Origin of the sequence: Microbacterium sp. USHLN186 (assembly GCF_037145155.1) — a bacterium.
Classification (GTDB): domain Bacteria; phylum Actinomycetota; class Actinomycetes; order Actinomycetales; family Microbacteriaceae; genus Microbacterium.
The window spans coordinates 791,789-878,778 of sequence record NZ_JBBCYA010000001.1; the positions used below are offsets into that span (position 1 = coordinate 791,789).

Annotated in this window: 74 protein-coding genes and 1 pseudogene (1 of these 75 cut by a window edge); 52 read left to right on the forward strand and 23 right to left on the reverse strand. The window is 70.9% G+C overall.

The window, feature by feature from the left end; genetic code table 11:
- Both purF and WFG93_RS03705 read left to right on the forward strand, forming a co-directional pair.
- On the forward strand, window positions 1-467 hold the 3' portion of the coding sequence (gene purF, locus WFG93_RS03700; RefSeq protein ID WP_336644960.1) for an amidophosphoribosyltransferase. It extends 1,000 nt beyond the left edge of the window; only the last 467 of its 1,467 coding nucleotides appear in the window; the start codon falls outside the window, past its left edge; it ends in the stop codon at window positions 465-467.
- 55 nt (window positions 468-522) lie between these two features.
- Window positions 523-1,785 carry an MFS transporter gene (locus tag WFG93_RS03705; RefSeq protein ID WP_336644961.1) on the forward strand — a complete coding sequence of 421 codons (1,263 nt, stop codon included), beginning with the start codon at window positions 523-525 and terminating at the stop codon, window positions 1,783-1,785.
- A 76-nt stretch (window positions 1,786-1,861) separates the two neighbouring features.
- On the opposite strand, the gene WFG93_RS03710 is transcribed toward WFG93_RS03705, so the two are convergent.
- Window positions 1,862-2,047 (reverse strand): DUF3073 domain-containing protein, encoded by a 186-nt coding sequence (locus WFG93_RS03710; protein ID WP_336644962.1) that lies wholly within the window; start codon window positions 2,045-2,047, stop codon window positions 1,862-1,864.
- 153 nt (window positions 2,048-2,200) lie between these two features.
- Between WFG93_RS03710 and WFG93_RS03715 the strand changes: the two genes are divergently transcribed.
- Together WFG93_RS03715 and WFG93_RS03720 are read left to right on the forward strand one after the other, a co-directional pair.
- Window positions 2,201-2,743, forward strand: a complete 543-nt coding sequence (locus WFG93_RS03715) for a universal stress protein (protein ID WP_336644963.1) — start codon at window positions 2,201-2,203, stop codon at window positions 2,741-2,743.
- Window positions 2,744-2,810: 67 nt separating this feature from the next.
- A complete protein-coding gene (locus tag WFG93_RS03720) occupies window positions 2,811-4,073 on the forward strand; it encodes a hypothetical protein (protein ID WP_336644964.1) in 1,263 nt (420 codons plus the stop codon).
- 105 nt (window positions 4,074-4,178) lie between these two features.
- Here the strand turns inward: WFG93_RS03720 and WFG93_RS03725 are convergent, their stop codons facing one another.
- Both WFG93_RS03725 and WFG93_RS03730 read right to left on the reverse strand, forming a co-directional pair.
- Complete coding sequence (locus tag WFG93_RS03725; protein ID WP_336644965.1) at window positions 4,179-4,811, reverse strand: PadR family transcriptional regulator; 633 nt, start codon at window positions 4,809-4,811, stop codon at window positions 4,179-4,181.
- Window positions 4,808-5,647, reverse strand: coding sequence for a DUF4097 family beta strand repeat-containing protein (locus tag WFG93_RS03730; RefSeq protein ID WP_336644966.1), 840 nt, complete (start codon window positions 5,645-5,647; stop codon window positions 4,808-4,810). Before WFG93_RS03730 ends, WFG93_RS03725 begins: the two co-directional genes overlap by 4 nt.
- Before the next feature lie 135 nt (window positions 5,648-5,782).
- Between WFG93_RS03730 and WFG93_RS03735 the strand changes: the two genes are divergently transcribed.
- Complete coding sequence (locus tag WFG93_RS03735; protein ID WP_336644967.1) at window positions 5,783-6,601, forward strand: MerR family transcriptional regulator; 819 nt, start codon at window positions 5,783-5,785, stop codon at window positions 6,599-6,601.
- Window positions 6,602-6,647: 46 nt separating this feature from the next.
- Here WFG93_RS03735 and WFG93_RS03740 read toward each other — a convergent pair whose 3' ends face one another.
- Window positions 6,648-7,712 carry a hypothetical protein gene (locus WFG93_RS03740; RefSeq protein ID WP_336644968.1) on the reverse strand — a complete coding sequence of 355 codons (1,065 nt, stop codon included), beginning with the start codon at window positions 7,710-7,712 and terminating at the stop codon, window positions 6,648-6,650.
- A gap of 139 nt (window positions 7,713-7,851) precedes the next feature.
- On the opposite strand from WFG93_RS03740, the gene WFG93_RS03745 reads away from it, so the two are divergent.
- Entirely contained in the window at window positions 7,852-9,237 is a 1,386-nt protein-coding gene (locus WFG93_RS03745) for a flavin monoamine oxidase family protein (protein ID WP_336644969.1), read from the forward strand.
- Here the strand turns inward: WFG93_RS03745 and WFG93_RS03750 are convergent.
- On the reverse strand, window positions 9,161-9,877 hold the full coding sequence (locus tag WFG93_RS03750) for a Pr6Pr family membrane protein (RefSeq protein WP_336644970.1): 717 nt from the start codon (window positions 9,875-9,877) through the stop codon (window positions 9,161-9,163). The genes WFG93_RS03745 and WFG93_RS03750 overlap by 77 nt on opposite strands.
- A 114-nt stretch (window positions 9,878-9,991) precedes the next feature.
- Between WFG93_RS03750 and WFG93_RS03755 the strand changes: the two genes are divergently transcribed.
- The 4 genes from WFG93_RS03755 to WFG93_RS03770 all read left to right on the forward strand — a co-directional run bounded on the left by WFG93_RS03755 (window position 9,992) and on the right by WFG93_RS03770 (window position 14,630).
- Entirely contained in the window at window positions 9,992-10,384 is a 393-nt protein-coding gene (locus WFG93_RS03755) for a CrcB family protein (RefSeq protein WP_336644971.1), read from the forward strand.
- Entirely contained in the window at window positions 10,384-10,740 is a 357-nt protein-coding gene (locus WFG93_RS03760; protein WP_336644972.1) for a fluoride efflux transporter FluC, read from the forward strand. Before WFG93_RS03755 ends, WFG93_RS03760 begins: the two co-directional genes overlap by 1 nt.
- A gap of 139 nt (window positions 10,741-10,879) precedes the next feature.
- The gene (locus tag WFG93_RS03765) at window positions 10,880-11,458 is read left to right on the forward strand and encodes a TetR/AcrR family transcriptional regulator (RefSeq protein ID WP_336644973.1); all 579 of its coding nucleotides are present in this window, start codon (window positions 10,880-10,882) and stop codon (window positions 11,456-11,458) included.
- 10 nt (window positions 11,459-11,468) lie between these two features.
- Complete coding sequence (locus WFG93_RS03770) at window positions 11,469-14,630, forward strand: efflux RND transporter permease subunit (protein WP_336644974.1); 3,162 nt, start codon at window positions 11,469-11,471, stop codon at window positions 14,628-14,630.
- Window positions 14,631-14,728: 98 nt separating this feature from the next.
- Here WFG93_RS03770 and WFG93_RS03775 read toward each other — a convergent pair whose 3' ends face one another.
- Complete coding sequence (locus WFG93_RS03775) at window positions 14,729-15,646, reverse strand: aldose 1-epimerase family protein (RefSeq protein WP_336644975.1); 918 nt, start codon at window positions 15,644-15,646, stop codon at window positions 14,729-14,731.
- A gap of 248 nt (window positions 15,647-15,894) precedes the next feature.
- Between WFG93_RS03775 and WFG93_RS03780 the strand changes: the two genes are divergently transcribed.
- Window positions 15,895-18,078: a DEAD/DEAH box helicase gene (locus WFG93_RS03780; protein ID WP_336644976.1), complete on the forward strand. Its 2,184-nt coding sequence runs from the start codon at window positions 15,895-15,897 to the stop codon at window positions 18,076-18,078.
- Between the two features lie 186 nt (window positions 18,079-18,264).
- A complete protein-coding gene (locus WFG93_RS03785) occupies window positions 18,265-18,999 on the forward strand; it encodes an aquaporin (protein ID WP_336644977.1) in 735 nt (244 codons plus the stop codon).
- Window positions 19,000-19,021: 22 nt separating this feature from the next.
- Here the strand turns inward: WFG93_RS03785 and WFG93_RS03790 are convergent, their stop codons facing one another.
- Window positions 19,022-20,089 (reverse strand): Rv2578c family radical SAM protein, encoded by a 1,068-nt coding sequence (locus WFG93_RS03790; protein WP_336644978.1) that lies wholly within the window; start codon window positions 20,087-20,089, stop codon window positions 19,022-19,024.
- A gap of 98 nt (window positions 20,090-20,187) precedes the next feature.
- Between WFG93_RS03790 and WFG93_RS03795 the strand changes: the two genes are divergently transcribed.
- Complete coding sequence (locus tag WFG93_RS03795) at window positions 20,188-21,117, forward strand: M15 family metallopeptidase (protein WP_336644979.1); 930 nt, start codon at window positions 20,188-20,190, stop codon at window positions 21,115-21,117.
- 128 nt (window positions 21,118-21,245) lie between these two features.
- On the forward strand, window positions 21,246-22,409 hold the full coding sequence (locus tag WFG93_RS03800; RefSeq protein ID WP_336644980.1) for an acyl-CoA dehydrogenase family protein: 1,164 nt from the start codon (window positions 21,246-21,248) through the stop codon (window positions 22,407-22,409).
- 18 nt (window positions 22,410-22,427) lie between these two features.
- On the opposite strand, the gene WFG93_RS03805 is transcribed toward WFG93_RS03800, so the two are convergent.
- From WFG93_RS03805 to WFG93_RS03815, 3 genes are read right to left on the reverse strand one after another with little or no spacing between them, the layout of a single operon-like run.
- Complete coding sequence (locus WFG93_RS03805; protein WP_336644981.1) at window positions 22,428-24,863, reverse strand: ATP-binding cassette domain-containing protein; 2,436 nt, start codon at window positions 24,861-24,863, stop codon at window positions 22,428-22,430.
- Window positions 24,860-25,405 (reverse strand): ECF transporter S component, encoded by a 546-nt coding sequence (locus WFG93_RS03810; RefSeq protein ID WP_336644982.1) that lies wholly within the window; start codon window positions 25,403-25,405, stop codon window positions 24,860-24,862. Before WFG93_RS03810 ends, WFG93_RS03805 begins: the two co-directional genes overlap by 4 nt.
- 59 nt (window positions 25,406-25,464) lie before the next feature.
- A complete protein-coding gene (locus tag WFG93_RS03815; protein WP_336644983.1) occupies window positions 25,465-26,862 on the reverse strand; it encodes a cell wall-binding repeat-containing protein in 1,398 nt (465 codons plus the stop codon).
- A gap of 15 nt (window positions 26,863-26,877) precedes the next feature.
- Between WFG93_RS03815 and recQ the strand changes: the two genes are divergently transcribed.
- Window positions 26,878-28,881, forward strand: coding sequence for a DNA helicase RecQ (gene recQ, locus WFG93_RS03820; RefSeq protein WP_336644984.1), 2,004 nt, complete (start codon window positions 26,878-26,880; stop codon window positions 28,879-28,881).
- Between the two features lie 243 nt (window positions 28,882-29,124).
- Entirely contained in the window at window positions 29,125-30,633 is a 1,509-nt protein-coding gene (locus tag WFG93_RS03825) for an HNH endonuclease signature motif containing protein (RefSeq protein WP_336644985.1), read from the forward strand.
- A 49-nt stretch (window positions 30,634-30,682) separates the two neighbouring features.
- Here WFG93_RS03825 and WFG93_RS03830 read toward each other — a convergent pair whose 3' ends face one another.
- Window positions 30,683-31,111 (reverse strand): OsmC family protein, encoded by a 429-nt coding sequence (locus WFG93_RS03830; RefSeq protein ID WP_336644986.1) that lies wholly within the window; start codon window positions 31,109-31,111, stop codon window positions 30,683-30,685.
- An 87-nt stretch (window positions 31,112-31,198) separates the two neighbouring features.
- Here WFG93_RS03830 and WFG93_RS03835 point away from each other — a divergent pair, with 87 nt between their 5' ends.
- The 27 genes from WFG93_RS03835 to WFG93_RS03965 all read left to right on the forward strand — a co-directional run bounded on the left by WFG93_RS03835 (window position 31,199) and on the right by WFG93_RS03965 (window position 66,265).
- Window positions 31,199-31,978 carry a methionine ABC transporter ATP-binding protein gene (locus tag WFG93_RS03835; protein ID WP_336644987.1) on the forward strand — a complete coding sequence of 260 codons (780 nt, stop codon included), beginning with the start codon at window positions 31,199-31,201 and terminating at the stop codon, window positions 31,976-31,978.
- Window positions 31,975-32,646, forward strand: coding sequence for a methionine ABC transporter permease (locus WFG93_RS03840; protein WP_336644988.1), 672 nt, complete (start codon window positions 31,975-31,977; stop codon window positions 32,644-32,646). Before WFG93_RS03835 ends, WFG93_RS03840 begins: the two co-directional genes overlap by 4 nt.
- Before the next feature lie 68 nt (window positions 32,647-32,714).
- On the forward strand, window positions 32,715-33,533 hold the full coding sequence (locus WFG93_RS03845) for a MetQ/NlpA family ABC transporter substrate-binding protein (protein ID WP_336644989.1): 819 nt from the start codon (window positions 32,715-32,717) through the stop codon (window positions 33,531-33,533).
- Window positions 33,534-33,665: 132 nt separating this feature from the next.
- Window positions 33,666-35,729 carry an acyl-CoA dehydrogenase family protein gene (locus WFG93_RS03850; RefSeq protein ID WP_336644990.1) on the forward strand — a complete coding sequence of 688 codons (2,064 nt, stop codon included), beginning with the start codon at window positions 33,666-33,668 and terminating at the stop codon, window positions 35,727-35,729.
- A gap of 52 nt (window positions 35,730-35,781) precedes the next feature.
- Complete coding sequence (locus WFG93_RS03855) at window positions 35,782-36,351, forward strand: DNA-3-methyladenine glycosylase I (RefSeq protein WP_336644991.1); 570 nt, start codon at window positions 35,782-35,784, stop codon at window positions 36,349-36,351.
- 126 nt (window positions 36,352-36,477) lie between these two features.
- Entirely contained in the window at window positions 36,478-42,564 is a 6,087-nt protein-coding gene (locus WFG93_RS03860; RefSeq protein WP_336644992.1) for an Ig-like domain-containing protein, read from the forward strand.
- A gap of 64 nt (window positions 42,565-42,628) precedes the next feature.
- Window positions 42,629-43,600: an AAA family ATPase gene (locus WFG93_RS03865; protein WP_336644993.1), complete on the forward strand. Its 972-nt coding sequence runs from the start codon at window positions 42,629-42,631 to the stop codon at window positions 43,598-43,600.
- The gene (locus tag WFG93_RS03870) at window positions 43,600-44,859 is read left to right on the forward strand and encodes a DUF58 domain-containing protein (RefSeq protein WP_336644994.1); all 1,260 of its coding nucleotides are present in this window, start codon (window positions 43,600-43,602) and stop codon (window positions 44,857-44,859) included. Before WFG93_RS03865 ends, WFG93_RS03870 begins: the two co-directional genes overlap by 1 nt.
- Complete coding sequence (locus WFG93_RS03875; RefSeq protein ID WP_336644995.1) at window positions 44,856-47,288, forward strand: transglutaminase-like domain-containing protein; 2,433 nt, start codon at window positions 44,856-44,858, stop codon at window positions 47,286-47,288. Before WFG93_RS03870 ends, WFG93_RS03875 begins: the two co-directional genes overlap by 4 nt.
- On the forward strand, window positions 47,285-48,481 hold the full coding sequence (locus WFG93_RS03880; RefSeq protein ID WP_336644996.1) for an RDD family protein: 1,197 nt from the start codon (window positions 47,285-47,287) through the stop codon (window positions 48,479-48,481). The genes WFG93_RS03875 and WFG93_RS03880 overlap by 4 nt, the downstream gene beginning before the upstream one ends.
- Window positions 48,478-49,305: a PP2C family protein-serine/threonine phosphatase gene (locus WFG93_RS03885; RefSeq protein ID WP_336644997.1), complete on the forward strand. Its 828-nt coding sequence runs from the start codon at window positions 48,478-48,480 to the stop codon at window positions 49,303-49,305. Before WFG93_RS03880 ends, WFG93_RS03885 begins: the two co-directional genes overlap by 4 nt.
- Entirely contained in the window at window positions 49,302-50,621 is a 1,320-nt protein-coding gene (locus WFG93_RS03890; RefSeq protein ID WP_336644998.1) for an FHA domain-containing protein, read from the forward strand. Before WFG93_RS03885 ends, WFG93_RS03890 begins: the two co-directional genes overlap by 4 nt.
- On the forward strand, window positions 50,618-52,330 hold the full coding sequence (locus tag WFG93_RS03895; RefSeq protein ID WP_336644999.1) for a serine/threonine-protein kinase: 1,713 nt from the start codon (window positions 50,618-50,620) through the stop codon (window positions 52,328-52,330). The genes WFG93_RS03890 and WFG93_RS03895 overlap by 4 nt, the downstream gene beginning before the upstream one ends.
- Entirely contained in the window at window positions 52,327-53,040 is a 714-nt protein-coding gene (locus WFG93_RS03900; protein ID WP_336645000.1) for a hypothetical protein, read from the forward strand. Before WFG93_RS03895 ends, WFG93_RS03900 begins: the two co-directional genes overlap by 4 nt.
- Window positions 53,037-54,266: an RDD family protein gene (locus WFG93_RS03905; RefSeq protein WP_336645001.1), complete on the forward strand. Its 1,230-nt coding sequence runs from the start codon at window positions 53,037-53,039 to the stop codon at window positions 54,264-54,266. The genes WFG93_RS03900 and WFG93_RS03905 overlap by 4 nt, the downstream gene beginning before the upstream one ends.
- Before the next feature lie 22 nt (window positions 54,267-54,288).
- Window positions 54,289-58,797, forward strand: a complete 4,509-nt coding sequence (locus tag WFG93_RS03910) for an FtsK/SpoIIIE domain-containing protein (RefSeq protein WP_336645002.1) — start codon at window positions 54,289-54,291, stop codon at window positions 58,795-58,797.
- A gap of 103 nt (window positions 58,798-58,900) precedes the next feature.
- The gene (locus WFG93_RS03915) at window positions 58,901-59,206 is read left to right on the forward strand and encodes a hypothetical protein (protein ID WP_336645003.1); all 306 of its coding nucleotides are present in this window, start codon (window positions 58,901-58,903) and stop codon (window positions 59,204-59,206) included.
- Entirely contained in the window at window positions 59,203-60,387 is a 1,185-nt protein-coding gene (locus tag WFG93_RS03920; RefSeq protein WP_336645004.1) for a hypothetical protein, read from the forward strand. Before WFG93_RS03915 ends, WFG93_RS03920 begins: the two co-directional genes overlap by 4 nt.
- 9 nt (window positions 60,388-60,396) lie before the next feature.
- Window positions 60,397-60,954, forward strand: a complete 558-nt coding sequence (locus WFG93_RS03925) for a hypothetical protein (protein ID WP_336645005.1) — start codon at window positions 60,397-60,399, stop codon at window positions 60,952-60,954.
- Complete coding sequence (locus WFG93_RS03930) at window positions 60,938-61,543, forward strand: hypothetical protein (RefSeq protein WP_336645006.1); 606 nt, start codon at window positions 60,938-60,940, stop codon at window positions 61,541-61,543. The genes WFG93_RS03925 and WFG93_RS03930 overlap by 17 nt, the downstream gene beginning before the upstream one ends.
- Window positions 61,540-62,046, forward strand: a complete 507-nt coding sequence (locus WFG93_RS03935) for a hypothetical protein (RefSeq protein WP_336645007.1) — start codon at window positions 61,540-61,542, stop codon at window positions 62,044-62,046. The genes WFG93_RS03930 and WFG93_RS03935 overlap by 4 nt, the downstream gene beginning before the upstream one ends.
- A 136-nt stretch (window positions 62,047-62,182) precedes the next feature.
- Window positions 62,183-62,470 carry a WXG100 family type VII secretion target gene (locus WFG93_RS03940; protein WP_083428829.1) on the forward strand — a complete coding sequence of 96 codons (288 nt, stop codon included), beginning with the start codon at window positions 62,183-62,185 and terminating at the stop codon, window positions 62,468-62,470.
- A 90-nt stretch (window positions 62,471-62,560) separates the two neighbouring features.
- Entirely contained in the window at window positions 62,561-62,926 is a 366-nt protein-coding gene (locus WFG93_RS03945) for a hypothetical protein (protein WP_336645008.1), read from the forward strand.
- Window positions 62,927-62,938: 12 nt separating this feature from the next.
- Window positions 62,939-64,183 carry a hypothetical protein gene (locus tag WFG93_RS03950; RefSeq protein WP_336645009.1) on the forward strand — a complete coding sequence of 415 codons (1,245 nt, stop codon included), beginning with the start codon at window positions 62,939-62,941 and terminating at the stop codon, window positions 64,181-64,183.
- Entirely contained in the window at window positions 64,180-64,815 is a 636-nt protein-coding gene (locus tag WFG93_RS03955; RefSeq protein WP_336645010.1) for a hypothetical protein, read from the forward strand. Before WFG93_RS03950 ends, WFG93_RS03955 begins: the two co-directional genes overlap by 4 nt.
- A complete protein-coding gene (locus tag WFG93_RS03960; protein WP_336645011.1) occupies window positions 64,812-65,627 on the forward strand; it encodes a hypothetical protein in 816 nt (271 codons plus the stop codon). The genes WFG93_RS03955 and WFG93_RS03960 overlap by 4 nt, the downstream gene beginning before the upstream one ends.
- Window positions 65,624-66,265 carry a hypothetical protein gene (locus WFG93_RS03965; protein ID WP_336645012.1) on the forward strand — a complete coding sequence of 214 codons (642 nt, stop codon included), beginning with the start codon at window positions 65,624-65,626 and terminating at the stop codon, window positions 66,263-66,265. The genes WFG93_RS03960 and WFG93_RS03965 overlap by 4 nt, the downstream gene beginning before the upstream one ends.
- A gap of 36 nt (window positions 66,266-66,301) precedes the next feature.
- On the opposite strand, the gene WFG93_RS03970 is transcribed toward WFG93_RS03965, so the two are convergent.
- Window positions 66,302-66,769 carry a recombinase family protein gene (locus tag WFG93_RS03970; protein ID WP_336645013.1) on the reverse strand — a complete coding sequence of 156 codons (468 nt, stop codon included), beginning with the start codon at window positions 66,767-66,769 and terminating at the stop codon, window positions 66,302-66,304.
- A gap of 83 nt (window positions 66,770-66,852) precedes the next feature.
- Window positions 66,853-67,842, reverse strand: a complete 990-nt coding sequence (locus WFG93_RS03975; protein WP_336645014.1) for a malate dehydrogenase — start codon at window positions 67,840-67,842, stop codon at window positions 66,853-66,855.
- A 68-nt stretch (window positions 67,843-67,910) separates the two neighbouring features.
- Between WFG93_RS03975 and ypfJ the strand changes: the two genes are divergently transcribed.
- Window positions 67,911-68,786, forward strand: a complete 876-nt coding sequence (gene ypfJ / locus WFG93_RS03980) for a KPN_02809 family neutral zinc metallopeptidase (protein ID WP_336645015.1) — start codon at window positions 67,911-67,913, stop codon at window positions 68,784-68,786.
- Window positions 68,787-68,802: 16 nt separating this feature from the next.
- On the opposite strand, the gene WFG93_RS03985 is transcribed toward ypfJ, so the two are convergent.
- Window positions 68,803-69,066, reverse strand: a complete 264-nt coding sequence (locus WFG93_RS03985; RefSeq protein WP_336645016.1) for a glutaredoxin family protein — start codon at window positions 69,064-69,066, stop codon at window positions 68,803-68,805.
- 111 nt (window positions 69,067-69,177) lie between these two features.
- Here WFG93_RS03985 and WFG93_RS03990 point away from each other — a divergent pair, with 111 nt between their 5' ends.
- Window positions 69,178-70,374 (forward strand): glycosyltransferase family 2 protein, encoded by a 1,197-nt coding sequence (locus tag WFG93_RS03990; RefSeq protein WP_336645017.1) that lies wholly within the window; start codon window positions 69,178-69,180, stop codon window positions 70,372-70,374.
- 46 nt (window positions 70,375-70,420) lie between these two features.
- Here the strand turns inward: WFG93_RS03990 and WFG93_RS03995 are convergent, their stop codons facing one another.
- Window positions 70,421-70,804, reverse strand: coding sequence for a hypothetical protein (locus tag WFG93_RS03995; RefSeq protein ID WP_336645018.1), 384 nt, complete (start codon window positions 70,802-70,804; stop codon window positions 70,421-70,423).
- Between the two features lie 108 nt (window positions 70,805-70,912).
- On the opposite strand from WFG93_RS03995, the gene WFG93_RS04000 reads away from it, so the two are divergent.
- On the forward strand, window positions 70,913-71,461 hold the full coding sequence (locus tag WFG93_RS04000) for a MarR family winged helix-turn-helix transcriptional regulator (RefSeq protein ID WP_336645019.1): 549 nt from the start codon (window positions 70,913-70,915) through the stop codon (window positions 71,459-71,461).
- A gap of 128 nt (window positions 71,462-71,589) precedes the next feature.
- A complete protein-coding gene (locus WFG93_RS04005; RefSeq protein ID WP_336645020.1) occupies window positions 71,590-71,847 on the forward strand; it encodes a DUF6458 family protein in 258 nt (85 codons plus the stop codon).
- A gap of 73 nt (window positions 71,848-71,920) precedes the next feature.
- Here WFG93_RS04005 and WFG93_RS04010 read toward each other — a convergent pair whose 3' ends face one another.
- The 6 genes and pseudogenes from WFG93_RS04010 to WFG93_RS04035 form a co-directional block, all read right to left on the reverse strand.
- Window positions 71,921-72,841: an NADP-dependent oxidoreductase gene (locus WFG93_RS04010; protein WP_336645021.1), complete on the reverse strand. Its 921-nt coding sequence runs from the start codon at window positions 72,839-72,841 to the stop codon at window positions 71,921-71,923.
- 78 nt (window positions 72,842-72,919) lie between these two features.
- Window positions 72,920-74,416, reverse strand: a complete 1,497-nt coding sequence (locus tag WFG93_RS04015; protein WP_336645022.1) for a deoxyguanosinetriphosphate triphosphohydrolase family protein — start codon at window positions 74,414-74,416, stop codon at window positions 72,920-72,922.
- Window positions 74,417-75,197: 781 nt separating this feature from the next.
- Window positions 75,198-76,241, reverse strand: a pseudogene (locus WFG93_RS04020) (sulfatase); the annotation flags it as partial.
- Window positions 76,242-76,299: 58 nt separating this feature from the next.
- Window positions 76,300-77,577: an MFS transporter gene (locus WFG93_RS04025; RefSeq protein ID WP_336645023.1), complete on the reverse strand. Its 1,278-nt coding sequence runs from the start codon at window positions 77,575-77,577 to the stop codon at window positions 76,300-76,302.
- Window positions 77,578-77,726: 149 nt separating this feature from the next.
- Window positions 77,727-79,127 (reverse strand): aldehyde dehydrogenase family protein, encoded by a 1,401-nt coding sequence (locus tag WFG93_RS04030; RefSeq protein WP_336645024.1) that lies wholly within the window; start codon window positions 79,125-79,127, stop codon window positions 77,727-77,729.
- 5 nt (window positions 79,128-79,132) lie between these two features.
- Complete coding sequence (locus WFG93_RS04035) at window positions 79,133-79,762, reverse strand: TetR/AcrR family transcriptional regulator (protein WP_336645025.1); 630 nt, start codon at window positions 79,760-79,762, stop codon at window positions 79,133-79,135.
- 134 nt (window positions 79,763-79,896) lie between these two features.
- Here WFG93_RS04035 and WFG93_RS04040 point away from each other — a divergent pair, with 134 nt between their 5' ends.
- Both WFG93_RS04040 and WFG93_RS04045 read left to right on the forward strand, forming a co-directional pair.
- Complete coding sequence (locus WFG93_RS04040) at window positions 79,897-81,096, forward strand: alanine racemase (RefSeq protein ID WP_336645026.1); 1,200 nt, start codon at window positions 79,897-79,899, stop codon at window positions 81,094-81,096.
- On the forward strand, window positions 81,093-82,424 hold the full coding sequence (locus WFG93_RS04045; RefSeq protein ID WP_336645027.1) for a D-arabinono-1,4-lactone oxidase: 1,332 nt from the start codon (window positions 81,093-81,095) through the stop codon (window positions 82,422-82,424). Before WFG93_RS04040 ends, WFG93_RS04045 begins: the two co-directional genes overlap by 4 nt.
- A 75-nt stretch (window positions 82,425-82,499) precedes the next feature.
- Here WFG93_RS04045 and WFG93_RS04050 read toward each other — a convergent pair whose 3' ends face one another.
- Together WFG93_RS04050 and WFG93_RS04055 are read right to left on the reverse strand one after the other, a co-directional pair.
- The gene (locus tag WFG93_RS04050; RefSeq protein ID WP_336645028.1) at window positions 82,500-83,933 is read right to left on the reverse strand and encodes a GH1 family beta-glucosidase; all 1,434 of its coding nucleotides are present in this window, start codon (window positions 83,931-83,933) and stop codon (window positions 82,500-82,502) included.
- Window positions 83,934-84,065: 132 nt separating this feature from the next.
- Window positions 84,066-84,686 carry a cyclodeaminase/cyclohydrolase family protein gene (locus WFG93_RS04055; RefSeq protein ID WP_336645029.1) on the reverse strand — a complete coding sequence of 207 codons (621 nt, stop codon included), beginning with the start codon at window positions 84,684-84,686 and terminating at the stop codon, window positions 84,066-84,068.
- A gap of 118 nt (window positions 84,687-84,804) precedes the next feature.
- On the opposite strand from WFG93_RS04055, the gene WFG93_RS04060 reads away from it, so the two are divergent.
- From WFG93_RS04060 to WFG93_RS04070, 3 genes are all read left to right on the forward strand, one after another.
- Window positions 84,805-85,269, forward strand: a complete 465-nt coding sequence (locus WFG93_RS04060) for a hypothetical protein (RefSeq protein WP_336645030.1) — start codon at window positions 84,805-84,807, stop codon at window positions 85,267-85,269.
- On the forward strand, window positions 85,266-85,424 hold the full coding sequence (locus WFG93_RS04065) for a hypothetical protein (protein WP_336645031.1): 159 nt from the start codon (window positions 85,266-85,268) through the stop codon (window positions 85,422-85,424). The genes WFG93_RS04060 and WFG93_RS04065 overlap by 4 nt, the downstream gene beginning before the upstream one ends.
- A gap of 468 nt (window positions 85,425-85,892) precedes the next feature.
- The coding region (locus tag WFG93_RS04070; protein ID WP_336645032.1) for a peptidoglycan DD-metalloendopeptidase family protein at window positions 85,893-86,990 on the forward strand (1,098 nt) is incomplete at its 3' end.

The window sequence follows — 86,990 nt, forward strand, 5'->3', positions numbered from 1 at the left end:
ATGTCGGGCGCACGTTCATCATGCCAGGGCAGGCCGTGCGCAAGAAGAGCGTCCGGCAGAAGCTCAACGCCATGTCGGCCGAGTTCCGCGGCAAGAACGTGCTGCTCATCGACGACTCGATCGTGCGCGGCACCACGAGCAAGCAGATCATCCAGATGGCGCGCGACGCGGGCGCCAAGTCCGTGATCTTCGCCTCGGCCGCGCCGCCCGTGCGGCATCCGCACGTCTACGGCATCAACATGCCCTCACGGCACGAGCTCATCGCGCACGGGCGCACCATCCCCGAGATCGCCGCCGAACTCGGCTGCGATCGGATCGTCTACCAGGAGGTCGACGATCTCAAGGCGGCGATCATCGACGGCTCCGACCTGACCGACCTCGACATGAGCTGCTTCGACGGCCGGTACGTCACCGGCACGGTCACGCCCGATTACCTGGCCTGGGTCGAGCAGTCCCAGTCCTCGTGACGCGGGGTCGGTCCCTCAGCCCGTCGCCTGTCCTGAACAAGCGAAGCGAGACGAGATGAAGGGCCGAGTGCTGGCCCTGCTGGGCATCGTCCTCTGCGCCTTCTCGCTGCGCTCGGCGGTGGCCTCGCTGTCGCCGGTGGTGGAGCTGATCGGCGAGGACTTCGCGGTCCCGTCGGCCGTGCTCGGCGTGATCGGCACGCTGCCGCCGGTGTGCTTCGCGCTGTTCGGCATCCTCACGCCGCTGCTCGAGCGGCTGCTGGGCATCGAGAAGCTCACCGTGATCGCGCTCGTCGCGATCACGGCCGGCCTGGTCGGCCGCGGCTTCGCGGGCGACTCGATCGGTCTGCTCGCCGCCACCGCGCTCGTCTTCGCCGGTGTGGGGATGGGGAACATCCTGCTGCCGCCGCTGGTGAAGAAGTTCTTCCCCGAGCGCATCGGGCTGATGATGACCCTCTACACCACGGCGATGGCGGTGTCGACGTTCCTGCCGCCGCTGGTCGCGGTGCCGGTGGCGGATGCCGCGGGCTGGCGCTTCTCGCTGGCGATGTGGGCGGCTTTCTCGCTCGCGGGTGTGATCCCCTGGATTCTCATGCTGGTGCGCCCGCCGGCAGTCGCGGCGGCCGAGCGGACATCGCCCAGGGAACGGGTCGACGACGCCGCATTCGTGGAGACGGGCCCGGTGGCCACCGCGCCGACCACCCGCCGGCTCTTCTCGCGACTGGTGCGGATTCCGCTGGTGTGGGCGCTGGCGCTCACCTTCGGCACCTCGGCCACGATGGCCTACGTGTCGTTCGCATGGCTGCCGTCCATCCTGGTCGACTCCGCGGGCGTCGACGCCGCGACGGCGGGCTTCCTGCTGTCGCTGTGGGCCTTCATCGGGCTGCCGGCGTCACTCATCGTCCCCGTGCTGGTGGTGCGGTTCCAAGCGACTCGTGCGCTGTTCGTGTTCGGCTCGGTATGCGCGCTGGCCGGTCTGCTCGGGATCATGCTCGCCCCGCTGCCGCAGCTGCTGTGGCTGTGGATGGTGCTCTTCGGCCTCGTCGGACTGCTCTTCCCGCTGTCGCTGGTGCTGATCAGCATCCGCTCGCGCACGTCCGAGAGCGCGGTGCTGCTGTCGAGCTTCGTGCAGAGCGCCGGCTACGTGCTCGCCGCCATCTTCCCCGTGCTGGTCGGCATCCTGCATGACGTGACAGACACGTGGATCGTCCCGCTCATCGCCGTCGCGGCCGTGCTCGTGCTGACCTTCCCGGCCGGGATGATCGCCGGACGCCGTGGCACGATCGAGGACGAGTGGGAGCGCCGTCACGGGGCATGGTGAGGCCCCACGCACGACGAAACCCTGGTCGACGAGCGGATGCTCGACGCCAGGGTCTCGATCAGCGGACGAGGGAGGGTCAGGCCTTTTCGAGCTCGTCTTCGTCTTCGTCCGCGTACATGTCGGCCCACTTGTCGACGTACTGGTCGTCGGACGACGGGTGCCCGAGCTCACTCTCCAGTGCGGAGAAGTTCACGTCGGGACTGTACGACTTGAGTTCGCGGGCGATCTTGGTGTGCTTCGCCTTCTGACGGCCACGGCCCATGCGCGAGACCCCCTTTTACGAGTTCAGCAGCGGGCTGTGCAACGCCCGATGATATTCACGGCACCGGCCTGAAGCCGGTAAGAGTAGCATTCAGGATAGCACGCACGCCAGAGCATCCGGCCGTCCTGCGGCCGGCCCGCGGAAGGATCGGACATGACGGATTCCACGCCCACAGCATCTGAGGAAGCGACGCAGAACGCGGCACTGCAGAAGGCGGTGATCGTCGGACTGCAGCCCGGCCAGCCACCGCACGTGCTCGAGGAGGCGCTGCGCTACGCGCGACTGCTCGGCGCTCCGCTGGTGGTCGTGCACGTGGACGTCACCCGCTTCGTCACCTACGAGGACCCGGACGGCTACGTGCACTCCGCTCCCATCGATCTCAATCTGGACGCCGGCGCCGCGGAGTTCGAGGACGTGCAGCGCGCTGCCGAACGGACGCTCGCCGACGTCGATGTGCCGTGGACGGCACGGCAGCTGGTGGGTGACCCGGCCCTCGCGATCAAGCAGCTGGCCAACAAGCTCGACGCCCAGCTCATCGTCGTCGGCACACGCAAGCGCGGCATCGGAGAGTCGATCCGCGAGTTCTTCACCGGGTCGGTCGCCGCGCGCCTCGCGCACCGGCAGCACCGGCCGGTGCTGGTGATCCCGCAGGGCGAGTCGGTGCCCGACGAGCAGAAGGACATCTGGACGGAGTGAGCGCGACGGCGGCGCGGAGAATGGAACCGATTGGCGAGCGCCGCCGCCAGCGGCGTTCAATGGAGAGGTGAGACTCCCGTCCCGAGGTGCCTTCGCCCTCATGCTGACCGCGCTGCTGCTGCTCGCCGTCAACCTGCGGCTCGCCGTGACGACGGCGTCCGTGCTGCTGCCGCTGCTCATCGACCAGGGGGCGCTGAGCCCGCAGGCGGCGATCCTCGTCCCCGCGCTGCCGACCGCGATGTTCGCGGTCGGCGGCGTGCTCACTCCGTGGCTGAGCAGGCGCATCGGCGCGGTCGCCGCCGTGACCTGGGCGATGGCGGCGGTGTCGATCGGGATGCTGGTGCGCTTCGTCCCGCACTCCCTCGCCGTCGTCGGAGGCACGGCCCTCGCCACGGCCGGCATCGCCGTGATCAACGTGCTGCTGCCGGCGCTGGTGCGTGCAAGCAGCGGCACGCGCATGCGCGCGGTGACCACCGCCTACACGACGGTGCTCTCGGGGGCGGCGGCGATCGGCGCCGCCGCGGCCGTGGCCCGCGCGCCCCCCCGCGGGGCGGCGGGGGGGCGGGGGGGGGGGGGGGCGCGGGGCGCCGCCGCGGCCGTGCCCGTCGCGCACGCCTTCGGGTCGGCGTCGCTCGGGCTGGGATCGTGGGCGCTGTTCGCGGTGCTCGCCCTTGTCATCTGGGTGGTCGCCGCGCGCGGCGCCGGTGTGGATGCGGCGCTCGCGCCGTCGGCATCCGAGGGGCGGGTCCCGCTGCCGCAGGGCACGTGGGCGCTCACCGGGTTCTTCGCACTGCAGGCGCTGCTCGCCTTCGTGATCATGGGTTGGCTGCCCACGATCGCCGTGGAGAGCGGGATCAGCCCGGCGCGGGCGGGAGTGCTGCTGGGAATCGTGATCATGGTGAGCATCCCGGCCGGCATCGGCGCAGTGAGCATCGCGCACACGCTGCGCGGCGTGCGGATCGGGGTCGTCGTCGTGTCGCTGGGCACGGCGCTCGGGGTGCTGGGGCTGTGGCTGGCGCCGGCGGCGGCGCCCGAGCTGTGGGCGGTGCTGATGGGCATCGGCATGGCGGCGTTCCCGCTCACCCTCGCGCTCATCGCCCGAGCCGGCAGCGGTGCCGCCGAGGCGACACGGGTCTCGGGCGTCGCGCAGGGCCTGGGGTACGCGCTCTCGACCGTCGGCCCGCTGGGAGCCGGTGCCTGGTACAGCAGCGGCGGCGCATGGGGCCCCGTCCTGGTCGGCATGGCCATCGGGGCCACCGTGCAGGGAGTGATCGGCCTCGTGCTGGCCTCGCCACGCGAACAGCGCAGCCGGGCCGGGACCACGCGGTGACAGCGCAGCCACGCCGAGACCACACGATGACGCCCCGCCCGCAAGAGGACCTCACGGGCGGGGCGTCGAGCGGGCAGTGCCGGTGCAGCCGGCACTGCCGGATCGCTATTCGGACGACAGCGTGCTGAGGGCGCGGGTCAGGGCTCGCGCCGCCTCGTCCATGGCGTTCTCCAGCTCGGTGACCACGGACGCCGGCAGCGTTCCGCCCCGCGCCACGTGGGTGCGCAGATCCGTGCGGACCTGGGCGCGGAACGCGTTGACGGCGGCATCCGCCCGCTGCAGGTGCTCCCGGCTGGTGGTGCGCTCGTCGCTCATCCCGTCGAAGCGCGGACGCGACTTCGATGAGCGCTTCTCCTCGTGCGCGGCGGCCGCGAGGTCAGCCCGCAGGCTGCGCATGGCATCCTGCACGCTCTGGCGCACCTCGTTGGCGATCAGGCGCACGGAGTCGGCGAGGCCCTCCTCGATACCGGCGAGATCCGACTCGCGGGCGGCGAGCTCGGCCCGGCCGGCGTCGGTGATGGCGTAGATCGCGGTGCGACCGTCGACGGTCTTGGTGACCAGGCCCTCCTCCTCGAGCTTGGCCAGACGAGGGTAGATGGTGCCCGCGCTGGGCGTGTACGTGCCGCCGGTGCGGTCGGTCAGCGCCTGGATGATGCCGTAGCCGTGCTGCGGCTCCTCCGCGAGCAGTGACAGCAGGTACAGGCGCAGGTCGCCGTGCGAGAAGACGGCGGGGCTCATGATTCCCACTCCGCGTCGTCGGCGACCGACACCTGCGGGCGTCGCAGCACCGTCACGCCGCCCGAGACCGAGTTCGCGCGCACGTCGACGAAGCTGCCGGCGAGCTCGCCGACCTGCCCGGTGTAGCTGCCGGGGCCGCCGCTGGAGCGCTCGACGCCGTCGACGGTGAGCCGGCCGCTCATGCTGCGCAGCACGTAGTTGGCCGGCAGAGTCTCGTCCAGCCGGATGGTCGTCGCGCCCGAGACCGTGTTGAGGTTGATGGTGTTCATGTCGCCGACCGCGTCGACGAGGATGGCGCCCGATACGGTGTCGACGGTGGCCTTGCGCATGCTGCCGGTGACTGCGACATCGCCCGAGACGCTGTTGGCGTTGATCGATCCGGTCAGGCCGCGCACCTGCACATCGCCCGACACGGAGTTGGTGGTCAGGTCGCCGCTGATGCCGTCGGCGATGAGGTCGCCCGACACGGTGTTCAGCTTCGCGTCGTTGCGGATGCCGGAGATCAGCGCGCCCGCGCTGACGACGCCGAGGGTGAGCGCGATCGCACGGGGGACGGCGATGCTGACCTCGGCCTTCGGGCCTCCTGCGCCGAAGTTGCGGAACACGTCGAGGAAGTTGTCCCACCCGATCTGCGGGTGATCGATCTCGACCTGTGTGCCGTCGGACTCGACGCGCAGATCCTTTACGGTGACGTTGTGCACCTCGATGCGGATGCCGGCTTCGTCGTGCGCGATGACGTCGACCTGTCCGCCCACGAGCCCGACCTTCAGCCGGGACGCGGAGTCGATGTCGATGACGCGTGATTCGCCAGGGGCGATGAGCCACTTCTCGGTCATAGCGGTTCTCCTTCTGAGGATCTGAATCGAGATATATCGTGTTGTGCGACGGTAACACGATATATCTCGATTTGGAAGACGCGTCTGCGAGTCGTGCTTGACCTTTCCGTTGCGTCAACTTCTACCGTGGTTCTCATGACACACCGGGAGAGCACCGACTGGTCGATCCAGCAGATCGCCCGATTCGCGGGAACCACCAGCAGGACGCTGCGCCACTACGACGAGTTCGGTCTGCTGTCGCCCACTCGCATCGCTGCGAACGGCTACCGGCGCTATGACGAGGGGGCGCTCGTGCGCCTGCAGCGGATCCTGCTGCTGCGCCAGCTGGGTCTCGGCCTGCCGCAGATCGCGCGCATTCTCGACGCACCCGAGGGCGGGAGGCCAGCTGAGGGGCGGATGCAGCGCGAGACGGAAGCGCTCGAGGAGCACCTGGCATGGCTGCGCAGCGAGCAGCAGCGCATGCGGAGGCAGATCGCCTCCGTCGAGAGAACCATCACCGCATTGAGAGAAGGAGTGCCGATCATGGCCGAGAACATGTTCGACGGTTTCAACCACACGCAGTACAAGGACGAGGTCGAGCAGCGCTGGGGCGAGAAGGCCTATGCCGACGGCGACCGCTGGTGGCGGGGGATGTCGGACCAGGAGCGCCAGGACTGGACGCAGCGGGTGTCGCAGCTGGCGCGCGAGTGGTCCGCCGCCGCCGAGAGCGGCGCCGACGCGGCATCGGACGAGGCGCAGCAGCTCGCGCGGCGCCACGTCGAGTGGCTGCGCGGCATTCCCGGTACCCCCGCCACCACTGCGGGCGGCGACATCAAGGGCTACGTGCTCGGCCTGGGTGAGATGTACGTCGCCGATCCGCGGTTCGCGGCCAACTACGTCACCCGCGCAGGCGGCACGGCAGGCGCGGAGTTCGTCCGCGACGCCCTGCAGATCTACGCCGAAGCGCACCTGTGATCGAGCGCGGAGGGGACGAGTGCGGCACCCGTCCCCTCCGCTCTGCTCATGACGCGTCGTCGAACACGCGGCGCCCCACCGCGGTGTCGCTGAGCCGCCAATCGGTCTCCTTGACGGTGTGGAAGAAGTTCACGAACGACGCACCCGCGTCACGCGCGCGGCGGATCAGCATGCGCGACCACCCCTCCTGGGTGATCCAGTCGTCCGCCGTCGCCTCATAGGGCGGATTCTCGGGCCACTGGAACACCCACGTGCCCCACGCCGCGTACTGCGAGCCGCCGGCAAGGAACGACGCCGGACGGTCGGGTGCTGACGCCGCCTCGGCGATGCCCCACGGCTTGCCGGCGGCGAGCGCCTTCAGCCGAACGACCGGCCCGTCCGCGCGGTGGAAGCCGAAGACGTCCTCGGTGCTCTGCCAGCCCGGCGAGCTCGCGCGTGCCTCACCCCAGTTGAATCCGTCCAGGGCCAGGGCATCGACGTATGCCGCGCCCGGGTAGTAGGACTCGAACGGGTAGGGGCCCGCGCCGTAGTTCAGCGGGTTCCAGAGGAAGACCACCTTCGGCGCGATGGCCTGCTTGAGCGCGTACACGTGCCGCCACATCGCGATGTAGTCCGTGGGCGTCGTGGCCGCCTTCTTCCCCGCCTGGCTCGACCATGGCCGGGACGAGTCGTCCATCTCCGGCGCGAACCGCACGATGATCTCCGCGTCGGCGGTCCGGGTCGCGGCATCGCGCAGCCACGCCTTCAGCTGCGCGTCGAAGGCGCCGGCTGCGATGCGACGCGGTGCGAACTCGGGCTGCTGGTCGGCCGGTCGGCTCCAGTCCCACGGCTCCCATGCGATGAGCAGGGCGGATCCCCGGGCCGCCGCCGCGTCGACGTAGGAGTGCGGGAACTGCGGCGCGCGCACGAAGTCGACGTACGTCGAGAGCATGCCGTTCGCACGCCCGAAGGCGGTTTCCTCCGCCGCCATGGTCGTGAGGTCATGCGACGCCCAGCCCAGCAGCATCTGCGGGTCCGCATCGCGGATGCTGGCAGGTGCCGTTGTCTGCGCCGTCGCGGCGCTCGTGGTGGACAACGCCAGGACGAGGGATGCGACGAGCGCTCCCATCATCCGGGCATGACTGTATCGGCCTGTTCTGGCCATGTGCTTCCTCCGGTGTCTGCGCGCTGCGCCTGCAGCGCGCGCTCCATTCTCCGGCCGGAGGGCCGCGCTGTATAGAGTGACCGGGCGCGAGTAGTCTGGCAGCACGATGAGCATCACTCGCCGCACCCTGCTCGTCGGCGCGGGAACCGGCGCCGTCGCGGTGCTTCTCGCCGCCTGCACGCCCGAGCCGCAGCCCAAGCCCACACGCACCTCCACGCCTGCGCCGCGGCCCTCCGCGCCGGCTGACGTCCCCAAGCCGGAGGGCTGGCTGCGCAGCACGTGGGCGAGCGACCCCTACTCGTTCGGCTCGGTCAGCTACCTGCCTGCCGGAGCCGATCCGGGCGAGCGTCAGAAGCTCGCCGAGCCCATCCTCGACCGGCTGTTCTTCGCCGGGGAGGCGACCGACAGCACCCGTCCCGGCACCGTGCTCGGCGCCGTGGACGCCGGACGCCGCAGCGCCCTGGCGCTGATGTCGAGCACGACCGAGAACGAGCGCATCGCCGTCGTCGGCGCGGGGGTGGCGGGCGTGATCGCCGGACGGATGCTGGCCGACGCCGGACACGAGGTCACGATCTTCGAGGCGCGTGAGCGCATCGGAGGACGCATCCACAGCGATGCGGACGCGCAGCAGTGGCCGATGCCGCCGCAGCTGGGGGCATGGCTGCTCACCGAGAAAGATCTGGCCGCCCTCGGTGACCGCCTCATCGACGTCGGCGAGGACACCCTCGCCCTCGAGACGCCGACCGGCTGGTCGAAGGAGGGCGAGGCGCCGACCGTCGAGGGGCGGCAGATCGCCGACGCGTTGCAGCGCGCTGAGTCCCAGCCCTCGGATCTCCCCATCACCGAGGCTCTCGAAGCGAACGGCGTCGATCTCGACGACCCGGCGCTGGCCGCTTCACTGGCCTGGCTGTCGGCCATGACCGGCGTCGATCCCACCCGCGCGTCCAGCTGGTACGCGCCCGAGTTCCCCGCCGACAGCCTGCACGGCGCCACCGGCGACCTCGACTCGTTCCTCGACGACTACCTCGACGATCTCGAGGTCACCCTCGCCTCCCCGGTCGTGCGCGTGGCGTACGACGACCGCGGGGTCAGCCTCCGACTGGGCACGGGGGAAGCGCTCTCGTACGATCGCGTCGTGGTGACCGCTCCTCTGGGCGTGCTGCAGCAGCAGGGCATCGAATTCGCGCCTGCGCTTCCGTTCGCGCATCGCGGGGCGATCACGGCTCTCGCCTCGGGGTTCATCGAGACGGCATGGATGCGGTTCGCGGAGCCGTTCTGGAGCACCGACGCCACGATCTGGCACGTCGTCGGCGGCGACGGGCTGATCGGCACCTGGCTCAATCTGCAGCCGCTGACGGGCGAGCCGGTGCTGGTGGGCATCGTCGGCGGCGCGGATGCCGAGCAGTTCGCGGGCCTCAGTGAACGCGATGCGCAGGTCGCGGCGCGCGCCTCGCTCGTCTTCTTCGCAGAGCCGGCAGCGGACGAGGGCTGAGCTCACCCCACGGCGGCATGGCCGGACGCACGCGGCTCAGCAGCACCAGCGCCGAGGCCACCAGGGCGAAGATCGACAGCGCGAGCGCACAGCTCAGCGCCATCTCGCCGACGCCCGACACCTGACGCAGGTCGAGGAAGTAGTAGGGGTACCAGCCGATGAGGTTGCCGCGCCAGATCGTGAAGACCCCCCACACGATCGGGTACAGCAGCACGAACGGCACCACTCGCCACGATGCCGCGCGCCGGCCGGGATCGAACACCCACGACATCACCGTCCACGCCGGCAGCACGAAGTGCAGCACCACGTCCGACCAGGGCACCGTGATGGGGATGCCGCGCAGGCCCGCCTGCCAGACGATGAGCGCGAAGGCGACTCCTGCTGTCGCGGTCCAGCTCAGCACCAGCGCCCGGGCGGTGGTCAGCCATGCGGGGTCCGCATCATGACGCAGCGCGAAGATCCCGGCGACGACCGCGAGGACGGCGTAGACGGTGTTCGACTGGATCGTCAGATACGCGAAGAAGTTGTCGCTGGCCACGGTCTGCGACCCCATGCCCCACAGCATCCGGTGCACGAGCGCGACGACGCACAGTGCCGCGGCCAGCAGGCGCAGCCAGCCGAATATCCTTCGCGTGAGCACTCGAGTGTCGTCCTCCCGGCGGTGTTCGCTCTTCGGGTGCGGGGCCGTACCGTGTCCCCGAGTCTACGTAACCCCGGCTGAGCCGCCTGCGGCCGCCGGACTAGAGTGGCGCAGGTGACCACCCCGTCCGCCGCGCGCGTCGTGCTGCGACGCGCCCTGCTCGCCGCGGCCGGCGGCACGATCGGCACCGCTGCGCGGCTCGCGCTCGGCCTGCTGATCCCGGACGCACCCACGGGGGTGCTCGTCGCCAATCTCCTCGGCGCTCTGGCGCTGGGGATGCTGACGGCGCGGCTGCCCACGCCGGACCTGCGGATCCTCCTCGGCACAGGACTGCTCGGCGGTTTCACCACCTACAGTGCATTCGCCATCGACGCGGTGGGGCTGTGGGGCGCGTCACCGGTCCTGGCCCTGGGCTACGTGCTGCTCAGCGTCGGCGGGGGAGTGGCCGCCGCCGTGCTCGGGCTGCGCCTGGGCGCCGGCGCGGGTCGCCGGCGGCGGATGCCATGATGCCGCTCGCCTTCCTGCTCGCCTCCCTCTGCGGCGGTCTCGGTGCGGCCACCCGGTATCTCGTCGACGTGGGCGTGGCGCGTCTGAGCGGTGCACGGTTCCCCTGGGGTGTACCGATCATCAACATCACCGGGTCGTTCGCGCTCGGCCTCGTGGTGACGGCACTTCCCGGCGCCGCATTCGTGCTCGGGGCCGGTTTCCTCGGCGGATACACCACCTTCAGCACCGCGATGCTCGATGCCGTCTCGCTGTGGCACGAGGGGCGCCGCGCCGCGTCGGTGGCGGACGCGGGGGGCATGCTCATCGCCGCGCTCGCCGCCGCGGGCCTGGGCCTCATTGTCGGCACCACCCTCTGAGGTCCTTGCCGAGCCGCCCTCCAAGCCCGCACACAGCGATGGCTGCCAGGATGTACAAACGTACATGTACTCGCGTACATCCGTCGTCTGCGACCTGCGGAGTGCGGCGTGGTGCACGACACCGAATGCAGGAGAGCCGATGAGCGAGGGCGCGCGCCGACGCCGCGATCCTCAGTCGCGTCGCCGTGAGATCGTGGCCGCCGCAGCCGAACTCATCGTCGAGGTCGGCGTGGGGGCCGTCACCCATCGACTGATCGCCGAGCGCGCCGGCGTGCCGCTCGGAGCCACGACGCAGTACTTCACGACGCTCGACGAGCTGCGCTCGGAGGCGCTGCTGTGCCTGGGTGCCGAGGTCGACGCGCGCATCGCCCACATCCGGGCGGTGCTCGAACAGCACGGGGCGACGCCCGCAGTGCTCACCGAGCTGATCCAGCAGGGACTCGCGGATGCCCGCGCGCTCGCCGCCGACGGCGCCGTCGTCACCGCGGCCGTCGACGACCCCCAGCTGCGCGCGCTGGCCCGCCGCTGGTCGGAGCAGCTGACCGGCTTCCTCGTGCCCGTCTACGGCACCCGGCGCGCCACGGCCGCCGCCGTCTTCATCGACGGCGTGCTGTGGCACGCGCGCATCCACGACGAGCCGCTGAGCGCGGCGCTGCTCGAGGACGCCCTCACCGGCATCCTCCGCCCCCGCACCGACCCCACGACCACGAGCGACTGAAACGAGCACCGTGTCGAATCTCGCCATCCTCAGCCTGCGCAATCGTGCGCTGATCGCCCTGATCACCATCGTCTCCGCCGTCTTCGGCGGACTGGCGCTGAGCAACCTCAAGCAGGAGCTCATCCCCTCGCTCGAGCTTCCCGCCCTGGTCGTGATGACGAACTACCCCGGCGCCTCACCCGAGGTCGTCGAGAACGACGTCTCCACGCCCATCGAGAAGGCGATCCAGGGCGTGCCGGGGCTGGAGTCGACCAGCGCGACGAGCACCACGAACGCCTCGATCGTGCAGGCGATGTTCGACTACGGCACGAACCTCGCGACGGCAGAGCAGAAGATGCAGCAGGCGATCAACCGCGTCGCGCAGCAGCTGCCCGACGACGTGAGCCCCCAGGTGCTCAGCGTCTCGATCGACGACTTCCCGGTGATCCAGATCGCGGTGACCGGCTTCGACGACTCCCAGACGGCGCAGCGCGACCTGGAGACGACGGTCATCCCCGACCTCGAGGACGTCGACGGTGTGAACGCCGCCGAGATCGTCGGCGGCGTCGGGCAGCGCATCACCATCACACCTTCCGCCGAGAAGCTGCTCGCCGCCGGCCAGAGCACGCAGGCGATCACCCAGGCGCTGCGGCAGAACGGCATCCTGCTGCCCGGTGGTGCGATCACCGAGGGCAGTGAGACGCTCACCGTGCAGACCGGCGACAAGGTCTCCTCCGCGGAGGAGATCGCCGCGCTGCCCCTGGCCGGCACCGACCTGCACATCGGCGACGTCGCCGCCGTCGCGCAGGTGGCGGACCCCGTGACCTCGATCTCGCGTGTGGACGGCGAGGACGCCGTCTCGATCGCGGTGACCAAGCTCCCGGCCGCCAACACCGTCGACGTCTCGAAGGGCGTGCTGGCAGCGCTCGACGAACTCGGCACCACGTTCCCGGATGCCGAGTTCACCGTGATCTTCGATCAGGCGCCGTACATCCAGCAGTCCATCGAGACCCTCGCCACCGAGGGTCTGCTCGGGCTGGCGTTCGCGGTCATCGTCATCCTCGTCTTCCTGCTCTCGATCCGCTCGACATTGGTCACCGCGATCTCGATCCCCACGAGCGTGCTGATCACGTTCATCGGCCTGCAGGCGTTCGGATACTCGCTGAACGTGCTGACCCTCGGCGCGCTCACCATCGCGATCGGGCGTGTCGTCGACGACTCGATCGTGGTGATCGAGAACATCAAGCGCCACTACGTCGAAGGTGCCGAGAAGGGCGCCGCGATCCGCCTGGCGGTGCGGGAGGTGGCGTCCGCCATCACCGCCTCGACCATCACCACCGTCGCGGTCTTCCTGCCCATCGTCTTCGTCGGCGACATGGTCGGTGAGCTGTTCCGGCCGTTCGCGATGACGGTGACGATCGCCATGGTCGCCTCGCTGCTGGTCGCGCTGACGATCGTGCCAGTGCTGGCGTACTGGTTCCTGCGCCCTGGCCGTCCGCTGGTCGCCGAGGACGGCAGCCGCATCGACCCCGAGCATCCGGATGCTCCGCCCACGCCGCTGCAGCGGCTGTACCGGCCGATCCTGGGCTGGACGCTCCAGCACTCGGCGGTCACCGTGGTCATCGCAGTGCTCGTGCTCGCCGGCACACTCGCCGCGGCCCCTCTGATGAAGGTCAACTTCCTGGGCGACACCGGGCAGAACACCATGACCGTCACCCAGGACATCGGTGCGACCGCCAGCCTCGACGCGGAATCCAAGGCGGCGCGCGAGGTGGAGGACGCACTGCAGGGCCTCGACGGCATCACGCACGTGCAGGCGTCGATCGGGTCGAGCGGTTCGGCGCTGCGCGATGCGTTCTCGGGCGGGGCGGGGATCACCTACTCCATCCAGACCGACGACGACGTCGACCAGCAGAAGCTGCGCCAGGCCGTGCAGAAGAGGCTCGACGGCCTCGAGGACGCCGGCGACGTGTCGGTGTCCGCTAGCTCCGGGGGCTTCGGCTCGAGCGACATCGAGATCACCGTCACCGCGCCCGGCGCGGAAGACCTGCAGAGCGCCACCGCCGCTCTCGTGAAGGAACTGGATGGTCGTGCCGGGGTGGGCGAGGTGACCGACAACCTCGCTGCCTCGCTGCCCTACATCGCCGTGGTCGTGGATCGCGACGCTGCCGCCGAGCGCGGCCTGTCCGAGGCGGCCGTCGGCTCGATCGTGTCGAACACGATGCGTCCGCAGCAGATCGGCTCGATCGAGGTCGATGACTCCAGCCTGACCGTCTACCTGGTCGACGCCGCACCGCCGACCTCGGTCGACGCACTGAAGCAGCTGACGATCCCGACCGCCACCGGTCCGGTGCCGCTGCAGGAGCTCGCGACCGTCGAGCAGCGCAAGGGACCCACGGCGATCTCCACCGAGCAGGGTCGGCGCACCGCGACCATCACCGTGCCGCCGGCATCCGACGACCTCGCGGTCGCGACATCCTCGGTGCAGGCCGCGCTCGACGCGGTCGACCTGCCCGAGGGCGCTCGCGCCGAGGTCGGCGGCGTCGCCCAGCAGCAGGCCGACTCGTTCTCGCAGCTCGGACTCGCGATGCTCGCGGCCATCCTCATCGTCTACGTGGTGATGGTGGCGACGTTCAAGTCGCTGCGTCAGCCGCTGCTGCTGCTCGTCTCGGTGCCGTTCGCGGCGACCGGTGCGATCCTGCTGCAGATCGTCACCGGCGTGCCCCTGGGAGTGGCCTCGCTGATCGGTGTGCTCATGCTGATCGGCATCGTCGTGACGAACGCCATCGTGCTGGTCGACCTCGTCAACCAGTACCGCGCGAAGGGCCTGTCGACGCCCGCGGCGGTGATGGCCGGTGGTGAGAAACGTCTGCGGCCGATCCTCATGACGGCCCTCGCGACGATCTTCGCGCTCACTCCGATGGCCCTCGGCATCACCGGGCACGGCGGGTTCATCTCGCAGCCCCTGGCGATCGTCGTGATCGGCGGGCTGGTCTCATCGACCGTGCTGACCCTGATCGTGCTGCCCACGCTCTACAACCTCGTCGAGGGGGCGAAGGAGCGGCGTGCGGCCAAGCGGGCCGGCCGGGATGGCGCGGCGCCGACGGATGCCCCCGGCGCGGACGCCGACGGCTCAGACGGCGGCGTCGCCCTCACCCGACGTCAGCTGCGTGCCGGCGGCGTGAGCGACTGAATCCCGGCATCCGGACTCGCACGAAACGCAGGACGACACACGAAACGCAGGAGTGGATCGCCGGATCCATCCTGCGTTTCGTGCGAGATCCTGCAGATTCAGGAGAAGCGGATGCCCCAGTGCAGCGTCCACGACTCGCCCGCGGCGAGCCGCCGCAGGCCGCGTCCGGAGTTGAACGCCTCGGCCGGCGCGGTCATCGGCTCGATGGCCACCGCGAGCGGCTGACCGGGGTACTTCGTGGTCGTGAACGCCTGCACGTAGTCGAACCCCTCGCCCTGCTGCAGGGTGATCGTGCGGCCGTCGGGCGCGGTGAGCGTCGTGCGCACGAACCCGTCGGCGTCGCGATGCAGGTTGGCGTAGCCGGTGTCGAGCTGCACGTCGCCGATCCGGCATCCCTCGCGCAGGTCGGTGCCGGATGCCACCGGGCTCTCGCCGATCGGCAGCATCCGGTCGTCGGTCTCGAAGTACGTCTCCGCCGGCAGCCGCAGCACGAGCTCGCGGGCATCGACGCCGGCCATCACGAAGTACGGATGCGTGCCGAGAGCGACCGGAGCCGGGTCGGCCGAGCGGTTCGTCAGCGTGTGCGTGACGTCGATGCCGGCATCCGTCAGCGCGTACGTGACCGACGTCGCGACGAGGTACGGGTATCCGGTCTGCGGCACGATGGCGGCGCGCAGGGTCACCGCCTCGTCGCTCTGCTCGGCGATCTCGTAGGCGGTGTAGCGCAGCAGACCGTGGCTGGCGTTGCCGAACTTCGGCTCGGTGATCGCCAGCGCGCGGGTGACGTCACCGTCCTGCCACACGCCGTCGCGGATGCGGTTCGGCCAGGGGGCGAGCACCACGCCCGAGCACGACGGTGTCGGCTGATCGACGGGATAGGGCGGCATGATCTCGACGCCGCCCACCGTCAGATGACGCAGCGAGGCGCCGACCTGCGCGACCTGTGCGGTGACCTCACCGCGTCGCAGATGCAGCTGGATGCCGGTGGGGGAGTCGATCACGTCGTCAAGAGGCATGCGGCCATCGTACGGCGGGCACTCTCCCAGCAAAGGTCGGTATCGTGGAGCCAGTCGGCTTCGGGCACCCGCATCACGCGGTTTCTTCCGAGCAGCACACGCGCTCATTGTGAGCCCAGGGGCCGATGGTTCATCACCATCACATGAATGGCCCCGGCCGACGGATGCCCGGGTATGTCCCACGCGCGCTGACCTCTGTGCCCGCGGAGCGGACGCTGTTCTCGTGTCAGAGACAGTCAGGAGACACCATGCCCAAGAACGGCAAGCCCAAGGGCGGACGCCCTTCGCGCAACTTCGAGCCGCGGTATGCGAAGAGCGGACCGTCGTTCCACGAACGCCACTCCGGCGGACGCCCCGCACGTGACGACGATCGGGATGCCGGCCAGCGCCGCTCCTTCTCGTCCGACGGCCGCGCCGGCAGCCGCCCCGGCAGCCTCAGCCCCAAGCACCGCGGGTACCGTCCTGCCGAGGCCGATGGATCCGCTCCGAAGGGCCGCTGGTCGGACGCACAGCGCGCCGGCCGCGACGAGGCACGCTCGATCCGCAACCGGGCCGAGTCAGGACGCCGCGAGGCTCCGCATCACCGCGCCGACCGCGACGACCGTCGCGGTGGTCGCGACTTCGAGCGCAACGACCGCTTCGGTCGGGATTCGCGTCCGGCTCGTGACGACCGCTTCGGGCGGGACTCGCGTCCGGCTCGTGACGACCGCTTCAGCAGGGACTCGCGCCCGGCCCGGGACGACCGCTTCAGCCGGGATTCGCGTCCGGCTCGTGACGACCGTTTCGGTCGCGACTCGCGTCCGGCTCGGGACGACCGCGGCGGCTACGGCAGGGATTCGCGTCCGGCTCGTGACGACCGTTTCGGGCGGGACTCGCGTCCGCCTCGTGACGACCGTTTCGGTCGGGACTCGCGTCCGGCTCGTGACGACCGCGGCGGCTACGGCCGGAGCGAGCGTCCTCGCTTCGACCGTGATGCGCGTCCGGCTCGTGACGACCGTCGCGGTGGGTTCGAGCGCAGCGACCGCCCCCGCGTCGACCGCGACGCCCGCCCGGCTCGCGGCGACCGCTTCGACCGTGACGCGCGCCCCTCGCGACAGAACCGCGACGACCGCCCGAACCGCAGCGACTGGAACGCCTCCGCGAACGCGAAGGCGCACGAGGAGCATGTCGATGTCGTGCACGAGCGACTGGAGGCGGAGGCCGTGCAGGCCACCGAGGTCGCGGATGTGACCTTCGGTGATCTGGGGATCGGCTCGAACATCGTCGAGATCCTGAAGAACATGGGCGCCGAGACGCCCTTCCCCATCCAGGCAGCGACGATCCCCAGCATCCTGCAGGGCCGCGACGTGCTCGGCCGTGGCCGTACCGGCTCGGGCAAGACGATCGCCTTCGGCGCGCCGCTGGTCGAGAGCATCCTGCTGTCGCAGAAGGGCACGCGCCGCGAGTTCGGCCGCAAGCCGCGCGCGATCATCCTCGCGCCGACCCGCGAGCTCGCGCTGCAGATCGACCGCACCGTGCAGCCGATCGCCCGCAGCGTCGGCCTGTTCACCACGCAGATCTACGGCGGTGTGCCGCAGGCGCGCCAGGTGGGCGCGCTGAACAAGGGCGTCGACATCATCATCGGCACGCCCGGCCGCATCGAAGACCTCATCGAGCAGCGCAAGCTCGACCTCTCGGAGGTGCGCATCGCCGTGCTCGACGAGGCCGACCACATGGCCGAGTTGGGCTTCGCCGAGCCGGTGCAGCGGATCCTGCGCAAGACCGGAACCGCCCTCGATGACGGCGCCACCAGCCAGAAGCTGCTGTTCTCGGCCACGCTCGACCGTGAGGTCGCCGCGATCGTCGACGAGTTCCTCGTCGACCCGGCCGTGTACGAGGTCGCCGGTGAGGACCAGGACTCCAGCACGATCGACCACCGTGTGCTCGTGATCGAGCACCGCGACAAGGCCGACGTGCTCACCTCGCTCGTCGACCGCGAGGGCCAGACGCTGGTCTTCGCCCGCACCCGGGCGTATGCCGAGATGCTGGCCGAGCAGTTCGAGGACGCCGGCATCGCCGCCGTCTCGCTGCACGGCGACCTCAACCAGGCCAAGCGCACGCGCAATCTGCAGAAGCTGACCGCCGGCAAGGTGCAGGTGCTCGTCGCCACGGATGTCGCCGCGCGCGGCATCCACGTCGACGACATCGACCTGGTCGTGCAGGCCGACGCTCCCGACGAGTACAAGACGTACCTGCACCGCTCGGGTCGCACCGGTCGCGCCGGCCGCTCGGGGCGCGTGGTGACGCTGATCACCCGTCAGCGTCGTCGCCGCATGGAGGACCTGCTCGGCCGCGCCGAGATCGACGCGCCCTTCGAGCAGGCCGCGCCCGGCGACGATGTGATCGAGGAGATCGCCGGTCGGCAGCTGAGCGAGGCCGAGCTCACCGCCTGAGCCGCTCAGAACTCCGGAGAACCCGCCGGTATCCGACCTGTGAGGGTCGGATACCGGCGGTTTCGCCATGTTCTTCCGGAGTTCTGGACGGCCGCACCCGAGAGAAACCGGTGATTCCACCTGGCGAGAGCACCGGCACGGGCGCGCGATCCGCGTCCTATATTCGTCTCACCACGAAGGGCGAACATGAACAGCATCCGTCTGCCGCGCCGCGCCGCCGCCGAGTTCCTCGGCACGGCTCTGCTGGCCTGCATCGTCATCGGCTCAGGAGTCACCGCCGAGCGGCTCTCGGATGACCACGGCATCCAGCTGTTCACGAACACCGTCGCCTGCGTCCTGGGCCTGGGTCTGCTCATCGTGGTGCTCGGACCGGTCTCGGGCGGCCATCTGAACCCCCTGCTCTCGCTCGCCGATCGCATGCTCGGGCGCAGCGAGCGGAGCGGTCTCACGCGGTCGGATGTCGCGGTGTACCTGCTCGCGCAGCTGCTCGGCGCATTCTCGGGCATGCTGCTGGCGGCCGTGATGTTCCAGCTTCCCGTGGCGGTCTCGGGTGCGGACCGGGTCGCGCCGCACACCTTCGTCGGCGAGCTCGTCGCCGCCGCCGGGCTCGTGTTCGTCTTCTCCTCGCTCGCACGCGCCCGGCAGAGCCTGCCAGTCGTCGCGGTCACCATGGCCGCCTATCTCGGCGCGGCGAGCTGGTTCACCAGCTCATTCGGATTCCTCAACCCGGCCATCACCCTCGCCCGCGTGTTCACCGACACCTACGCCGGCATCGCGCCGGCATCCGCTCTGCTCTTCATCGTCGCGCAGCTGATCGGCGGCGCCTTCGGCGCGGTGGCCGCCGCCGCGCTGTTCCCCGGCGAGCCCACTGCAAGACGCGATGAGGCCGACGAGGTGATGGCGATCGGCATCGCCGCCTGAGTCCTGAGCCGGTGCGCCGCCCTCAGAACAGCATCGCCGCGCTCTCGTCGACGCTGAACCGGGGCCCGGCGCCGCGGCTCGCGTCGCGCACGCGAGAGAAGCTGCGTCGAGGGGCCGGCACCTGCTCGGCCTCGGTGCGCACGTCCAGGCCGTGCACTCGCACCAGCGGGCGAACGCGGCGCGCCAGCCACTGGCGATATGCCTGGGCGGCCTCGGCGGAGGTGCCCGGATACAGCCCCCGATACGACGAGACCAGCTGCGGATGCTCGCGCTGCAGCCATTGGAAGAACCACGGCTTCACTCCCGGCCGCAGGTGCAGAGCGCCGTAGATCACGTGGTCGGCGCCGCTGGCCTTGATCCGTCGCAGCGCCTCGTCGATCGCCGCGACCGAGTCGGTCAGATGTGGCAGCACCGGCATGAGGAACACGCCCACCCGGAAGCCGGCGTCGGTGAGCGCGCGCACCGTGTCCAGCCGTGCCTGCGTGGACGGCGTGCCCGGCTCGATCGACCGCTGCAGCGCATCGTCGTACATCGCGATCGACATCTGCACGTCCACGGGCACCTGTTTCGCAGCCTCCACCAGCAGAGGGATGTCGCGCCGAATCAGCGTCCCCTTGGTGAGGACCGACATCGGCGTGCCGGCATCCGCGAGGGCCCGGATGATCCCCGGCATGAGTCGGTACCGGCCCTCCGCTCGCTGATACGGGTCGGTGTTGGTGCCCAGGGCGACCGTCTCGCGCTGCCAGGACCCGCGCTGCAGCTCCTTCCGCAGCACGTCGACGACGTTGGTCTTCACGACGATCTGCGAATCGAAGTCGGCTCCGCCGTCGAGGTCGAGGTACTCGTGCGTGCCGCGAGCGAAGCAATATGAGCACGCATGGCTGCAGCCACGGTAGGGATTGATGGTCCAGCGGAACGGCATGCGCGAGGCGGCGGGAACCGCGTTGAGCGCGGACTTCGCGAGCACCTCGTGGAAGGTCATCCCGGCGAACTCGGGGGTGTCGACCGATCGCACGATCCCGCTGCGGTTCTCCAGGCCCGGCAGCGCGTCCGCGTCCTCGTCGTCGATCGTCTGTCCCTGCCACCGCATGTCATCAATTCGAACACATGATCCAATCTCCGGTCAAGCACTCGTTCGTATATTTGTACAGCGCGATGCGTCGCGCTCGTGTGGGCGAGAATGGTTCAGTGAGCGCAGCGCAACCCCGTCACGCCGCGCGCGGTTCGCTCGCCGTCCGGATCGCGACTCCGATCGGCGTGCTGTTCACCGCGGCGGCGTCGCTGGCGACCCTCTGCGCAGTCATCGCCGGCCAGTCGCTCGATGTCGCCGCGCTGCCGGCGCCCGCCGCGGCGATGGCGATCCCGAAGGTGCAGGTCGAGGCATCCGTTGCCGCGAACCCGTGCATCGACGAGCAGGTCCGCGCGTCCCTTGCTGGTGGTGACGACGCCGCCGTCGTGCAGGCATTCGGCGGCGGGGCGGAGTTCCGCGAGGCGGTGGTCGGCGGCAACGCGCCGTGCATCTCGCTGGACGATCCCGAGCGCAGCTGGGTCGTCGTCAACAAGCAGCGGCCGCTGCGGCCGCTGAGCTTCGCGCCGGCATCCCTGGCGGATATCGCGCTGCGCGCGACCACGCGCTCGAACGAGCTGCGGCCAGAGCCCAAGGCGGCGCTGGAGGCGATGGCCCGCGACGCGCGGGAGGCGGGCGTCGGCGTGCTCGGCATCAACAACGGCTACCGCTCGTACGCCGTGCAGGAGCGCACGTACGCGGGTCACGTGCGCGACCGGGGTCAGGGTGGAGCGGATGCCGTCTCAGCGCGCCCCGGCTTCAGCGAGCATCAGACCGGTCTCGCTTTCGACCTCGTCGCGTGCGGCGACGGCTGCGGCGGAATCGAGGCGTTCGGGCCCACCGCCCAGGGACGCTGGGTCGCCGAGAACGCGTGGCGGTACGGGTTCATCGTCCGCTACGAGCACGACCGCACCGGCACCACCGGGTACGACCCCGAGCCCTGGCACATCCGCTACATCGGGGCCGAGCTCGCGAAGGCCTATCACGAAGGCGGATTCCACACCCTCGAGGAGTTCTTCGCGCTTCCGGAAGCACCGGATTACGCGCCCTGAGGCATCCCACAAACGCGAAACGCAGTACCAGGGTGGGTGAGACCTGTTCCCACAAACGACTGTCCGCGGGTGCCGCATCGCGCCTAGACTCGCGGGTGCGAAGAGGCACAGATCGTCAGGAGGATGCCATGGAACGCGACATCTACGAAGAGGACCACGAGGCCTTCCGTGACCTGGTGAAGGACTTCGTGAAGCGGCACGTCTCGAACGAGTCGATCGAGCGCTGGGATGCCGCCGGAGAGATCGACCGCGAGACCCTGCGCGCCGCCGGGGAGGCCGGCATCATGGGTCTGTCCGTCCCGGAGGAGTTCGGCGGCGCGGGGATGCTGCAGGACTACCGCTTCCGCGCGATCGTGAACGAGGAGGTCATCGGGGCCGGCGCCGGATCGCTCGCCGGCGCCCTCGGCATCCAGGACGACCTCGCCGTGCCCTACCTCGTGCACATGGGCACGCAGGAGCAGAAGCAGAAGTGGCTGCCGCGCATGGCGACCGGCGAGGTCCTCGGCGCGCTCGCGATGACCGACCCCGGCGCGGGCAGCGACCTGCGCGGCATCAAGACCAACGCGAAGAAGGTCGACGGCGGCTACATCCTCAACGGCGCCAAGACCTTCATCTCGTCGGGAACGACGGCCGACATCGTCGTCACGTTCGTCAAGACCGGCGAGGGCAACCGCCCCGATGCGTTCAGCCTGCTGGTCGTCGAGAAGGGCATGGCCGGATTCGACCAGGGCAAGAAGCTCAACAAGATGGGCTTCCACGGCTGGGACACCGCCGAGCTGAGCTTCACCGACGTCTTCGTCCCCGACGACAACCTCATCAGCGGCAAGGAGGGGCAGGGCTTCATCCAGCTGATGATGAACCTGCCGCTCGAGCGCCTCTCGATCGCCGTCTCCGCCGCCGCCGTGATCGAGGCGGCGGTGAAGTGGACGGTGGGGTACACCAAGGAGCGCGATGCGTTCGGTGAGCGCGTGATCGACTTCCAGAACACCCGCTTCCGCATCGCCGACATGGTGACGTCGCGCGACGCCGTGTGGGCATACGTCGATCAGGGGCTGCGCGCCTACGCCGCGCAGAAGCTCACCGCGGAAGAGGCCGCGCAGCTGAAGTTCTGGACCACCGAGCGCGAGTGGGAGGTGCTCGACATGGGAGTGCAGCTGCACGGCGGTTACGGCTACATCATGGAGTACCCGATCGCGCGCGCTTTCACCGACGCACGCGTGCACCGCATCTACGGCGGCACGAACGAGATCATGCGCGAGATCGTCGGGCGCCAGGTCGCCGGCAAGCGCTGACCCTCGGCCGCTGCCCGCTCAGGCGGGCTGCCAGGGGAACGTGAGGCTGAGAATCAGCGCGGATGCCACGATCACGCCGACGGTGAAGACCGTGTCGCGCGTCCGCCACGGCACGAGGTGGCGCTCAGTGCGGGTCGGGTGCGCGCCGAAGGCGCGGGCATCCATCGACAGCGCGACGCGCTCGGCATGCCGGATGCCGGATGCCAGCAGCGGGACGATGTATCCCCAGGCCCGCACGAGGCGAGCGAACGGACCACGGCCGCGGCCGTGCCCGCGCACCCGGTGCGCCGCGCGGATGATCGAGAGCTCGTAGCCGAAGCGCGGCACGAACCGGTAGGCGGCCAGCGCGGTGTAGCCGATCCGATACGGCACGCGCAGCTGCTGCACGGTGGCCCGCACCAGGTCGGGGCCCGCCGTGGTCAGCCCGCCCACCAGAGCGAGCGTCAGCACCGCCGCCAGGCGCAGTGCCGTGGCGAACCCGATCGCCAGCGCGCCCGATCGCAGCATCCAGTCCCCGATCTGCAGCACCATGGGCGTGTGCGCGACCTGATCCGGGGCGATCCACACCCCGAACCCGACGGTCATCACGGCGACGCCCAGCGGCACGCCGAGCAGCAGCACTGCCGCCGCGCGCGCGGTGAGCCGGGCCCCGGACAGCACGAGCGCGTACGCCAGAGCGAGGAACAGCGCCGGGGTGAGCACGTCGCGGGTGGCGACCAGCAGTGCCATCGCCGGCAGCACGGCGCCGAGCTTCGCGAGCGGATTCAGGTGGTGCAGCCACTGGCGCGGCGCTGCCGGCATCTGCGCATAGGGGTCCGTCGGGACGGGCTCGGTCACCGGTGCGGCGGCGCGCGCGGCCGGGTCTGCTGCCGAGTCGGCGGCATCCGGCGCCTCCGCCACCGCGAGCACCTCTGCGGCCGGCCCGGCGGCGCGCACCGCGCCGGCGTCGACCAGCACCGCGTGCGTGGCGTACTCGGCGACCAGGCGCAGATCGTGCGTGACGATGACGATGGTCGTGCCGGCCTGCTGCAGGTCCTGCAGCAGACCGAGCAGCTCCGCCGCGCGCGCGCGATCCTGCCCGAAGGTGGGCTCGTCGAGGGCCACGATCGCGGGGCGCGTGATGAGTGCGGTGCCCACCGACAGGCGCCGCTTCTCGCCGCCCGAGAGCAGGAACGGGTGCACGTCGGCCTTGTGCGTCAACCCGAAGCGGGCGAGCATCTCGTCGACCCGCCGGGCGATCTCGACCTCGGCGACCCGCTGCAGGCGCAGCCCGTGCGCCAGCTCCTCGCGCGCCGTCGCGGACACGAACTGGTGCTCCGGGTTCTGGAACACGAACCCGACGTGCGCGGCCAGCTGCCGCGGCGTCGCGCGCCCGGCATCCACTTCGCCGAGCATCACCGCACCATGCGGCGGCGCGACCACCCCACCCAGCGCCTGCAGCAGCGTCGTCTTGCCGGCGCCGTTGGGCCCGATGATCGCCGTGAACGATCCGGATGCCACGTCGAGCGCGGGCACCTCGAGCACGGGTGTGCCGCGCTTGCCGACCACGAGATCCCGCACGCGGATGGCCGTGCGCGCGGGGTCGGCGGCGACCGGGTGCGCGTGGCGCGCGGTGTCGAGCCAGGACGGCAGCCACACGCCGAGTCCGCGCAGCAGATCCACGTGAGAGCGGATCGTCGCCTCCGCCGGCCCGTCGAGCACCAGCCGCCCCTCCGCGTCGAGCACGATCACGCGGGTGGCGATGCGGATCGCGGCATCGATGTCGTGCTCGATCAGGATGACGGCGCGCTCGCCGGCATCCGCCGCCAGCGGCGTCAGTGCCGCGTAGACATCGGCGACGCCGCGCGGGTCGAGGTTCGCGGTGGGCTCGTCGAGCACGATCACCCGCGACTGCATCGCCAGGGCGCAGGCGATCGCCAGCCGCTGCCGGCCGCCGCCCGAGAGCAGATCCGGATTCCAGTGCCGCCGTCGCCAGAGGTCGACGCGGCGCAGCGCGCCTTCGGCGCGCGAGAGCACCTCGGATGCCGGCAGGCGCAGGTTCTCCAGCGCGAACGCCACCTCGTCGAGCACCGTGCCGGTGACCAGCTGCGAGTCCGGATCCTGGAACACCATGGAGATGTCGGTGCTGAGCGCGGCGACCGGCGTGCGGCGGGTGTCGCGCCCGGCCACCTCGACGACCCCTTCGAGCTGCGCCTGCACCGACTGCGGGATCAGTCCGTTCAGAGCCAGCGCGAGAGTGGACTTTCCGCATCCGCTCGGGCCGAGCACGAGCACCACCTCGCCGGCGTGCACATCGAACGAGACTCCACTCGGAGCCGGGCGCGCAGCGCCGGCGTGCGTGATGCTGAGATCGCGCACGCGCAGCAGGGGCCGGGAAGTGCGCGCGGACGGGTCGTCTGCCGGCGAGGCGTCCGGCGAACCCGCCCCGCGGTCGTCCTGCGCGTGGGGAGTCACTTCGGCGCGACGCCCGCCCGTCGCAGGGCGTTGCCGATGGCGATCCCGATCGCGGTCCAGGCCACCGGGCCGAGAACCGACACGATCAGGTACGCCAGCTGCACCCACAGCGCGAACCTGCCCAGGTCGACGACGAAGGCGACCACTGCGGCGACGATGACGCCGATGATCGCCGCTGAGACGAAGAAGCGCCAACGCCCCCACAGCCGATAACGGGTGAGCGCGGCCACGCCCTCCTGGATCGCACCGAACAGCAGCGCGGTGCCGATGAAGCGCATCGCCCACATCGGTGTGAACGCGCTGGAGATGAGGGCGGCGATCACATGGGTGATGAGCGCGACCAGGGGGCGGCGCAGCACCTCCTGGGCGATGATGCCGGGCAGCACGTGCACGCCGAGCACCAGGCCGTACACGTAGGGGACCACGGCGATCACCCCGACGGTGACCAAGCCGGCGATGCCGCCCAGGATGCCGGTCGCGACGCCGATCGCCGCGCACACGAGAAGCGTGCGCGTGCTCAGGGCAGAACGGAGGCGGGCCACCCGTCAAGGGTATCGGCAAGCCCCGCCGGCACGGCGGCCGGTGGGGCCGTGCAAGATCGTCAGGGGGCCAGCGGCAGCAGCTGCGCGATCACCGTATCGCTGACCACGCTCGGCCCGCCCAGCACCACCACCCGCTTCGGCTGCAGGCGCCTCAGCTCGGCGAGCACCGTCGTGGGCAGAGCGCCCTGCGGTGTGAGCAGCACCGGACCGCCGCGTCGTCCGGCGGCTGCCGCACCCGCGAGGGCGTCCGGGAACGCCTGGCCGCTGGCGACGTAGACCACCGGTACGCCCGCTCGCGGGAAGGTCGCCTGCGATACGGCGACGGCCGTGGCATAGCGGTCCGCGCCGGACAGGCGCTGCACGGTGGTGGCGACGCCGGTGGCAGCGGCGGCGAGCGCCGCCGTCTCGTCGCTGACCACACCGGTTTCGCCCAGCACGACGATCCTCGACGGACGAAGTCGGGCGAGGGCGCTCGCGGTGGCATCCGGCAGGGTGGCGCGGCGCGTGAGAAGAACGGGTGCGCCGGTCGACCCGGCCGCCGCCGCACCGGCGAGGGCATCCGGGAAGTTCATCCCGTCCGCCAGATACACGACCTGCGCCGACGGCCACAATGCGGAGACGTCCGCCGCCGTGGCGAACCGGTCGACGCCCGAGAGCCGCCGCGGGGTGCCTCCGACGATCGAGCCGATCTGGCGTTCCACGGTCTCGCTCACCACGCCGGGGCCGCCGACGACGACAGTCTGGCTCGGTCGCAGGGCACCGAGTTCCTTCCGCGTCTGGTCGGGCAGTCCGGTCGGGCGCGTGAGCAGCACCGGGGCGCCCGCTCGTGCGGCTGCCGCAGCAGCCGAGAGCGCGTCCGGGAAATCGCTGCCGGCGGTCACGTATGCCGCTCCGATGCCGTGGAACGGGTGCGCGCGGAACGAGACCCGAGCGGCCGTCGCGTAGCGGTCCGCCCCGAACTGCCGCTCGACGAAGTCGAACGGCGTGGTGAAGCGCACCGGAGCGGTGTACGCTCCGGTGCCCGAGGCGTTGACAGCGGCGACGCTGAACTCGTACGTCGTCTCGGGATCCAGCCCGTCGATGAAGATGTTGGCCGCCGACCAGGCCTGCTCGCGCACGACCTTGCCGTACGCGGTGAGACGGATGCGGTAGCCGGTCGCCCCTGGCACGTCCCGCCAGGTGAACTGCACTTCGGCGTCGCCGAGGGCGATGCGCACGGGGGCGGACGGGCGCTGCGGCGCAGTCGCCAGCGGGCGGGTGGCCGGCACGCGATCGACTGCCATCGCCGGGGTGGTCACGCCCATGGTGAGCGCCAGCAGAAGGGGGAGCAGGATGAGATTGCGCACGAGTGCAGGCGTCGCCGTCCGAGCGGGCATCTGCTCCTCCTTCTCGATGTCCGAACCCAGCGTAGTCAGCCGTGGGGCGTCGTCCGCGCCGGGGCTGACGTCGGCGGCCATGGCTACGCTGGACGGATGGCGCAGTCGTACCCGTATGAGCCCTTCGACGAACCCCCGCCGGAGGACATGGACTGGATGCCGCCCGAGGACGGCTGGGAGCCGCCGCTGGACTGGGGCTCGGCGCCGATGACGCCGGTGCTGGCATCCGCCTCGCCTGCCGCGGCGCCTTCTGTCGCGCGTTCTGCCGCGCCGTCGCGCTTTCCGACGGCGATCGACGCGCTGCGCACGGTGTTCGGATACGACGCGTTCCGCGGTGACCAGGCGGCAATCGTCGAGCACGTGATCGGCGGCGGCGACGCGGTCGTGCTCATGCCCACCGGCGGCGGCAAGTCGATCACCTACCAGGTCCCCGCCCTCGTGCGGGAGGGCACGGGTCTGGTCATCAGTCCGCTGATCGCCCTCATGCACGACCAGGTCGACGCGCTGCGCGCCAACGGGGTGCGGGCGGCGTATCTGAACTCCACCCAGGCGCCCGACGAGCGGCGCGAGGTGGAGCGCGCGTACCTCGCGGGCGAGCTCGACCTCATCTACGTCGCACCGGAGCGGCTGTCATCGGGGCAGACCACTCAGCTGCTGCAGCGAGGGGCGCTCAGCGTCATCGCGATCGACGAGGCGCACTGCGTCTCGCAGTGGGGCCACGACTTCCGCCCTGACTACCTCGCGCTCGGCGAGCTCGCCGAGCGATTCCCGGGCGTGCCGCGCATGGCCCTCACCGCCACTGCGACGCGCGCGACCCATCAGGAGCTCAGCGAACGGCTCCGCCTGGACCGTGCGGCGCATTTCGTGGCGAGCTTCGACCGCCCCAACATCCAGTACCGCATCGTGCCGAAGGTCGAGCCGCGCAAGCAGCTGGTCGAGTTCATCCGGTCGCAGCCCGACGGCGCTGCGGGCATCGTCTACGCGCTCAGCCGCAAGTCGGTGGAGCAGACGGCGGAGTACCTGGCATCCCGCGGCCTCGACGCCCTGCCGTACCACGCCGGTCTTCCCGCCGAGGTGCGCGCCGCGAACCAGTCCCGGTTCCTGCGCGAGGAGGGCGTGGTGATGGTCGCGACCATCGCTTTCGGAATGGGCATCGACAAGCCCGACGTGCGCTTCGTCGCGCACATCGACCTGCCGAAGTCGGTGGAGGGCTACTACCAGGAGACCGGTCGCGCGGGTCGCGACGGCGAGCCCTCGGTGGCATGGATGGCGTATGGTCTGGGCGACGTCGTGCAGCAGCGCCGCCTGATCGATCAGAGTCCCGGCGACCGCACCTTCAAGATGCGCCTCGGCCAGCACCTCGACGCGATGCTCGCGCTCTGCGAGACCGTCGAGTGCCGCCGGCGGAACCTGCTGAACTACTTCGGGCAGAGCCTCGCAGCGGATCAGGCGGAGGGATGCGGGAACTGCGACACCTGTCTGGAGCCAGCCGACACGTTCGACGGACTCATCCCAGCCCAGAAGCTGCTGTCGACGATCGTTCGACTCAAGCGCGAGCGCAACCAGGCGTTCGGCGCCGGCCATCTGATCGACATCCTGCGCGGGGCGTCGAACGACCGCATCCGCAAGATGCGGCACGAGCACCTCGCCACGTACGGCATCGGCGCCGACCTGTCCGACCAGGACTGGCGCAGCGTCGTGCGTCAGCTGCTCGCCCGGGGCGTCCTCGTGGCGCAGGGCGAGTACGGCACGCTGGCGCCGGGAGACGCCGCCGGCGCCGTGCTGCGCGGCGAGACCCCGGTGCCGTTGCGCAAGGACACCATCGGGCGGGTGAGCGCCGGTCGGGTGCGCAAGGCGAGTGCGGCGGATGCTCTGGATGCCGGTGACCGCGGCCTCTTCGAAGCGCTGCGCGCCTGGCGCGCCGAGACCGCGCGTGCGCAGGGGGTGCCCGCCTACATCGTCTTCGGCGACGCCACGCTGCGCGCGCTGGCCGAGCACCGTCCGTCGTCGGTCGGCGAGCTGGGCGGGATCAGCGGCATCGGCGAGAAGAAGCGCGACGCGTACGGAGACGCCGTGCTCGAGGTCATCGCCGGGCACTGAGGCGCGTGGCGGCGCAGACCCTTCTCGTGAGAGTTCGGAAACGTCAGACGGTTCGTTTCGGTCGACGGCATCCGCGCAGCTGCCGAGAACGATCGTTTTCCGCAGGGCGCACACCTCTGCCGCCGCACCCGGTTGGAGAGGCCTCCGACGGCTCATGAACCGTGACCTTTCCGTGACCTTATGGGTGTGGAATCCGGGTCCAGAGCCCCGCTCAATGTCGGTACCCCTCTCCACAATGGAGTCATGGCCCTCTTCACCGACATCGACGCACAGGTCGCCGCGCTGCGCGACTTGTTCGGCGCAGAGGTGACGCCTGAGGAGCTGGCGGGGCGCATGTCGGCGTTCAGCAGCGAGAAGCTCGTGGACGCCATGGTCGCCGCCGCCGCGCTCGCGCGCTGCGCGGAGCGGATCAGCATCATCGGCGCGGGCGTCGCCGCGACGAGGTCCAGTCGCGACGCGGGACAAGACGGACTCGCGCAGCGTCGCGGTCACCGCACACCCGCCGCGCTTGTGCAGCAGATCACCGGCACCACTCAGGGCGAGGCGCAGCGGCAGGTGCGGCTGGGACAGTCGATCCTCGACGCGGAGTGCGGGGCAGGGGCGGATGCCGGCGCAACGGACTCTGCGGGCGCGGCGGGCGGCGCAGGGGCGGATGCCGGCGATGCTGCGCCCGGAAGTGACGACGCGCCACGCCGAGAGTCATGGCACGCGCCGCTGTCGGCGGCGCTGCTGCAGGGGCGGATCTCGTCCGCGCAGCAGGATGCGATCCAGCGCGGGCTGGGGCAGCCAGTCGACGACGGTGACGACACGCATGCGGCCTGGTGTGCGGCGGCGGAGCAGCTGGTCCTCGAAGCATGCGAGCGCACCGTGGAAGAGCTGCGGATCCAGGCGCGGGCGATCCGCGACCAGCTCGACCCGGAGGGCGCCGAGCGCCGCTTCCTGGAGCGGTACGAGCGACGCTCATTCCGCATGTGGACCGATGCGGACGGCATCGAGCGCGGGCGGATCGATTTCGAGGACGACGGCGCCGCCTGGGTGCGCGCCATCCGCGACGCAGCGCTGCGACCGCGGCGTGGCGGACCGCGATTCGTGGACTCCGCCGAGGCTCGCCGCGCCGAGGACCTCACCGCCGACCCGCGCACCAACGACCAGCTGGGCTACGACCTGCTCCTCGATCTGCTGCGAGCCGGGGCGCTCGCAGAGTCCGGCGCGGTATTCGGTACCCGGCAGGCCGGAGTGCGCATCGTGCAGGTCGTCGACGACGCAGGCGGAAGCGTCGCCGCACGCACCGAGGACTATGGCCACCCGCTTCCCCCGGCAGCTGTAGATCACCGCATCTGCGAGAGCGGCGCTGTGACCGTCAGGGTCGACCGGTGCGGCAACCCGCTGGATGTGGGGCGTGAGCATCGTCTGTTCACCCCCGCGCAGCGGATCGCGCTCGCCATACGCGACGGCGGATGCCGATGGCGCGGCTGCGACCGCCCGGCGTCATACGGCGAAGCGCATCACATCGACGAATGGCACCGCGACGGCGGTCGCACCGACATCGACCGCGGCATTCTGCTCTGCCGGCACCACCATATGCAGCTGCATCACGGAGGCTGGCGCGTCACCCGGGACGGTCGCGAGGACTTCGTCCTGCGCCCGCCCGGCGGTCGATCGCCTGTTCCGCTCGCCCCGCGGGCTGCCCTCGTCGCGGCATGGGCGGGCATCGATCCGCCACCGGGCCGATTCCGACCCGGAGCCGCGTGAACGAGGGATAGCCCCGGCGGGTCGTGCAGCCGGGCTGAGACGAGCCGGCTCAGGAGCCGGAACGCACTGCGCTGAACTCCTCGGCGTGCACGCGCACCGTGCTCGCCGCGTGCAGCAGCTTCGAGACCGGGCAGCGCGCGTGCGCGGCGGCGAGAAGCTCCTCGGTCTCCGCGAGCGACAGGCCCTCTGCCGACAGATACGTGTCCACGTGGAACTCGTACCCCGGTCCCGGCTCCGCGTCGTGCAGGCCCACCTCGATGCGCACCGCCGTGCGCCGCTCGCGCTTGACCAGCGACTGCGCCGTGGCGTTCAGACACGTCGACCACGCCAGCGCCAGCAGCTGCTCCGGGTTGGACGCCTGCGGATCAGGATCCGCCGACAGGGGAGAGGCGACCGGCACCGCGATCCCTTCGGTCACGCGAGCCGTCCCCGTGCCGCCGTCGCTGTTGATCGCTTCCGTCCGATACCTCAGGCTCATACCCTCACTATAATTTGGATCACGTACAGAAAAGGCCGCTCGGCTCAGCGCCCGGCACCTTCCCCGACGAGAGACCCGATCCCCGCGATGCCCACCGAGCAGCCCGCGATCGTGCAGTTCCGCCATGTCACCAAGCGGTTCGGCGCGGACGCCACCGAGCGCGCCGCGCTGGACGACATCTCGCTCAGCATCCGCTCCGGTGAGATCTTCGGAATCGTCGGCGAGAGCGGCGCGGGCAAATCCACCCTGCTCGAACTCGTCAACGGCCTGACCGCCCCCACCGACGGCCAGGTGATCGTCGACGACGCCGACGTCGCGGACCTCGACGCTGCCGGACTGCGAGCACTGCGTCGCCGAGTCGGCGTCGTCTTCCAGGGCGTGCACCTGCTCAGCAACAGCACCGTCCGCGACAACGTGCGCCTGCCGCTGCGCCTCGCGCGCCGCGGCGCCGAAGGCGCCTTCGACGCCCGCGCACAGCGGAAGGCCGTCGACGAGATCCTCTCGTTCGTCGGCCTCTCCGACCGAGCGAGCCACTTCCCCGCCCAGCTCAGCGGCGGCGAGCGCCAGCGCGTCGGCCTCGCCCGCGCACTCGTCTCGCGACCGCCCCTGCTGCTGTGCGACGAGCCCACGTCCTCCCTCGACGCCTCCACCACAGCCGGAGTGCTGCGCGTGCTGGCCGACGCGCGCGACGAGCTGGGCACCACCGTCATCGTCATCACCCACGACCTCGACGTCGTCAAAGCCATCTGCGACCGCGCCGCGCTGCTCGAGAGGGGCCGCCTGCGCGAGGTGTTCGAGATCGAAGCTGCCGGTCCGCGCTCCGTGCCCAGCTACTACGAGCAGGTCAGAAGAGAGCTGATGCCGTGACCTGGCTCACCGACCTGCTCGCCGAGTACGGCCCCGACATCGCCGAGTCCATGGCCGAGACCGGCTACATGATGCTCGTCTCGCTGCTCGCGGCCGTGCTCCTCGGCCTGCCCCTCGGCGTGATCGTCACCATCACCGCCCGGGGAGGCATCGCCGAGAACCGCGTGGTGAACACCATCGCCGACCTCTACATCAACATCGTGCGCTCGTTCCCGTTCCTGCTGCTGGTGGTCTTCCTCATCCCGTTCACGCGCGCGGTGATCGGCACCAGCTTCGGCACCCAGGCCGCGACGCTGCCGCTGTGCTTCGTCGCCGTGGCGATCTACGCCCGACTCACCGAGCAGATCCTCCGCGAGATCCCACCCGGCGTCTCGAAGGTCGCGCTGGCCAGCGGCGCGACGGTACCGCAGGCGGTGTTCCGGATGCTGCTGCCCGAGGCCCGCTCAGGACTCGTCTACGCCCTGACATCCGCCGCGATCAGCCTGCTCTCATACTCCACCGTGCTCGGCGTCGTGGGGGGAGGCGGCATCGGCGACTTCGCCATGCGCTACGGCTATCAGGTCTACAACGACAGCCTCATGTACCTCACGATCGTCATCATCATCGTCTGCGTGCTGGCCATCCAGGCCGTCGGTCATCGCACCTCGGTCCGACTCGACCACCGCTGAGCGACGCGCCCCGCAATCCTGTACCCCCGCCCCGCAATCCTGTACCCCAATCGAAACGGAAGACACCCATGAAGAAGTCACGCGTCGCCTTCGCCGCAGCCGGCCTCGGGCTCGCGCTCGTCGCCGCGGGCTGCGCACCCGCAGCCGAAGAGAAGGCGGATGCCGGTGCCGGCCACCCGACCGTGCTCAAGGTCGCCGCCGTCACCTCGCCGATGACCGACGTCGTCGAGGCCGCGGGCGACGCGATCGAGGAGGGCTACGAGGTCGATCTCGTCGAGGTGGGCGACTACATCACCGCCAACACCATCCTGAACAGCGGCGATGTGTACGCGAACTTCTCGCAGCACATCCCGTACATGCAGGCCTTCAACGAGGGCAACGACGCGAAACTCGTCGGCGTGCAGCCGGTGTACAACTTCGTCATCGCCTTCTACTCCAAGACCCTCGACGATATCGCCGATCTGCCCGAGGGTGCGAAGGTCGCCATCCCCGACGACCCCTCGAACACCGGTCGCGCGCTCAAGCTGCTCGCGGCGAACGACGTGATCACGCTCGACCCCGCGGTCGACCCCTATGCCGCCACCGTGAAGGACGTCGTCGACAACCCCAAGGACGTCGAGTTCCTGCAGGTGGCCATCTCCTCTCTCAACGCCGCGTACGAAGAGGCCGACCTGGTCTTCCAGTGGCCGTCGCACATCATCGCCCTCGGGCTGACCCCGCAGGAGGACGGCCTGATCACCGAGCTCGACGACCGCTTCGCGCTGAACCTGGTGGTGCAGCAGAAGGACGCCGACTCGAAGGCCACCGAAGCGCTGCGCAAGGCCTTCACCAGCGATGAGGTCCGCAAGGTCATCGAGGGCAACGGCACCATCGAGACAGCCTGGTGACTGTCGTCACATGACAAGGCAGCCGGGGGCGCTGCCCGGGCGGAGTTGTCGAAGACTCACAGCCGACTTCGTGTCACGTTGTCGGACTTCTACCGTTGACAGTGCCCCCGCTTTGATCTGAGAGGATCCGTCATGGTCGATGCCGCCATCCGCCCCGCCGTCTCCGATGCCGCCGACACCCCTGAAGGCGGTATCGACGTCGCCCGTGTGCATGAGCTGCTGATGGGCACGTGGGCCGACACGCGACGTCAGGCGCGCGAGATGATCAAGGACCCGGCGTTCTGGCGCGACGACAGCCTCCGCATGGACGAGCACCGTGAGCGCGTGCTCACCCAGCTGCACCTGCTGGTCGAGAACGGCGCGGTGCATCGGGCCTTCCCCAAGCGCTTCGGCGGCGAGGAGAACAACGGCGCCAACATCGCCGGGTTCGAAGAGCTCGTGGTGGCCGACCCCAGCCTGCAGATCAAGTCGGGAGTGCAGTGGGGTCTGTTCGGCTCGGCGATCCTGCAGCTGGGCACCGCCGAGCACCACGACAAGTGGCTGCCCGGCGTGATGGATCTCTCGCTGCCCGGCGCCTTCGCGATGACCGAGATCGGCCACGGCTCTGACGTCGCGTCGGTGGGCACCACCGCCACCTACGACCCCGAGACCGAGCAGTTCGTCATCCACACGCCGTTCCGCGGCGCCACCAAGGAGTACCTCGGCAACGCCGCGCTGCACGGCGTCGCGGCGACAGTGTTCGCCCAGCTCATCACGAACGGCGTCAACCACGGCGTGCACTGCTTCTACGTGCCGCTGCGCGGCGACGACGGGCAGGACCTGCCCGGCATCCGCCGTGAGGACGACGGGCTCAAGGGCGGGCTGAACGGCATCGACAACGGTCGGCTCAGCTTCGACCACGTGCGCATCCCGCGCACCAACCTGCTCAACCGCTACGGCGACGTCGCCGCCGACGGCACCTACTCGAGCGAGATCGACAGTCCCGGCCGCCGCTTCTTCACGATGCTCGGCACCCTCGTGCAGGGCCGCGTCTCGCTCGACGGCGCCGCCTCGTGGGCATCCGCCCTCGGCCTGCACATCGCCATCACCTACGGTTCGCAGCGTCGCCAGTTCGACGGCGCCGACGGCTCCGAGACCGTGCTGCTCGATTACGGCAAGCACCAGCGCCGCCTGCTGCCGCGCCTGGCGACCACCTATGCGCACATCTTCGCGCACGACGAGTTCCTGCAGAAGTTCGACGGAGTCTTCTCGGCTCGCATCGACACGCCGCAGGACAGGGAGGACCTCGAGACGCTCGCCGCCGCCCTCAAGCCGCTGTCGACCTGGCATGCGCTGGACACCCTGCAGGAGGCCCGTGAGGCCTGCGGCGGCGCCGGCTTCATGTTCGAGAACCGGCTGGTCGGGCTGAGAGCCGACCTCGACATCTACGCCACCTTCGAGGGCGACAACAACGTGCTGCTGCAGCTGGTCGGCAAGCGCCTGCTCACCGACTTCGCACGGCAGTTCAAGGGCAAGGACGCCGCAGCGCTGGCGAAGTACGCGGTCGGCCAGACTGCGGGCAAGGTGTTCCACGGTGCGGGACTGCGCGCGCTCGGCCAGACCGTCGCCGACTTCGGACAGGTCGCCCGCTCGGTCGAGCTCGGCCTGCGCGAAGAGCAGCAGCACGAGATGCTCACCGAGCGCGTGCAGCAGATGGTGGCCGACATCGCCGGGCGACTGCGCGCCGCAGGCAAGGACCGGGCGCGTGCCGAGAAGCTGTTCAACGAGAATCAGGCGCAGCTCATCGAAGCCGCCCGCGCGCACGGGGAGCTGCTGCTGTGGGAGGCCTTCACCGACGCGGTCAACGCGATCGAGGACGCCCGCACCCGCACGGTGCTGACCTGGCTGCGCGACCTGTTCGGTCTCTCGCTCATCGAGAAGCACCTCGCCTGGCACCTCATCAACGGACGCCTGTCGACGCAGCGCGCAGCGGCCGTCTCGCGCTACATCGATCGGCTCTGCGCGCGGCTGCGTCCGCACGCTCTCGAGCTCGTGCAGGCCTTCGGCTACGAGCCCGAGCACGTGCGCGCGCCGATCGCGAGCGGCGCCGAGCAGCAGCGTCAGGACGAGGCACGCGCCTACTACGCGGCTCTCGAGGCGTCCGGCGAGGCGCCGGTGTCGGAGAAGAGCCTGCGCAAGGCCCAGAAGCGCTCCTGATCTCACCTCGGGGTACGGCAGCCCGAGGTGCGGTCACAGGTAGCGTGAGGTGGTGAGCTCATTGCGCATCGGACCCGACGACCGTGCCCGCTGCGCGTGGGTGGGCGACGACGCCGAGTACCGGCGCTACCACGACGAGGAGTGGGGCCGCCCACTGCACGGAGACCGCGCACTCTTCGAGAAGATGGCGCTCGAGGGATTCCAGGCCGGGCTCAGCTGGATCACCGTCCTGCGCAAGCGCCCGCACTTCCGCGAGGTGTTCGCAGGCTTCGACCCGGCACGAGTCGCCGGCTTCGGTGCGGACGACGTGGAGCGACTGATGGCGGATGCCGGCATCATCCGCAACCGCGCGAAGATCCAGGCCACGATCTCCAACGCCGCCCTGGTACGCGACATGGCGGAAGGGGAGCTGGACGCGCTGATGTGGTCATTCGCGCCGCCGGCATCCGACCGCCCGCGAACGCTCGACGACATCCCCGCGGTGACCGACGCGTCCAGCGCGCTCAGCCGTGCGCTGCGCTCGCGAGGATTCCGCTTCGTCGGTCCGACCACGATGTACGCGCTCATGCAGTCCGCGGGCATGGTCGACGACCACGTCGAGGGATGCTGGCGCGCCCACTGACCCGCGCGCGACACGAAGCGGCGCCGCATGGGCACCTCTCCCCATCGCGCCCCGCGGAGGCATCTGCGACCCTTCTGTAGGATTATCCACGGCGTTTCGCAATGCCCGAGGGGGGAATGAGGCGATATGAAGGCGTTGTCCTGGGTGCGCTCGCGACCCAAGACACTGGCATCCGTCGCCGGTGTGGCGATCGGCGCCGTGGCCTTGACGACGATGGCCATCGCCTATGACGGTCTGCCCACCACGAAAGTCGACCTGAACGACGCCGGCGTCTGGCTGACCAAGTCCTCGAGCTTCCTCGTCGGGCACTTCAACCACGAGTCCACCGTGCTCGACGGCGGCACGCGCGCCGCGAGCGAGGACTACGACGTGCTGCAGGACGGCGGCACGGTGCTCATCGCCGACCGCGGCGAGGGCACGCTCAGCTCCGTCGACCCCGCGCGCATGGCCATGAACGACAGCGCAGCCGTCCCCGGCAACGCGAAAGTCGCGCTCGGCGCGAACACGGTCGCCATCCTCGACGACCGCTCGGGTGACCTGTGGGTCACCTCTGCGCAGGCGCTGGGCGGCTTCGACATCAAGGCCGCCGACCCGACCGTCGAGCTCGGCAAGGGCAGCGACGTGACCGTGGGCCGCGACGGCACCGTGTACGCGCTCTCTGGCGAGCGCGGCGAGGTGGTCACCATCCCCGCCGACGCCGAGGGCCAGCCACTCGAGCCGAGCACCGCGTCGGTTGGCGAGGTCGACCTCGCCACGCCCCCGAGCATCACCGCGGTCGGCACCACTCCGGTCGTCCTCGACGCCGCGGCGGGCGTCGTCACCACGCCCGGTGGATTCCGCACCGAGATCGAGCAGGTGGCGGACGCGGTGCTGCAGAAGGCGTCTGCGGAGTCGGATGCCGTGGCACTGGCCACACCCACCGAGCTGATGATGATCCCGCTCGACGGCTCGAAGCCGACGACGATCGGGGCCGACGGCACCGGCACGCCGGCAGAGCCCGTGCAGCTGCGCGGGTGCACCTACGGTGCCTGGGCGGTCTCGGCGACCTTCATCCGGGACTGCTCCGGAGAGTCGCTCGACGTGAAGGACACCATCCCCGGCGCGGAGAACTCGGCCGCGCTGACCTTCCGCGTGAACCGCGACGTCATCGTGCTGAACGACATCATCGGCGGCGCCGCGTGGCTCGCGAACGAGAGCCTGCGCCGCGTCGACGACTGGAGCGTGCTCGTGCCGCCGGAGGGCGACAGCGAGGACGACGAGAACACCAGTCAGGAGACGGTGGAGACCTCCCTTCCCGAGCGCAAGGAGGAGAACACCCCGCCGACCGCCGAGAACGACGACCTCGGTGTGCGCCCCGGTGGCACGACACTGCTGCCGGTGCTCGACAACGACAACGACCCCGACGGCGACGTGCTGGTCGCCCGGGTCAAGGGCAAGCAGCCGTCCGTGGGCGAGGTGACGCCCATCCTGAACGGCGCGGCGCTGCAGATCTCGGTTCCGGAGAAGGCGACGGGCACATCGTCGTTCACCTACGAGATCGAGGACGGTCGCGGCGGCAAGGACACCGCGACTGTGAGCCTGACGGTGTACGACGACAAGGTCAACAGCGCCCCGCGCCCGCAGCGCGCCAGCAAGCTCGCCGTCGAGGTGGGCGGCATCGTGTCGTACAACGTGCTGCCCGACTGGCGCGATCCCGAGGGCGATGACCTCTACCTGCGCAGCGTCACCCCCGCTGACGGCGACGAGGTGGAGTTCACCACCGACGGCAAGATCACCTATCGGGCCGTCGCGAGCCTGCAGGGCCGCAAGGAGGTCCAGGTCGTCGTCTCGGACGCGCTGGGCAAGGTCGCCGAGGGCAGGATCCAGCTCGATGTGCGCCCCGAGGGCTCGACCAACCCGGTCACGAACGCCGACCACGTCGTCACCCGCGCCGGTGAGACGGTCACCATCTCGCCGCTCGCCAACGACACCAGCGCGGGTCGCGAGCAGCTGCGCCTCGCCCGCGTCGAGGACACCCCCGGCGCGACCATCGACCGCGACTATCCCAACCGCACCTTCACGTTCAACGCCGCCCGACCCGACACCTATTACGTCCAGTACCTGGCGACGGCGGGCCCCAAGCCCGCCAAGGGGATCGTGCGCGTCGACGTGCTCGACAAGCAGGAGAGCGAGCTGGCTCCGGTCGCCGTGCGCGACGTGGCGATGCTGCCCAGCGGCAGCGAGGCGCTGGTCGGCGTGCTCGGCAACGACAGCGATCCCGCCGGCGGTGTGCTGGTGGTGCAGTCGGTGTCGGTGCCGCCCAGCAGCGGGGTGAACGTGTCGGTGCTCAACCACGAGACGCTGCGCATCAGCGACCAGGGTGCGCTCGACGAGCCGGTGCGCATCACCTATCGCATCTCGAACGGCACGAGATCCGCCGAGGGCGACGTCATCGTCATCCCCATCCCGGCGCCCACCAAGCTGCTGGCTCCGGTCACGAAGGACGACGAGGCGACCGTGCGCGTGGGGGACGTCGTGACGATCCCCGTGCTGGACAACGACGTGCACCCCAACGGCGACGCGCTGCACGTCGCCCCCGAGCTGGTGGAACCGCTCGTCGACCCGGAGGACGGAGAAGCCTTCGTCTCGCAGGATGCCGTGCGCTTCCGCGCCGGGCAGAAGCCGGGCACCGTGTACCTCACCTACGAGGCCGTCGACTCGCGCGGTCAGAAGGCCGGCGCGCACGTCGCGGTGCAGGTGCTGCCCATCGATGAGGACAGCGCGAACGCCGCCCCGAGACCGCGCGACCTCACCGCGCGCGCCCTGGCCGGCTCCCGCATCAACATCCCGGTGCCGCTGGACGGACTCGACCAGGACGGCGACTCCGTCGAGCTGCTCGGCGTCGACACCGCGCCCGCGAAGGGGCGCATCGTCGAGCAGGGTGCGAACTTCCTCACCTATGAGGCGTACGAGGGGTCGAAGGGCGTCGACACCTTCAGCTACCGCGTCCGCGACCGCCTCGGCGCCGAGAACCGTGCAACGGTGCGGGTGGGCATCGCGCCGCCCGAGGCCGTGAACCAGGCGCCCTACGCGGTCAACGATGCGGTCGTGGTGCGGCCCGGCCGTTCGGTTGCCGTGCCGGTGCTGGCCAACGACTCCGACCCGGAGGGCGACCGCATCGGTCTGCTCGAATCCGGCCTGACGCTGCCCGCCGACGTCGACGGACTCACTGCACGCATCTCGGGCGACCGGGTGATCATCGACGTGCCGGACGAACCGATGCAGACGTCGCTGCAGTACACGATCAGCGACACCAAGGGCGCGCGGGCCACCGCGGCGATCTTCGTGACCGTCGATGAGGACGTGCCGCTGATGCACCCGATCGCCCGTGACGATCGCGTGCAGATCGAGGACATCGAGGAGGACCTGACGGTCGACCTCGACATCCTGCGCAACGACGAGGACCCCGACGGCACCATCGAGGGCGTCGACGTCACGCTCGAGGCGGGTGCCGAGCTGCTCGGCGACGGCAAGGTGCGTGTCACCGTGGGTGAGCAGCGTCAGCTCATCCGCTACACCATCACCGACCAGGACGAGCTGAGCGCGTCCGCCTTCATCTTCGTCCCCGCGATCGACGAGCTGCGCCCGCGGCTGAAGTCCACCAAGCCACTCGAGGTCAAGAGCGGGGAGACGAAGGAGCTGCCGCTCGAGAAGTACGTGATCGTCGCCGGCGGCGACGCCGTGCGCATCACCGAGGCCGCCAAGGTCAGCGCCTCCTTCGCGAACGGCGACCCGCTCATCAAGGACGCCACCACGCTGGTGTACACCTCGAAGGACCGCTACCACGGTCAGGACGCGCTGACCTTCGAGGTCACCGACGGCGACGGCCCCGACGATCCGAAGGGTCGCAAGGCCACGCTGACCATCCCGATCACCGTGCTGCCTCCCGACAACCAGCCGCCCACGCTCACCAGTGCGCAGGTGCAGATCGCACCCGGTGAGGACGCCACGGCGCTGGATCTCTCGGGGCTCGCATCCGACCCCGACGGCGACGAGCTGCGCTTCTCGATCGAAGGACAGCCGGGCAAGGGAATCGAAGCCCGCGTGGACGGCAGCGTCCTGTACGCCGAGACCGGCGCCAGCACACCCAAGGGCACCACCGTCACGGTGCCGATCTCGGCGAGCGACGGCGAGACCGAGCCGGTGCAGGGCACCGTGCAGGTCACCGTCACCGCATCCACCCGATCCCTGCCGGTGGCCAGCCCCGACTCCGTCGACAGGGCCGACCAGGGCGAGACGATCACGGTGCCGGTGCTGCGCAACGACATCAACCCGTTCGCGGCCGAGGGCAAGCCGCTGAAGCTCCTCTCCGCCGACGTGGAGAGCGGGTCGGGCAGCGCCGGTCCCGACGGCGATCAGGTGCGGATCACGTCGACGAAGGACTTCGTCGGTGTCATGGTGGTGCGCTACCGGATCCAGGATGCCACCGAGGACCCCGACCGCGAGGTGGAGGGGCGCGTGACGGTGACCGTGCAGGGTGTGCCGGAAGCCCCCGGAAAGCCGACCGTCACCGCCGTCGAGGACCGCACGGTCGTGCTCAACTGGTCCGCGCCGTCGAACAACGGCGCGGAGATCACCGAGTACACCGTCACCTCGGTCTCCGGCAGCCCGTACAGCAAGACCTGCCCGTCGACGACCTGCACGCTCGAGGGCCTGACCAACAACGTCGAGTACACCTTCCAGGTGACCGCGAAGAACCGCGTGGGCGACGGCCCTGCATCCCCGGCATCGCAGGTCGCCCGTCCCGACACGCGGCCCGACACCCCCTTGCCGCCGAAGCTCGTGTTCGGTGACAAGGCGATCGACGTGTCCTGGACCACGCCGACCTCCAGCGGCTCGCCGGTCGAGTCGTACACGCTCGAGATCTCACCCACTCCGCCCTCGGGCATCGGTCAGAAGAGCGGAGTCAGCGGCAACTCGCTGCGCTGGGAGGGGCTGGAGAACGGCACGAGCTACACGGTGCGCATCAGGGCGCACAACCGCGCGCCCGACCCGTCGGGCTGGAGCCAGTACTCCGCCGCCGAGATCCCCGCCGGACCTCCCGGCGCAGTGGGCGCTCCGCGCGTGAGCAGCGCGCCGGCGGTCGGCAGCCAGGCGCAGATGTCCGTGCAATGGGACCGCGCCGATCCGAACGGCGACGCGATCCGCGAGTACGAGCTGGTCGTGTACCAGGGCGGCAGCGAGGTGCGTCGGGTCAAGGCCGGCACCGCGACCTCGCAGACCGTGACCGTGCCCACCAGCTCAGCCGACTACACGTACGCCGTGCGCGCGAACAACAAGGCGGGCTGGAACGGGGTCGGGGCGCAGTCCGCCCCGCAGCGCGCCTTCGGTCAGCCCGGCGCGCCGTCGAGCGTCACCGCCACGCCGCGCGATCGGGCGATCCACGTCGAGTTCGTCATGCCGGACTCGTCGCTCAACGGCGCGCGCCGCGACGAGCTGCGCTATCAGTACCAGCTGAACACTCAGACGTGGCGGGACTGGGACGGCCGCTCGGACATCGGGGCGGACAACGGCACGACCTACACCGTGCGGGTGCGCGCGTATTCGGTCGTCGGCGGGCAGCACTCGAACCCCGGCTCCTCCGCTTCCGACTCCGGAGTGGTGCCGTTCGGTGCGCCGTTCGCGCCGACCGGCTCCGCATCGAGATCCGGCGACAGGTCGGTCGAGCTCACCTGGAACGCCGGCGGGTCTGACAACGGCCGACCCATCACCACATACATCAGCGTGGATGGCGGCGCCTGGCAGCAGGTCGACATCAGAGGCAGCCGGATCGTCGGAGACACCTACAGCACGCAGCACAGCATCAAGGTGCGAGCCACTGCGGCGGAGGGGGGCTCGGCGGAATCCGGCACCTACAGTGCGACCTCCGGGCCCAAGCCGGACACGACTCCGAAAGCGTGGCTCTCGGCGGGTGCGCCGGTGGCGGGATGCACTGCGGTGGGCGGTGGGCAGTGTCACTACTACAAGGTGACGACCAACCAGTTCTTCAAGGCCGGCAGCTACAACGTCGAGTGCCGGGTGGGCGGCCGGTTCCTGGGTGACAACGCCGGGTTCCCGGTCAAGATCCCGTCCGGCGGCAGCGCAGAGATCAAGTGCTACTCGGGCTACTCCAACGACAAGCACCTCGTCATCAAGGGCGGCGACCCGGGCAACGCCTACGGCACGTTCTACTGACCCGCGCGAATCCCGCCGACCCAGACTCATCACTCGAGAAGACGCAAGAACGGAAAGAACGAACATGACGATGACCCCCGAGCAGGCCGCCTGGTTCCAGGGCACCTTCCAGCGCCTCGTCGACAACGTCGACAAGGCGCTGCAGGGCAAGAGCGAGGTCGTCGGCCTGGTGATCGCCGCCATGCTCGCCGAGGGGCACGTGCTGCTCGAGGACGCCCCGGGAACGGGCAAGACCAGTTTGGCCAAGGCGCTCGCCGCCACCGTGCAGGGCACCAGCTCCCGGATCCAGTTCACCCCCGACCTGCTGCCCTCGGATGTCACCGGCGTGACCATCTACGATCAGCAGGCGCACCGCTTCGAGTTCCACAAGGGACCGATCTTCGCCTCGATCGTCCTCGCCGACGAGATCAACCGCGCCTCCCCGAAGACGCAGTCGGCGCTGCTGGAGGTGATGGAGGAGTCGCGGGTCACCGTCGACGGCGTCACGCACGAGGCGGGCCGGCCGTTCGTCGTGATCGCCACTCAGAACCCGGTGGAGCAGGCCGGCACCTACAAGCTGCCCGAGGCGCAGCTGGACCGCTTCCTCATCAAGACCTCCATCGGCTACCCCGACCTCGCGGTGGCGGAGCGCATCCTCGCCGGAGCCGCCCAGCGCAACCCGTCTGCGGCACTCAGCGCGGTGATCACCACCAGCGCCGTGGCCGACATGGCGGACCTGGCGGCGAGCGTGCACGTCGAGCCGGCCGTGCTGCGCTATACCGCCGAGCTCGCGGAGGCCTCGCGCAAGGACTCCGCGATCCGGCTCGGGGTGTCGGTGCGCGGCGCGATCGCGATGATCCGCATGGCGAAGGTGTGGGCCGCCGCGCACGGGCGGCACTACGTGCTGCCCGACGACATCAAGGCACTGGCGCGCCCGGTCTGGCAGCACCGCGTGCTGCTCGACGCCGAGGCGGAGTTCGCCGGCACGACGGCGGAGAGCATCATCGGCCGCATGCTCGAGGACGTGGCCGCGCCGCAGGCCCGCATCGCGACGTGATGACCGGGACCACCGTCGCCACGGGCTCCGCGCCCGGGCAGGAAGCAGGCTGGCGGGAGATCACGGCCGTGCTCGGCGCGCGCGCGCTGACGCGACTGCGCACGGCGGCGGCGGCAGTGCGCCCGCTCGGCTGGATGCTGATGGCCCTCGCCCTGCTGTTCTTCGTCGTGGGCGTCGCGCAGGGCTGGCGCGAGCTGGTGGTCGCCGCCGCGGTGCTGGCGTTCGTGCTGGTCATCTGCGCGCTGTTCCTCATCGGCCGCACCCAGTACGACGTCTCGCTCGACCTCGCCCGCACACGCGTCGTGGTCGGGGAGCGGGCGATCGGCGCGCTCAAGCTCGAGAACCGCAGCACCCGGGCGATCCTGCCCTCGCGGGTGGTGCTGCCGGTGGGCGGCGGCCGCGGCGAGTTCGCCATCCAGCGACTGGCCGCCGGCCAGAGCGCGGAGGAGCTGTTCACCATCCCCACTCAGCGGCGTGGCGTGATCGAGGTCGGCCCGGTGAGCGTGGTGCGCGGCGACCCGCTCGGCGCTTTCGAACGCGCGCACAATCGCGACGAGCCGGTCGACCTGTACGTGCATCCGCGGACCGTCCTGTTCGGCGGACAGTCCCTCGGCTTCCTGCGCGACCTCGAGGGACTGCCGGCCGCCGACCTGTCGCGCGACGACGTCTCCTTCCACGCCCTGCTCGAGTACCAGCCCGGCGACGACCTGCGCCACGTGCACTGGCGCTCGACGGCGCGCACCGGCACCATGATGGTGCGCCAGTTCGAGGAGACCCGGCGCTCGCACTTCGTCATCGCGCTCTCCTGCTCGCGCGGCGACTATCGCTTTGAAGACGAGTTCGAACTCGCCGTATCCGTGGCCGGTTCGATCGGCCTGCGCGCCCTGAAGGACTCCCAGCGCGTCGACGTGCGCGTGCAGGGACGTGAGCTGGCAGCCGGCACGGGCAAGCAGCTGCTCGACTCGCTCGCCGCGGTCGAGCAGTCCCCTCCGCGCGACGGCGGCATCGCCGAGCTGGCCGGGGTGGTGTCGGCAACGATGCCCCTCGCCAGCGTGGTCGTGTTGGTGTGCGGCGCGAAGGCCGACGTCGACGAGCTGCGGCGCGCCTGCTCGCGGCTGCCGTTCGGGGCACGCGTGCTCGCCGTGGTGGCGGAGCAGGGCGCGGAGCGCCCCGAGCTGCGCCGTATCGGCGACGCCGACGTGGTCACCGTCGGCGCGCTCGACCAGCTGCCCGTCGCACTGCAGCGGGTGCTCGCATGACCGGGCATCGCGATCCCGGTCACCTCGCCGCAGCCGAGCGCACCTCGCCCGCAGCCGTGCTGCGCGCGCGCCTCGGGCGCAGCTGGGCTGTCGACCTCGGCGCGGTCGGCCTGCTGCTGCTCGCCACGCTCATCGGCTTCTGGCCGACCTTCGGCGGTCCTGTCTTCCTGCCCGCCGCGATCGGCGGCATCCTGCTGGGCCTGTCCGTGTCGGTGCTCGGCGCCTGGCGGAGATGGGGCGTCCTGCCGGTCACCGCCGCGGCGATCGCGGTGTATTTCGTGTTCGGCGGCGCGCTGGCCCTGCCGCACACGACGCTGCTGGGCGTCATCCCCACTCTCGACACCCTCCTCGGCCTCGCGGTCGGGATCGTCACCTCGTGGAAGCAGCTGCTCACGACGGTCGCTCCGGTCTCGGCATCCGACGGGCACCTGCTCGTGCCGTACCTCGTCTCGCTCGTCGCTGCGGTGCTGGCCGGGTCGCTGGCGCTGCGCCTGCGGCGCGCGGCGTGGGCACTGGTGCCGATCGTGGCCGCGCTGTTCCTGGTGATCGCGCTCGGCGTGCCGACGCCGGCGTTCCCGCTGGCGCAGGGCGTCGCGATCGCCGCGGTCGCGGCGGTCTGGCTGTCATTGCGCGCGTGGTGGGCGCCGCACTCCTCGGCCGTGAACGTCGCCGAAGCCGACCCGGCCCGCGCCCGGCAGATGCGCGTCCGCCGGGTCATCGGCAGCGCCGTGATCGTCGCCGTCGCCGCCGGGGCGGGAGTGGGCGCCAACGCTCTCACCGCGGATGCCGGACCCCGCAACGTCTTCCGCGACGCGATCATCCCTCCGTTCGACATCCGCGACTACGCCAGCCCGCTGCAGTCGTTCCGCAAGACCGTGCGCGATCAGAAGACCCGCACGCTGTTCACGGTGACCGGGATGCCGAAGGACGCCCGCATCCGCCTGGCGGCGATGGACGGGTGGAACGGCGTCGTCTACAACGTCACCGACGGCGGTCCCGGCTCGTCGAGCGCGTTCCTGCCGCTGCGCAGCGACATGGCGATCGGCGTGGACGGGGTTCCCGCGCAGGTGCGCGTGGAGATCGCCGACTACGCCGGCGTCTGGCTGCCGGGGGTCAGCGTCGCCGACGGCATCCGCTTCGAGGGCTCGCGCGCCGACGCGCTGCGCCGCAGCACCTACAGCAACGCCGCCACCGACACGACGGTGGTCACCGGCGGGCTGCGGCAGGGCGACGCGTACACCGTCGACGCGGTCATCGCCGGCCAGCCCAGCGACGCGCAGCTGAAGGACGCCGACTTCGCGAACATCACTCAGAAGACCTCGCCGTACGCTCCGCAGGATCTCGCCGCCACCGCGGCGGAGATCGTCACCGACGCCGAGACGCCCATCGAGCAGGTGCGCGCCCTCGAGACGTACTTCGCCGAGGGCGGGTTCTTCAGTCACGGACTGGAGGGCGAGGTGCTCTCGCGCGCCGGTCACACCGCCGAGCGCATCAGCACGCTGCTCGGCGGCGACCAGATGATCGGCGACGACGAGCAGTACGCCGTCGCGATGGCGCTCGCCGCGCAGGAGGTCGGCATTCCGGTGCGCGTCGTGATGGGGTACTACCCGGATGCCGATCGCCGCGGCGACCCGGTGTTCGAGGCGACCGGCGACGACGTGCACGCGTGGGTGGAGGTCGCATTCGAGGGCTTCGGCTGGCTGCCGTTCGACCCGACACCGCCCGAGGACAAGGTTCCGCAGGACCAGAACACCAAGCCCCGCGTCGACCCCAAACCGCAGGTGCTGCAGCCCCCGCCCCCGCCGCAGGAGCCGGTCGATCTGCCGCCCACGGTGCCCGACGACCGCAAGGCCGAGGATGACAGCCTCAACGTCCTGGGTGTGCTCGGCGTGATCCTCGCCGTGCTCGGCGTGTCACTGGGCACGCTGCTGCTGCTGGCCTCGCCGTTCATCGTGATCGGCGCGTGGAAGGCCGCCAGGCGACGCGCGCGGCGCAACGCCGAGACCAACTCCGATCGCATCAGCGGCGGCTGGGATGAGCTCACCGATCGGGCGATCGACCACGGTGCGCGGCTCGCTCCCGGAGCGACGCGCATCGAGGAAGCCGAAGTCGTGACCGCCGCGCTGGCGCTGCCGGCCGCCACCGCGCTCGCCGACCGCGCCGACGGCCAGGTGTTCGGTCCGGGCGAGCCGTCGACCGAGGAGGTCGAGGCGTTCTGGCGCGAGGTCGAAGAGGCGGTGAGCGGCATGCGCGGCAGCGTCGGGTTCTGGGCGCGCACGCGCGCGCGGCTGAGCCTGCGTTCGCTGATGGGGCAGGGGCGCCTCAGCGCGCGCATGCAGGGGCTGCGCGACGCCGCGGCCGCGCGCGTGCGACGCGAACCTGGCAACATCGACACCACGATCCCGACCTCGGAGAGCGAGACGACATGACGATGACTCCCCTCGGCGAGATCGCGCCGATCAGCCGGCGGATCATCGCGTACCTGATCGACGCGCTCCTCGCCGCCGTGCTGCCGATCATCGGCATCATCGTCGTGGCGACGATGACGGTCGGCGCACTGCGCAATCCCGAGGCCGCGGCGAGCGCGGGCCTCGGGATCGTCGCGGTCGCGCTCGTCGTGGGGGTGCTGAGCGTGGCGTGGTTCGTCGTGTACACGGTCATGCAGACCGGAGCCGGTTCGATCGGCATGCGCGCGCAGGGGCTGCGCCTGACGGATGCCGCCGGCGCCGGGCGTCTGTCGTTCGGGCGGGCGCTGCTGCGCAACCTCGTCTTCGGGGTGACCGGCGCGGTCGTGATCGGCATGTTCTCCCCGCTCTTCGACGGGTCCGGACGATTCCAGGGCTGGCACGACAAAGCCGCGAACGCGGTGATGCGGGATGCCCGGAGCGTCGCCCCGGCAGCGGATGCGGAGGTGCCGGCTGTCGAGCCGTTCGCGTCGCTCGCGGCCGCGCCCCCGACCGCGGCCATCTCCGCAGCGCCGCCGCCGTCTTCCATGTCTTCTCCGGCGCTCGACGTGAACGAGCTCCCGGAGCAGACGGTGGCCGCAGCCCGCCCGCCCGCCGCTGCGCCGGCTGACCCGCTGATCTCCTTCGTGCCCGGCGTCACCCGAGCCGATCACGTCCCGGAGCCCACCGCGGCGCCGGCATCCGCTCCCCCTGTCGCCGCTGCCGCGTCGACCCCCGCCCCCGCGACGCCCGCCGTACCGGCACCCGCTCCCGTACCGCCCGCGCCGGCCCCCGCCACGCTCGTGGACAGCGGCGACGAGGACGACATCGAGGCGACGCGCATCAGCATCCCCGGGCACCGCCTCGTCTTCACCTGGGACGACGGGCAGCGCGTGCCGGTCTCGGGCCGGACCGTCTTCGGGCGCAACCCCGAGCGGGAGCCGGGCGCCATCGTGATCGCCGTGCGCGACGAGACCCTCTCGCTGTCGAAGACCCACTTCGAGGCGGCGGCCGAGCCCACCGGCGGCTGGATCATGGACCGCCGCTCGACCAACGGCACCGTGGTGGTGCGCGAGGGCGTGCGCATCGCCTGCCCGCCCGGCCAGCGCATCCCCGTCCGTCTCGGCGACGCCATCGAGATCGGCGACCGCATCGTCACCATCGGAGGCTTCGCATGACCGCCCCGGTGCTCGTCAACTGCGGCGCCGTCACGCACACCGGGCGGCGGCGCGCGCTCAACGAGGACGCGCAGCTGGCATCCGCGCCGGTCTTCATCGTCGCCGACGGGATGGGCGGGCACGAGGCGGGCGAGCGCGCGAGCGCCGCTGTGGTGGCGGAGTTCTCGGCGCTCGTCGGGCGCGAGTCGCTCGGGCTGGACGACGTGCGTCAGGCGCTGGCGCGCGCCCGCACCGCCGTCGAGCACCTCACCACCACGGGCGCCGCACGGGCGGGCAGCACCCTCAGTGGTGTGGTGATCTCGTCGGTCGACGGCCTCGGCTACTGGCTCGCGGTGAACATCGGCGACTCGCGCACTTACCGGCTGGCCGACGGCGAGCTGGAGCAGATCACCGTCGACCACTCCGTCATCCAGGAGCTGCTCGACTCGGGTGAGATCAGCGCGGACGACGCACAGCACGACGCCCGCCGCAACATCATCACCCGCGCGATCGGCGCGGGCAGCACCGGGGACGCCGACTACTGGCTCTTCCCCGCCGAGCGCGGCGACCGGATGCTGGTGTGTTCGGACGGGCTGACCTCGGAGCTGGGCGAGGAGCGCATCCGCGAGGTGCTGCGCAGCGAGCCCGACCCGCAGCGCGCAGCCGCGCAGCTCGCCGCCGAGGCCGTGGACGCCGGCGGACGCGACAACGTCACCGTGGTCGTCGTCGACGCCGTCTCGGTGGCCACCCGGCCGGGCACGATCGTGCTCGCGGACGACGTCGACGATGACACCCGGCCACGCGCAGCCGTGGACGCACGAGCAGCGGATGGAGGGGCCCGATGAACGAGTACACCTACCGACCCGGCACCTGGCAGGTGGTCGTCGAGGACGCCGGCCTGATCGCCGTGTCGGCCGACGCGCCCGCCGAGCGGGTGGACGCCCTGCACCGGATGCTGCGCGGCGGCGCGGTGGCGCTGACCGACGTCATCGACGTGCTCGCCGCCGGATCGCTCTCGACCCTCGGCTCGTTCGCGGTCGTGCTGACCGACGCCGCAGCAGCCCGCATCGCCGTGCGCGGCCAGGTGACGGTCGGACTGAGCGCAGCCGACGGCGACGAGAGCGTCTCCGGCGGTGAGGTGAGCACCTGGGTCGAGCGCGTCATCGCCGCACCGCGCGCCTTCGAGCTCACGCTCGAGCCGGACACCGCGCCCACGACCCTGCCGATCCGGTCGGGCGTGGTGCTCGCGTCGGTCGTACGCGGCGCGCTCGCCGAGGCCACGGCCCCGGCGCCCACCGCGCCGGAACCCGCTGCCGCGGAACCCGCTGCCGCGGAACCCGCCACACCCGAGGTCGAGCACGCCGCACCCCGCGCGGGGGAGGCATCCGAATTCCACACGCTGATGCCCACCGAGTTCACGTTCGCCTCGGAAGCCGAGGCGACCGGAGACGGCCCGCAGACGGCGGACGCCGACCTTCCCGACGCGACCGTGCAGGTCGCCCCGGCCCCCGTCGCCTCCGAAGCTGTCGGACCTGCGGTTGCATCGCCCTCCGGGGTCGGCGTGGAGGACCTCGGCGACCACGACGGCTCGACCATCTCACTCGCCGAGCTGCGCCGCCTGCGCGGCGAGGGCGGCGCCGAGAACGCCCGCGTCGACACGGCAGCCCTGCCGGCCACCGCGGCCGAGCAGATCGTGCGCGACGATGCAGCACCCGAGCCGGCGACGCCCGCTGCCGACGGGGCCGAGCAGGACGAGCGGCAGACCGCCGCGCCCGATGCGCCCACGGCCCTGCTGCCCACGGTGGGGGAGGCGAGCGGCGGGCACGGCGTCGCGCGGCTCTCCACTGGCCAGACGCTCGCGCTCGACCGCACCGTGATCATCGGACGCCGGCCGCGCTCCACTCGGGCGAGCGGTGAGAGCATGCCGCACCTCGTCGCGGTCGAGAGCCCGCAGCAGGACATCTCCCGCAGTCACCTCGAGATCCGACCGGAGGGCGACTCCGTCGTCGTGATCGACCTGCACACCACCAACGGCTCGACGCTGCTGCGGCCGGGCGCGGACCCGGTGCGACTGCACCCCGGCGAGCACACCCTCGTCCTCACCGGCGACGTCGTCGACCTCGGCGACGGCGTGACCGTCAGCTTCGAGGGGCTCACATGAGCCGCACCCCGTCTCCGCCGCCCCAGCTGCCCGGGTTCACCTACCTGCAGCCCCTGGGCGCCGGCGGCTTCGCCGACGTCTTCCTCTACGAGCAGGAGATGCCGCGACGCCGGGTCGCGGTGAAGGTGCTGCTCGCCGATCGCATCACAACCGGGGCGGCGGAGGAGTTCAGCGACGAGGCGAATGTCATGGCCATGCTGTCGACGCATCCGGCCATCGTCACGATCTATCAGGCCGGGGTCGCCGGCGACGGACGCCCCTACCTGGTGATGGAGTACTGTCCGCGCCCGAACCTGCAGGCGCGCGCCCGCCGCGAGCCGTTCTCGGTCGCGGAGGCGCTGCGTGTCGGCATCCAGGTCGCCGGCGCCGTCGAGACCGCGCACCGCGCCGGGGTGCTGCACCGCGACATCAAGCCGGCGAACATCCTCGTCACGGAGTACAACCGGCCCGCACTGACCGACTTCGGCATCGCGTCGACCACGGGAGCCGTGACCGAGGCCGCGGGGATGTCGATCCCCTGGTCGCCACCGGAGTCGTTCGCGGAGCCTCCGCGCAGCGGGCCGCGCACGGACGTGTATGCGCTGGGCGCGACCGTCTACACGCTGCTGGCCGGACGCTCGCCGTTCGAGCGCCCGGGGGAGCGCAACACCAGCGCCGATCTCATCGAGCGCATCGAGCGCATGGCGGTGCCTTCGCTGGGCCGCGCGGATTCGCCGGCGAGCCTGCAGAGCGTGCTCGAACGGGCGATGGCCAAGAACCCCGTCGACCGCTATCCCAGCGCGGTGGCGTTCGCCCGTGCGCTGCAGAAGGTGCAGATCGAGCTGGCGCACTCGGTCACCCCGATCGACATCGTCGACGAGCACCCGTCGGCCGACGAGCTGCGCGACGACGACGACGGGCTCACCCGGGTGCGCGAGGTGCAGTCCATCAGCCCGGAGTCGCCCACCTCGACCCGGCCCTCGGCCGCCACCGAGCCACGGGTCGCCCCGGCCCGGATGCCAGGTATGCCGCGCTTCGACAGCCCGGCTCCCGCAGCGGCACCCGTCGAGCAGACCCAGCGACGGGCCGCGTCGCAGCCCGCGCCGTCCGACGACGAGCGCACCCTCTTGCGTGCGCCGCGTGTCGTCTCGCCGACGGCGTCCGCACCGCGCGCATCGGCGCCTGGCGCGTCGGCGACCACGGCCTGGGCGGCGCCAGCACCGATCGCTGACACCGTATCGGCGCCCGCGCCTCTTCCCGCGGCGGCTGACGGCGACGCCGCCGCCCCCGCCGATGACACCGCAGCCGACGCCGCATCGCGGCGCGCTGGTCGCGGGCGATGGCTGGCCGCGGCCGCCGCGGTCGTGCTGGTCGGAGCGGGAATCTGGCTCGTCGGCACCCGCGCCCTGCTGCCCGCACCGCAGCCGACCGCGACCGAGCAGTCGCCGATCGCGCAGGACCCGCTCTCGGGCATCGTGCCGCCGGTGACCGAGCTGACCGGCGCGCGCGAGGGCGACACCGTCCGCTTCAGCTGGACGAATCCCGACCCGCAGGCGGGCGACACGTACATCTGGGCGCCGGTGACGCTGGACGGAGCCGGGCAGGCGCAGAGCACCGAGAGCACCACGGTCACGCTGCCCGGGAGGCATCCGGACCGCACCTGCATCGAGGTCACCCTGGTCAGAGCGGATCGCACGTCGGCGCAAGAAGTGAGGGAGTGCGTCGAATGACGACTGTCACCGTCGAGTTCGCGGGGGAGTACTTCCCCGTCGATCCGGATGCCGTGTTCACCGTCGGCCGCGAGGGCAACCTTGAGCTCGACGACAACCTCTTCCTGCATCGCAGCTTCCTCGAGATCGCCAACAGCGACGGGCTGTGGTGGCTGACCAACGTCGGCAGCCGCCTCACCGCCACGGTCACCGACTCGGCGGGCGGCGTGCAGGCGTGGCTCGCCCCCGGCGCACGACTGCCCCTGGTGTTCGAGCGCACCACTGTGGTCTTCACCGCGGGCCCGACCACGTACGAGCTGACGGTGCACGCCTCGGAGCCGACATTCGTCGCGACCCGGCGCGAGTCCGACAGCGACGGCGCGTCGACGATCGGTGACGTGCCGCTCACCGAGAGCCAGAAGCTGCTCATCCTCGCGCTCGCCGAACCGCAGCTGCGTCGCGACGGCACCGGCATGAGCGAGATCCCCACCTCGGCGAAGGCCGCACAGCGCCTGGGCTGGACCGTCACCCGCTTCAACCGCAAGCTCGACAACGTGTGCGACAAGCTGGACCGCGTGGGCGTGCCCGGCATGCGCGGGGGCCAACGCAGCTTCGCGACCAACCGCCGCGCCCGTCTGGTCGAGCACGCCGTCGCGTCGCGACTGGTGACCCGGCACGATCTCGCCCTGCTGGACGCGCCGCAGAGCGACGCCGAAGGAGAGCTGGATTGATCTGGGAGATCGACGACGGCGCCAAGCATGTCGAGGGCCTCGACGCGGCTGGACGCCCTGACCCCGCCTACGCTCACGCGCTCGGGCTGCGACCGGCTCCGTTCGGCCGGCGCGCGCTGGCCACGCTCGTCGAGCTGGTCATGCTGCTGCTGCTCGCGCTGCCCGCCGTGGTCGCCGCAGTGCCTCCGGTGCTGGCCATCGCGGACGGCAGAGCGGATCCTGCCGCGATGCTCGGGCGCGGCGAGCTGCTGTGGCCGATCATCCTGGTCATCATCGGCAACGTGCTGGTGACGGTGTTCGTCATCGTGCAGCTCGTGCTGCACGGGCGCAGGGGCGTCACCGCCGGCAAGGCGATCTTCGGATTGCGCACGGTGAACGTGCGCACGCTGGAACGGCCGGGGTTCTGGCGCGGTGCGGTGGTGCGCTATCTGCTGCTCGGGCTGTCGTTCCTGCTGCCGGTGCTCGGGCCCCTGCTCGTCGTCGCGCTCTCGCCGCTGTTCGACGCCGAGCGACGCGGGCGGGGCTGGCTCGACCAGGCCGGCGCGACCTGGCTCGTCGACGCGCGCCGCGCGCTGAACCCGTATGACGCGAAGCGCATGCGCATCGCCCGCAAAAGCGTGAAGACGCCGCAGTACGGCCAGCGCGCCCCGCTGCCGTCACTGGCCACCCCGGTGGACCGCGACGCCCCGGCGCAGTACACGCCCTCGGGCCGGTTCTCCGGCGGGGTGATCGGTGCGCATCGTGCCGCGGCGACGACCCCGGCCACGCCCGTCGCCTCCGCTGCCGCCGCGATGACGGACGCCGTGCCGCCACCGCTCACGTCCGCGGCTCCTCCTGCCGCTGCTGCAGCAGCCGCTGCCCCCGACCTCGACGCGGTCCCGCCGTCGGACGCCGGTGGCATCCGGGCCGTGCTGCGCCTCGACGACGGCAGCCGCATCGAGGTGCGCGGTGCCACCCTGCTCGGGCGCGCCCCTGCACCGGTCGCGGGCGAGGGCGCGGTGCAGCTGGTCCCCGTCGCCGACGACACGCGTTCGGTGTCGAAGACCCACCTCGCCGTCCTCCCGGCACGCCGTGGCGTGCTGGTCGTCGACCGCGGGTCGACGAACGGCAGCAGCATCCTCCGCGAGGGCGCCGAGATCGCCCTGCGCCCCGGCGACCCCGCTCCCGTGCAGCCCGGCGACACGGTGCGCTTCGGCGACCGCACGCTGACGGTGGAGCGCGCATGAACGTCGATCCTCAGGAGAACCGATGAGAGTCAAGCTCACCCTGCGCCGCCCCGGCGCACCCCTGACCGACATCGTCGTCATGGCCGACTCCACCGCGACCGTCGCCGACGTGGCCGGGCAGATCGCGGCCACCGACCCGCTGCGCACGAGCACCCCGGCGGTGGGAGACGTGCTGAGCCTCGCCGTCGCCCCACCCACCAGCCAGGACCTGGTCACGCTCAACCCCGACCTGCTCATCGGCGACGCTCCGGTGGGCTCCGGCTTCCTCGCCGAGGTGATCAACTTCGGCCCGAACCGCGCCGCCACCGTCCCCCTCAGCAGCCGCCCCGCCGCGCTGCTCACCGTCGTGTCAGGGCCGGCCGCCGGCAAGGAGTTCTCCCTGCCGGTCGGGCACTTCTTCATCGGCCGTGACGCCGCCAGCGACGTGCTGCTCGCCGATCCGCTCGTCTCGAAGCGCCACGCACGCATCGAGGTCGCCCCGACCTTCGTCGAGCTGGTCGACCTCAACTCCGCCAACGGCATCGTCGTCGACGGCGGCATGGTGCAGCGCCTGCGTGTGATCCCCGGGCAGACCTTCACGATCGGCGACTGCGAGCTCGTGGTGCGCCTGGTCAGCGACTTCGACGGCTCGGCCGCGAGCGATCCGGTGCTCGAGCGCGGCGGGGCGCTGCTGTTCAACCGCAGCCCGCGGGTAGAGGAGCGCTACGTCGGCGACCAGCTCGACGAGCCGCGCTACCCCAAGGACCAGGTGCAGCGTCTCTTCCCCTGGCCGATGCTCGTCGCGCCGGTGCTGCTGGGCGCGGCGATGTTCTTCATCTTCGACAACCCCCGATCCCTGCTGATCATGGTCATGTCGCCGATGATGATGTTCGGCAACTTCATCTCGCAGAAGACCAACCTCGGCCAGCGCCTGCGCAAGGAGGTCGAGTCGTTCGAGGAGCAGTTCGAGCGCCTCGAGGAGGGCCTGTACCACGCCCAGCCCCGCGAGCGGGAGGTGCGCCAGGCCGAGGTGCCCGCCGTCGCCATCGTGTTCGACGAAGCGATGCGGCTCGGCCCGATGCTGTGGACGCGCCGCCCCGAGCACTGGAACTTCCTCGCCGTGCGTTTGGGTACCTGCGAGGACGAGTCGCGCACGAAGATCAAGCGCGGCGAATCCGCCGAGGCGCTGGTCGAGTACGTCGAACGCGTCGACCGCCTCGAAGAGCGCTACCGCATGATCAGCGACGTGCCGATCCTCGAGTCCCTGCAGAGCGCCGGATCGATCGGCGTCGCCGGTCCCACCTCGATCGCCAGCGACGCGCTGCGCGGGCTCGCCGTGCAGCTGTTCGGGATGCACTCCCCGAACGAGCTCGTCGCGGTCGCACTCACCGAGCCGGGCTGGGCGAACGAGCTGGACTGGCTGAAATGGCTGCCGCACACCTCGAGCGAGCGCAACCCCTTCAAGGAGGTGCCACTCGCCGACTCCGCCTCGACGGGCACCGCGCTGCTGAGCGGGCTGGAGGAGCTGGTCATGCGCCGGGCCAAGGCGGCGGCCTCACTGCGCCCGCCGTACGGCGACGACTGGGACCCGACCTACTACGGCACGGACGTGAAGCGCGCGGCCGAAGAGGCCAGCTTCCCGGGCCAGACCGCCGTGCTGGTGATCATCACCAACGACGCGCCCGTCGACCGCGCCCGACTCACGCAGATCCTCGAGCGCGGCGCCGATGTCGGCGTGTACGGACTGTTCGTCGCCCCCGTCGTGGAGGCGCTGCCGGCCGCGTGCCGCAGCTTCGTGGACGTCGCCGACGGGCTCGAGAACGCCCGCGTCGGCACGGTCCGCAACGGCGCCGCCTACACCGGCGTGCAGGTCGAGGGCGTCTCGCACGCCTACATGACGATGCTCGCCAAGCGCCTCGCCCCGGTCGTCGACTCCAGCACGGTGATCGAGGACTCCTCCGACATCCCCAATTCGGTGATGTTCCTCTCGCTGGTCGGGTCGGAGGTGGCATCCGATCCCGCCGCCGTGATCGACCGGTGGCGGCAGAACAACACGATCATCGACCGCTCCGGCGCGCCGCAGGCGCGGCTGAAGAAGGCGGGGAATCTCCGCGCGATCATCGGACAGGCGCAGACGGATGCCATGACCCTCGACCTGCGCACGCAGGGCCCGCACGCACTCGTCGGCGGCACGACCGGCGCCGGCAAGAGCGAGTTCCTGCAGGCGTGGGTGCTCGGCATGGCCGCCGCGCACAGCCCCGACCGGGTGACGTTCCTCTTCGTGGACTACAAGGGCGGCTCGGCGTTCGCGGACTGCGTCGATCTGCCGCACACCGTGGGCCTGGTCACCGACCTCAGCCCGCACCTGGTGCGCCGGGCGCTGACCAGCCTGCGCGCCGAGCTGCACCACCGCGAGCACCTGTTCAATCGCAAGAAGGCCAAGGACCTGCTCGAGCTCGAGAAGCGTCGGGATCCCGACACCCCGCCCGCGCTCGTGCTCGTGATCGACGAGTTCGCCGCGCTCGCCGGCGAGGTGCCGGAGTTCGTGGACGGAGTGGTCGACATCGCCCAGCGCGGCCGCTCGCTCGGCATCCACCTCATCATGGCCACGCAGCGACCGGCCGGCGTGATCAAGGACAACCTGCGCGCCAACACCAACCTGCGCGTCGCGCTGCGGATGGCCGACGAATCCGACTCGAAGGACGTCGTCGACGACCCCATCGCGGCGTCCTTCCCGCCCTCGATCCCCGGACGCGGCATAGCCAAGACCGGGCCGGGGCGTCTCGTGCGCTTCCAGTCCGCGTACGCCGGAGGCTGGACGACCGACGAGGAGCAGGCCGCGGAGGTGCGAGTCGCCGAGCTGCGCTTCGGCTCCACCCAGCTGTGGGAGGCGGAGCAGGCTCCGGAATCCGACTCGCACGATGAGGACCTCGGCCCCACCGACCAGAAGCGCATCGTCGCGACCCTCGTGCGCGCCGCCGCGGAGGCCCGCATCCCCGCGCCCCGGCGCCCCTGGCTCGACGACCTCGAGCACGCCGTCGATCTGCGCGACCTGCCGCTGCGCGGCGACGGCGAGATCCTGCTCGGCAAGACGGATGTGCCCGTGCGCCAGCTGCAGGAGCCCACTTACTTCGTGCCCGACAAAGACGGCTCACTGCTGGTCTACGGCACCAGCGGCTCGGGCAAGTCGACCGTGCTGCGCACGCTGGCGATCGCCGCCGGCAGCGACCCGGGCGCGAGTGTGGAGGTGTACGGCCTGGACTTCGGGTCGGGATCGCTGCGCAGCCTCGAGGCCCTGCCGCACGTCGGCTCCATCATCGGCGGCGACGACGCCGAGCGTGTGCAGCGCGTGCTGCGCTCGTTGGCGCGCGTGCTCGACGAGCGCGGTAAGCGCTTCACCGCCGCCAACGCGGCGAGTCTCACCGAGTATCGCGAGATCACCGGGCGCGACGAGCCGCGCATCCTGCTGCTCATCGACGGCTTCGCCCAGTTCCGCTCCGAATGGGAGTCGACCACGGCGCGGATGCCGTTCTACCAGACATTCATGCGCATCCTCGGCGAGGGGCGCCCGCTGGGCGTGCACGTGGTGATGACCGCCGACCGCTCCGGATCGGTGCCCACCGCCGTGAGTGCGAACGTGTCGCGCCGCGTGGTGCTGCGTATGGCGGAGGAGTCCGCGTACGCGATGCTGAACGCCCCGAAGGACGTGCTCGACGAGCGCTCCGCCCCCGGACGCGCGATCGTGGACGGCCTGGAGGCGCAGATCGCCACCCTCGGCGGCACCCCCAACGTCGCCGAGCAGACCAAGCTGCTCGAGAAGCTCGCCGCCGAGTTGCGTGCGGCGGGCGCGCGCGAGGTCGCCGAGATCGGCGCGCTGCCGGTGCGGCTCGCGCCGCGCGAGCTGCCCGACCGCATGGGGGAATTCCCCGTGCTCGGCATCGCCGAGGACACGCTCGCCGCCCGCGACTTCGATCCGGTCGGCACGTTCGTCGTCGCCGGCCCGCCGATGGCGGGCAAGACCACGGCCCTCAAGGCGATGATCACCGCGATGCGCCGGTTCGATCCCGATGTGAAGCTGTTCCATTTCGGCGGACGGCGCTCTCAGCTCAAGGAGTGGGCCGACTGGACGCGCAGCGCCGTCACCCCCGACGACGCGAAGGAGCTCGCGAAGGAGCTGGCCGAGATCGCCGCCGACGAATCGGTGGCGGTGCGGATGATGGTCGTCGTCGAGGACGTGCCGCAGTTCGCCGACAGTCCCGCGGAGCGGGACATGAAGGCGCTGTTCCAGGCGATCAACCGCAGCGATCACTTCCTCGTGGGCGACGCGGACGTCACGCAGGTGACCAGCGGATTCGGCTTCATCGGCGACTTCAAGGCGGGGCGCAAGGGCATCATTCTCAAGCCCGACTCGTTCGACGGTGACGCGGTGTTCAAGGTGCCGTTCCCGAAGGTCAAGCGCACCGACTTCCCCGAGGGGCGCGGCATCTTCGTGCAGGCCGGCCGCCAGGTCACCGTGCAGCTGCCGCTCGTCGAGAGCGGGGCGTTGGCGTGAGAGGTAGAGCCGCCGCGGTGGGGAGAAGTCCCCATCGCGGGAGCGGGAGCGGGTCATCTAGCGTGGACGCTGATCGCCCGGCTTCCACGACGAGGAACAGATGATGGACGTACTGCTCGACCGAGCCCGCCTGCGTGACGCACGTGACACGCTGAAGACGGCGAAGGCGGACTTCGACGACGCGGCGTCGATCAACGACCGGCTCGAGGATGCCATCGGCAACCCACAGGGCAAGTCCCGGCTGCGGGACCGGGTCGGCTGGTTCGAAGCGAACTGGTCGGGCAACCGCGACGACCTGAAGGAGGCCGTCGAGAACGTGTACAAGCGCCTCGACGGGATCATCGACGGGTGGGACGAGTGGGAGGCCGAGGCAACGGCGTCGCTCGAGGTCAAGGAGGGTGGCTCGTGAGCCGATCCCCGTTCACCGGGCACGTCCTGCGCCAGTTCGAGGGGACGCCCGACACCATCGCCGAGACCGCCGAGCAGTACAAGGAGCTGGGTGCGGCGATGAAGCGCACCGCCGACACGCTGCGCGACATCGCGTCTTCGCAGGTCAGCAAGGGTACGGACAAGCTGAAGGAGGACGCCGAGAGCATCGAGTCCGAGCTGCGCCAGGCGGGCATCCGCTACGAGGGCACCGGGACGGCGCTCGCGCCCTACGCGACGGCGCTGGAGACCGCCCGCAATTGGTACACGCAGAACCACGACGCGCTCGAGGCCGCGGAGAGCGCTTACGCGACAGCCGTGAGCGAGCAGCAGGGCGCCCTCTGTGCCCCGGCCACCGACGCCGACGAGCAGTCGAAGAACCTCGAGGACGCCGCGAATGCCGTCGCCGCCGCTGACGATGCACGTGACCCGCTGTGGCGCGCGTACGACAGCACCTACGAGGCCTGGGAGGCGGCGTTCGACACGGCTGCCGACGGCGTCGCAGACGCCATGGACGCGGCGGACAACGACGACAGCTTCTGGGACGGACTCTCGGAGGCGTTGACCTGGATCGGTCGAGCGATCATCGTGCTCGCCGTCGTCGCGCTGTTCGTGGTCTCGAGTCCGTGGTCGGGGATCCTGCTCGCGGCGACGCTGGCCTTGTCGGCCGTGCATCTCGCCGGCACCGTCTACCTCTACGCCAACGGCAAGGCCAACCTCTCGGACGTGCTCTGGAGCACCTTCGGGCTGCTCACCGCCGGAGCGGGCGGGCTGGCCGCCCGGGCGCTCAAGCCGATCGCGGAAGGCGGCAAGGGACTGTTCGCCGCGTCGCAGAGCGCGTCGAAGCTCCCGGTGTTCGCGAGCGGCGTCCGCACAGCCTCGATGCCACGTCTCGGCGGGTTCGTGAACCCGTTCTCGACGCTCGCGCGCGGCAGCGAGTGGGCCGCGCTCAGCAGATGGGGCACGGCCCTGTCGGACTGGACGGCGAAGTCGGCGCCGCGCAGCGCCACCATCGCGGACGCCTGGGCGGATGTCGTCCTGCAGAGCGTTCCGAAGATCGGCGGAGCGGGGATCACCGCGCAGGGTGCCTGGTGGGGCGGGGTGCTCGGCGGTCTCTTCAGCGACCGGGCGAACCCGTTCGGGTTCTCGTTCGGCCGTCCGTAGACTGACCCCGTGCCCTTCTCGACGCTGCCCAACTTCGGCCTGAACCGAAGCGGGCTGCCCACCCGGCTGGGCGTGCTGCGGCTCGTCGCCGTCCTCGCCACGCTCGCCACCTTCGGGCAGTGGATCGTTCCCGTCGTCGCGAGGGGCATCTTCAACGGCGGACGGATCTATTACTCCAACGAGCCATCGAAGCTCTACGACTCCCTGCTGCCGTGGCCCGTGCTGAGCGTACCCGCGTGGCTCACGATCGTGACCGGACTGCTTGCGATCGGATCCGCGTGCGCCTACCTGCTGCTCGGCGGGCTGGAGATCTCATCCGATATCTCGTTCATGTTCTTCGCGACGTCACTCGCGGGCGTGTTCCCGATCTTCATCGCCGCGTTCGAGAAGGACCCCACCGGCGTGATCCGCACGCCCGGCGCCGACGGGTACCCGATCGGGTGGCACTGGGTGGTCACGCCGTTCCTGCTGGTGCTCCTCGTCGTGACGCTCGTCGCCGCCGCGCGCATGAAGCGCCTGCGCGCGCAGCGGCGACGCAGAAGGGCGCAGCATGGCGCTGCGGGATGAGCTTCTCGGAACCGCAGCGTCCGCCCCTGTCGGGTACACGCTCCTGGTCCCGCCGGACTGGGGCCGATTCGTCGCTGACGAGTCGGGGCGCGACCAGCTCATCGGGCTGATGCGGTCGCGTTTCCTGGAGGTGCACCGTCCCGACCTGTTCGCACAGGCGCGCGCGGCTGTGCACCGGCAGTGGGAGCAGCTTCGCGGGCGCGGAGCGATCGAGGTGTACCTGCCCATCGTGCCCGCCGAGGGCGCTCCGCCGATGAGCATCGTCACTGTCCCGTGGCTCGCCCAGGGGGAGTTCGCCGACGACGTGTCCCGCCGCGCGGGCGGGGCGACTGTCGAGACCCTGGATGCCGGTGACGGCGGATCGATGTACCGCTGGCAGAGCGATCGCGAGGGTCGCGCCGAGACCGAGGGAGTGTTCTCACGCGAGATCTGCTACGTGCGACCGTTCCCGGGTTCCGGGCCGCGCAGGGGCATCCTCGTCATGGCGTCGATCGTGCACCCCGGCATCGACGCGGCGGGGCCCGCGCTCGACGGGTTCAGCGCGCTCGCCGACGCGGTGGTGTCGACCCTGGTGTGGAGATATCGGTGACCGATGCTCTCCCCGAGGGCTGGCTGCCGGTGCCGTTCGGAGTGGACGAGGGGGAGGCGACCGCGCTCGCGGCGGACCTCAGCCGCGCCGCTGCGGAGTCCTTCCCGGGTTTCGTGGACGGCGAGGAGGCGCGCAGCGCCATCGCGCGGGTGGTCGCGCAGCCGCGCGCCACGTCGAGCACGATCGCCCGAGTGTGGCACGTCCTCGGCCCGGGCGCGACGGGGGCCACTGCCGATCTCAGCGTCGCCGAGCAGGCCGGCCCGGTACCGGATTCGCCCTTCCCGCTCAGCCTCCCGCAGCGCACATGGCACTTCGATGCGGGATGTGCCGTGCTGTCGCTGGTGGCGCCGCGGGAGGGGATGCCGATGGCGATGGGACTGCGAGCCCGGCGATCCGACGGCTCGCGTACGCTGATCGCCGACGTGCTCGGTGAGCCGGCGGTGCTCGGCCTCGTCCTCGACGACGTGATCGCCCTCGTCGGCGGGGCGCGGCCGTCGGAGTAGGTGCGGACGGCCTTTGCCGCGGTGCTGGGAGCCCCATGGGGAGTTGTCCCCATCGACGGGTTCTGCGGCTCGCCCTACTGTTGAGGGTGTCGGGCCGGGGTGGTCCGGTTCGATCGATTTATCGGAGGTGTTGACGATGGCCGATTTCGGTGCGTCTTATGCGGAGATGGAGCAGGTGGCGTCGTCGCTGTCGCAGGCTCGTGATGACATCCAGGGTCAGCTGGACACCCTGAAGGGTCAGGTGGACACGCTGCTGGGCGAGGACTTCAAGACGCAGCACGCGTCGGGCAAGTTCGGCGAGGGCTACGGGGAGCTGACCACGGGTCTGAAGACCGCCGTGGACGGCATCAACGACATGTCCGAGTCGCTGCTGGGCATGATGCGTGCGATCCAGGACCTGGATCAGCAGCTCGCCGGCGGCTGAGTCGGCGCACGCAGTCTCGAGGGGGCCGACCGGTGATCGGTCGGCCCCCTCTTCTGTTCCACGAGGGTCGACACGACGGGAGGGGTCGCCATGGCCGACGGGATCTGGGTCCGCTACACCGAGCTCAGCGAGGTCAACGAGCAGCTGAAGGCGATCGTTCAGGAGCTGAACGACGCGGGCTCGCGCACCGCCACCGTGCAGGATGCCATCGGCTCTCCGTACGGGCGTACGACGCTGCGCAGTCGCGTGCACGACTTCGAGGCCCGGTGGGACGACAAGCGCCAGGAGCTCAGCACCGACATCGACAAGGTGCAGAAGCATGTGCAGGGCGTGCTGGAGGGCCTGCGCGACTGGGACGTCGAGACCGCGTCGCAGATGGACATCGATGTGACCGGTGCGCACACCGAGGGACGCCCGACCGCCCCCGTGGGCGGCGTGCCCGCGTCGGCGCGGTGACGGGAGACGGACATGCTTTCACCCAAGGGACGCCAGGTCGTCGCACTCGAGGGCGAGTCAGGCGCCATCCGCGCGCGGGGAACCGAGATCACGACGCTGGGCGAGCAGATGCATACCAGCGCCGCATTCCTGCGGCGACTGGCCGACCAGGCATCGGGGATGAAGGGCGAAGCCGTCGAGAAGCTGCAGGAGATCGTCGGCGAGACTCACATCGAGCTGGGTCGTGCCGCAGCCCTGTACCAGCCGACCGGCCCTATCCTCGTCGGCTACGCCGACGCGCTCGACGAACATCAGCCGCGTGTGCGCCTGAGGGTGAGTTCTTGCGAGCAGGCGAAGGCCGCCTATGACGCGGCACCCGGATATCTCGACCGGCCGTTCTGGGCCGAGCCCGCTCCGTGGCGCAGCGACGACGAGAAGCAGAGCATGGGGGAGGAGAACGCCCAGGACGACCGCGAGAAGCAGCGCCTGCACGAGGAGTACCTCGACGCGCTGCGTGACTTCGACACCGAGGTCGACTCGTGGGAGGAGGTCTTCGACAGCACCGCGGACGCCATCGAGGACGCGTTCGACGGCAAGATCGAGGACAGCTTCTGGGATGACGTCGACGGCGGTGTGGCCGTCGTCGTCAAGGTGCTGCAGGTCGCCGGGACGATCCTCGCCGTCGCCGCGATCGTCATCGGCGGCCCCATCATCGCCGCCCTCGGCGCCGTGGTCGCCGTCGCCACACTCGTGCTGGTCGCCTACCAGTTCTTCCGCGACGACGCGAGCGGCATGGACCTCGCGCTGGCGATCGTCGGGGTCATCCCGTTCGGCAGCGCGGGCAAGCTGTTCCAGGGCAAGAGCGGACTGCTGAACTTCGCCGGCGACGCATTCCCCGCCTTCAAGCCCTCCACCTGGAGCGCGGCGGCATCGCAGCTGGACGACATCGCGATGGCAGGACGCTTCGCCGGCGGCGGGATGAAGGGCCTCGCTCAGAGCGGGCGCACGCTGTGGCAGCTGAACAACCCGGCCGGCGTCGGCGATGTGCTCAGCCGCCTCATGCTCGGCAAGGACACCACGAAGCTCACCGGTGTGATCGACACCATGACGGCCGGTTCGCGTGGCTGGGCGCATTCGACGACGCTGCCGGCGGCCTGGGAGTTCACGCACATGATGATCTCCGGACCGATCAAGATGACCGACAAGATCGCGAACTGGACCGGCCACGGTGATCAGTCGATCAGCAAGCGGGTCCCGTGGCTGGGAGTGCTGCTGTGATCTCCTTCCCGGACGGCTGGGCGTCAGGCACCTGGCGCATCACCGGCACCTCGCTCGACCCCGGCTGGTTGCCCGTCCCCGCCATCGACAGTGCACCCGCCGCAGAGGCCTGGGTGCACGAGAACACCGAACTGCTGCGCCACGCATGGGCACCGACGTGGACGACCGAATCGGCGCAGGCGGTTCCCGAGGTGCTGCGCGCGGGGCTCGCACACCGGCGCCCGGATGACGCGCTCGCCTTCCAGCTGTGGCCCGCGCAGCATCCGCTCTGCGTGTTCGTGCATGTCGCGATGGGCCGCGGCGACGGCGTGCGACCCGGTCCCGGCGACGGCATCCTGTTCGTGTCGGAGGGACTCGGACCGGGCGTGCTGATACCGCGCAGCGCGCGGATCGGCGACGGCGACGTGCTCGGCTACGACATCGTGTTCTCGTTCGAGGGTGACGTCGTGGTGATCGTGTCGGTCGAGCCGACGTTCGCCGACCTGCTCGGCATCGTCTCGGCGTCCATCCACACGTTCACGGCGTCGCTGCAGCTGGTCGCCCCAGATGGCCTGCCGCGCCGGGCCCTCCAGCCGGAGCTGATGGAGGCGCAGCCGGCGAACAGCTGGATTGATAGCCTGACCGCATCATGACGCTCACGCATTCGAACGCGCAGTCCTGGGCCCGTGCCCGCTCCGCAGCGGAGGAGCCCCGGCTGGGGATGCTGGAATCCGTCGCCTGCCAGGCGCACCCCGAGGTGGTGGCCACCTTCGGTGACGATGGCGCTGCGATCGCCGAGATCCTCGGCCGCCGCGAGCCGCGTGCCGGGCAGCGCGGGATGACAGCCGTCGCGGCCGTCCTGGGCGTGCTCGCCGTCCTCTCCCCGGTGGCCGGGATGGCGGTGCTCGGCGCCGAGTCGTACCTGATCGACCGCGTGCCGGCAGAGATCGCGGTCCCGCTCGCCGCCGGGGCGTTCGGTGCGGGGGCGGTGATGCTGCTGGTCACCGCGCTGCTCTGGCTGCGCGGTGGCGCGCGCTGGTCGGGCATGGTGTGCGGGATCGCGTCGGTCAGCGCGATCGCGGCCGGCTTCGCCTCGGCCGCGATGCCGACCGTCTCGGATCGCGACGGCTACGACCTCTCCCCGACGATGCTGATCCCGGTGTGGGCGACCCTCGTTCTCGGCGTGCTGCTCACGCTGGGCGTGCTGGCGCGCTTCAGGGTGCGCGACGACGAGCCGGAGGCCGCACGTGCTCTGCCGGTGACCATCACCGACCGTGAGAGCGCGGCGCGCGCGGTCTCCGCGTTGCCGGCGGACCAGCGCGCTCCCATCCAGGACGACCGCGACGCGGCCCTGCGCATCCTGCACGAACGCGGCTTCCTCGATGATGCCACGCTGGCTCAGGCGCTGTCGGCGCCCCTGGGGACGCTGTTCACGCTCGATCCGATCCGAAGGAGCACGCCGTGACGGACGTTTCCCAGGACTGCCCGGTGCGCATAGGCCTGCGCGAGCTGCTCGGCGGCGAACCCGACCCCGACTTCTCGCTCGTGCTGCCGCCCGGGTGGGTGCGCCGCGGCGTCGACGAGGACGAGCAGGAGCGGATGCTGGCGCAGATCCGCACCCGCACGATGCAGGCGCACCGTCCGGACCTGCACGCGCGGCTGCGCGGGATGGTGGACGAGGCGTTCACACAGATGCGCAAGGTGTCCACCGTGGCGATGTTCACGGCTGCTGATGAGGCGCCCGAGAGCGCCTACCTTCCCGCCTCGCTCACCGCCAGCATCCAGCACGCCGAGCCGGGCCAGACCCTCGATTCGTACGTGCGCGCGGCCATCCTGACGGACGGAGCCACGCCCCTGCTCGGCGATAAGCGGATCATGCGGGTGGAACGCGAGACGAGCGACACGCTCGACGGCGAGCAGCTGCGGGTCACCACCGTCGCATACCTCACCCCGGTCCCCGGCAGCGGGCGCCGACGCGCGCTGCTGCTGACGCTCGTCCTGCTGCGCGGAGCGGACGTGCCGGCCGACGACCCGCCGCTGCTGCAGATGAAGGCGCTGTTCGATCTGTGCGTGTCCACGCTCACCTGGATGCCCGGGGAGTGACGTGCCCCTGGCATCGCCCCTGAACTTCGGAAGAAGTCAGGCGGTCGGCGTCTCGGCATCGGCGAGATGCCGGGCATGGTGGCCGAGCACCTTCACCATGATGCCGCGCCGGCGCAGCTCGGAGATCGTGCGCGACTCCTCGTCGCGGTCCCGGCCGAGGGCGTGCACGTTCGCGACCACCAGCACGTCGCCGGGGCGCAGTGTCTCGATCAGCCGGGCCAGGCGGTCGCCCCAGCTCTCCAGGATCTCGGGCGCGGGGTGACGGAACCCCTCGATCGGCACGCCGAAGCGGGTGAGGTCGTCACGCTGCTGGGTCACCGACGGCATGCCGTCGCGCGCGACCACGAGCCCCACCAGGCGCGTGCCCTCCGGCCGCGCCGACCACCAGCCGTGATCGTCGTTCGCCAGGCACTTCGGGCAGTTCGCGGCGGCGTGCGGCAGATGCAGTGGGCTGGTCAGCGCAATCTCCGCCTCGCCGCCGGCCGGGTTCATCGCATCGGTCATCGCCGCACCTCCGGCATCCATTCTGCCCGAGTCCGCCGTCCGTCGCGGCCCGACTCCGGGCTGCGGAGTCGGCGACGACCCGCTCAGATCAGCCCGAGCGCGCGCACCGCCTCGCGCTCCTCGACGAGCTCGGTCACCGACGCGTCGACCCGCGCGCGTGCCCAGTCGTCGAGTTCGAGACCGTCGACGATGCGCCAGGTGCCGTCGACCGCGCGCACGGGGAACGAGCAGATGAGCCCCTCCGGCACGCCGTACTCCCCGTGCGAGACGACGCCCGCGCTCGTCCAGTCGTCGGTGCCGTGCACCCAGTCGCGCACGTGATCGATCGCCGCGGATGCCGCCGAGGCCACCGACGACGAGCCGCGCACTTCGATGATCTCCGCGCCGCGTTTCGCGACGCGTGGGATGAACGTCTGCTCCTGCCAGGCCCGCACATCGCCGAAGGCGGCGGCGAGGCGCTCGGCGACCGGTTCGCCGTCGAGTGTGGCGTGCGAGATGTCGGGGAACTGCGTCGCGGAGTGATTCCCCCAGATCGGCACACGACGCACCGCACCGACCGGCGTGTGCAGCGCCTGCGCGAGCTGCGCCCTCGCCCGGTTCTCATCGAGCCGAGTGAGCGCGGTGAACTGCTCGGCGGGCACCCCGTCTGCTGCCGACGAGGCGATCAGCGCGTTCGTGTTGGCGGGGTTGCCGACCACCGCGACACGCACATCGGATGCCGCGTGCGCGGCGATCGCACGGCCCTGCGGGCCGAAGATCCCGCCGTTGGCGGCGAGAAGATCACCGCGTTCCATGCCGGGCCCGCGCGGGCGGGCGCCCACCAGCAATGCGATGTTCGCGCCGTCGAACGCCACGGCCGGGTCGTCGGTCACCTCGACGCCGTCGAGCAGCGCGAACGCGCCGTCCTGCAGCTCGAGCGCGGCGCCCTCGGCGGCGCCCATTCCCTGCGGGATCTCCAGCAGCCGCAGCCGCACGTGCTCGTCGGATCCGAGCATGTCGCCCGCGGCGATGCGGAACAGCATTGCGTAGCCGATCTGTCCGCCGGCGCCGGTGATCGTGATCGTCTTGGTCATGGAACCCTCCCGTGTCAAGGTCGAGCCTATTGCGGGCGTGCGCCACCCGTGAGGGGTACCTTTTCTGCATGACGTTCAATCCAGACGCCGACATCTCGGGCAACACCACCCGTCGTCGTGGCCGCGGCGCGGCGATCGCCGGCGGCGGGGCGGGCGTGCTCGGGCTGGTCGCCCTCGTCGTCGCGATGCTGGGCGGGCCAGATCTCACCGGACTGGTGGGCGGGGTGCCCGGTGGCGAGAACCGCCCCGCGTCCAGCGGCGAGAACACGCTCGCCGAGTGCGACACCGGGCAGGATGCCAACACGCGCGACGACTGCCGTATCGCCGGCGCGGAGATCGTGCTCAACCAGTACTGGTCGAAGCACGTCGACGGCTATCAGCCGCCGACCATCACCGTCGTCGACGGGCAGACGCCCACGCAGTGCGGCACGGCCTCCAACGCCGTCGGCCCGTTCTACTGCCCGCCCGAGCAGGGTGTCTACATCGACCCCACGTTCTTCCAGCTGATGCGTCAGCAGTTCGGCGCGTCCGCCGGTGAGCTCGCGCAGCTCTACATCGTGGGACACGAGTGGGGCCACCACATCCAGAACATCACCGGCATCATGGACGCGCATCCCAACAACGGCACGGGTCCGGACAGCAACAGCGTGCGCACCGAGCTGCAGGCCGACTGCTACGCCGGCGCCTGGCTGGGCGCCATCACCGAGCAGAAGGATGAGAACGGCGTCGCCTATGTGCAGCGGCCCACCGAGACGCAGATCGAGGATGCCCTGAACGCGGCCTTCGCCGTGGGCGACGACCACATTCAGGAGCAGTCCGGCTTCGTGAACCCGGAGAGCTTCACACACGGCACCAGCGAGCAGCGCCAGGCGTGGTTCGCCAACGGCTACAAGAGCGGCCTCGGCGTCTGCGACACCTTCGCGGTGCCGGGCGACGACCTCTGAGCGCCCGCCGGGGTCGTCAGATCAGCGACAGCTCGCGCAGCTTGGCCTCGACGTCGGCGTTGCTCGGCTCGACGTGGTGACTCGCGTCGGGGTAGACCACGACGGGGATGTTCGTGCGCCCCGAGATCTCCTTGGCCACATCGGCGGCCGTGGGCTCGGCCACGAGGTCGACGTAGGTGTACGCCACGCCCAGCTCGTCGAGCTGCGACTTCGTGCGACGGCAGTCGCGGCACCAGTCGGCGCCGAACAGGGTGATCGTGTCTGATGCGGGAGTGCTCATGATCCCAGCCTACGACCGCCCGGAGAGGCGGGATCCGCCGTGGTGCATACGCACGGCATCCCGTGAAACGATGGGGGCTGCGTCGCGACGTCCGCACGGGAAGGAGCCCACGTGAGCGCCCTCATCGTCCCGCCGGTCACCGTCATCGTGCCCACCTTCAACGAGCGCGAGAACATCGCCGAGCTCGTCGACCGCATCGTCGCAGCGCTGCACGACGCGACCGCTGAGATCCTCTTCATCGACGACAGCACGGACGGCACGATCGACGAGATCGCGCGCGTCGGCGCCTCCGCTGCCCTTCCCGTGCGCGGGATCCACCGCGACGACAACATCGGCGGACTCGGTGGCGCGGTCACCCTGGGACTCGCCGAGGCCGCGCATGACGTGTGCATCGTGATGGACGGGGACCTGCAGCATCCGCCCGAGCTCCTGTCCGCGATGCTGGCGCGCTACGCGCGCGGCGACGCGGACGTGGTGGCGGCGTCGCGATACATCGGCGGCGGCGACTCCGCGGGGCTGGGCACCGCCGTGCGGCTGGGCGTGTCGAAGGCGGCCACCGCGATCACAAAGGCGATGTTCCTGCGTCGGCTCTGGCGCAGCACCGACCCGATGACCGGATTCTTCCTCGTCGACCGATCGCGCATCGACGTGCCGGATCTGCGTCCGCAGGGGTTCAAGATCCTGCTCGAGATCCTCGTGCGCGGCGGGGAGCGGCGCGAGCTGCGCATCGCCGAGGTGCCGCTGGAGTTCGCCTCGCGCCGCCACGGCGCCTCGAAGGCGAGCCTGCGTCAGGGCGCGACCTTCCTCGCCCACCTCGCGCGGCTGCGCTTCGGCAAGATGGGTCTGTTCGCCGTGATCGGCGGCGTCGGCGCGGTCGCGAACGTCGCCATCATGTGGGCCCTCACCCACCTCGGCATGGCGTACGTGTCCGCAGCGATCATCGGCGCGGCGGCGACCATCGTCGGCAACTTCGTGCTGCAGGAGCTCTTCGTCTTCCGCGATGAGCGCCGCGACGCCCCCCGGCTGTGGGTGCGGCTGCTGGCATCCCTCTCGTTCAACAGCGTCGAGGCTGCGCTGCGCATCCCGGTGATGGCGCTCATGGTCGAGTCCTGGCACATCTCCAGCGTCCTCGCGACCGCGATCTCGCTGGTCGTGGCGTTCTTCGCCCGCTTCCTGTTCCACGCGCTGGTCGTGTACGCGCCCCGTCGGCGGCGGGCGGATGTCGCGCAGGAGCCGACCACCGACACCGCGGCGGTGCGCATCATCCGCGCGATCGACGCCGAGGCGATGCGTCCCGGCGAGCTGTGAGCACCGACTCCGGGCTGTCCATCGCGCGCTCGAGAGGCAGTCCTGCTCAGTCCTGCTCGGCGAGCTGGTCCTCCAGCGGGTCGACCGCCGGCTCGACGAGCTGCTCGTCGTGACCGACACTGCGCGCCTCCAGGAAGGCGCAGAGCTCTGCTGCCACGGCCAGCTCGCTGGCGAACGTGTGCAGCTGGTGGCTGTTGAGCTGCAGGGTCTCATCGGTCGGTTCGACCGTGACCTGCCAGCGGACGTCGCCGATCGCCTCGGGCTGCATGAAGATGCTGACGTTGGAGTTCTTGACCGGCACGATCACCAGACCGGTGTCCGAGCCGTCGGAGCCGTCCTGGATGATCACGCGGATCAGGTCACCGGCCTCACGGGCGTCGCGGAACTCCTCGACCCAGTTCTCCAGAGTCTGCTTGCTGCGAAAATTCACAGGCCCCCCTTTCTCGACAGTCGTGCGGCGGCCGATCGGGCCGCTTCTCACAGTCATCTTCTATCATGACCTGTGCGGGCGCACTCGGCGCCGCTTGAAGGAGTACCTGTGGCAGAGTTCCAGGCCGGCGACGAAGAACGAAGTGCTCGTTCGGACAGCGGACACGCCGGAGGCTACTGGTACGACCAGGCGCCGTCCGGTCACCGCGAGCGTGCGCGCGAGGTTCTTGAGGCGCTGCGCCTGTACCGCGCGGCCGAGCGCGCGATGCGCCGCCGCACCCGCGACGAGATGTCGATGGGCGAGAACGAGCTGCTCGCGCTGCGCTTCCTGTTCCGCCAGCCCGAGCACGCCGCTCGTCCCGGTGAGCTGGCGTCGTACCTCGGCATCTCGACCGCAGCCGTGACCGTGCTCGTCGACCGTCTCGAGCGCTCCGGCCATGTCCGCCACACCGCGGATCACGCCGACCCCGCGCTCACGCTGGTGCGCACCACCGAGCACGCCGACGAGGACGTGCGGCACACGCTCGGGCAGATGCACGAGCTGATGTACGGCGTCGCCTCGCGCATGGACGCTGAGGCGCAGCAGCACGTGTCCGCGTTCCTGCGTGAGATGGCGGATGCCGTGGACGGCGTCGCTCCTGCCGGTCACGGCGCCTGACCCGCCGCATATCCGCTCGTCCCGCATGCATCGGCGCGTTGTCAACCCCGTTCTGCGGGAGTCGGTCGGGTCGGCACTCTGAGGAGACGGCACGCCGCTCGGCGTGGCCGCTACGAAGGGAGCAAGAGATGACCATGGGCACCGGAGTCGTTCTGTTCGTCATCGGCGCGATCCTCACTTTCGCGCTCAACCTCGACGTCGGCTGGGCGGATCTCGACATGATCGGCTACATCCTGATGGGCGCCGGCGTGGTGGCCTTCATCGTGGGCCTCGTGCTGATGGCGCGCCGCCGCCGCACCGACGTCGTCACGCGCACCGACGCCGCCCCTGGCGCTTACGAGACGCGCCGTACGACTCGCACGGCAGGAGACGACGAGGTCTTCTGACCGCAGAGACGTTCGCGCCCGGGCTCTGAGTGAGGCCCGGGCGCGAACTCTGTCCGCTTCCGATCGGTCGGGCTCAGGGCACGATGACGAGCTTGCCGCGGATGTGACCGCCCTGACTGGCGCGGAAGGCATCCGCCACCTGCTCCAGGGGAAAGCTCTGCGCGATCTCCACGCGCAGCCGACCCTCGTCTGCGAGCGCACCGAGGCGAGCCGTCTGCGTGCCGTCGGGGCGCACCCAGATGTACCTGCCCCCGTGCTGGGCCACCGCGCCGTCGGTGATGGACACGTGTGGGCCGCCGGCGTCGAGCACCGCGAGGGTCGCCGGCAGCACGCCGCCGACGAAGTCGGCGACGGCATCCACCGACCCACTCGCCATCTCGCGCACCCGTTCGGCCAGACCGTCGCCGTACACGACCGGCTCGCCGCCCAGGCCGCGCACGTACTCGTGATTGCGCTCCGAGGCCGTCGCGATCACGCGCGCACCGGACGCGACGGCGATCTGCACCGCGAAACTCCCGACGCCGCCCGCACCGCCGTGGATCAGCACCGTGCGGCCGGACAGCTCCCCCAGGGCGTCCAGGGCCCGCAGAGCCGTGCCGCCGGCGAGGGGGAGCGCGCCGGCCTGCTCCCACGACAGCGATGCCGGCTTGCGGGCGACCGCCGACACCGGCACCGCGACGCGCTCGGCGAACGTGCCACCGCTCACGGTCTCCTTGCGCGCGTAGGCCATCACCTCGTCACCGACCTGGAACTCCGGCGTGTCCAGGCCGACGGCGGCGACCATCCCGGCGACATCCCAGCCGGGGATCACCGGGAAGCGGGCCGGCATCAGGGCATCCAGGCCACCGGCCATCACCTTCCAGTCCACCGGGTTCACCCCGGCGGCACGCACCTCGATCAGCACGGATGCCGGCGCGAGCCTGGGATCGTCGAGCTCGCGCACCTCCAATGCGTCGAGATCCGGGGTGTACCGGTCGTAGACGACAGCGCGCATGAGGCCTCCTGAGGTATGCGGATGGCATCCACTCTTCCACTCCCGCAGGGCGCGGGGGCGGCTTCAGAGACGCGGACTTCAAAGACCCTGGCCGGCGTCCCACAGCCGCTCGGTGCGACCGGCCAGCAGGGCGTCCAGCGAGATCGCCTGCGCGTCGGTGAGCGAGGCGACGTAGTCGATGATCCCGCGGCCCCGCCCGAGCGTGGCGAGGTCGGCGTCGCTGCGCGAGCCGACCAGCTCGGGGGCGTGCTCGCGCAGGCGGCGGTGATCGTCGGTGGCCAGCTCGACCAGGTCGATGAGCCGTCGCGGCGCGCGACGCGCGTCGTGCGGGTCGTCGAGCCACGCGGTGAAGCCGTCGACGAGCCGCTCGAGCACGCTCGCCTGTCCGCGCTGGTAGACGGCGAGGTCGGGCCGCTCGAGGATGAAGCGCGCGTGCAGGAACTTCAGCACCGCCACCTCGTGCCAGGCCTGGCGGTTGAGGCTCACGTGACCGGAGCGGATGTCGGGGTGGCGGTGCACCTCGATCGAGGACTGCAGGCGCGCGATCCACGCGGAGGTGAAGCGGGCGAGGCCGCGCTCGCTGGCCAGAGACCCGTCGAACGGCTCGGCGACGAGGCCGTCGATGACCTCGGATGCGACCTTGGCGACGGCTTCGCTGAACCCGTCGGGGTCGGCGATCCAGGCATCCTTCACCTGCAGGCGCCGCCAGAGCAGTTCCAGCGAGTGCCCGGGCGTGCGGGTGTCGGTGGCCAGGCGCTCGGCGTCGGCGGCGCGCAGCTGGGCGAGGTCGCGCCGCCACGACCGGAACTCCGCCGAGAGGGTGGCAGGGTTCAGCAGCCCGGCGCGGTAGAAGTCGTCGAGGTCGTGCAGCGAGTAGGCGATGTCGTCGGAGATGTCCATGATCGAGCATTCGACGCTCTGCTGCCCCGGCTCGATCAGCGGATACGCGGCGAGCGCTGCACGCGCGTCCTGCTCGTCGATCGCGTAGAAGCTGTACTTGCTGCCACCGCCGCGGCGCGCCCCGCCCCGCCCGCGCCGCCACGGGTACTTCAGCACTGCCGCGCGCACCGCTGCGGTGAGGTTCAGGCCGACGCCCGGGCGGTCGTGCTCGTCGAGGCGGGTGAGGATGCGGTACGTCTGAGCGTTGCCCTCGAAGCCCTCGGCCAGACCGAAACGCATCCGGGCGATGCGGTCGAGCGTCTGCTCACCGAGATGACCGAACGGCGGGTGGCCGAGGTCGTGCGCGGCGGCGGCCGCCTGCACGACGACGGGGTGCGCGCCGCCCAGCTCCTCGACGATGCGGTGCGCCTCGTCGGTGCGGGTGGACAGGTGCGTCGCGATCGCCCGCGCGACCGCCGCCACCTTCACCGAGTGGGTGAGGCGGTTGTGCACCGCGAGACCGGCGCCCGCCTGCGAGATGACCTGGGTGACGGCGGAGAGGCGGGAGTAGAACGGCGAGAACCGGATGCGCTCCACGTCGACGCGGAACTGCGGATGCCCTTCGGCCTGCTGGAACTCGTTGAGCGTCTCGGCCAGACGTCGAGCCTGGCGGGGGTCGTCGGCTGGTTGGGGCATGGATGCCAGTGTGGCACGGCCCGAAGGCGGAGACCTTCCAGGGGAGGGTGACCGGGGCTACAGGCGCGCGGCGATGCGGTGCAGCGCGGCGGGGGGGCACGAGGCCGGCCGTGACCGTGGCGATCTGCACGAGGGTCATGCCCAGCGCTTCGTCGGGCAGCGGCCCGTCGACGATGGGGCCCAGCTCGTCGCGCAGCACACTGCGGGCCCGCTCGTCGGCGAGCAGCTCACGCACCGATCGTATTCCCACCGCCGACTCGCTCAGCGCCGACAGGTCGGCCTGCGCCGCAGCACCCGCAGAGCCCTGCGCCGCCTGTCGCCCGAGCACGAGGTGCTCGGGGCCGGGCTCGCCCGTTTCAGGCACCCCGAGCCGTTCGTACTGCTCACTCGGCGCGTCGTTCGCGCGCATCAGCTCGACGAGCAGACGGGTCATGCGCAGCTCGAGCTCATCGTTGACGAGCGGGTTCAGCTGCTGTGGATCGCTTTCGAGATCGAACAGCTGCGAGCCGAACGCCGCGGGATTGGTCGGCGCGACGGCGGGCACTCTCAGCACCGGCATCCCCTTCGTGAACGGCAGCGGCGCGACCAGCTCGGCTCGGCGCAGCGCATCGGCGCCGAAGCGCCCCCGCATGCTGGTGGGCATCAGCGTGTAGTCGAACAGCGGCTGATTGTCGGGGGTCACGCACGCACGCATGTACACGAAGCGTCCATCGGTGACGTTGGCGTGGCCGCCGTGCAGTCCGAACAGGGCAGCGTCATGCAGCGCGCTGCCCGCATCCAGCACGGGCAGCAGGGAGCGGCCCTGCATGTCCGCCGTCGTGTCAAGGCCGAAGTGGTCGAGCAGGGTGGGGCCGAAGTCGATCGTCTGCACGAGGGCGTCCCGGCTCTCACCGGCGACGCGCGAGCGCGGGTCCCACACGAACAGGGGCGTGTGGATGGTCTCCTCGTAGAACGGCGGCACGTTCTTGCCCAGCCAGCCGTGCTCACCCAGCAGCAGGCCGTGGTCAGTGCACACGATCAGCATCGTGTCGTGCCACAGGTCGTGCTGGTCCATCGCATGGAGCACGCGCCCGAGCGAACGGTCGCACATCGACAGCAGCGCGAGGTAGCGGTCGCGCAGGTGGGTGAGCTCGGCGTCGGTCTCGCTGACCTGCTTGTAGTCGGGCCAGTCGAAGTCGACGCCCTCGGTGACCGTAGGTGTGCCGTAGAGCTCGTGGTACTGGGCGTAGCTGAAGAACGGCTCGTGCGGATCGAAGGTCTCGATCTGCAGCATCCAGCCGTCGTCGGCGTGGTTGGTGTCGATGAACTCCAGTCCCGCGTCGAACGTGCGGGTCTGCGGATGGTCGGCCTCGTCGGTCAGATGCTGCCGGTTGACGGCATCCTGCCGGCGCAGCGCATGATTGCTCGCGTGCGGGGTCACGTTGGTCATGTCGGGGTCGGCGACCTGGCCCTTCCACTCGTCACCCTCCTGGCCGCGGAAGAATTCGAACGTGCGGAAGCGCGGGTGGTACGTCGCTCCGCCGTCGAGCCAGTAGTGCTGGTGGTCGGTGACGAGATGCGTGTGCACGCCGGCCTCGTCGAGCATCTGCGGCACCGAGTCGTCGAACGGCTCGAGCGGGCCCCAGCTGCGGTGCAGGAAGTTGTAGCGACCGGTGTGCATCTCGCGGCGCGCGGGCATGCAGGGCATGCTGCCGCCGTAGCAGCGGGTGAAGCGGGCGCTGCGCGACGCCAGCCGCTCGAAGTTCGGCGCATGCACGCCCTGCGCGCCGTACGGCGGCAGGAACGCGCGGTTGAGGGTGTCGAACAGCACGACGATGGCTTTCACGGGTTCTCCTTCGACGGCGCCGGGATGACGGGTGCGGTTCGGGCTCGCGGGTGCTGTTTCAGCGCACCGAGCGGATGCGGTAGACGGCGATGCCGCCGAGAGCCATGACGACGGCGGCGATGATGTACAGCTCGGTGTATCCCGCCACGCTCAGCACCAGCCAGCCCATCAGCGCGGCGATCGGCAGGTGCTGGGCGGAGTTGACGATGCCGAGGTCGCGGGCGCGGGTGGTCTCATCGGGCAGCACGTCGGTCAGCAGGGCCTGATCCACCGAGAGGAAGACGCCGTAGCCGACGCCCAGCAGCACCGCGGCGGCGATCGACGCGGTCCAGGTCGGCACGAGGGCGAGCGTGAGGGCGGCGGCGACCTGCAGGCCGGCCGAGGCGGCCACGAAGAAGCGCCGCGAGCGCAGCCGGTCGCTCAGCGCGCCACCCGCCCACGATCCCAGCCCGCTGGCGACGAGATAGACGAGGATCAGCGCCGTGAGCGCCGACTCCGGATTCGCCAGCCCCAGCGAGTCGGAGAGGAAATAGAGCAGGTAGGTGGTGCCGACGAGGTTGCCGGCGTTCACGAGCACCCGCGAGATCCCTGCCCAGCCGAGGTCGTGGTACGTGCGGGCGATGCTCCGGATGCCGGGCCGCGCGGCCGCGGAGGCCGCCGGATCGGTCGCCGCTGCAGCGCGGGCATCCGCTGCGGGGCGGGCGTGCGCGGCGGGCTCACGATGGCAGAGCAGGAACGGCAGCGGTGCGAGCAGGGCGAGCACGGCGATCACAGCCCAGCTCCAGCCGAGGTCTGTCACCAGCTCCGTGACGATGATCATGCCGCCGGCGAGGGCGATCACCTGCGGCACGCCGACCGCCGCCGAGGCCCGGCCGCGCTGGGCGGGCGGCACCTGGTCGGCGATCATGGCCGACAGCGACACCAGCGCGGCCGACTGGCCCACCGCGACGATGGCGAGCAGCGCCGCGGCCGGCTGCCACGACGGCTGCAGTCCGACGAGCGCGAACGGCACGGTGGCGGTGACGAACCCGGCCAGCGCCCAGGTGCGGCGCCGGCCGAAGCGGGGGCTGCTGCGGTCGCACAGCCAGCCGATGACCGGCACCGAGACGACGATCACGATCGCCATCTCGGCGATGAGGAACGAGCCGACACCGATCTTCTCGGCCGGGTCGAGTGCGCTCGCCAGGCGTACCAGCATGAACTGCCCTGGCAGCATCACCAGCAGCCAGAATCCCAACCAGGCGAGCCCGAACGTCCACAACCACCCCTGGCTCACCGCCTTCTGCGGGATGGCCGCGGCAGAAGTCTGGGCGGTGGGCAGGGCATCGGCCGTCATGAGCTCGCGGGCCGATCGGTGAGGGTGTGCTGCTGGAACATCGTCGTCTCCCATCGCGGACCTCGTCGTCCGGGGGCATCAAGTGGGTCGGTTGCCCCACTTCTGTGGATGATATGACCGCAGTGCGGCGGATGCAAACCCGAAGTGCGTCAGCGTCCGCGCACCATCAGCCGAAGCAGCAGCGCCTTGACGCGACCGCGGTACGGCGGATACGCCAGGCGCATCGAGTCGGGCCGCAGCGGCTTGTCGAGCACGCTCTTGCGATGGCTGAACGTGCGGAACGACTGCTCGCCGTGATAGCTGCCCATGCCGCTGGCTCCCACGCCACCGAAGGGCAGCTGCGGCGCACCCAGGTGCGCCGCGGGCACCCCGAAGCTCAGCCCGCCCGAGCTCGTCTCGGCGAGGAACGCGCGACGCACGCGGCGCCGGCGGCTGAACACGTAGGCCGCCAGCGGCTTCGGTCGCGCCCGGATGAAGGCGCGCGCCTCCGCCGCCGAGCCGACGTGCACGATCGGCAGGATCGGCCCGAAGATCTCCTCCTGCATGAGGGGGGAGTCCGCGGCGACTGCGTCGACGACGGTGGGGGCGACGTAACGGTCGGCGACCGAGACGTCGCCGCCGAAGGCGGGCTCGGCATCCGCCAGCATCCCCGCGAGGCGCTCGGTGTGCCGCGCGGTGACGATGCGTCCGTAGTCCGGGCTCGTCTTGGCATCCGCTCCGTACAGCTCCCGTGCGGCGCGTTCCAGGTGTGGCAGCAGCCCACGAGCGGTGGCGGGGGCGGCGAGCAGGTAGTCCGGGGCGACGCAGGTCTGGCCGGCGTTGAGCAGCTTGCCCCACATGATCCGCCGCGCGGCGACGGCGAGGTCGACCGAGCCGTCGATGTACGCCGGGGACTTGCCGCCGAGTTCGAGGGTGACCGGAGTTAGGGTGCGCGCGGCCGCCGCCGCGATGATGGCGCCCACCTTCTCGGATCCGGTGAAGAAGATGTGATCGAAGCGCTGCTCGAGCAGCTCGCCGGTGACATCCGCGCCGCCCTCGACGACGGCGACCGCCCGGCGATCCAGATAGCGCGGCAGCAGATCGGCGAGCAGGGCGCTGGTCGCACCGGCGAGCTCGCTGGGCTTCACGACCGCAGCGTTGCCGGCCGCCAGGGCGCCGACCAGGGGGTTCAGCACCAGCTGCAGCGGATAGTTCCACGGACCGATGATGAGCACCACCCCGAGCGGCTCGGGGGCGATGCGACCGCGCGCAGGTGCGAGGGTGAGGGGCAGTGGCACCGTGCGGGCGCGCATCCAGCGCCGCAGGCGCGGCAGAGCGTAGTCGATCTCGGCGATCACCATCCCGATCTCCGTGATCACCGCCTCGGTGGGGTGCTTGCCGAGATCGGTGCGCAGTGCCTGCTCGACGACCGGCCGGTTCTCGACCAGCATCCGCCGCAGCGCGCGCAGCTGATCGCGCCGCCACCGGCGCGAGCGGGTGATGCGCGCGTCGAATCCGGCGCGCAGCGCGTCGGCGACCGGGGCGACGGGAGCGTCGGCGACTTGGGTCATGGGGATCATGCCGCCGCCTCTGCGCTGTGGCGTGCGGTGCCGGCGGGCACCGGTTGGGCGAGACTGGCCACCGCCTGCGCGGCGGCGCGCGCCGCCTCACGGCTCGCCTCGTCGTCGCGGTTCACCAGCCAGTTCAGGGTGAGCCCGTCGGTGAGGGCGACCAGCAGCTGGGCGACGGTCTCCAGCGGCGCGGTCCAGCGCGAGCCGGAGTGCGCGGCGGCGAGCGTGAGCGACTCCCGCGCGATGCGCAGGTACTGCGCGTACTGATCCTGCGCGAGCGGGCGCCGTGTGCGCAGCGCGTGCTGGGTGAGCTCGAGCATCGCCTGCTCGCGAGTGGGCTCGGCGCGCAGGTGGTCGAGGTAGCCCATCAGCCCGTCGGTGAGCAGTTCGGTGAGGCTGCGCCCTTCGAGCGCGTCGGGCAGCACCGCCTTCTCCTCCTTCGCGAGCACGTCGATGATGAGCCGGTCGATGAGCTCGTCTCGGGACTCGAACGCGTAGTGGAAGCTGGCCAGCGACATGTCGGCCTCGGCGACGATGGCGCGGGTGGAGGCTTCGTGCAGTCCCCGGGAGGCGACCACGCGCAGGGCGGCGGCGATGAGTTCTCTGCGGCGTACGTCGACGGGAGTCCGGGCCATTTCTCCTCCTTAGCATGGATGCGGCGCGGGCGGGTTGCTCGGCCACCGCCGCAGCCCTACTATATTCCTCGTGTGGGACATTCGACCCACTTGTCGAGATGCGCGGTCGTCGATGCCCGCGAGAAGGCCCGAGGATGCCTGTGACCCACTCACCCTGGCGCGAATGGGAACGCGCGACCGCCGACGAGCAGCCGCCCTACGCGGTGCTCGACCGGGCCGCGCTGCAGGCCAACGCCGCCGATCTCGTCCGCCGTGCCGGGGGCGTGCCGCTGCGCATCGCCAGCAAGTCGCTGCGGGTGCGGCCGGTGATCGAAGAGCTGCTGACCATGCCCGGATTCGCAGGGGTGCTCGCGTTCACCCTTCCCGAGGCGCTGTGGCTGTCGCAGACCTGCCCCGACGTCGTGGTCGGCTACCCGACCGCCGATCGCGCCGCGATCGCCGCGCTCGCGCAGGACGAGCGCGCGGCGCAGGCCGTGACGCTCATGATCGACAGCACAGCCCAGCTCGACCTCGTGGACGCCATCGTCCCCCCTGCCCGTCGGCCCCCGATTCGGGTGTGCCTCGAACTCGACGCGGCCTGGCAGGGCCCGGCTCCGCTCGGGCGGCTGGGGGTGGCGCGCTCGCCGCTGCGCACGCCGGCGCAGCTGCGCGCGCTGGCGGTGGCCGTGCAGCGTCGCCCGGGCTTCACGCTCGCCGGCGTGATGGCGTACGAGGCGCAGATCGCCGGCGTCGCCGACCGGGTGCCGCACCGCCGCGCCATGAACGCGCTCGTCGGCTGGGTCAAAACGCGCTCGCGAGAGGAGATCGCCGAACGACGCGCGTGCGCCGTGGCCGCGGTGCGCGAGATCGCCGACCTGGAGTTCGTGAACGGCGGCGGCACCGGGTCGATCGAGAGCACCGCCGCTGACGCGTCGATCACCGAGATCGCCGCCGGGAGCGGGCTGTTCGCCGGGCACTACTTCGACGACTACCAGGCCTTCACGCCCCGGCCGGCCACCGGGTTCGCGCTGAGCGTGGTGCGCAAGCCCCGTCCGGACTGCGTGACGGTGCTCGGCGGCGGCTGGATCGCCTCCGGTCCGCCCGGGCCCGATCGGCTGCCGCGGGTCGTGTATCCGGCCGGACTGCGGATGCTGCCGCGCGAGAGCGCCGGCGAGGTGCAGACGCCCCTGACCGGGTCGGCCGCGCGCAGCCTGTCGATCGGCGATCGCGTGTGGCTGCGCCACGCCAAGTCGGGCGAGCTGAGCGAGCACGTCAACGAGTTCCTGGTCGTCGACGCGGGACGCGTCGTCGACCGGCATCCCACCTACCGCGGCGAGGGGAAGGCCTTCCTGTGACCACCATCAGCACCGGCTTCGAGGCGGGCGCTCTCTGGCAGAACTGGGGGCGCACGGTACGCGTCCGGCCGCGCGAGGTCGTCGCGCCGGCATCCGTCGACGAGGTGTGCGAGATCGTCTCGCGGGCCGCTGCGGCGGGCCGACGCGTCAAGGCGATCGGCGCCGGACACAGCTTCACCGCGATCGCCCGTGCCGACGACGTGCAGATGACGCTCGACAACCTCCGCGGCATCCGCCGCGTCGATCGCGACCGGCGCCTGGTCACCCTCGGCGCGGGCACACGGCTGCACGAGATCCCGACGCTGCTGGCCCCCTACCGGCTGGCGATGGAGAACCTCGGCGACATCGACACGCAGTCCATCGCAGGCGCCATCTCGACCGGCACGCACGGCACCGGTGCGCGCTTCCGTGGCATCGCCGCCCAGATCGCGGGTGTCGTGCTCGTCAGCGGGCACGGCGAGCGGATGCAGGTGGATGCCGAGCACAGCCCCGAGCTGCTGCCCGCGGTGGCGCTGGGACTGGGCGCACTCGGCATCCTCGTCGAGGTGACCGTGCGCTGCGTGGACGCCTTCGATCTGCACGCCCGCGAGCGGACGGAGCCCCTCGCCGCGGTGCTCGACTCGGTCGAGGAGCGCGTCCGCGACGCCGACCACTTCGAGTTCTTCTGGTTTCCCCACACCGATGTGGCGCTCACCAAGACGAACACCCGCGTCGCCGCCGGAGAGGGCCGCGCGCCCTCGCCGCCGGTGCGGCGCTGGTTCGACGAGACGCTGATGGCCAACGGCGTGTTCCGGGCGACGTGCGCTCTGGGCCGGCGCGCGCCGGCGGCGGTGCCGGGTATCAACCGCGTCGCTGCGCGGCTCTCCGGCGAGCGCACTTTCTCGGACGCGTCGTCGCGCGTGTTCGCCACGCGGCGCACGGTGCGCTTCACCGAGATGGAGTACGCGATTCCCGCGGATCAGGTGGTGGCGGCGTTCAGAGAGGTGCAGCAGGCGATCGCGCGCGGTGGCTGGCGCATCTCGTTCCCCGTCGAGGTGCGCTTCGCGGCCGCGGACGAGCTGTGGATGTCGACCGCCCACCAGCGCCCGTCGGCCTACATCGCGGTGCATCGCGCGGTGGGCGAGGACCCGGAGCCGTACTTCCGCGCCGCCGAGCAGATCATGCGCGCGCGGGGCGGCCGCCCGCACTGGGGCAAGCTGCACGGCCGCACAGCGGCGGATCTCGCCGATGCCTACCCGCGTTTCGGCGACTTCCTCGCGCTGCGCGACGAGCTCGACCCGCAGCGCGTGTTCCAGAACCAGCACCTGCAGCGGGTGCTCGGCGACTGAACACTTGGCGCGTCATCGGAACGCGAGGCCCGGCATCCGGGCGGCGGACGTCGAGGCGGGGCGGTCGTTCGGACCTCAACGCACCTCTGCGCGTGCGGCGATCACCTGCTGCAGCCAGCGGAACGACGACTTCGGGGTTCGCTCACCGGTCTCGAAGTCCACGTGCACCAGCCCGAAGCGCTGCGTGAATCCGGCGGCCCACTCCCAGTTGTCCATCAGCGACCACACGAACCAGCCGCGCAGATCCAGTCCCTCGGCCGGGCCGCCGGGCGCGACGGCCGCCAGTGCGGCCGCGAGGTGGTCGCGCAGGAAGGCGACGCGTTCCGCATCGTCGACGGAGCCGTCCGCGCCCACCTCGTCGGGGAAGCTCGCGCCGTTCTCCGTGATGTACACCGGCGGGAGCACGTCACCGTAGCGCTCCTGCATCTCGGCGAGTGCGCGGGCGAAGCCGGCGGGCTGGATGGGCCAGCCGAATCCTGTCGTCGGCACGCCCTCGAACTCCAGCAGCCGGAACGGCAGATCGGCCATCGCCTGGCTCATGCCGTCGGGGCTCTCTCCGTCACCGGCACCGGCGGCGACGAGGGTGGGCATGTAGTAGTTGAGTCCGTAGAAGTCCAGCGGCTGATGGATCTGCGCGAGGTCTTCGGGCGGGACGGCGTCGAACGCCGCCAGCGCGTCGCCGAGGAAGTCCGGAGCATCCGGATAGCGGCCCCGCAGCACCGGATCGGCGTAGATGCGGTTGTGCACGAGGTCGAACAGCGCGGCCATCGTCTGATCCTCGGGGGAGGCGGATGCCGCGATGACCGGGCTGTGCGTGTTGGTGATGCCGATCCCGCCCGGCACGCCCGCGGCCCGCAGCGCCTGCACGGCCAGACCGTGGCCGAGCAGCTGGTGGTGCACGGTGGGCAGCGCGTCGAACAGCAGACTGTGCCCCGGGGCGTGCAGGCCGAGGGCGTAGCCGTTGAGGGTCACGGTGGCCGGCTCGTTGATGGTGATCCACGAGTCGACGCGATCGCCGAAGCGCTCGCCGAGCAGACCGGCGAGATCTCCCAGGCGCTCGGCGGTGTCGCGATCGAGCCAGCCGTGCGCGTACTCCTCGGGGAGGTCCCAGTGCGAGATCGTCGCGAAGGGGCGGATGCCGGCGCTGTGCAGCCGATCGAGCAGCCGATCATAGAAGTCGGCCCCCTCGCGGCTCAGCGCACCGGATCCGCCTGGCTGCACGCGCGTCCACGAGAACGAGAAGCGGTACGCATCGGCGCCGAGGTCGCGCATCAGCGCGACATCCTCCGCGTAGCGGTGGTAGTGATCCGCGGTCACCGAGGTGTCGCTGCCGTCGATGATGCGCGCAGGCTCGGCGGCGAAGCGATCCCACACGCTCGGGGTGCGGGCGCCCACCGTGCTCGCGCCCTCGATCTGGGCGGCGGCGGTGGCCGTGCCGATGAGGAATCCCGGCGGAAGTGCGCGGGCGAGGGCGTGCGGGGTGGCGGCGGCAGTGGCGTCAGCGAGCATCGTCGTCTCCTGATGAACGGCAGAGAGTGGGACAGGTGTCCCACATCGGTCGATCCTAGGCGGGCGAGAATGCGTGCACAAGGGCGCTGTCCCTGGCGGAGGCGAAGGATCGGGCGGGCGAGCCGCTCGCAGTCAGTTCAACTGCGCGGATATCTCCGCGACCATCTTCATGACGCCGGCGTGGGCCTCGTGCAACCGGCGAACGTCGGTCTCGAGGCTCGCCGTCGTCGCCTCGGGTGCGCCGTGGTTGCGCGCGATCTGGAGGTTCGCCCGGATGCTCAAAGCCGCGCCCGACAGGCCGGCGGCCAATGACTCCATCGCGACCGCCAGGTCCACCGCGATGTGCGGGTTGCCGGCCGAAGCGAGCACTTGCGCATCCGATGCCAGCAGGATGCCGATCGCGCCGAGCCTCGCCACGGAGGTGGCGGCCTCGACGGCAGCGTCGCTGACGCGCTCGTCGCGCCGGGGATCACCGGTGGGCAGCGCCAGCGCGGCTCCGAAGCGCGCCGAGAGGACGCCGTCCGCTTCGACGGCATCCAGTACATCGGCGCGGTTGCGCTCGAGACGCTCTGCGCATGCGGATGCCGCGGGGCTGTCGGGCGTGTATGCCGCGACCATGCCCATCAGAGCGGCCGCGATGCCGAGCAGAACTCCCGTGGCCGCCCCTCCGCCGGGTGACCCGTTGGGCTGACTGAGCGCAGCGAGCCACGCATCCATCGGGCGGGACGTCGGGACGTGAGCGGGGTCGGCCATGCGCGCCACACTATCGACCGGGGTCACCCGCGAGCATCCGACCGTAGGTCCACATGCTGCGGTCCGGGGGTCGGCGCGCTATCGTATGAGCCCCTGGCGGAGCGTCGAGGAGGACGCGATGGACTGCGACGGATGGTGGGAGTGCCGCATCGCGGTGCCATGGCAGTCGCAGGTCTGGCCCTGGTTGACGGAGTTTCTGCAATCCGCCGGCTTCGGCGCGCTCGCCGCGGTACTCGCCGCCGTGATCGCGTTCATCGGCGTGCGTCGGCAGACGAGGTTGGACGCGTGGTGGCAGCGCGCGCAGTGGGCGCTCGAGCTGCTGACGCGCCGCGAGCGTGAGGCGAGTGATGAGGTCATCGCACTGGCCGCACTGCGGGTGCTGCGCACCAGCCGCTTGGCGAAGCGGGAGGAGCAGAGGTTTCTGCGCGCTGTCGTCGACGAGTATGTGCTCAGCCCGCAGGAGCAGGATGCGCTCGACGACGGTGAATCCCCGGGGGCATCGCAGGACGCTGTCATCCGCTCTGGTTCCGGAGGCATACTGGAAAGAGTGATCCGACGTGTTTTCGCAGGGAGGTCGAGATGAGCACGAGTGCCGTGCCGCAGAGGAGGTCTCGCGCCAGCGAGCGCGCGCGTTTCATCGCGGCGGAGATCCGCGTCGAGGCGGACAAGAAGCTCGGCGATCCGACTCCGCAGTGGATTCAGGATCTCGCCGAGGAGGGCAAGAAGCGCTTCTCCTGACGCGACGCGCGAAGGCGCCGCAGGCGCGCGATCCGCTGCGCCACCAGTGGCAGCGGGAACAAGTCTGCGGCGGCCGGTGCGGGATGAGCCGGAGGATCGGCATCTGCTGCGCGCCTGAGGGTCGATGGCCCCTGGCGGAGCTGCTGCCTGCACGTGACTGGTGAGGAACCCGCGCGCGCCGGTAGTGTCGTGGACACTGCGCGCCCTCCACGCGTCATCCCGCTCGACCGGAGAACCATGAGACTCAGATCACGTCATGCGCTGGCCATATCCACCGCGATCGCATTGGCGGGCGTAGCGCTCTCGCCGGCCGCTGCGGTCGCTGCCGCACCGGTTCCTGCCCTTGCGGCTGCCCCCGTCTCTGCGGCCCAGGGTGCCGCGGCCCCTGCGCTGCCTGCGGCGGCCGCCTTCGTGATGCCGCTCGCAGCGAAGTCATACACAGTTTCGGCATGGCACGGTCCGCGCTGCATGCCGATGCCCGGCGCCTCCACGTCGCACGGCGGGGTCGACCTGGCGACCAAGAGCGGTTCGCCGATCTACGCCGTCGCCGCAGGCGTCGTCACCGCCACGGTCTCGGGGTCCAACTCGGTCGTCGGGCACATCGACATCAGCCACAGCGTCGGCAATGTCAGGTACACGACGAAGTATCTGCACATGTGGTCAGCGACGACGCACGTGAAGGTCGGTCAGGTCGTGACGGCGGGGCAGCGCATCAGTTCGGTGGGCATGAGTGGAAACTCCACCGGCCCGCATCTGCACCTGGAGCTCTGGGAGCACCAGGCGGGCGGGAACAAGCAGCTTGATCCGGTCCCCTGGCTGAAGGCCCGCGCCGTCGACCTGAGCGGGCGGGCCACCGCAATCACCGCCAAGACCGCTCCCGCTGCTTGCGCCTACTACACGACGGGAGCGGTGAACCTGCGCGCAGGGGCATCTACCGCGACGGCCATCCTCGCGCATCTCGACGCCGGCACCGTGGTCTCGGCCGTGCCGGGCAACATCTCCAACTCGTTCCTGCCTGTCAAAGCGGGTTCGCGCAGCGGATGGATCGCGAACTGGCTGCTCAGCCCGACTCCTCCCGTCATCACAGCCCCGACGCCGACGCCGACGCCGACGCCGACGCCAGTGCTTACGCCGGCTCCAGCCCCGAAGCCGACGACCGCGCCGACGCCGGCTCCGGCGCCTGCCGGGAGCTCCTCAGCCGTCGCCAGCTACCAGACCACGGCGGCGGTGAACCTGCGGCCCACCGCGTCGACGGCCAGGACGCCGTTGCTGACGATTCCGAAGGGCAAGAGCGTCGGCAAGATCCTCGCTTCGAGCGGTTCTTGGCACAAGGTGACGTATGCCGGAAAGACCGGCTGGGTGCACAAGGACTATCTCGCGAAGTCGACGGGGACGTCCGCGGTGCCGAAGGCGGTCATGTACAAAACCACGGCGGCGGTGAACCTGCGGTCGACGGCGTCGACGGCCAGGACGCCGTTGCTGACGATTCCGAAGGGCAAGAGCGTCGGCAAGATCCTCGCTTCGAGCGGTTCTTGGCACAAGGTGACGTATGCCGGAAAGACCGGC

What these genes read in the sequence shown, in the direction of transcription:
- WFG93_RS03705 (WP_336644961.1), top strand. Translation starts at nt 523, where the DNA reads ATGAAGGGCCGAGTGCTGGCCCTGCTGGGCATCGTCCTCTGCGCCTTC.
- WFG93_RS03710 (WP_336644962.1), bottom strand. Translation starts at nt 2,047, where the DNA reads ATGGGCCGTGGCCGTCAGAAGGCGAAGCACACCAAGATCGCCCGCGAA.
- WFG93_RS03715 (WP_336644963.1), top strand. Translation starts at nt 2,201, where the DNA reads ATGACGGATTCCACGCCCACAGCATCTGAGGAAGCGACGCAGAACGCG.
- WFG93_RS03725 (WP_336644965.1), bottom strand. Translation starts at nt 4,811, where the DNA reads ATGAGCCCCGCCGTCTTCTCGCACGGCGACCTGCGCCTGTACCTGCTG.
- WFG93_RS03730 (WP_336644966.1), bottom strand. Translation starts at nt 5,647, where the DNA reads ATGACCGAGAAGTGGCTCATCGCCCCTGGCGAATCACGCGTCATCGAC.
- WFG93_RS03735 (WP_336644967.1), top strand. Translation starts at nt 5,783, where the DNA reads ATGACACACCGGGAGAGCACCGACTGGTCGATCCAGCAGATCGCCCGA.
- WFG93_RS03740 (WP_336644968.1), bottom strand. Translation starts at nt 7,712, where the DNA reads ATGATGGGAGCGCTCGTCGCATCCCTCGTCCTGGCGTTGTCCACCACG.
- WFG93_RS03745 (WP_336644969.1), top strand. Translation starts at nt 7,852, where the DNA reads ATGAGCATCACTCGCCGCACCCTGCTCGTCGGCGCGGGAACCGGCGCC.
- WFG93_RS03760 (WP_336644972.1), top strand. Translation starts at nt 10,384, where the DNA reads ATGCCGCTCGCCTTCCTGCTCGCCTCCCTCTGCGGCGGTCTCGGTGCG.
- WFG93_RS03765 (WP_336644973.1), top strand. Translation starts at nt 10,880, where the DNA reads ATGAGCGAGGGCGCGCGCCGACGCCGCGATCCTCAGTCGCGTCGCCGT.
- WFG93_RS03775 (WP_336644975.1), bottom strand. Translation starts at nt 15,646, where the DNA reads ATGCCTCTTGACGACGTGATCGACTCCCCCACCGGCATCCAGCTGCAT.
- WFG93_RS03780 (WP_336644976.1), top strand. Translation starts at nt 15,895, where the DNA reads ATGCCCAAGAACGGCAAGCCCAAGGGCGGACGCCCTTCGCGCAACTTC.
- WFG93_RS03785 (WP_336644977.1), top strand. Translation starts at nt 18,265, where the DNA reads ATGAACAGCATCCGTCTGCCGCGCCGCGCCGCCGCCGAGTTCCTCGGC.
- WFG93_RS03790 (WP_336644978.1), bottom strand. Translation starts at nt 20,089, where the DNA reads ATGCGGTGGCAGGGACAGACGATCGACGACGAGGACGCGGACGCGCTG.
- WFG93_RS03800 (WP_336644980.1), top strand. Translation starts at nt 21,246, where the DNA reads ATGGAACGCGACATCTACGAAGAGGACCACGAGGCCTTCCGTGACCTG.
- WFG93_RS03815 (WP_336644983.1), bottom strand. Translation starts at nt 26,862, where the DNA reads ATGGCCGCCGACGTCAGCCCCGGCGCGGACGACGCCCCACGGCTGACT.
- recQ (WP_336644984.1), top strand. Translation starts at nt 26,878, where the DNA reads ATGGCGCAGTCGTACCCGTATGAGCCCTTCGACGAACCCCCGCCGGAG.
- WFG93_RS03825 (WP_336644985.1), top strand. Translation starts at nt 29,125, where the DNA reads ATGGCCCTCTTCACCGACATCGACGCACAGGTCGCCGCGCTGCGCGAC.
- WFG93_RS03830 (WP_336644986.1), bottom strand. Translation starts at nt 31,111, where the DNA reads ATGAGCCTGAGGTATCGGACGGAAGCGATCAACAGCGACGGCGGCACG.
- WFG93_RS03835 (WP_336644987.1), top strand. Translation starts at nt 31,199, where the DNA reads ATGCCCACCGAGCAGCCCGCGATCGTGCAGTTCCGCCATGTCACCAAG.
- WFG93_RS03845 (WP_336644989.1), top strand. Translation starts at nt 32,715, where the DNA reads ATGAAGAAGTCACGCGTCGCCTTCGCCGCAGCCGGCCTCGGGCTCGCG.
- WFG93_RS03850 (WP_336644990.1), top strand. Translation starts at nt 33,666, where the DNA reads ATGGTCGATGCCGCCATCCGCCCCGCCGTCTCCGATGCCGCCGACACC.
- WFG93_RS03860 (WP_336644992.1), top strand. Translation starts at nt 36,478, where the DNA reads ATGAAGGCGTTGTCCTGGGTGCGCTCGCGACCCAAGACACTGGCATCC.
- WFG93_RS03865 (WP_336644993.1), top strand. Translation starts at nt 42,629, where the DNA reads ATGACGATGACCCCCGAGCAGGCCGCCTGGTTCCAGGGCACCTTCCAG.
- WFG93_RS03870 (WP_336644994.1), top strand. Translation starts at nt 43,600, where the DNA reads ATGACCGGGACCACCGTCGCCACGGGCTCCGCGCCCGGGCAGGAAGCA.
- WFG93_RS03875 (WP_336644995.1), top strand. Translation starts at nt 44,856, where the DNA reads ATGACCGGGCATCGCGATCCCGGTCACCTCGCCGCAGCCGAGCGCACC.
- WFG93_RS03880 (WP_336644996.1), top strand. Translation starts at nt 47,285, where the DNA reads ATGACGATGACTCCCCTCGGCGAGATCGCGCCGATCAGCCGGCGGATC.
- WFG93_RS03885 (WP_336644997.1), top strand. Translation starts at nt 48,478, where the DNA reads ATGACCGCCCCGGTGCTCGTCAACTGCGGCGCCGTCACGCACACCGGG.
- WFG93_RS03890 (WP_336644998.1), top strand. Translation starts at nt 49,302, where the DNA reads ATGAACGAGTACACCTACCGACCCGGCACCTGGCAGGTGGTCGTCGAG.
- WFG93_RS03895 (WP_336644999.1), top strand. Translation starts at nt 50,618, where the DNA reads ATGAGCCGCACCCCGTCTCCGCCGCCCCAGCTGCCCGGGTTCACCTAC.
- WFG93_RS03900 (WP_336645000.1), top strand. Translation starts at nt 52,327, where the DNA reads ATGACGACTGTCACCGTCGAGTTCGCGGGGGAGTACTTCCCCGTCGAT.
- WFG93_RS03910 (WP_336645002.1), top strand. Translation starts at nt 54,289, where the DNA reads ATGAGAGTCAAGCTCACCCTGCGCCGCCCCGGCGCACCCCTGACCGAC.
- WFG93_RS03915 (WP_336645003.1), top strand. Translation starts at nt 58,901, where the DNA reads ATGGACGTACTGCTCGACCGAGCCCGCCTGCGTGACGCACGTGACACG.
- WFG93_RS03930 (WP_336645006.1), top strand. Translation starts at nt 60,938, where the DNA reads ATGGCGCTGCGGGATGAGCTTCTCGGAACCGCAGCGTCCGCCCCTGTC.
- WFG93_RS03940 (WP_083428829.1), top strand. Translation starts at nt 62,183, where the DNA reads ATGGCCGATTTCGGTGCGTCTTATGCGGAGATGGAGCAGGTGGCGTCG.
- WFG93_RS03945 (WP_336645008.1), top strand. Translation starts at nt 62,561, where the DNA reads ATGGCCGACGGGATCTGGGTCCGCTACACCGAGCTCAGCGAGGTCAAC.
- WFG93_RS03950 (WP_336645009.1), top strand. Translation starts at nt 62,939, where the DNA reads ATGCTTTCACCCAAGGGACGCCAGGTCGTCGCACTCGAGGGCGAGTCA.
- WFG93_RS03960 (WP_336645011.1), top strand. Translation starts at nt 64,812, where the DNA reads ATGACGCTCACGCATTCGAACGCGCAGTCCTGGGCCCGTGCCCGCTCC.
- WFG93_RS03970 (WP_336645013.1), bottom strand. Translation starts at nt 66,769, where the DNA reads ATGACCGATGCGATGAACCCGGCCGGCGGCGAGGCGGAGATTGCGCTG.
- WFG93_RS03975 (WP_336645014.1), bottom strand. Translation starts at nt 67,842, where the DNA reads ATGACCAAGACGATCACGATCACCGGCGCCGGCGGACAGATCGGCTAC.
- ypfJ (WP_336645015.1), top strand. Translation starts at nt 67,911, where the DNA reads ATGACGTTCAATCCAGACGCCGACATCTCGGGCAACACCACCCGTCGT.
- WFG93_RS03985 (WP_336645016.1), bottom strand. Translation starts at nt 69,066, where the DNA reads ATGAGCACTCCCGCATCAGACACGATCACCCTGTTCGGCGCCGACTGG.
- WFG93_RS04005 (WP_336645020.1), top strand. Translation starts at nt 71,590, where the DNA reads ATGACCATGGGCACCGGAGTCGTTCTGTTCGTCATCGGCGCGATCCTC.
- WFG93_RS04010 (WP_336645021.1), bottom strand. Translation starts at nt 72,841, where the DNA reads ATGCGCGCTGTCGTCTACGACCGGTACACCCCGGATCTCGACGCATTG.
- WFG93_RS04015 (WP_336645022.1), bottom strand. Translation starts at nt 74,416, where the DNA reads ATGCCCCAACCAGCCGACGACCCCCGCCAGGCTCGACGTCTGGCCGAG.
- WFG93_RS04025 (WP_336645023.1), bottom strand. Translation starts at nt 77,577, where the DNA reads ATGACGGCCGATGCCCTGCCCACCGCCCAGACTTCTGCCGCGGCCATC.
- WFG93_RS04030 (WP_336645024.1), bottom strand. Translation starts at nt 79,127, where the DNA reads ATGACCCAAGTCGCCGACGCTCCCGTCGCCCCGGTCGCCGACGCGCTG.
- WFG93_RS04035 (WP_336645025.1), bottom strand. Translation starts at nt 79,762, where the DNA reads ATGGCCCGGACTCCCGTCGACGTACGCCGCAGAGAACTCATCGCCGCC.
- WFG93_RS04040 (WP_336645026.1), top strand. Translation starts at nt 79,897, where the DNA reads ATGCCTGTGACCCACTCACCCTGGCGCGAATGGGAACGCGCGACCGCC.
- WFG93_RS04050 (WP_336645028.1), bottom strand. Translation starts at nt 83,933, where the DNA reads ATGCTCGCTGACGCCACTGCCGCCGCCACCCCGCACGCCCTCGCCCGC.
- WFG93_RS04055 (WP_336645029.1), bottom strand. Translation starts at nt 84,686, where the DNA reads ATGGCCGACCCCGCTCACGTCCCGACGTCCCGCCCGATGGATGCGTGG.
- WFG93_RS04060 (WP_336645030.1), top strand. Translation starts at nt 84,805, where the DNA reads ATGGACTGCGACGGATGGTGGGAGTGCCGCATCGCGGTGCCATGGCAG.
- WFG93_RS04065 (WP_336645031.1), top strand. Translation starts at nt 85,266, where the DNA reads ATGAGCACGAGTGCCGTGCCGCAGAGGAGGTCTCGCGCCAGCGAGCGC.